Annotated in this window: 59 protein-coding genes and 3 tRNA genes (2 of these 62 running past the window's edge); 31 read left to right on the forward strand and 31 right to left on the reverse strand. The window is 31.9% G+C overall.

From position 1 onward, the window contains the following. The 3 genes from JM80_RS14555 to JM80_RS14565 all read right to left on the reverse strand — a co-directional run. Nucleotides 1-1,521, reverse strand: the 5' portion of a protein-coding gene (locus tag JM80_RS14555; protein WP_144710765.1) for a GH3 auxin-responsive promoter family protein. Its footprint begins 3 nt before the window's first position; 1,521 of the gene's 1,524 nt are visible here — the first part of the coding sequence; it begins with the start codon at nucleotides 1,519-1,521; the stop codon falls past the left edge of the window. A 211-nt stretch (nucleotides 1,522-1,732) separates the two neighbouring features. Further along, nucleotides 1,733-1,807 (reverse strand) — tRNA-Pro (locus JM80_RS14560). Between the two features lie 70 nt (nucleotides 1,808-1,877). Further along, nucleotides 1,878-1,966, reverse strand: a tRNA-Ser gene (locus JM80_RS14565). Nucleotides 1,967-2,351: 385 nt separating this feature from the next. Between JM80_RS14565 and JM80_RS14570 the strand changes: the two genes are divergently transcribed. Both JM80_RS14570 and JM80_RS14575 read left to right on the forward strand, forming a co-directional pair. Continuing rightward, nucleotides 2,352-2,425 (forward strand) — tRNA-Arg (locus tag JM80_RS14570). A gap of 280 nt (nucleotides 2,426-2,705) precedes the next feature. Next, nucleotides 2,706-5,480: a substrate-binding domain-containing protein gene (locus JM80_RS14575; RefSeq protein WP_144710767.1), complete on the forward strand. Its 2,775-nt coding sequence runs from the start codon at nucleotides 2,706-2,708 to the stop codon at nucleotides 5,478-5,480. Between the two features lie 386 nt (nucleotides 5,481-5,866). Here JM80_RS14575 and JM80_RS14580 read toward each other — a convergent pair whose 3' ends face one another. After that, nucleotides 5,867-6,664: a tryptophan-rich sensory protein gene (locus JM80_RS14580; protein WP_144710769.1), complete on the reverse strand. Its 798-nt coding sequence runs from the start codon at nucleotides 6,662-6,664 to the stop codon at nucleotides 5,867-5,869. Nucleotides 6,665-6,787: 123 nt separating this feature from the next. On the opposite strand from JM80_RS14580, the gene JM80_RS14585 reads away from it, so the two are divergent. The 7 genes from JM80_RS14585 (at nucleotide 6,788) to JM80_RS14615 (ending at nucleotide 16,869) form a co-directional block, all read left to right on the forward strand. Beyond that, the gene (locus JM80_RS14585; RefSeq protein WP_144710771.1) at nucleotides 6,788-8,689 is read left to right on the forward strand and encodes a metallophosphoesterase; all 1,902 of its coding nucleotides are present in this window, start codon (nucleotides 6,788-6,790) and stop codon (nucleotides 8,687-8,689) included. Between the two features lie 116 nt (nucleotides 8,690-8,805). After that, on the forward strand, nucleotides 8,806-9,318 hold the full coding sequence (locus JM80_RS14590) for an RNA polymerase sigma factor (protein WP_013622022.1): 513 nt from the start codon (nucleotides 8,806-8,808) through the stop codon (nucleotides 9,316-9,318). A gap of 96 nt (nucleotides 9,319-9,414) precedes the next feature. Next, entirely contained in the window at nucleotides 9,415-10,341 is a 927-nt protein-coding gene (locus tag JM80_RS14595) for a FecR family protein (RefSeq protein WP_038506391.1), read from the forward strand. 70 nt (nucleotides 10,342-10,411) lie between these two features. After that, a complete protein-coding gene (locus JM80_RS14600) occupies nucleotides 10,412-13,687 on the forward strand; it encodes a TonB-dependent receptor (RefSeq protein WP_144710773.1) in 3,276 nt (1,091 codons plus the stop codon). A gap of 9 nt (nucleotides 13,688-13,696) precedes the next feature. Next, nucleotides 13,697-15,463 carry a RagB/SusD family nutrient uptake outer membrane protein gene (locus JM80_RS14605; RefSeq protein WP_144710775.1) on the forward strand — a complete coding sequence of 589 codons (1,767 nt, stop codon included), beginning with the start codon at nucleotides 13,697-13,699 and terminating at the stop codon, nucleotides 15,461-15,463. A 216-nt stretch (nucleotides 15,464-15,679) separates the two neighbouring features. Then, nucleotides 15,680-16,078: a hypothetical protein gene (locus JM80_RS14610; RefSeq protein WP_141103728.1), complete on the forward strand. Its 399-nt coding sequence runs from the start codon at nucleotides 15,680-15,682 to the stop codon at nucleotides 16,076-16,078. A gap of 35 nt (nucleotides 16,079-16,113) precedes the next feature. Beyond that, nucleotides 16,114-16,869 carry an alpha/beta fold hydrolase gene (locus tag JM80_RS14615; protein WP_144710777.1) on the forward strand — a complete coding sequence of 252 codons (756 nt, stop codon included), beginning with the start codon at nucleotides 16,114-16,116 and terminating at the stop codon, nucleotides 16,867-16,869. A gap of 213 nt (nucleotides 16,870-17,082) precedes the next feature. On the opposite strand, the gene JM80_RS14620 is transcribed toward JM80_RS14615, so the two are convergent. The 10 genes from JM80_RS14620 to JM80_RS14665 form a co-directional block, all read right to left on the reverse strand. Continuing rightward, complete coding sequence (locus JM80_RS14620) at nucleotides 17,083-18,279, reverse strand: TlpA disulfide reductase family protein (protein ID WP_144710779.1); 1,197 nt, start codon at nucleotides 18,277-18,279, stop codon at nucleotides 17,083-17,085. Between the two features lie 5 nt (nucleotides 18,280-18,284). Then, on the reverse strand, nucleotides 18,285-19,778 hold the full coding sequence (locus JM80_RS14625) for a hypothetical protein (RefSeq protein ID WP_144710781.1): 1,494 nt from the start codon (nucleotides 19,776-19,778) through the stop codon (nucleotides 18,285-18,287). 4 nt (nucleotides 19,779-19,782) lie between these two features. Then, the gene (locus JM80_RS14630; protein ID WP_144710783.1) at nucleotides 19,783-20,280 is read right to left on the reverse strand and encodes a protein-disulfide reductase DsbD domain-containing protein; all 498 of its coding nucleotides are present in this window, start codon (nucleotides 20,278-20,280) and stop codon (nucleotides 19,783-19,785) included. A 4-nt stretch (nucleotides 20,281-20,284) separates the two neighbouring features. Next, the gene (locus tag JM80_RS14635) at nucleotides 20,285-20,854 is read right to left on the reverse strand and encodes a TlpA disulfide reductase family protein (RefSeq protein WP_144710785.1); all 570 of its coding nucleotides are present in this window, start codon (nucleotides 20,852-20,854) and stop codon (nucleotides 20,285-20,287) included. A gap of 66 nt (nucleotides 20,855-20,920) precedes the next feature. Next, nucleotides 20,921-21,484 carry a DUF4369 domain-containing protein gene (locus tag JM80_RS14640; RefSeq protein ID WP_144710787.1) on the reverse strand — a complete coding sequence of 188 codons (564 nt, stop codon included), beginning with the start codon at nucleotides 21,482-21,484 and terminating at the stop codon, nucleotides 20,921-20,923. 16 nt (nucleotides 21,485-21,500) lie between these two features. Then, nucleotides 21,501-22,703 carry a TlpA disulfide reductase family protein gene (locus JM80_RS14645; protein ID WP_144710789.1) on the reverse strand — a complete coding sequence of 401 codons (1,203 nt, stop codon included), beginning with the start codon at nucleotides 22,701-22,703 and terminating at the stop codon, nucleotides 21,501-21,503. A gap of 11 nt (nucleotides 22,704-22,714) precedes the next feature. Continuing rightward, a complete protein-coding gene (locus JM80_RS14650; RefSeq protein ID WP_144710791.1) occupies nucleotides 22,715-23,902 on the reverse strand; it encodes a TlpA disulfide reductase family protein in 1,188 nt (395 codons plus the stop codon). 138 nt (nucleotides 23,903-24,040) lie between these two features. Beyond that, entirely contained in the window at nucleotides 24,041-25,567 is a 1,527-nt protein-coding gene (locus JM80_RS14655) for a RagB/SusD family nutrient uptake outer membrane protein (RefSeq protein WP_089118692.1), read from the reverse strand. A 12-nt stretch (nucleotides 25,568-25,579) separates the two neighbouring features. Beyond that, nucleotides 25,580-29,194: a SusC/RagA family TonB-linked outer membrane protein gene (locus JM80_RS14660; RefSeq protein WP_255436824.1), complete on the reverse strand. Its 3,615-nt coding sequence runs from the start codon at nucleotides 29,192-29,194 to the stop codon at nucleotides 25,580-25,582. A 100-nt stretch (nucleotides 29,195-29,294) separates the two neighbouring features. Further along, nucleotides 29,295-30,470, reverse strand: a complete 1,176-nt coding sequence (locus JM80_RS14665) for a FecR family protein (RefSeq protein ID WP_013622007.1) — start codon at nucleotides 30,468-30,470, stop codon at nucleotides 29,295-29,297. A 110-nt stretch (nucleotides 30,471-30,580) separates the two neighbouring features. On the opposite strand from JM80_RS14665, the gene JM80_RS14670 reads away from it, so the two are divergent. Next, the gene (locus JM80_RS14670) at nucleotides 30,581-31,192 is read left to right on the forward strand and encodes an RNA polymerase sigma factor (protein WP_051983486.1); all 612 of its coding nucleotides are present in this window, start codon (nucleotides 30,581-30,583) and stop codon (nucleotides 31,190-31,192) included. Between the two features lie 59 nt (nucleotides 31,193-31,251). Here JM80_RS14670 and JM80_RS14675 read toward each other — a convergent pair whose 3' ends face one another. From JM80_RS14675 to JM80_RS14690, 4 genes are all read right to left on the reverse strand, one after another. After that, nucleotides 31,252-33,006: an alkaline phosphatase gene (locus JM80_RS14675; RefSeq protein WP_089118695.1), complete on the reverse strand. Its 1,755-nt coding sequence runs from the start codon at nucleotides 33,004-33,006 to the stop codon at nucleotides 31,252-31,254. Nucleotides 33,007-33,137: 131 nt separating this feature from the next. Then, a complete protein-coding gene (locus JM80_RS14680) occupies nucleotides 33,138-34,724 on the reverse strand; it encodes a RagB/SusD family nutrient uptake outer membrane protein (RefSeq protein ID WP_089118696.1) in 1,587 nt (528 codons plus the stop codon). 21 nt (nucleotides 34,725-34,745) lie between these two features. Then, nucleotides 34,746-37,817: a TonB-dependent receptor gene (locus JM80_RS14685; protein WP_144710793.1), complete on the reverse strand. Its 3,072-nt coding sequence runs from the start codon at nucleotides 37,815-37,817 to the stop codon at nucleotides 34,746-34,748. 179 nt (nucleotides 37,818-37,996) lie between these two features. Beyond that, on the reverse strand, nucleotides 37,997-41,713 hold the full coding sequence (locus JM80_RS14690) for a two-component regulator propeller domain-containing protein (RefSeq protein WP_144710795.1): 3,717 nt from the start codon (nucleotides 41,711-41,713) through the stop codon (nucleotides 37,997-37,999). A 330-nt stretch (nucleotides 41,714-42,043) separates the two neighbouring features. Here JM80_RS14690 and JM80_RS14695 point away from each other — a divergent pair, with 330 nt between their 5' ends. The 4 genes from JM80_RS14695 (at nucleotide 42,044) to JM80_RS14710 (ending at nucleotide 51,513) form a co-directional block, all read left to right on the forward strand. Further along, nucleotides 42,044-44,857, forward strand: coding sequence for a triple tyrosine motif-containing protein (locus tag JM80_RS14695; protein WP_144710797.1), 2,814 nt, complete (start codon nucleotides 42,044-42,046; stop codon nucleotides 44,855-44,857). 298 nt (nucleotides 44,858-45,155) lie between these two features. Beyond that, nucleotides 45,156-48,197 (forward strand): TonB-dependent receptor, encoded by a 3,042-nt coding sequence (locus JM80_RS14700; RefSeq protein ID WP_144710799.1) that lies wholly within the window; start codon nucleotides 45,156-45,158, stop codon nucleotides 48,195-48,197. A gap of 16 nt (nucleotides 48,198-48,213) precedes the next feature. Further along, on the forward strand, nucleotides 48,214-49,824 hold the full coding sequence (locus JM80_RS14705) for a RagB/SusD family nutrient uptake outer membrane protein (RefSeq protein ID WP_144710801.1): 1,611 nt from the start codon (nucleotides 48,214-48,216) through the stop codon (nucleotides 49,822-49,824). A gap of 96 nt (nucleotides 49,825-49,920) precedes the next feature. Then, nucleotides 49,921-51,513, forward strand: coding sequence for a family 16 glycosylhydrolase (locus JM80_RS14710; protein ID WP_144710803.1), 1,593 nt, complete (start codon nucleotides 49,921-49,923; stop codon nucleotides 51,511-51,513). A gap of 87 nt (nucleotides 51,514-51,600) precedes the next feature. On the opposite strand, the gene JM80_RS14715 is transcribed toward JM80_RS14710, so the two are convergent. Next, complete coding sequence (locus tag JM80_RS14715) at nucleotides 51,601-53,088, reverse strand: aminotransferase class V-fold PLP-dependent enzyme (RefSeq protein WP_144710805.1); 1,488 nt, start codon at nucleotides 53,086-53,088, stop codon at nucleotides 51,601-51,603. 581 nt (nucleotides 53,089-53,669) lie between these two features. Between JM80_RS14715 and JM80_RS14720 the strand changes: the two genes are divergently transcribed. The 3 genes from JM80_RS14720 to JM80_RS14730 are packed head-to-tail and all read left to right on the forward strand — an operon-like array spanning nucleotide 53,670 to nucleotide 64,932. Next, on the forward strand, nucleotides 53,670-62,024 hold the full coding sequence (locus JM80_RS14720) for an Ig-like domain-containing protein (protein ID WP_144710807.1): 8,355 nt from the start codon (nucleotides 53,670-53,672) through the stop codon (nucleotides 62,022-62,024). 9 nt (nucleotides 62,025-62,033) lie between these two features. Next, nucleotides 62,034-62,987, forward strand: coding sequence for a type IX secretion system membrane protein PorP/SprF (locus JM80_RS14725; RefSeq protein ID WP_034646840.1), 954 nt, complete (start codon nucleotides 62,034-62,036; stop codon nucleotides 62,985-62,987). Nucleotide 62,988: 1 nt separating this feature from the next. Continuing rightward, nucleotides 62,989-64,932, forward strand: a complete 1,944-nt coding sequence (locus tag JM80_RS14730) for an OmpA family protein (RefSeq protein ID WP_144710809.1) — start codon at nucleotides 62,989-62,991, stop codon at nucleotides 64,930-64,932. A 63-nt stretch (nucleotides 64,933-64,995) separates the two neighbouring features. On the opposite strand, the gene JM80_RS14735 is transcribed toward JM80_RS14730, so the two are convergent. From JM80_RS14735 to JM80_RS14755, 5 genes are read right to left on the reverse strand one after another with little or no spacing between them, the layout of a single operon-like run. Next, nucleotides 64,996-65,703, reverse strand: a complete 708-nt coding sequence (locus JM80_RS14735) for a hypothetical protein (RefSeq protein WP_144710811.1) — start codon at nucleotides 65,701-65,703, stop codon at nucleotides 64,996-64,998. After that, nucleotides 65,703-69,044 carry an alpha-amylase family glycosyl hydrolase gene (locus JM80_RS14740; RefSeq protein WP_144710813.1) on the reverse strand — a complete coding sequence of 1,114 codons (3,342 nt, stop codon included), beginning with the start codon at nucleotides 69,042-69,044 and terminating at the stop codon, nucleotides 65,703-65,705. The genes JM80_RS14735 and JM80_RS14740 overlap by 1 nt, the downstream gene beginning before the upstream one ends. Nucleotides 69,045-69,099: 55 nt before the next feature. Next, the gene (locus JM80_RS14745) at nucleotides 69,100-70,464 is read right to left on the reverse strand and encodes a SusF/SusE family outer membrane protein (protein WP_144710815.1); all 1,365 of its coding nucleotides are present in this window, start codon (nucleotides 70,462-70,464) and stop codon (nucleotides 69,100-69,102) included. Between the two features lie 19 nt (nucleotides 70,465-70,483). After that, nucleotides 70,484-72,019 (reverse strand): RagB/SusD family nutrient uptake outer membrane protein, encoded by a 1,536-nt coding sequence (locus JM80_RS14750; protein ID WP_144710817.1) that lies wholly within the window; start codon nucleotides 72,017-72,019, stop codon nucleotides 70,484-70,486. 4 nt (nucleotides 72,020-72,023) lie between these two features. Beyond that, a complete protein-coding gene (locus tag JM80_RS14755; protein WP_038506356.1) occupies nucleotides 72,024-75,107 on the reverse strand; it encodes a SusC/RagA family TonB-linked outer membrane protein in 3,084 nt (1,027 codons plus the stop codon). A gap of 250 nt (nucleotides 75,108-75,357) precedes the next feature. On the opposite strand from JM80_RS14755, the gene JM80_RS14760 reads away from it, so the two are divergent. The 7 genes from JM80_RS14760 (at nucleotide 75,358) to JM80_RS14790 (ending at nucleotide 85,278) form a co-directional block, all read left to right on the forward strand. Then, a complete protein-coding gene (locus JM80_RS14760) occupies nucleotides 75,358-76,410 on the forward strand; it encodes a LacI family DNA-binding transcriptional regulator (protein ID WP_342341427.1) in 1,053 nt (350 codons plus the stop codon). 135 nt (nucleotides 76,411-76,545) lie between these two features. Continuing rightward, nucleotides 76,546-77,922 (forward strand): MFS transporter, encoded by a 1,377-nt coding sequence (locus JM80_RS14765; protein WP_013621987.1) that lies wholly within the window; start codon nucleotides 76,546-76,548, stop codon nucleotides 77,920-77,922. A 1-nt stretch (nucleotide 77,923) separates the two neighbouring features. Beyond that, complete coding sequence (pgmB, locus tag JM80_RS14770) at nucleotides 77,924-78,580, forward strand: beta-phosphoglucomutase (RefSeq protein WP_144710819.1); 657 nt, start codon at nucleotides 77,924-77,926, stop codon at nucleotides 78,578-78,580. A 56-nt stretch (nucleotides 78,581-78,636) separates the two neighbouring features. Then, nucleotides 78,637-80,940, forward strand: coding sequence for a glycoside hydrolase family 65 protein (locus JM80_RS14775; RefSeq protein WP_144710822.1), 2,304 nt, complete (start codon nucleotides 78,637-78,639; stop codon nucleotides 80,938-80,940). Nucleotides 80,941-80,954: 14 nt separating this feature from the next. After that, complete coding sequence (locus JM80_RS14780; RefSeq protein ID WP_144710824.1) at nucleotides 80,955-82,880, forward strand: glycoside hydrolase family 13 protein; 1,926 nt, start codon at nucleotides 80,955-80,957, stop codon at nucleotides 82,878-82,880. Continuing rightward, complete coding sequence (locus tag JM80_RS14785; protein WP_144710826.1) at nucleotides 82,880-83,842, forward strand: alpha/beta hydrolase; 963 nt, start codon at nucleotides 82,880-82,882, stop codon at nucleotides 83,840-83,842. Before JM80_RS14780 ends, JM80_RS14785 begins: the two co-directional genes overlap by 1 nt. A 2-nt stretch (nucleotides 83,843-83,844) precedes the next feature. Continuing rightward, a complete protein-coding gene (locus JM80_RS14790) occupies nucleotides 83,845-85,278 on the forward strand; it encodes an alpha-amylase family glycosyl hydrolase (protein WP_038506346.1) in 1,434 nt (477 codons plus the stop codon). A gap of 69 nt (nucleotides 85,279-85,347) precedes the next feature. Here JM80_RS14790 and JM80_RS14795 read toward each other — a convergent pair whose 3' ends face one another. From JM80_RS14795 to JM80_RS14810, 4 genes are read right to left on the reverse strand one after another with little or no spacing between them, the layout of a single operon-like run. Continuing rightward, entirely contained in the window at nucleotides 85,348-86,895 is a 1,548-nt protein-coding gene (locus JM80_RS14795; RefSeq protein WP_013621981.1) for an acyl-CoA carboxylase subunit beta, read from the reverse strand. Nucleotide 86,896: 1 nt separating this feature from the next. Beyond that, nucleotides 86,897-88,375, reverse strand: coding sequence for an acetyl-CoA carboxylase biotin carboxylase subunit (gene accC / locus JM80_RS14800; protein WP_144710828.1), 1,479 nt, complete (start codon nucleotides 88,373-88,375; stop codon nucleotides 86,897-86,899). Nucleotides 88,376-88,377: 2 nt separating this feature from the next. After that, complete coding sequence (locus JM80_RS14805) at nucleotides 88,378-88,857, reverse strand: biotin/lipoyl-containing protein (protein ID WP_013621979.1); 480 nt, start codon at nucleotides 88,855-88,857, stop codon at nucleotides 88,378-88,380. Nucleotides 88,858-88,898: 41 nt separating this feature from the next. Continuing rightward, entirely contained in the window at nucleotides 88,899-90,935 is a 2,037-nt protein-coding gene (locus JM80_RS14810) for an HD family phosphohydrolase (protein ID WP_144710830.1), read from the reverse strand. Between the two features lie 131 nt (nucleotides 90,936-91,066). On the opposite strand from JM80_RS14810, the gene JM80_RS14815 reads away from it, so the two are divergent. Next, a complete protein-coding gene (locus JM80_RS14815) occupies nucleotides 91,067-92,242 on the forward strand; it encodes an acetyl-CoA C-acyltransferase (RefSeq protein WP_144710832.1) in 1,176 nt (391 codons plus the stop codon). 23 nt (nucleotides 92,243-92,265) lie between these two features. After that, on the forward strand, nucleotides 92,266-93,018 hold the full coding sequence (locus JM80_RS14820) for an NlpC/P60 family protein (RefSeq protein ID WP_075695351.1): 753 nt from the start codon (nucleotides 92,266-92,268) through the stop codon (nucleotides 93,016-93,018). Nucleotides 93,019-93,099: 81 nt separating this feature from the next. Here JM80_RS14820 and JM80_RS14825 read toward each other — a convergent pair whose 3' ends face one another. Together JM80_RS14825 and gyrA are read right to left on the reverse strand one after the other, a co-directional pair. Then, entirely contained in the window at nucleotides 93,100-94,365 is a 1,266-nt protein-coding gene (locus JM80_RS14825) for a tetratricopeptide repeat protein (RefSeq protein ID WP_075695350.1), read from the reverse strand. Nucleotides 94,366-94,398: 33 nt separating this feature from the next. Continuing rightward, nucleotides 94,399-96,954, reverse strand: coding sequence for a DNA gyrase subunit A (gene gyrA / locus JM80_RS14830; protein WP_075695349.1), 2,556 nt, complete (start codon nucleotides 96,952-96,954; stop codon nucleotides 94,399-94,401). Nucleotides 96,955-97,211: 257 nt separating this feature from the next. Here gyrA and JM80_RS14835 point away from each other — a divergent pair, with 257 nt between their 5' ends. Together JM80_RS14835 and JM80_RS14840 are read left to right on the forward strand one after the other, a co-directional pair. Continuing rightward, nucleotides 97,212-99,764, forward strand: a complete 2,553-nt coding sequence (locus JM80_RS14835) for an ATP-dependent Clp protease ATP-binding subunit (RefSeq protein ID WP_013621973.1) — start codon at nucleotides 97,212-97,214, stop codon at nucleotides 99,762-99,764. Nucleotides 99,765-99,970: 206 nt separating this feature from the next. Further along, entirely contained in the window at nucleotides 99,971-100,393 is a 423-nt protein-coding gene (locus tag JM80_RS14840) for a hypothetical protein (protein ID WP_034646815.1), read from the forward strand. A gap of 28 nt (nucleotides 100,394-100,421) precedes the next feature. Here JM80_RS14840 and JM80_RS14845 read toward each other — a convergent pair whose 3' ends face one another. Further along, nucleotides 100,422-101,966 (reverse strand): NAD(P)H-hydrate dehydratase, encoded by a 1,545-nt coding sequence (locus JM80_RS14845; RefSeq protein WP_144710834.1) that lies wholly within the window; start codon nucleotides 101,964-101,966, stop codon nucleotides 100,422-100,424. A 269-nt stretch (nucleotides 101,967-102,235) separates the two neighbouring features. On the opposite strand from JM80_RS14845, the gene thrA reads away from it, so the two are divergent. The 3 genes from thrA to JM80_RS14860 all read left to right on the forward strand — a co-directional run. Beyond that, nucleotides 102,236-104,680 carry a bifunctional aspartate kinase/homoserine dehydrogenase I gene (gene thrA, locus JM80_RS14850; RefSeq protein ID WP_144710836.1) on the forward strand — a complete coding sequence of 815 codons (2,445 nt, stop codon included), beginning with the start codon at nucleotides 102,236-102,238 and terminating at the stop codon, nucleotides 104,678-104,680. 2 nt (nucleotides 104,681-104,682) lie between these two features. After that, complete coding sequence (locus JM80_RS14855; protein WP_144710838.1) at nucleotides 104,683-105,609, forward strand: homoserine kinase; 927 nt, start codon at nucleotides 104,683-104,685, stop codon at nucleotides 105,607-105,609. Nucleotides 105,610-105,767: 158 nt separating this feature from the next. After that, on the forward strand, nucleotides 105,768-106,537 hold the 5' end (the start) of the coding sequence (locus JM80_RS14860) for a DUF349 domain-containing protein (protein WP_144710840.1). Its footprint extends 1,219 nt past the window's final position; the window shows 770 of its 1,989 coding nt (coding positions 1-770); the start codon lies at nucleotides 105,768-105,770; the stop codon falls past the right edge of the window.

The following is a 106,537-nucleotide window of genomic DNA, read 5'->3' on the forward strand; positions in this document are numbered from 1 at the left end:
AGAGTTTGCTAAAACAAAATCTTCCCATTCTTTAAATCTTTCTTGTCCCATAACCCTTTCCATTTTTACCTGTCCGCCTTTCTTTTTATTGCTTCCGCTCCATTCATGAAATACAGAAGGCAAAACAGTAGAAACTTTAATACCCTCTAAAGCTTTAGATCTTGCTACTTTATAATTTTTATTTGCATTCATTAAAAAATCATCTAACTCATTGGCCAACTTTGTAGTACTAAGCTTAGCATTTGTACCTAGGTACCAGCAGTGGTAAAAATCATCATTAATACGATTTGCGCATAATGTATATTCTTGTATTTCTATATCAAAATGTTTTTCTAAATGTTGCACAGCATCATTAAGTTTATTTACAGATAATTGTGAACCTACAGTGTTTAAAAAGAATTTTGTACGGCCTGTAATTTTTATTTCTGCCCGTTCAATATCAGTAAACTCTATAGTGTCTCCAATAATATAACGCCAAGCGCCTGCTACACTACTTAATATTAAAACATAATCTTGATTTAGCTCTACTTCAGAAATTGTAAGTGCTGGCGCATTTTGTACTAGTGAACCGTCTGGCTTAATATAATCTGGACTAAATGGTACAAACTCAAAATAAATACCATTATCTGTAACCAGTTTCATAGCATCGGTTTCTGGTCTTTGCTGAAAAGCAATAAAACCTTCAGAAGCCAAATAAGTATCTATAACAGTTATAGGCTTACCTAAAAGAGCGTTAAAACTTTTTTTATACGGTCCAAAAGCTACTCCACCAGAGGTATAAACTTGTAAATTGGGCCATATTTCATGTATGTTATTTAAGTTATTGTATTCAATCACTTTTTGTAACATAAGCTCCATCCATGAAGGTATGCCACTTAAGGCTCCTATATCCCATTCTGATGCTTTTTCTGCTATACGCTGTACACGTTTATCCCAATCTGCAATTTGTGCAATTTCTTTACCTGGTTTGTAATAATTTTGAAACCAAAACGGAATATTACTAGCACTTATTCCACTAATTTCACCTTCTAATGCGTTGTTATGTTCCTCTAAATCTGTAGAACTACCTAACATCATTATTTCTTTTTCAAAAAAGTCTGCAGGCAAATCAAAATTCTTAAGTGCCAAAACTTGTTGTATACCAGCGTTACGTATAGCTTTAACCATGTCATCTGTAACAGGTATGCGTTTACTTGTTTTACCCGTAGTACCAGAACTAAGTGCAAAATAATCTGGACTATTTGGCCAAGTTATATTTTCTTCTCCTTTTTGCACATATTGCCACCAATTACTGGTTATTTGGTTGTAATCTGAAAAAGGAACTTTAGCACTAAAAGTTTTTTCTGGGTTATTAGAATTTAATATTTCTGTAAAACCATAATGTTTACCAAACTTGGTATGTTCTGCGGTACGTAATAAATTGTTAAGCACTGCACGTTGTTCTGCAGCTGCATTATACTCTACAGAAATAATATCAGATGCATGTATTATTCCTTTTATGATGTTTCCTATTATAGCCATATGTTAGTGTTTTAGGTTGTTATATGCTTTTGCTTAGAAATTAAATTCTATAAACAACAACCCAAAAGTCTATTAATTTTACAAAAGAGTTTAGCCCTTTTAAAATTATTATTAACACTATAAAAGTATGTGCCCACTAAAAATTAGGCATAAAAAAAACCAGTAATAAAAATTACTGGTTTTAATTGTTTTGAGTCTTTCTACTCAATTGTCGGGGTGGCAGGATTCGAACCTGCGACCTCCGCGTCCCAAACGCGGCGCGATAACCGGGCTACGCTACACCCCGATAGGTTATCTAATACTTTCAGTACTTAGAGAAATTTTTCTGCCCTCGCAATGTGCTTTGGCAGCTATTGCGGAGAGACAGGGATTCGAACCCTGGGTAAATGTTTCCACCTACGACGATTTAGCAAACCGCTCCTTTCGGCCACTCAGGCACCTCTCCAAAATCTTTAATGAACTTGCGCAGTTTTCAATTGCGAGTGCAAATATATAACGATTAAGGGTAGCTACCAAGCTATTTTAAACTTTTTTTACGTTTTTTTTTAATCTTTTTTGTAACCTATTCATTTTAAGAACCTTTGCTTAAAACTTTTTTTTAACCTAAATACTTTATTGTATTAATTACTAAATATTAATACTAATTATGAGTCATAATAGGGTTACTAAATTATAAAACACCTCTCCTATTTTCATTATTTAGAATTCAACTTTTCTCCATTTTATTAAAAATAAAAAAAGTAAAAAATAAATCTAAAATTAACTTGCATATTAAAAATAGATTATTGTATATTTGCAGCCCGAAAGACAAAAACATTTGTCATTTCAATGGTCGCGTAGCTCAGCTGGATAGAGCATCTGCCTTCTAAGCAGACGGTCAAAGGTTCGAATCCTTTCGCGATCACAAAAAGCCTTCAGTTTTTACTGAAGGCTTTTTTGTTTTATACCACTTACAACAGCACTCTCATAAATACACTTCACTTACCAAAAAAACATAATAGCTTAATTATTATGTTTTTAGCAATAATTATTTATTAATTGTTTAACTTTAAGACGAAAAATTTTTAATGCATAAACACATAAAGATTTAATTGTACTCTTAATTTTCTTACTTAATAATACTACCAATAGTTAACCAAAGAATTTTATAGCCTTTGGGCAACTAACTAATAAAAATTACTATAATGCAGTATTTTAAATTAACTAGACTACTACTTTTACTTTCTATTTTTACTTTAATTGGCCAATACAGCTGTACTTCTGCAAAAGAAAATAAAAAAGTTGTAATTGGGTTTTCTCAAACGGGCATTAATGACCAATGGAGAAAATCTATGAATAAATCTATGCAACTACAAGCTGATTTTCATCCAGAAATAGAATTAAAAATTTTAGACGGGAATGATAATGTAAAGAAGCAAATAGAAGATATAACGCAATTAATAAATGATAAAGTAGATGTATTAATTATTTCTCCAGTACAGTCTAAACCTATAACCCCTTTAGTTAACAAAGCATTACTGCAAGATATTCCTGTTTTAATTGTAGACCGTAAAATAGATGGCCAAAACTATACATCATATATTGGAGGAGATAATTATCAAGTAGGTGTAAATGCTGCAAATTACATAGCTAGTTTAAGCTCCAATGAAGATAAAAAGATACTAGAAATAAAAGGCCTACAAGGTTCATCGCCTGCTGCAGAACGCCATTTAGGGTTTATTTCTACCCTTAAAACTATACCTAATTTACAAATAACACACACTATACAAGGCAATTGGGAAGCTAACTCTATAAAAGAAACTTTAAATAACCTTTTAAATAAAAATAATAATGTTGACTATATATTTTGCCATAACGACCGTATGGCGCTTGGAGCTTGGGAGGTTTTAAAGCAACACAATCTAGAACAAAAAGTAGATATAATAGGTGTAGATGGATTGAACGGACCAAATGGAGGTATACAATACGTAAAAGATGGCATACTAAAAGCTACTGTTTATTACCCTACTGGAGGAAATGAAGCTATTACATATGCTATTGATATTATTGATGGTAAAAAAATTAATAAAAACAACATACTAGAAACTACTGTTATAGATAGCAGAAATGCTGATATAATGAAAAATCAGTTTGATAAAATAAATCAGCATCAAGAAAACCTATTAGCTCAACAAAATAAAATTAAGGAACAAGAAGAGACGTATGCCTCGCAAAGCAGTATGCTAAAAGTGCTTTTGGCTTTGTTTATATTAAGTGTTTTATTAGGTATATTTAGTATTTACTCTGGTTTTAATATTAGTAAAAAAAAGCATGCTCTAGAGCTTTATAACACCAAAATTATAAAGCAATCTTTAGAGATAAAAGAAATTGCTAAAGAAGCAGAACTAAGTAATGAGGCTAAAGCAAACTTTTTTACAGGTTTATCTCATGAATTTAAAACTCCAATTACCCTTATTTTATCTGCTATAGAATCTATCACAGAAAAAACAAATACAAATAGTAATAACTTAAAAACTGAAATTACATTAATTTCAAATAACTCTAAACGTTTATTACGTCTTATAAATCAACTTTTAGATTACAGAAAAACAGAAGAAAAAAAACTTACTTTAAAAGCTTCAAAAACCAATATTTTTCAGTTTTCTACTAAAATATTTAATGATTTTAAAATTGAAGCAAAAAAAAGAGGTATTGCTTTTGACCTTAAAACAAATAATACAGATTTAGACTTATATATAGATAGAAATTTAATGGATAAAGTATACTTTAACCTACTATCTAATGCTCTTAAATTTACGCCAGATAACGGGGAAATTATAGTTTCTATTGAAGATTATAAAAATAAAAATTTTGTTACCGTATCTTTTAAAGATAGTGGAATTGGTATTCCTAGTGATGATATAGAAAATATTTTTAAGCCTTTTGAAATTGGCAGTAACAACACCAAAGCTAGCTCTGGAATAGGCTTGCACTTAACCAAGCAATTTATAGAACTACACAAAGGAGAAATAAGTGTAAGGAGTGACCAAAGTACTATTTTTACAATTAAACTCTACAAAAACAATAAGCATTTATTGCCTAATGAAATAATAAACGAACCAGACATATATATTGATGAGAAACTTACGCTAACTGATGAAATTGAAGAAAATATATACCAAGTAACAAACGTAAATAATAATGATAATAAGTATGATATATTAATTATTGAAGATAATGATGAACTTATAAAACTACTTAAAAACAAGCTTTTAGAGTCTTATAAAGTACATTTATCTAATGGCGTTGATGGAGTAGAAAAAGCATTAGACATAATACCAGATATCATAATTTGTGATGTAAACTTACCAGACAAAGATGGTTTTGTAATATGTGAAGTTCTAAAAAATGATTTAAGAACATCTCATATTCCAATTATAATGCTAACTGCTTTAGATAACAATGAGTCTTACATTAAAGGGTTAAAGTCTGGAGCAGACTCTTACCTTACTAAACCTTTTAGCTTTTCTGTATTATCACAATCTATAAAATCATTGCTGTACAACAGGGAAAAACTTAGGTATTACTACCTAAACAATGTACATAAGATAAATCCTCATGAAAAATTTGATGCTACAGACCAAGAATTTATTCTAAAAATAAATTCTATAATAGAGCAAAATATAGATAATTCTTCTTTTTCTGTAGAAGCTATGGCAGAAACTTTAAATATATCTAAAGTACAACTCTACAGAAAAATTAAAGCCATAATTGGAGTAAATATAAGCGACTATATACTAGATTTTAGGTTAAGTAAAGCTAAAAATCTACTTATAAATTCTCAACTCTCTGTTTCGGAAATAGCATACGCTACAGGGTTTTCGTCTCCAAATTACTTTTCTACAAACTTTAAAACTAAATTTAATATTACCCCTAAAGAATATAGAAAAGACCTAACTAACAACAACATTAACAATTAATACCAACACTATAGTTAGTGTAGTAACTGTTATTTTGTAACATTGTTTATTTAAAAATGTTGCTAAGTACTACTTAAACATCTTTCTAACCAAGTAATAATTAACACGCAATAAACTCAAAATCAAATATTTAATTGCGCAACAAGACAACGATACATTATTACACTTTAATTGTATAATTTATAAACTACATTTATAAAGCTATATTTATTTTTGCAAGCTATTAAACTTCTAAAAAAAGCTATAGCTGCATAGTTTATATGCCTTTACATAAAGGTGGTATAGTATTTGTTTAATAAAAAGATATTGATAGTGTTCTGTTCCCCAACAGATAAACCTTGTTACTTTTATAGTAGCAAGGTTTTTTTGCTCTTTTAGTATAATAATTATTTACTTAAATATTCTTTTAGTTTTATAAATGGTGCTGTTTTACGGTTTTTAAAAGCGTGGGCAAAACTACTTAATATTAAAATAGCTGCAGCAAAATAAGCAACGTAAACAAGTGTACCCTCTACTCCTTTATTAGCTATACCAATTGCTATTAAAGCCCAAGCTCCTACAAGAGAAAACTCTCGCATATTACGTGTCCAGGTTACAATTAAGTTAACTATTACCGCAATTGTTATCATTATAATAGTCCATACAAGAGGTGATATACCAAAACCATCCCAATTAATTTTCACTAAATATGCAGCTATATTTGCAATACTAGCAACGGTTACCCAACCACTGTAAATTACAAATGGCCACCATAAAAATACAATTACAGAAATTGGCGCATCCCACAGTTCCATTTTATTATTTAATATGATTTTTAAAATTGAAAAAAGTAATATAAAAATAAATACACAGGATAATGCAGTGTAACCATATATCCAACTAACAATCCAAAAACAATTGGCTAAACAAGAAATTACAAACCACCAACCTATTTTTAATATAAAGTCATTGTCCCTAACCTTTACAACTAAGCTTCTGCCTTGATAAATAACAAAACCAAATACCAAAAAATAAATTAATCCCCATATAGAAAACGCATAACCAGCAGGTGTAAATAAAGTTTTTAAACCTCCAGAAACTTCCCCTATAGTTGTACCATTCATTTTACCTGTATTAGATAAGTAGTTTATAAATACAGTTGATATAAAAGCTATTGCGTTTGTAATTTGTAATACTTTTTTCATTCTTTACTTTTTATATAATATACAAAAGAAAATTTTCTAAATATTCTTCTTAACCTTAATTTAATTTAAAAGGAATTTTAAATATGTAATCTAGCAGTAATTTTTTTAATATTGAGGAAACATATGTCATTAACCAAAATAATAATACCTTTTTTAATTGCTTTAATATGTTTTAAAATAACTGCGCAAACAAAAAAAGTAGAAATAGCTTTTTTAGCAGATATTCATTTTCAGGATTTGTATGGCTCTTTTAACGATATTAATTACAAAGGCATTAACAATCCGCATAACAATACGCATACGGTATTAAGAACAATGCAATCTCAATTAAACTCTACAAGAATATTTAACGAGAACTATTTTGCTTTTAAAACAGCTCTAGATGACATTGTTAGTAGAGGCATTACTTATGTTGCTTTACCTGGTGATTATACTGATGACGGACAACCTATACACTTAAGAGGATTGCAAAAAATACTAAACGAGTACAAAAATAAATACGGACTACAATTTTTTATAACCACTGGCAATCATGATCCTGCAGGACCATACAAACAAGAATCTGGAAAAAGTGATTTTTTAGGTGCAGAAGGTAAAAATCAACCTATATATAGTAAAAAAGGAATGTATGTATCTAAAAAAAATGAGCATCCTGTATTAATTAGTAATGATATTGCTAAAATGGGATATACAGGAGTACTTAATATTTTAGGTGAGTACGGTTTTTATGCTATGCCTAATTATAAATTTTGGACCACTCCGTTTGCTACCTATAACTACAACAATTACTCTTTTAAAAAAGCACAAATTGCATCTAACTTAAAACAAAGAACATACACTACTATAGACAGTTTACAAATGGTAGATACGAGTTATTTAGTAGAGCCTGTAGACGGTATTTGGTTGCTAGCTTTAGATGGTGATACCTTTTTACAAAAAAAGGATGGTAGCTTTTCTAGTGCTAGCGTAGGTTATAACAACACTATAATACATAAAAACTACTTAATTAAATGGGTAAAAGATATAGCTACACAAGCTAAAAAAAAGAATAAAACATTAATTGCTTTTAGTCATTTTCCTATGGTAGATTTTAATGATGATGCCACTAGCGACATTAAAAAATTAATGGGGGAAAACAAATGGCAATTAGAACGTGTACCAGCAACTAATGTTGCAGAAGCTTTTGCTAATACTGGCTTAAAGATACACGTAGCAGGACATATGCATATTAATGACACTGGAGTACACAGGTCTAAAAATGGAAACTTACTAGTAAACATACAAACACCTTCCTTAGCTGCTTACATACCAGGTTATAAAATTTTAAAAATTAATAACAGCAGTAACATAGAGGTAAAAACTGTTACTATAGCCAATACAGAAAATTTTAAATTGTTATTTGATTTGTATAAAGTAGAATACAACAAACTAAAACTAGAGCACAATAACAATGTTTGGGACAAAAAAATACTAGAGGTTAACACCTATAAAGATTTTACAGCTTGGCACTTAAAAGAACTTATACGTTTACGCTTTTTACCAAATGATTTTCCTATAGATTTAAATATATTTTTAAGTAATGTTACTGGTGAAGAGTTGCTACTACTTGCCACAAAAAATAATGAACTAGATTTTTCTAAAGCATTAAAAGAAATACGTAACAACACCAAAGCTAGAAAAAATCAATTAAAAATTATTGCCACTTCTTTAGCTAAAAACAATTTAAAAGCTAAAGATTTTAGAAAATGGAAAGGCTTAGATTTAGTTTTTGATTTTTATAGACTTAGAAATGCAGATGAATTGGCTTTAGAAGATATTACCACAGAAAAAATAAAGCAGTATCAATTTATTTACAACGCAATTACTTCACAAACCAAGTATATTAATAAAGAAGATACCACAGCCAAACAATTACTTTTATTCTTTAAAATTTTTAATTCTTTTTTAAACAGTGAACCGTCCAACCACTTTAGTATTAATTTAGAAAACAATACTATAACAGACTTAAGTAAAAACATTAATTAACCTTAAGGTTTACAGTCTGTTTTAAAAAGTTAATTTAAAGATAACGTTTGCATAATCAATTTTAAACTTTAGGGTCTTTAATTTACCATAACTAATTCCAGATTTTTTTAGTCCCTATGAAAACCTCCCAAGAATTTGAAGATATCTATTCTAAACATTGGGAAAAACTATATGCTTTTTCATTTAAAATTACAAAAGACAGCAACTTATCTAAAAACATTATACAAGACGTATTTACCAATTTATGGGAGCGTAAAAATAGCTTAAACATAAACTCTGTTGAGCATTTTTTATTTAGAGCAGTAAAAAATCAAATTTTAAAACACTACAATCAAAATAGTTTTAACACTACTTCTATAGATGATGAGTTTGATAATTTTATTATGGAATCTCCTTTTGTTTCTGAATCAGATTTATCTGAAACCGTTTTTCATATTGTAGATAAATTACCTGCTAAGAGAAAAGAAATTTTTTTAATGAACAAGCTACAAGAAATGAATGTAGAGCAAATAGCAGAAGAACTAAAACTATCAAAACAAACGGTTAAAAATCAATTATCATCTGCAATTAAACAGCTTAGACTAGAGCTTAAACAACTTAGTTGGTTACTATTTCCGTTCTTTTTTTAAAAAAACATTTCACTTAATGTTTGCTTAAACTTTTGGTAACATTTGCCAATAGTACTAATTACTTGTTTTGGGTACTTACCTATATAAAACAAGTTTATGCAACAGAAAAAAAGCACTGTATTAAAAAAGCTTATTGCAAAAAGCACCAAACAAAAAACTAGTGCTAAAGAAGAAAAGCTATTACATACATTTTTTAAAAAAATGTATAATCAGTCTGTATGGGATACAAATAAAATGGGTAATGCAACTTTTATAAAAGATGATATCCGTTCTAAAATTGTACTTAAAGAAACTAAAAGCACAAAAACTAATATATATAAATATGCTGCCATAGCAGTTACAATACTTACGCTTGGTGGCATATTATTATCTACTTACAAAACTAACCAGCCAAGTTTTGTTACGGTAAATACTGGTGCTGCAATAGATTCTGTTTTTTTAGCAGATGGTTCTACTATTTACCTAGCTCCAGGATCTAGTTTTAGTTACCCTAATACATTTACCAACACTACAAGAGAGGTTAACCTAATAAAGGGTAATGCATTTTTTAACATTGCTAAAAACCCAAACAAACCATTTATTATAAACTCTGGGGAATTGGTAACAAAGGTATTAGGTACTTCTTTTCATATAGGGTTACAAAAAAAGGAAAGCAAAGTATCTGTAGTTACTGGAAAAGTACAGGTAAATTACAAAAACAACCAACAACAATTAGTATCTGGGCAAGAAGCAGTTGCTACAAACAACTCTTTACGCAAACAAAAATCATCAGTTTTAATGACTTCTAACTGGTATACTAAAGATTTAAACTTAACAGAGGTATCATTAAAAGAAACTTTAGACTTATTAGAGATTAAATACAATGTAAAAAGCGCTATAAAAAATGAAGATGTATTGGCTCTTAAAATAACACTATTTATAAAGCAAAACGCTACACTAAATGAGATTGTTGAACAATTAAATTATATAACCAATTTAAAATTACTGTATGAGAATGAAATAATTACACTTAAAACCAATTAAAGAAAAAACCGCAGTTGCTACCAACAACTACGGCTAAATTTTCAAGTATTATTAACTAACACTTAAATTAATGTATTTTAAAAATATTCCTTTTAAATTAAAAACCATACTTTTTTTTGTATTATCTGCAATTTTTTGTCAGACAGTGCAACCTAATAATGGTGTTTACAAAAAACAAAATATAACTGTAAACTATAAAAACACAAATTTAGTAACTCTTTTAAAAGAGGTAAGTAACCAAACATCATATAACTTTAGCTATGGTGAAGATATTATAAAAGACAAAAATAAATACACAGTATCTTACCAAAACATCAGCTTAGAGTCTGCCTTAAAAGACCTAAGCAAAAAGGCAAACTTTAGTTATAAAATAACAAATAAAATTGTTTTAATTAAAAAGAAAGCTACAACTATAACTACCAGTAATGTCCAAAAAGAGATAACGGGTACTGTTGTAGATGAAAACGGAGATCCTTTACCAGGTGCTACCATTCATGAAGTAGGAACATCTAATGGTGTTACTACAAATTTTGATGGAGAATACACTATAACTGCTACAACCGGAAGCGTTTTAAAATTCTCTTATATGGGGTATAAGAGTAAAGAATTAAAAGTTACACAAAGTGTTGTAAATGTTCAGCTAGAATTAGATGCTGCTGAGTTAAATGAAGTTGTTGTTGTAGGTTACGGTAGCCAGACAAAAGCAGATGTTACTGGTGCTGTAACACAACTTAAAGAAAGTAGTTTTAGACAAGGTATTAACACATCTCCAGATGCTCTTTTACAGGGTAAAGTTGCTGGTGTTAGAGTTGTTAATGCTAGCGGAGAACCAGGTGCTGGTATTAACGTTACAATACGTGGTGTAGGTTCTATTAGAAGTGGTAGTAGTCCATTATTTGTTGTAGATGGTGTACCATTAACTAACGATAATGTTAGTCCGTCTGGTAGCAATGTAGGTTTTGGTGCTTCTAGCGCAAAAAATCCTCTAAACTTTTTAAATACTAGTGATATAGAGTCTATTAATGTACTTAAAGATGCTTCTGCTTCTGCAATATATGGTGCAAGAGGCTCTAATGGTGTTGTAATAATTACCACAAAAAAAGGTAAAGCAGGTAAAGGCTCTTTATCTTTAGACTCTTACATTGGTATATCTACGGTTGCAAACAAAATAGACTTGTTAGATGCTAATGAATACAGAAATGCACTAACAGACCCTACCTTTGACCACGGTAGCTCTACAGATTGGCAAGATGTTATTTACAGAACAGCAATTACAAAAAATAATGTATTGTCTTATTCTAAAGCATCAGAAAGTGGTAACTACTATGTTTCTTTAGGTAATATAGACCAAGAAGGTATTGTTAATAATAGTGAATTTTCTCGTACTTCTGGTAGAATAAACGTAGAGGAAAGCTTTTTAGACAACAAAAGATTAAAGCTAAAAGTGAATCTTACCGCTAGTGAAACTAAAGATAATGGTGTACCAACTAGTGATGACGGAGGCTCTAACGGACAGTTAATTATACACACGTTAATGGCAAACCCAACAAGGCCTGTTTTTGGTGAAGACGGAGCATATACTAACTTTAATATGAATGCACATTACAACCCTGCATACCTATTAAGTATTTATGAAGATGAAACAAGAACCCTTCGTGTTTTAGGTAATATAGAAGCTTCATTACGTATTTTTAATGGCTTAGAGTACAAATTAAATTATGGTGTAGATAAGTCTGTAGCAGAGCGTAACACTACAGTTTACCCTAACTTAACAGATTTAAACCCAATAGGTATGTATGTTCAAAATAACTTAGAGTCTCAGAGCTCTCTGTTAGAGCATTACTTAACATTTAATACTACAATTGCAGACAAACACAAGCTAGAAGTTTTAGGTGGTTTCTCTTATCAAAAGTTTGAACGTTCTGGTACGAGTTTTAATTATGATAATTTACCAGAAAAAGGAACTGGCGTTAAACCAGTATATAACCCAACTTCTAATAATTCACAAATAGACATTAATGGTTTTGCTCAAGAGAACGAATTACAGTCTTACTTTGGTAGATTAAACTATTCTTATGACAGTAAATACCTTTTAACGGCATCTATGCGTGCAGATGGTTCTACTCGTTTTGGTAAAAACAATAAGTACGGTTATTTCCCTTCTTTTGCATTGGGTTGGAATATCTCTAAAGAAGATTTTTTAATTAATAGCAATGTAGATAATTTAAAACTTAGAGCAAGCTGGGGACAAACAGGTAACCAAGAGGTGCAAAATAAAATAACACAGGCTAGTTACGCTATATCTGGTGCAGATGGTTATTATTTGTATGATGACCAAACGCTAACTAACGGTGTTTCTGTTTTAAGAACTCCAAATCCAGATTTAAAGTGGGAAGTAGTAACACAGTACAATATTGGTGCAGATTTTAGTTTATGGAACAGAAAGCTGTATGGTTCTTTAGATTATTTTAAAAAAACAACTACAGATGCTATTTTAAATATCCCATCACAAGTACTTAGCCCTACTAACAATATTTGGGTAAATATAGATGGTGAAATTGTTAATACCGGATTAGAGTTTATGTTAGGTTCTAACATCGTATCTACAGAAGATTTTAACTGGGATGTAGATATTAATGGTGCTACCTTAAAAAATGAAATTAAAAATTTACCTGTATCAGAAATCTTATCAGGAACCATATCTGGTCCAGGACAATCTGGTGTACTTGCCAACATATACAAAAGCGGCTATGCTGCTGGTTCTTTTTACCTGTTAGACCATATAGGTTTTAATGAAAATGGCGAAGATATTTACAGAGACGTAAATAATGATGGTAATATAACTGGTGATGATAGAATAATCATTGAAGGTGCTTTACCTAAGTTCTCTTACGGTTTTAACAGTCAAATGAACTATAAAAATTTCGATTTTTCTTTTTCAATTATTGGTCAAGCTGGTGGCTATTTAGTAAACAATACAGGTTTAAATGCTTTAAATATAAACAATTTAGCATCAGACCGTAACGTATCTAAAAAGTACTACGAGTCTGGAGCTAATCAAGAAAACTCGCCTCAATTATCAACTTTATACCTAGAAAAATCAGACTTTATAAGACTTAACACTGCACGTTTAGGATACAATTTAAAATTAAACAATGTAAGCTGGTTAAACGGTGTTAATTTTTATGTTACTGGGCAGAACCTATTAACCATTACCAACTACTCTGGTTATGATCCATTAATAAACAGTCCTAAAGCAGATGGTGGTAATCAATCATTAGGTATAGATTACTCTAGTTACCCAGGTTCTAAGACATTTATATTAGGAGCAATTTTAAAATTTTAAAATATAATAATGATGCATAAAAAAATAAAAATAGCAGGTATAGCTTTTCTATTACTAAACTTTTTAATTACAAGCTGTACAGATCTTGAAGAAGTTGTTTTAGATGAAGAATTAGGAGAAGAAGTAGCAGATCCTGAAGGTGTATTAGCAGCTGCTTATGATCGTTTAGGTGATAAAACGTTTGTAGATCATGGCGGTGTATTTGCCTTACAAGAGTACTCTACAGACATTGCAATGCTTGCAACAAGAGGTAGTGACTGGGGAGATGGTGGTAAATGGCGCTCTATGCATGAGTTTACTTGGACACCAGATAACAGCATAGTAACTGGTAACTGGAACAACTTAACAAACGGTATAACTAGAGCGTTAACAGCTGTAGAAAGTATTAACCAAGCAGAATTTAGTGATAAAGAATTGTTTTTAGCAGAAGCAAGAGGTTTGGTTGCATTTTACACTTATACAACCTTAGATTTATTTGGACAAGCACCGTACAGAGACCCTTATGGAGGAGACCAAACTATACAAATTTTAAAAGCAGAAGATGCAATAGATGACCTAATTATAGAAGTAGAAACCATACTTCCAAACTTAGCATCTATAGGAGAACAAAATACATTTAACGGAAGATTTACTAAGGAGGCTGCTTATGGCTTACTAGCTACAATGTATTTAAACAGAGCTGTTTTTAAAGATAGATACAATAGTGCATCTACATTTAATTTTACTGAAGCATCTTTAGAAGCTGGTAAAACAGATATGGACCAAGTAATAAAGTATACTTCTTTAATAATTAATTCTGGTAAGTTTAGCCTAGCCTCTAATTATTTCTCCAATTTTTCTATTAACAACAATCAAAGTTCAGAAATGATATTTGCAGTAGTACAACAAATAGAAGCCGTAAGATCTGGTGATAATGATTTTGGATATGTTTGTGTTGCTCGTAACCAAAGACCTTCTCCTGCAAACAGAGGAACTAATGCCGCTTGTACTACTCCAGAGTTTTTTGCTACATGGAACAATAACCAAGACGACCCAAGGTTTTCTAGAAAATATCAATACTCAGATGGTACTTGGTTTATGAATGATGGTTCTGATGTTAGCGTACCTGCAGAAGATATTGTACCAAATTCAGATAATTTACCTTGGTTTCATTTCAACAGTGGCTTTTTATACGGACAACAATATGGACCAATTTTAGATGGTAATGGTGGGTATATTATGACAAGTGATGGCCGTATAGAAGTATCTTCTTTAGTAATGGAAAAAAGTGCTACTACACCAATGGATTTTACTCCAGAATTAGATTTTGATAATCCTGTACAAGCAATTTTTGCTCAAGACCAAATAAACCGTGGAGTACGTATTTTTAAATTTGAATACGATCCGGAATCTGGTAACGGAAGAAGTAAAGTAGATATTCCTTTATACCGTTTAGGCGGAATTTACGCTATGAGAGCAGAAGCGTACTTTAGAAATGGGCAAACTGCATTGGCTTTAGAGGATATAAATATGTTAAGAACCAGCAGAACTAGAGAATCTTTATATGGTAATGCTCCTGGCCAAGCGCTTACTAGCTTAAATGAAGAGCAACTGTATAATGAAATTGGATTTGAGCTGTATTGGGAAATGAAAAGAAGACCACAAATGATACGTTTTGGTAAGTTTGATGAGGCTTATACTGCAAAACCACAAACAGAACCTTTTAGACGTATTTTTCCTATACCACAAGAAACTACAGACGTAACCCAAGATTTCATACAAAACACTGGTTACTAAGTAACTATAACTTGCTAATTTTAGTTTTTTAGTTTTTTCATTACCTCGTTAAGTAATTAGCAATAAAGCCAGGCAAATTTTGCCTGGCTTTTTAATATTTTTTAGCTGTATAATAAACAATTTAGCAACCTTTAAATCGTTAGCATATTAAATAAGCTTATAATGTCTTCAAAAAAAGTAACGAACAAGAAAAAACCTATATCAAAAATAATTTTTATGCTTACTTCCCTACTCTCTATTTGGGGTCCTGTATTGGTTTTTCAAAAATTATTTTTGAGTAAAATGGAGTATTACAATCCGTATAATAATGAGCTTGTATTGCCGCTTTTATTATGCATAACTTACATCTTATTATGTATGTGGCTTGTTCCTAAATTTAAAAAAGTAATTTTAAGAATTATAGTGTTTATTGCCTTACCGCTAGTATTAATTTCTTATATTTTTTTTGATATTGCCTACGCTAATAGAATAGAGTTTGGAAACTCTTGGACAAATACAGAAGTATTTTTAGAACTGGTTTGTACACAAAGCTTTTTTATACCTTTATTACTAATTGGTATGTCTTTAAACTTTATAGTAAATTTATGGTATTTTAAAAGTAGAGAAAGCATATAACAATTTAATATACTTTTACGCTACAACTACTTGCTATGACTACTCCTTACAATTTAGAACAAATTGCAACTTACAAAATTGGTAATTATAAAAGCAAACCTACAATTATATTTTTACATGATTCCTTAGGTTGTATAGAGCTTTGGAGAGATTTTCCTGATAAACTAAGTAACCTTACTAAATGCAACGCTATAGTGTATGACCGTCAAGGTTATGGTAAATCATTACCCTTTACAAAAGACCGAGATGTAAACTATTTAGAGTTAGAAGCTGATATACTTATGCAACTTATAAGCCTATGGGGTATAGAAAAACCTTTTCTTTTTGGCCATAGTGATGGTGGGTCTATTGCTTTAATAGCTGCTGCTAAATATCCCAATAAAATTAAAGCTATTATTACAGAAGGGGCTCATATTTTTGTAGAAGATATTACTTTAAACGGCATAAATAATGCTATAGAATTGTATAAAACTACCAATTTAAAGAGTAAGTTAAAAAAGTATCATGGAACCAAAACAGACACTATGTTTTGGGCCTGGGCTAAAACTTGGACTACTAAAAAATTTAAAAATTGGAATATTGAACATTTTTTACCGCATATAGAATGTAAGTCTTTAGTTATACAAGGTGAAGATGATGAATACGGCACATTAAATCAAGTTTATAATACTATAAAAGCTACAAAAACACCTGGAAAAAAATTAATACTTCCAAACATTAAACATACTCCACACAAAGAAAATCCGAACTTAATTTTAAAAGAAACTGCAGCTTTTATAGCTACAATTTAAAGCTATTATGCATATAATACTGTAAATATACCATCTAAGAGTACTATAATATCTGTTACAAGAGGCTTTCCTAGTTCTTGTTTATAATTTTTAGAAAAATAATGAGCAAGGATCTTGTAATAGCTCTACCTCATTAGAAACTGAAGAAAATTATGGTTAAGTAAACCTACTTTACTAAAAAAGCCACCATAATGGTGGCTTTTTTCTTATAAATTAGCTGTCTTTTAAAATTTCATCTAATTTTTCAAAGGCCTCTTCAGATCCTCCTATGTATTTTTCAATAATTATTCCGTTGGGGTCTATAATAAACTTTGTAGGAAATCCTGATATATTAAATTTTGAAACAAAATTATCATCGTTTACTCCTTTTTTAGATAATAACTGTACCCAATTGTAACCTTTAGGCGTAACAAAATCTATAATACGTTGTTTTGTATCCCCACTGTTTACACCAACAATTACCAAGTTATCTTTATACGTTTCGCTATATTCTTTAACTTTTGGCATTTCGGCAACACAAGGGCCACACCAAGTTCCCCAAAAATCAATTAAAACGTACTTACCTCTTAACGATTTTAAATTAAACTCTTTACCATCAAGTGTTCTATCACTTACCAACTCCGGAACCACATTTCCAGATTTTGTAGTTTCTGATCCTTTTAAACGTGTAGCCACATCTATATAAAATGGACTTGTTTTAACAGTATTATCAAAGGCATTTAATAAAGTTAAAGCATCATTATCTGGTATCTCTTTTAAAGTAACCATTTTTGATAAATAATAAGCGGCAACTTCTGACTTTGGGCGCTCTTTAACAAAATTCTTTTTTATAACTGCTATTTCTTCTCCAATTGTCTTTAAAGAGTCATACTTTACTTGTACTTTAGGGTGCATTCCTTGTGATGGATGATAAGATTCTTCTTTAATTAATTTAAGCGTTAAAGCTCTTATATTTCCCATTATTTTAGAAGCCTTTTTATTAAGCTGCTCTGTGCTCTTGTTAAAAGTATTTATATCATCACACAAACTTGTACCTGTTGGTATGGCATCAAATGTTTCTGTAACCTCTCCTTTATATTCAATAGCGTCTCCTGGCCTTACTAAAAATTCAACTTTTCCGTTTTTACCCATTCCCTCTTTACTATTTAGCATAGGCCAAATAGCAACTCTTTTGGTATTTTTTATTTTTGCATTGTATGAGAAATGTTCATTTTTCACTTTAATAGTATCCCACACTCTATCTCCAGTAACATCATGCGTGTAATCTATAAAAATATAAGGTACATCTAAACCTTTTAGAGTTCCAAATACCTTAAAAGTATCTGAAGGAATAGTTTCTTTTTTAACTGTATTATCTTTGCATGACAATACCAGTATAGTAGTTACAATAAGTAGTGTTATTTTTTTCATTTTTTCTAATTAGGTAAAACAATAAACTTATAACCATCACCTTCAGAAAAGTAAAGGCTTTTACGGTTTTTCTTAAACCATTTAATCCACTCTTTGTCTGTTTTAAAATCTTGCTTAGTGTACCTTAACAACAAACGGTAAGCCATTTCTTTTTTACTCTTATCCTTAAGCATTGTTATTGCTTTATCTAGTAATTTAATATCATTATTTGCTATACCAAGAGATTTTGCATCTTCATCTAAAATCATTTTGTACCAACCGTACTTCTCTGGATAAAAATAATCTAGGTTTTCTTTATAATAGTTTTCATAGGCCGCCCAGTCTTCTCCAAATTTATCTTTTAATTCTTGTGATTCATGGCGTATGGTCCAAGCCCTAGTTTCTTTTCTAATAGGCATTTTTAACATCATTTTTTCCATATCAGAAAGTTCTTCACCAGAATCTTTTCTCTCCTGTAACTTTAATTTATTTTCTTTTGCTTGTACAGTATCTTTATTAATGTAATGTAACCAAGCTGCAGAACCTTTGTCTGACAACGTCCATTGTTGCTCTCTTAAGTACTTTTTTAATTGCACTCCTTTAATTTTTTTAGTAAGCTGTTTTGCCCCTTTAAATGGCGCTATGTAATGTATTGCATTTATAAATGCTAGCTTAGCACTCTCTGTCATAAATTCTGGTGCAGCAGCAAATCCCCAATGAAAAAAGTTTGCATGACGACCAATAGCAGTTGCCTCTATACCTTTATCACAAGTACCACTAGAAATCCACTCAGCATCTATACCATTATCAAAATTATACCCAGTAGAAACAAGACCTACAGGAAAACCTTTACCATCTCTATACCCTTCTGTTTGCATACGTAACATTGGCATTTCATCCCCTAAATTACGTCCACCGTAACGCACTTTATAATTGCCTGTTAACGTTACATCTTCATAAGCAACATTAACCTTATTTGGCGTATTAAAAATAGGGTGATCTAATTTCATAGAATGCGCGTGTGCATCTAAACATAAACACAAATGATCTATTTTAAGTTGCCTTCCTTGACCAATAAATGCAGATGGCTCACCTATCATAATTGTTGCAGCTGAGTAAGCATTAGATAAGTAAGTAGGCTGTGTATATACTTCCTTACCGGCTTCTTCAATAAAAACCATACCGCCTTCTGTTAGTTTAGGCAAATAGGTATCAATAATAGTTACATCATAATTGCTAGACATTTCTTCTTTGTAATCTTCACCATAAACTACGGTTACAGATGTAAAGTATTGATCTAGTAAATTTTTAAAATCTGCAGTTCTTCTTTTCTGTAAACTCTCTTGTCTGTCTGGAAAAGCAGAAAATGATTTTTGCCTTTCTGACAATCCTTTTTGGGGATTATAGCCCACATATAATATTTTTAATTTAGATTTTTGGGGAACAATTGTAGTACTAAATCCAGAATTTGAAATTAATAAGAGTGCTATAATTGAAAAGTAAAATTTTATATTTTTCATAATACTACTTGTTAAGTTTTAAAACTATTTCTTTTTTTATTGGAGGTAAACATAAATTGGCATTACAACATTGGTAATACAGCCAACATGTTATTGTAGCGTTGTCTTCTATACTGTTATTTACCGCTATATTTTGTTTAAACTCTATTTCATTTTTATAAATTAATAAATTGCTTTTACCTGGATATACATTTGATATAGGCGTTTCCATATCATCTACAAGCTTTGCTCCATTGGGTACATCTATACCTACTTTAGATTTTATATAAGGATCACTAGGTGGCACATAAGCATATATATGATACCCCTCTAGAATACGAGCTTTAATTATTACTTTTTTTATATTTTTAGATGAGCTTACCAAAGCAGCACCTACAGAAACAGGATCCAACTCTGTAGGTTCTTCTAAGGGTATTACAACCTTATTTTCTTGTGCGTTTAAGTGTATGTTAATTGTAACAAAACAAATAAACACCGCTATTTTAGCTATCTTACTGTTCATGATACTAGTGCCCTAAAAGTTCTTTTAATTTACTATCTAACTCTTCCTTAGTTGGGTTTCTAAGAATAATTTTTAAGTCACTATCTAATAAATAGGTAGTTGGTAAAAAAGGAACTCCATAAGCGTTAGCTACATCTCCATTTCTTCCAACAGATTTTTCATTAACATCAAAAACATGTAACCAAGGAGTTTGGTCTTTTTGTATTGCATCTCTCCAATTTTTGTCTTTATCTCCTGTTGCTACAGCAACAACTTCAAAACCGCTATTTTTATAGGTTTTGTATACTTTTTTTAACTTAGGAAAAGAAGCTCTACATGGTATACACCAACTAGCCCAAAAATCTACAAGAATATAATTGGCTTTAACTTTAGATAAAGTTAAGTTATCTCCTGACATTGTTTTTAATGTAAAATCTGGTACTGAAGCACCTGCCACAAATTTTTCTACATAATCCTCATAACTTTTTTTTAATAACCTAAATCTACTTGCCTTTTTTGCATCACCCATAAACATATTGTATACGGTTTTCATTTCCTCTCTAGACATCACTATTTCACTAAAAGAAATTCCCATAAGACTAGGCCCTACAGGTGAACTAGGATTATTTTTTACAAAATTTACCTTAAAATTTTTAACCTCTTAACCTTGCATTTTTTCTAAAGGTTCTAAGGCAGTCATTCGTTGTTTTATCTGCTCTTGCAGAACACTATCTTTAGAACGCTTTGCTGCTATTACTTGTTCTCTATACCCTTTAAAAGCACTATATTTTTCTTGACTTTTAATACTGTCTATTTTTTGCTTTTGCAACTCATATAAATCTTGAGTTTTAGAGCCCGTAATTTTAGGGGCAATGTATCCATTACTTTCTTCTGCATTAGACGCATTTATTTCTACATTAATTTTGCTATTTTCTAGAAAAAAATAAGAATTAAATTTTGAGGATAATTTTAATAAAACCATATCTACATTATCAACCCTACCTTTAAATTTAAACTTTCCGTTTTTTATTTGAGTACTATCAATAACTACTATAGAATCTGTAAAGAAAACAGGTGCATTCATAAGTTTTACCCATCCATCATCTATACCTTTTACATTACCTGTTATTGTGTACCCATTAAATTCTTTTTGAGCTTTACAACTAATACAAAAAATACTAGTGATGAATGCTATGCTTAATATTTTAAAAAAATATTTTTTCATAATTTGGAGTTTTAAATTAATCTGCAAAAAGCTCTTTTAATTTATTATCCAATTCCTGCTTAGACGGGTTACGTAAAATTATTTTTCTGTTGCTATCTACCAATAAGGTTGTTGGTAAATGTGGTACACCGTAAGATTCTGCTACTGGGCCATAAGCGTGGTTTTCACTAGAGTCATAAACGTGGTTCCAAAGAGTATTGTCTTCTTTTATAGCCTTCTTCCACTTCTCTTTTTCATCTGCAGTACCAACACCTACTATTGTAAAACCTTTATTTTTATATTGTTTTCTTAACTCTTTTAAATGAGGAAAAGAATTTCTACATGGCACACACCAACTAGCCCAAAAGTCTACTAATATGTACTTACCCTCTACCTTAGATAAGGTTAATTCATCTCCTTGTACTGTTTGTAATGTAAAATCTGGAGCAGTATTACCAACACCTACATTCTCAAAATTATCTTTATATATTTTTGTTATGAATGTTTTAAAAAAAGTAGCCTTACGTGCATCTCCTGTAAAAAGCTCATAATATTCTTTTAATTGTTCTCTAGACATTCTACCCTCTGTGTACTGAACTCCAAGAACATAAGGAGCAACTGCAGAACTTGGATTTGCCTTTACAAAGTCAAACTTACTTTTTTTATATCTCTCATTTCTGTCTTGAGATAAGCTTTGCAAACTTTTTTGTTTTTTTAACGCCTCTTGCAGTAATTCATCACTACCCTCTTTTTTGGCTTTAGCAAACATTTGTCTAACCTCTTTAAAAACATCATATTTTTTATCATTAAAAACCTCAAGAGATTTTTTTTCTACTGCTGCGTATTGGCTATGACCTTTAGACCCTATTACCTCTGGTGTAATCTTTTCTGAGACATTTTTTACGTTAGATACATCTACACTAATTTTGATATTACTATTTTCAAGAAAAAACTGTGTTTTGTATTCTCCTAATTCTAATGTTACCATATCAGGAAAAGCTATCTCGCCAGTAAACTTAAATTTACCGTTTACAATTGGTACACTGTCTATAACATTAATCTTGTCTTTATTAAAAAGTTGATAATCTGTAATTTTAGCATAAGAATTATCTAACCCTTTTACGGTTCCTGTTACAACATAACCATCTTCTTTTGGCTGCTCTTTTTTCTTGTCTTTACAAGAATAAAAAGCAGTACTTACACATATTATTGCAACCAATATTTTTATTGCTGTTCTCATATTTTAAATTTTTATTTTAATAATTCTTCTAACATTTCAAAGGCTTCTTCTCCGCCTCCAACAAATCTTTTAACAATTTTTCCTCTTCTATCAATAATAAATTTGGTTGGAAAACCTTGTACATTAAATCTGTTTACAAAATTGTCTGGTGTATTTGCTTTATCACTTAAAAGCTGTAACCACTCATATTCGTTTTTAGCTGTAAATGCTTTAATTTTCTCTTTAGTATCTCCAGAGTTTATTCCTATTACAACCAAATTATCTTTATGTTTTTCTTGAAATTCTTTTACCTGAGGCATTTCTGCAACACAAGGCCCGCACCATATTCCCCAAAAATCTATTAGTACATACTTACCTTGTAAAGAATTTATATTAAACTCTTTACCAGATAATGTTGCTGTAGTTTTTATTGATGGTACAGGAGAACCATCTGCCGTAGCTTTAATACCTTTTATACGCTCGGCAACATTTTTATAATCTGGGTACTCTGCCAAATTTGTAGATAAAGAATTAAATAACTCCTCTGCCTCATCATTAGTAACTTGTGTACGTAAAATTAAATCGTTTAAATACCAAGCTGCGGCTACAGAATTAGGATTGCTTTTTATATGTTTTTTTAAGGCTTTTATAGATTTTTTAAAAATTGCTTCTGCCTGTTTATCGTTTGCCTTTATTTTTACAGAATCTGTCTCATACGTATTTTTTACTGCTATGTTTCCCATTTGGTTATACATTGGGTACATTAATTTATTAGCAGCTGCAAGACTATTGTTTAATTTGTCTCCGTTTGGATAGGCATTCATAAAATCTGTTGCTTCACCTGTTACAGTAACATTGGCGCCAGGAAAAGCATAAAATGTTAAGTATGCACATTTTACAGGAAACATTCCACGGCCACCTTTGGGTTTTTTAAAAAGTTTACCATCTGGACCATTAAATCCTGGATAAGCCCTAATTTGAGACAATTCTGAAATAGTGCTAGAAAAATTAAATTTACCATCTACAACTATTATTGAGTCTGGTGGTGTAGTTCTAGTATATTCTTTATCTGGATGTCTGTAGTATAAATTACCTACTAACCCTTTAATTTCTCCTTTTAAAGTAAATGTATTTTTAACGTCTTGGGCATTAATATCATTAGAAAATGATACTAATATAATAGCAAGTAAGAATGTGATATTTTTGAATAGTTTAGACATAATGTTGGTATAAAAGTGTTTTAAATGACGAAAAGTTATTGAATAAGAAGCCTAGACCTATTATGTTTTGCACATATAAGTAGCCTTTACCATTAAATAAAAGGAAGCAACCAAAAAGGCTACTCCCTTTGCTTGTTTTTAATATTGATTTTGTTTTAAAACACCGCCAGAGGCTATAATATCTGTCTCTGGAATTGGGCGAGCAAATTTTCTAGAATTTTTATCTAATGTAAAATTAATAGGTGTTTCTGATGATAAAATTGTACCACCGGTATATGGGTAAAAAGTTCTACTTAAAGTAACATCATCAGTAGCTACTTCGTTATTATTTAACCTCCTAATATCATACCACCTATGCACAAAAGGCATTTCTCTTCTACGCTCTTCTAATACTTTAGTTAAAGCATCTTCTTGTGATGTTGCAGATAAATCTCTAACATTGGCAGGCGCACTTGCATCTATTCTATATCCTCTTAAAATATTTGCAGTTTGTATACCGTCTGCCCAAGATCCTTGTCTTACTTGGCATTCTGCTTTTATTAATAACATTTCTGGTACAGATGGGCCACTTAAAATATCTGACTTAAAAAAGAAAATATAACCAGGGTAACTAAATGCAGGGTTTACTGCTCCTCTATCATACGTATAATCTTCTACAATATGATATTTGTAACGCAAGTCATAATCTTGGTCATAAATACCTAAAAGCTCTGTTGACGGGTAATAGTTCCAGGAACCATTATTTAAATATCTGTAGTAGTAAGATTCTCCCCACTCTAACTTATCTGTAGGAATAGTTTGCAAGTCATGCGTATAAGGATAATCTATATTTACCACCTCAGGATCTGGGTTAAAAATAGTTACAGGACTTGGTCTTGTAGAAAAACTCATATCTGTATTATAATCTCTTAAAAAGTTATGCAAGTCTAATGCGTCTTCTGCATAAGATTGTGCTTTAGTGTAATCATTTAATGCTAAATAATACCTAGCTGCAAAACCTAAAACGGCTACTGTACTTGCTCTCCAAGTTCTGTTTTGACCATTAATAACCTCTAAATCTTTATTTAACTCTAAAGCTATTTGTAAGTCTGTTTCTATTTGGGCATAAGTTTCTTCTAAAGTAGCCCTTTCTATATTTTCTTCAAAACTAGTTGTTTGTTTTAAAGGTAAGCCTAACTCTGCTTTATTGCCATTAGTGTATGGCAAACAGTAAATATTTGCCATTTGAAAATAACTATACGCTCTTATAAAATGAGCTTCGGCTTTTAATTGTTGTTTTTGAGTTTCAGAACCAGAAACATCTGATACATTTTGCAAAATTAAATTTGCTGTAAATATTTTTTTCCACTCTTCTGGCCAATATGGTCTAGTTGTAGTGGGTAAATATTCTGTATCCCAAGTGGCATAATGTACATTTGTTGCTGATATAGAAGCCGGTATACCATCAAACAAATCTGTGGTTAGTGCAAAATCGTCTGTTCCAAAAATTAATTCAGATGCACCTTCTGTTGCAAAAGTGTTATAGTCATTTAACAAACTCTCTAAATGGTCTATAGTTTCTGGCACTACAGATGTTGATTTTGAAGGATTTTCCTCTAAAAAATCATTACAACTAACAGAAGCACCTACTAATACAATGCCTAATATATATTTATAAATTTTCATAGTTTCCTTAATTTAAAAGTTAAAATTTAATCCAAAAGTTAATGAGCTCTGCAAGCGTAAACCTCCTTTAGGATATTCAGGATCTTCTCCAAAATCATTAAATAAAATAGTACCTACGTTGTTTGCTTGTGCATAAAAACGCATACTATTAATACCCATTTTTTGAGTAACTTTTGAAGGTAAAGAGTATGATAAACTTATTTCTTGAAATCTTATATGTGATGCATCTTCCGTTAAATAATCCATATAAGGATAATAACGATCATAAAAATAGTATCTACCTTCTTCCTCAGGAATAGGAATAATGCTGTTTGGGTCTCCATTAACAACCTCACTATATTTTTCATTTATTTGAGAATTACCTCTTATAAGACTTGGGTAATTAAAGCTTTGTCTTTTAAACACATGACCAAATTTACCTGTTACAATAAATGAAAAATCAAAATCATAAATTTTAAAAGAGTTTCTCATACCTACAGTTGTAGGAGCCACAAGTGTACCTTGTGCTTTCATAAACTCTCTAGAGTCTCCTTGAGCAAAATTAATTACTGTAACAGCTTCTCCGTTTTCTCCAATAACAGATGGTTTTAGCACTGGGTTAGCTTCTGACCCCACATTGGTTAAACCTGCGTACTGAAAAGACCATAAAGTATTTGCATCATAACCTTCTACATAAGATGTTGTAGGACCACCATATAATTCATAAGATTGGTAATTGGTTTTAAAAAAACTATTTATTTCGTTTTTATTGTGTGCAAAATTTACAGAACCAGACCAAACAATATCATTATTTTTTATTGGTAATGTTGTACCTAAAGTAACCTCTATACCCTTATTAAGCATTTCTCCATTATTAAACTTTTGGTTAGTTGTACCATTAACAGATGCTATAGATTGATCCACAATTAAATCAAAACTTTGCTTATTGTAAACATCAACAGATCCAAAAAGTTTACTTCTAAATAATGAAAAATCTACTCCAAAGTTTAATGTTTTTGTTTTTTCCCATCTAAGTGTTGGGTTTCCAAAACTAGAAATAGTTGCCGTATTTTCTTGTGTAAACACATTTAAAGATGGGTTTACATTAATTAATGGTTTAAAAGAAGTAGACCTATCTACATTACCATTAAAACCGTATGTTGCTCTAAGGTTTAACCTGTTTAACCAAGTAGCACCAGTTAAAAAGTCTTCTTTATGCGCTTTCCAACTACCACCTACAGACCAAAAAGGGTTGTACCTAAATGAAGGGTCATCTGTTATTAGGTTTGATGCATCTGTTCTGTAACTACCTGTTACAGTGTACTTGTTATTAAAAGTATACCCTAAGTTACCAAACAAAGAAAAGAACCTGTTTGTATACTCTTGGTATGTAGTTGTTGGTGTTATATTAAACGGATAAAAGAAACTAGCATAACGTAATGGATAACCATTCCACATACTTGCAGTTTCTACAGGATTTAATAGTTCTGATGATGCTAAAGTTTCATCATTATAACCAAAAGAATCTGGGTGTATTGTACTAGTTGTTACTCTGTTAGACAGCTCTGTACCTGCTATAAAACTTATAGTATGCTTGTCTGCAAATGTTTTATTAAAGTTTAACTGATTTCTAAAGTTATATGAATTTACTGTTGTTTCAGATTTTTTTAAAACACCTCCTGTAGGCACATTCTGTGTTGGAACGGTATTATAATCGTAATTCCAACCAGATGTTTCATTTACAAACTGACGAACATCAAACGTTTTTTCATTATAGTAATTATCTACGTTAGTCTTAAAAATTTCATATTGTATTTTAGAAGATACAGAAAGGCCATCTATAATTTTAAAATTTAAACCTGCCTGTATACGTGTATTTAAACTTTTTGTAGAAAAATCTCTGTTTTCTACTTCTGTAATTGGGTTGTAAGACCAATCTGAATATGGAAAAGCTTCTGTAGGCACAAACATATCAAAATTTGGTTGGTAATATTTTAGGTATGATAAATCATTATAACCACCATCTTCATTAACCAACATATCCCAAGGAGCTAAAGATCTTATTGTACTAAGCATATCTCCTTCTCCATATATATTTTGCGTACCAGAGTTATTTCTTACATCTCTGTACTGAAACATACCCGCAAAATCAAAATCTAACCTATCATTTACTTTTATTTTACTGGTATAGTTTATAAGGTATTTATTTTGCTCATCTCCTTGAAAAAAAGTGCTGCTATCCTCAAACAATAATGACAAGTTGTTTTTCATAGTCTCACTACCTCCTGCTACACTTATGTTATACTGCTTTGTTATTGGTGCATTAAGCAAATAATTTTCTATTTGGTCTCTATTATTTAAACCAGATAAAGCAGCTAATTGAGCATCTCTTTCTTCATTAGTAATTCTCCCTAAACGAGCTTCGTTCATTGCTGTTAAAGGCAATGAATATGCCTGTAAATTAAAAACTGTTCCTCCTTGAGGTCCGCCAATAATACTACCAAAGAAATCCGAATCAAAAGAACGTTTTTCATAAGCAATAATATCACTTGCCGGAGCAGATGCAATAATATAGTCTAAGTCTAACTTGCTAGATGTTTTAATAAATGTATTAGCAGATATTGTTGTTTTACCCTGTTTCGCTTTTTTTGTTGTTACAACAATTACACCATTTGCAGATTTTGCTCCCCAAATAGATGCTGCTGCTGCATCTTTTAAAACAGTAATGCTTTCTACGTCGTTAGGGTTAATAGTTTCAAAACCATCTTCTATAGGAAAGCCATCTAAAACAATTAAAGGTTGTTGGTCTGCAAATAAACTAGACTGACCTCTTATTTGAAAATCTATACTACCATCTGAATTAATTGTACTTTGTAAACCCGCAACCATACCAACTAATCTTTCTGATATGCTAGATGCCGGCTTCTCTAATTGACTTTTTTTAATTGTCTCAAAAGCACCAGTAGATCTCTCTTCTGAGATTTGCTGATAACCTGTAGAAATTACTGTAACCTCATCTAAAACATTTACGTTTTCTTTTAAAACTACATTAATTACACTTTCATTTTCCTTAACCTTTATTTTTTGAGTAAGATAACCCACGTAAGAAAAACTTAATACATCACCTGCTTTGGCTTTAATTAAGTAATTACCATCAAAATCTGTAGTAACACCATTTGTTGTACCCTCTACTAATATTGTTACACCTAATAATGGTAACGTATTTTCATCTAACACCTTACCAGTTATTTGTAATTGCTGATTAATAGATGAATTGCCAGGTTTTTTTACTATTACAATTGTTTTGTTTGGTAAAAACTCATAAGACACATCACTATTTTCTAGTGTTTTATCTAATAATGCATTAGCCTTTATGATACCTTTATGTAGCACCACTTTTGGATAAGCATCAAAAAAACCTTCACTATAAATAAACTTATAGTCGGTTTGTTCCATTATAATATCAAAAACCATATCTACACTAACAACAGCATCTTCTTTAATACTGATTTTAGCGTTTTGTGAGAACGAATTTGTAGTGGTAAAACTAAAAATTGCGGTACACCATAAAAAGATAATAGCTTTCATAATCTTCATCATTAGTTTTCTTCTATAGCAGAAGAGAACATTCATTAATTTAATTTTCATAAATTTGAGTGTTTTTTTGGTTAGTTACTTAATTAATCGAGATTCAATACAAAATGGGGGATAAAGTGTTATTCTTTGGACGGTATAAACTTTGTTCCCTTTATTTTATGTAAATAATTCTATTTTTTATTTCATAGGCATTTATGTTACTTGTGTTTTTAATAATTTGTAAAATTGTTTCTATATCCTGTGTTTTGCCCAGTACTCCTTTAAAGTTAATATTTTCTAGGTCTTTATTTTCTATTACAAAATCTACATCATACCACCTAGACAATACCTTTGTTATTTCTATTAATGATTTATTTTTAAAGTTAAAATTACCTTTTCGCCAAGCAATTTCATTTTCTACATTAACATTGTAAACTTCTACTTTTTCAGCAATACCATTTGCTATTACTGCTTGTTGCCCTGGCTGCATATCTGCTTTATAAGATCCGTTTTCTAGCATAATTCTACCTTCTACCAAGGTAGAGTAGATAAAGTTTTCATTTTTATAAGCCTTAATATTAAACTCGGTTCCTAAAACTGCAATGTTTTGTTGGTTGGTAACAACATTAAATCCGTCTCCGTTATGGTTTTCACTAGGTGAAACATCAAAATAAGCCTCGCCATAAACCAACTCTACAGATCTAGACATTCCTTTTTTAAAATATACCGGATACTTTATTTTTGTTTCTGAATTTAACCAAACCTTGGTTCCGTCAGACAATTGCAATGCATATTCACCACCACGCGGTATAGTTAAAGAGTTGTAAATAGTTTTACCTTTTTTTCTGCCGGCTGTATATTTAAGTTCTTTTCCGTTGCTTTTTGCTTTACCAACGTTAACCTCTTTACCATTTTCTAAAACTACTAAAGAGCCATCTTCTAAAGAAAGAGTTGCTTTATTAGAACCCACTTTTATATTATGTGATACTTGTACTGGCTCTGCTCCTGTTTTATTAAATAAAGATGTTTTAAAAAATATACCAGACATTACAAGTACCGCTACAGCTGCAGCTGTGGAATATTTTATTAAAGTAAAAATTTTAGCTTGCTTTGCTTTCTTTTTATCTTCTTTAATAGTATCTAACAATTGTTGCCTTGCTTTTTCTGTATTAAACTTTTGTAATACATAATCTGATACAACATTTATTTTTATATATTCCTTTAGAAACTTTTCATTATTTAAGTCGTTATTAAGTAACTCCTCTAAACCATCGAGCTCTTTTTTAGTAGACTCTCTAGTAAGGTACTTAGCTATTAACTTATCTAATTTTGTTATTTTCTTTTTCATTATATTTTTAACATATATACTTTAATACGTATACATTTTACTTAACCCTAACATTTTATTAAAGTTTTTTATATATTGGCAACATATTTAACCAATTATTGTCTTTTTATATGAGTCCCCCATTAAATAGCGACATTAATTTTATAAATGCACTTAAGTCTGGAGATACTTCTGCATACAACAAGCTTGTTAATGATTACCACCAGAAACTTTGCGTTTATGCGCTTAACCTTACACATGACCGTAGTGAGGCAGAAGATATTGTGCAAAATGTTTTTATGAGAGTTTGGCGCAAGCGAGACAAGCTAAAGGCCAATTTTTCTATACAGAGTTTTTTGTATAAATCTGTATATAATGAGTTTATAGATCATTATAGAAAACAAAAAAATGTTTTTCCTTTAGAAAAAAAGTATTTAGATGCTTTACACCATTTGGTAGAAGAAACAGATGTTGTCTCCTTTGATAATCTTATAAAAAAGGTAAAACAAGAAATACAAAATTTACCACCTAAATGTAAAAATGTTTTTTTATTAAGCAAGCAAGAAGGGTTAACTAATATAGAAATTGCAGAGTATTTAAATATTTCTATAAAAACAGTAGAAGCCCAAATAACTAAGGCTTTTTATATTTTACGTACTAAGATTAATAAGAAAAAGGATAGTAATTTATTTTTATATTTTTCTATCTTAAAACTAAAAAGAGTACTGCTTTTTAAAAGTTAAAAGGCGCAACAAAAAACTTTTGCCACGCCTAATAAACTAAAAAACGAAATATTAAAAAACTATTTTTTTACTTCTAATGCCTCTAATATTTTATAAAACACCTCTGTGTTTTCAAAAACTCCTGTAAAATTATTTGACTTTGGTCCGTACGCAAAAACAGGAACCATTGTAGCAGTATGATCATGAGTTATAAAATTTCCTTCTACTTTTTGGTGGTTACCGTTACCACTTGCAATACCAAAACCAGATGTTTCATGATCTGCAGTTATAATTACTAAGGTTTCTTCATTACTATCTGCAAACTTTATTGCTTCTGCTATAGCCTTATCAAAATCTATAGTCTCTGTTATAATGCCTTTAGTGTTATTAAAATGCCCAAAAGAATCTATTTGTGCAGCTTCTACCATTAAAAAAAATGGGGTGCTTTTACGGTTTAAAAAAGATAATGCTTCTTTAGTTGTTTGCGCTAATAAGTTACCTCTACCATCCATAACCGATGGCACTCCTTTGTCTGCTAAAAAAACTCCTAATTTTTTTGACGTGTTCTCCCCTACTTTTAAAACATCATTTACTATAGTAAATTCTTTCTCTAGCGGTAAATTTTTATACAAACTAGCCCCGCCACCAGCAAAAAAATTAAGATTACTTTTTAATAAATCTTTTGCTATTTGTGCTGTATTATCTCTATCTATTGCCTTTGCATAAAATGCAGAAGGTGTTGCACCTGTAATTTTATCTGTAGTTATAATACCTGTTAAAAAATTAGCGTTACCTAATACTTCTACTAAAGTTGGTAATGGTTTACCATTAACATCTGTGCCAATAGCTCTGTTGTTTGTTTTTTGCCCTGTAGCAATAGCTGTACCAGCAGCAGCAGAATCTGTAACTAAATCATCTGCAGATTGGGTTTTTAGTAACCCAACAGATTTTAACTGCGTAAGTGTTAATTGCCCTTTATTTGCAATTGTTGCTGCCGTTATTTGAGACAAGCCCATACCGTCACCAATCATTAAAATAACGTTTTTTATGGGCTTGTTTTTCTTATCAGAAACATAAGTAGGTATATAAGTTTTTGATAAGGATTGTGTTGTTAATGTACGTTTATTTAATGTTTTTACATAAGTTACACATTTGTACGGCATATCTGTATTTATAACATTTACACCCATCTCTACAAATGTTCTCCATGCTGTTTTAGAATCTGGTGTAGCCCAAAACCTAAAAGGTTTATTTAGCTTTTTTACTGAAGCAATTACGTTGCTTACCACATCATAATCTGTATGTGTTAATCTTCCTTTACCGTTCCAAACAGAATATTTTTTAAAACTTGTACTAACCATACCAACTTTATCCCAGTTTTTAGGAGATAGGGTATTGTTTAACTCTTGATGATCAAAATAAATATAACTTGGGTAAGTGTAATACGTGCTTGGTTTAGGTCTGTTACCAGATATTAAAAACTTAATATTTTTATGTGATGTTAATACTGTATATTTTTTTAATACAGTTATAATTTTTTGAATTGTTTTTTCTGCATCAGATTTAACATCTATCATTAAAATTACATTAGATGTTGTTAACTGCTTGTTATTTACAGCTTGTTGCAAAGGGTCTAAATACAAGCTTTGTAGCGTATTGTTTGGTATTATTTCTTTTTTTGTGTGGGCTACAAACAATTTGTTTTTTGTTAACCAAACGTCTGCCTCTATAATATTGGCTCCGCTAGATAGCGCATTCCAGAATGGAACATTTTGTAGATAATCATTATGAGAATGAATAAGAATTTGATTTTCTTTTTGAGCAAAAGAAATCATAGAAAAAAAACTAACGACAAGAATGATACATTTTTTCTTAAATGTGAACATATGAGTATATTATAAAAAAGGTGCTGCGCAATTACAGCACCCTTTTCTTGTTAAAAAAACTAATTGAAACTTACTTTTATTTACCAACCTTTGTTTTGTGGTATTCCAGATGACTCTATAACAGTATTTGGTATAGGCCACACATTCATATAAGATGCATCAAAATTTCTGGCAGGCCACACTATTTCTGATGTGTATGGAGAATCTGGGTTAGACCTGTCTGTGTAAATTCTTCCATAAATAGGTTCTGCATAAGTAGCAGCCGCATCTCCCCAACGTACCAAATCAAAATGTCTGTTTGCAAATTCACCTGCTAATTCTACTCTACGTTCATGTTTAAGGTCTTCCATAGTAGCATTTGTTATTGGTGCTAAACCGGCTCTATCTCTAACCATATTTAGTGGCTCGTCTCCGTTTTTACCATCTGCAATTAAAGCTTCTGCTTTCATTAACAACACTTCTGCATAACGCATTAATGGTACATTGTAAACGGTAGTTGGGTTATCTCCGTTAGAATTTACGTATTGCCCAATAGGGTTTTCAAACTGAAACTCATACATGTATTTGTTAAACTGGAAACCTGAGATTGAATTTTCTGATTGGTATCTTTTATCTTCACCAAAGTACTTAAATTCATCACCAAAATTTAAAATAGTAACACCTCTACGTACATCTCCTGTTTCATACTCATTATACAACCCTTCAGACGGAGTGTAATAACCCCAACCGTTGTATTTACCCCAGCCTTTGTTTTCTAACATTACACCAGATAAAATACTACCACGGTCTACACCAGAGTTTACAGACCAAATGTACTCGCTTGTCCAGTTATTTAAATGACTGTGTAACTCTCTGTAATCTACCTCTGGATTGTCTGTATCTATTAAAGCTCTTCCTGAACCAGATGTTGCAACTGCATCTGCATATTTTACAACTTCTGCATACCTAGATGCATCATAAGCTGCCCAGTATAAGTTTGTTTTAGCTAAATAACCTAAGGCTGCATCTTTATGAGGACGACCATAATCTTCTGCACTATAATCTGTAAACAACGGTAACAATTCTGCTGCCTTTTTTAAATCCTCTTCAATTTGCTTGTAGTTTTCTACAACAGAAGCAGGTCTTGCGTAACTACCTCCTTCATCAAACATATTATCTACAGTAATAATTGGCACACCACCATTTACATCATCACCATAAGTATGTGCTACCCAAAAGTAACTAAAGGCACGCATAAAATACGCTTCACCTAGAACACGGTTTTTAGTACTTTCTGATATTTCCATTTCTGGAACGTTTAATAAAATATCATTTGCACGTCTTATTACTTGGTAAGATTTTGTGTAACAAGTAGAGGTATAACTTCCTTCACTACCATCAATATTAAAATCTTTTATAACATCTGCTGTGGCTTTAATACGACCTGTAATCATATCATCAGATGCGTTAATGTACCAGAAAAAACCTCTACCAAACATTTCTTGGTCAGACATTAATAAGTATAAACCATTTGCAGCCTGTACAGCATCTGTTTCTGTTTTCCAGAAACTCTCGTTAGACACCTTACCCAAAGGCTCTAAGTTTGTAAAATCGTCTGAGCAAGAGGTTAGGTTTAACCCTAAAACACCCAAAGCAATTAATCCTAATTTTTTATATGTATTTTTCATTGTATTCTTTTTTTAGTGTGATTATAATGACAGTAATAATCCTAATGTGAATGTTTTTGCTACAGGATATTTAGCAATATCTAATCCTTTACCACCTACTTCTGGATCTAAACCTGTATACTTTGTAAACGTTACTAAGTTTTCTCCTGACACATACATTCTTAATGATGAACCTTTAGATAGTTTATCCATTACCTTATTGTTAAAAGTGTATCCTAAGGTTACGTTTTTAATACGTAAGTATGATGCATCTTCTAAATACCAGCTAGATGCAGTACCAAAGTTTTTATTATCATCCTTTGTAGAAATAATAGGAATATCTGTATCTGTATTTGTTGGTGACCAAGCATCTAAAACTCTGTTATCTAAATTATACCCAGATAATGCGCCATTATAGGTTGTAAATTTATAACCGTTAAAAGCCTTAACACCTGCTACGCCTTGTAAAATAACATTAAAATCGAACCCTTTGTAGTCTAAGTTTGCACCCAAATTATAGGTTACTTTAGGTTGGTAAGCATCATAATACTTACGGTCTTCAGAGCCTATTTTACCATCGTTATTAGTATCTTGAAATTTAAAATCTCCTGGCCTTGCGTTTGGTTGTATTAAGTTACCATCTTTAGTATAAGCATCTATTTCTGCTTGTGTATTAAATATGCCTAATTGCGGAATTAAATATGGCGTATATAATGCACCACCAACTTGTGTTTGGTAAGGAACTAATACGCTTCTTACATTGTCTGTATGATAAAAAACATCCTGACCAATAGATGCGTAACCATCTAAGTTCTCTAACTCATTTTTAATAGTTGTTGCATTGGCATTAATACTATAATTTAAGGCTCCGTTTGTATTTGTATAAGTAGCAGAAACCTCTAAACCTGTGTTTTTTACTTGTCCTCCATTTACATCTGCAGGAGATATACCTTGGTTAATATCTGCTAAACCAGGAATAATCATTCCTTTGGTTGTTTTTTCAAAATAATCTACAGTTAAGCTTAAACTGTTGTTAAATAAAGATGCATCTAAACCAAAATCTAAAGACTCTGCTGTTTCCCACTTTAAATTTCTGTTTGCATTTCTTTGTACGTAGCTACCAACATTATCAAAATAAGCACCATTTTCTCCCATAACTACGTTACTACTAGCTACAGGAACATCAAAAGGATAATAACCACTAATAGACTGTATGTTTCCTATTTCTCCCCAAGATGCTCTAAATTTTAAATCGTTTATTGCATCTATATTAAAGAAAGACTCGTTAGAAATTCTCCAACCTGCAGATACAGATGTAAAAGTATCTGACTGGTTCTCTACTGCTAATCTAGAAGACTCATCTGTACGTATACTACCAGATATATAATACTTATTATTATAGTTATACATAACCCTACCAATTGCAGAAGTTAAAGCTTCCTCAAAAGGGTTATTACTTGGTTTATTTAACAACTCTGCATTTTGCATGTATTGGTTAAATGGCTCTTCTGATGAAAACCCTGTACCTCGTAAAGAAATATAGTCACCTTTTGTTTTTTGAGCAGAATAAATTGCTGTTGCATTTAAATTGTGGTTACCAAAAGACTTGTTGTAAGAAAGTTGGTTGTCCCAAATCCATTTATTTTGAGTAGTATTTGTTTGTAATAATGAATTTTGACTATTACTACGGCCTAACTCTGGTACACGAGGATAAAACTCTTTTGTTTTATTATCTCTGTAAGAATATGAGTAGCTTGATTTAAATGCTAAACCATCTAACAAATCATACTTAAAATATACGTTTGCATTTATAAATGTTTTAGGAGACTCTTTTGTTGGTCTTAACAATAAAGCTAATGGGTTGTAAACATCTCCGTAAGCACCTGCAAACTGAGATAAGTTTTCTGGTACAACACCTGCAAAACTTCCATCTTCATAACGTGTTGGTGATGCAGATGGCATATAAATTGCGTTTATTATAGTACCAGAATATGGATTATCTGTATTAGTACCGTAAGCTTCATCTCTTGAGAAATAAATATTTTCACCTACTGTAATTTTATCTGTAATGTTAAAGTCAGATTTTAGCCTTAAACTATAGTTTTGAGAACTAGTATCCTCTAACACACCTTCTCTATCTCTAAAAGCAAAAGAAGTATAGTAATTGTATTTTTCTCCTGCTCCACTTAAATCTACATTTAAGTTATTTACAGTTGCATCTCTAAAAATAGCATCAATCCAATTTGTACGATTTACTTGTCCGTATGGGTTTTGCGCTGCGTCATGAGCAGATTGTCTTGGCACACCTGCATTATCTGCTGCTAAGTTATAAACCTCTGACTGTTGCTGTGCAGTTAAAGGTGTTGGCAAATTAGATGCTGTTTTTATACCGGTATAGTAGTTAACATTTAACCTAGGTTTTCCTGTTTTTCCTTTTTTAGTTTCTATCACAATTACACCAGATGCAGCTTGTGCACCATAAATTGCAGCAGAAGCAGCATCTTTTAATACAGATATAGACGCAATGTCATTAGGGTTAATTTCTGGACCACTATATGGTAAACCATCTACAACCACTAAAGGAGACTCCGAATTTAATGTACCAATACCTCTAATTTTTATACTAGCTGTACTTGTTGGATCACCACCAGAGCTTAATACGGTTACACCAGCAATGTTACCTTGTAAAAACTCTTTATAGTTACTAACAGGCCTACTGGTTATTGTACCCACATTTGCCGCAGTACCAATTGCCGAGGTTAAATCTCCTTTTTTAGTAGATCCGTAACCTATAAGTACAACCTCATCTAAAGAGTTTGTTGCTTCATCTAAACTTACAGCAATTGTTTGGTTACCATTATAAGCAACTTCTTTACTAGCAAAACCTAATGAAGATATTACCAATACTCCATTTTCTTCTTTTAACTGTAAAGTAAAGTTACCATCAAAATCTGTTGCAGTACCTGTTGTAGTTTTACCTTTAATAGTTACTGCGGCACCAGATATTGGTAATCCGTCTGCGTTAGACACCACTGTGCCTTTTACTGTTACCTGCGCTAGCATGGTAGATAAACACCCTAAACTGAGTGTTAGAAAAAAGTATAATTTTTTCATTTTAATTTATAGTTTTTGTTTTTCTCAAATGTATTGTGTGGTGTTTTTTAAAGGGGGTAAAATTGTTTCATGCAAGCGGACAATTAGTACAAAAAGTGCTATTTGAGCATCAAAAAATAGGACTTTTGTTACAGTAACATTAACCTAACATAGAGCTAATCCTAAACAAACAATACATTTTATATTTTTTGCTCCTTATAGGTTTTAGGACTTACCCCAAAATGCTTTTTAAATGTGCGACCAAAATATTTACTGTCACTATAACCACACTCAAAACCAATTTCTGAGATATTAAACTTTTTATTTTTAAGTAGATATTCTGCTTTTTGCAAACGCAAAGAAGTTATAACGTCTGATGGTGATTGCCCCAACTGTTCTTTAAACAATCTGTAACATTTAATTCTAGATATTTCTAAAATAGATATTAGTTTTTCTACATTAAAGGATGGATTAGACAATTCTTCCTTTATAATTTCTAAACTGCGTTTTAAAAGTTTTTCATTGCTAGACTGTAGGTCATTTTCTTCTGTAAGAATTTTAAAAATTTCTTGCTGAAACTTGTTTTGGCCACGACCTGTACTCCTATTTATTAAAGACGTAATTTTATTACTGATAAAAGTTTTACTTGCTGGCAATTGAATAACTACGTCTATACCAAATTCTAAAGAGGTTTCTTGTAATGCATAGTTAATTTCTTCTGATACGTATACTAACGGAACTCTATCCTTTTTAGGAATTTCTTTGTACTTCTGTAAAAAATAGGCTATTTCTTTAGTAAATCCTATTTGATAAAACACCAAAACATCTATCTGTAATTGTTTTAAGGCTGATGATAAATTGGTTACTACATCTTCAAACAATAAGTAATTATCTGTATTTTGTAGTAGCTGATTTGAAATATTAAAATTTGAAGCTGCAGTAAAAACTAAAATTTTATTTTTATTAACCGGAAGCTTTTCTTTTATATCTAAGTGTTTCCAGGAAATGGTTTCTACTGCCTTTGTATTGTTCTGCATTACAATAACTGGTAAAGAAAAATTAAAGCTAAAGTAGTCTGCATTGTTTAAATTACAAGTACCGTTAAGATCTTTAATTAGCACTAAAAAAGCCTTGTAATACGGACTATAATTTAAAATATTTTTTACATTACCTTGTAAAACTGTACTGTTAGACGTTACTGTAAATTGCAATGTATTTTCTTGTAAAACAATAGCTACATCTAACAAGCTACTAGCCTCTGAGTATTTTACTATATCATTAAAAATATATTTTAATAAAAGTTTTAATCTTAATAAGTCTACCTCAACCCAATTTATACTCTTGTCTATTTGTGCATTAAAATTTGCACTGTTCTGTTTTAATTTTTCTTTTACATTGTTAGCTATTTCTTTTAAAATAGGTAGTAATTTAACAGAAGTTAACCGCACTTCTCCTAACTCTTTAATATGATCTAAATAGTTCCATTCTGATATTAAATCTATTATTTTACCAGATTGCTGTAGAATTTCTGTTTTAGGTTCCTGATTATTTTTAATCTCATGTGCCATTTTTAGTATTATAGATAATGGCTGCTGAAATTGTGTGAGTACAAAGGTTTTAAACTTATCTACCTCAAAATCTTGATTTTTTAAATTGTTATGTAAGCTTAAAAGTTTTTCTTTTTGCTGAATAATTTCTTGGTTTTTATCATCTAACTCAGTATTAATTTTTAACAAGTCTTGCTTTTGTTTTTCTATAAGCTTTGTTCTTGCTACAATTTGCTCTTCAAGTTTTTTATGTTTTGCCTTTGTACTTTTATTTTTTAAATAAATAAACAACAAACCAATACCCACTATTAAAAGTAACAGTAACATAAAAAAACTAATAGTCTCGTAAAATGCTTTTTCAATTTTTAAACTAAAAACCTCTTTTGGTGTATCGTTTAGGTTATTTTTTAACAAAAAAGTATAATCCCCAGAGGACAAATTTTGGTATACAATATTTTGTTTTCCTTTTGCTAAAATCCAGTCAGTATTTTTACCACGTAGTTTATAATAGTAACTGCTTGTTTTTTTTACCGGAAATACTATAGGCGTAACTGTTACATTTATAGTATTGTTGCTATGTTTTTTACTAATTGCCTTATTTGTAGTAATAGGTATACTATTTACCTGCACTTTTAACTTAGCTGTATTAGGTGTAATAGTTAGCGCGTTAGGATTAAAGTAATTAAGCCCTATTACACCACCAAAAAATAATAATCCTTTGTTGTCTTTATAGTAGGCTCCTTCAGAAAATTCTGGTGCTTGCCAACCTTCTTTTGGGTTAAATGGTGTTACTTGGTAAGTATTTTTGTCTATAACAGCTATTCCTTTTGTTGTACTAACCCACATTTGGTTTTGGTTGTCTAAAACGCCATAAACCATATGACTTGGTAAGCCATTTGCATCTGTTATATTTTTTATAACTCCTTTTTTTGTGTTGTACACCGTAACGCCTCCCAATGATGCTATCCAATAGTTGTTTGTATCATGGTCTATAAAAAGTGAATAAACACTATTACCTAAAATTCCGTTTTTTTTGGTTAACTGCTTGTAATTACCTGTGGTAAGGTCTAAAATAAAAACACCATCTTGCTCGGTTGCAATAATTAAATTGTTTTTATCTTTTTTAATGTTTCTTATATTGTAATTTTTAAATTTATCTTGCCCCTTAAATTTTGTAAAACGCTGCGTTTTTAAGTTATACTTAGCCAAACCACCCCAACAGGCAATCCATATTGTATGGTTATCATCTTCATAAAAAGAATAATTTCTGTTATTTGGTAGTTCTGGTATGTTAGCAGCTTCAAAAGTTGTGTAACTATTATTTTTAATACGTAAAATACCCGCATATGTACCTACCCAAATACTACCATCTTTAGCTGTATAAAGAGACCTTACACGCTCCCACTCTTCGTTTTGTTTAGATTCTTTTACAGGGAACTTTACATAACATTTTGTTTTTTCACTATAATGATACAATCCGCTGTTGTAATACCCTATCCAAATATTACCCGCTACATCTTTAGTAATAGCCCTTGTAGTTTCTACTGGTAAATGAGGAAACCTATTAGGATGCGGTATAACAGAAGATATTTCTTGAGAGCCCGAATATGCCATAGCTAAGCCACCATCTTTTTGGCCTAACCATATATTGCCATACACATCTTGGTTTAATGATGTTACCTCATTACTATAAAAAGTATAAGGTGTGTAAGCATCATATGTATAGTTATGTATTAAACTTGTAGTTAAATTATTAATGTGGTTGGGTATAATATAAATTCCGTTTTTAAACGTTGCAAACCATAAATTACCTTCCTTATCCTTTAAAACATCATTAATAACTAAATGAGGATATTTGGCTAAAAGTATTTTTTTAAATTCTTTTTTTTGATTGTTTTTAGAGGTGCCATCTGCGCCTTCAACAAAATTACCATTACTGTATTTATATATTTTTTCTCCAACCAAAACATTTATAACACCGCTGGTTGAAGCGTACATTGCCCTTGGACGCTGGTTAAATTTATAATGATGAAACTCATTATTACCAACATATTTACTAATTAATCCTTCATTACTAAAGGTCCATATAAAACCATCCTTATCTTTTTCTATACTGGTAAGGTAATTACTTGGTAAAGATTTTGGGTTATTAATATCATGTTTAAAAGTGGTAAATGTGTAACCGTCAAAATAATTAAGTCCGTCCCAAGTGGCCATCCACAATCCGCCATCGTCATCATTTAAAATATCTAAAACAGAATTATTAGACAATCCTTGGTCTGTAGTATAATTTATAAACTTTAATTGTTGAGAGTAGCCATACAAAGAAGCTAATAACAGGAGGTATACTATATAAAATTTCGTTTTCATCGCCATTTTTACAAACAGCTAAAATACCCTACCAAGGTCAAGTTAATATTAGGTTTAGATTAACAAAACCTTTATTTAATATTAGTATCTAATGTTACAAAGTAATGTTTATGGTAAATTACTATAGTGTGAAATGTTTATTTATAGTCAAATACCAAACAAGAAGTATAAAGTTGTGAAATTTATAATATTTTTACAAAAAACAATGTATAAAGTTCTTATTAGGAACAATAACTATCTTTTTGGCTTATATTACTATACCAGAGTCTAAACTATCTATACTAGAAATTTAAATAACGTTACAAATATTGTTTTGTTAAGTGTTCTATTATGAAAAATAAATATTATCAAACCATATTCTTACTTTTTTGCTTCTTTACTACTTTTACTACAGTAGCACAAGAAACACCTCCTATCTTAAATTTTTTATCTACAGATTATGGTGCGGAAAATCAAAATTGGTACATAAGCCAGGATAATAACAAAAATATATACGTAGCAAATAATGATGGTCTTTTGGCCTACAATGGTTCTAGATGGACGTTATACCCTTCTGTTAATGGTTCTGTTATAAGAACAGTTAAGGTTGTTGATGACAAAGTTTACACTGGTTCTTTTATGGAATTTGGGTATTGGAAACAAAATGAATATGGTAGCTTAACATACTTTTCTATTTCTGAAACCATTAAAGATGAATTGTTAGAAGATGAAATTATATGGAATATAAAGAGTCAAGACAACTATGTTATTTTTCAATCCTATGATAGAATTTATTTTTATGATACCACAAAAAAACAATTACATTATACAACAGACAAGGGTAATTATTATAGAGTATTTAAAGTAAATACTAAAGTATATGTGCAAAAATTAGATGGTACAATTTCTAGACTAGAAAATGGAATTGAAATTTTAATTGCTAAAATTCCTGAAGAATTAAACATAAAATACATATTAAATATATTTTCTATTAATAATACCTTAATTGTTTTAACTCGTACACAAGGTCTATTTAAAATACAAAATAAAACCTTAAATAAATGGCACATTCCAGGGGATACTTTTTTAGATAAAGCCCGAATTTTTAGAGGTATTCAATTAAGAGATAAAAGTTTTGTACTAGGCACTATTTCTAAAGGAGTTATTTACTTATCTGCTAAAGGAGAAATTATTAATACTATAAACCAATCTACTGGCTTAAGTAATAATACAGTACTTAACTTGTTTGAAGATGTAGATGGTAATGTATGGCTAGCTTTAGATAACGGCATAAATTGTTTAAACTTAAAATCATTTATAAAAGAATATAACGACAATTATGGTGATGTTGGTACCACTTATGCATCAATAGTGCATAATAACTTTTTGTACATTGGTACTAATCAAGGACTTTTTTATAAAAGCTTAGACTCTAACAAAGAGCTTAAGTTTATTAACGGAACAAAGGGGCAAGTATGGTCTTTACATACTTATGACAATGAATTGTTTTGCGGACACAATTCTGGTGTTTTTAATATTAAAAACAATAAAGCAAGTCTTATAAGTAATATCTCTGGTGTATGGAATTTTAGACCCCTACCAAAGCAAAAAAATAAAATACTATTTGGGCACTATTCTGGCTTAGCAATTTTACATAAGCAAAATAATAAGTGGACATTGCAAAACAAACTAAATGGTTTTGAAATCTCTTCTCGTTTTTTTGAAATAAATAACACCAAAGATATTTGGGTTAACCATGAACATAAGGGTATATATCATTTAACTTTAAATGATAGTTTAACTGGTTTTAATAAAATAACTCTTTTTGATGAATTTAAAGGAAAAGCAGCTGGTTTAACAAAAACTAACAATCATATTATTTATGCAAATGAAAATGGGGTTTTTAAATTAGAAAATAAAACACAATCTTTTATAAAAGACAGCGTACTAAGTGCTTTAATTCCTAAAAAAGAATATAGGTCTGGAAAATTAATTTTTGACAAAAGAGAATTATTATGGTCTTTTAATAAAAATGATATTAAGTATGCACAAAAAGGTCCATTACCAAATATGGTTTCTATTAAATCTATTCCTATAGAAAATAATTGGAGAAAAATTAATTCTAGTTTTGAAAATATAGCAAGTTTAAATAATGATAATTATACACTAGGTAAAACAAATGGTTACATTAATGTAAACTTGTCTAAAATAGAATCAAAGTCTCACCAAGTTTTTATTGATAAAATAAAAGTTAAGGAAAAGGAGACAAATTATAATGATGTAAACATTTACAATAAAGGAGATTTTAAATTTAAACAATCTTCTGTATTTTTTAGTTATACTACTCCTAATTATAATAAGTATGAAAACACATACTACCAATATCAACTAGAGAATTTTGATTCTGATTGGTCTAGTTGGTCACAAAACTCTTATACGTCTTACGATAAGTTATCATACGGAGACTACGTATTTAAAGTTAGGTCTAAAATAGGCAATAAAATATCTACTAATATTGCCACGTACACTTTTACCATACAAAGACCTTTTTACTTGTCAGCAATAGCAATAGTTAGTTATGTTTTGTTAGGGTTATTTCTTATTTTTTTAACTCATAAATTTTACAAAAGGTACTATTATAAAAAGCACCAAAAAACTTTATTAGAAAATAAGCAAAAAATGCAACTTTTAGAGTTTAAAAACGAACAAGAAGTTATTCGTTTAAAAAATGAGAAGCTAAATCAAGAAATAGAAAGTAAAAACAGAGAACTAGCCATCTCTACTATGAGTATAGTAAAACGTAATGAGGTGTTAAGAAGAATAAAAAAAGAACTTAAAAAAGATACTGGTATTACTAACACTAAACACCCTGTTTTTAAACTTATAGATAAAAACTTAAATAATGTTAAGGACAGAAAGTTTTTTATGGAAGCATTTAATAACGCAGACAAAGAATTTTTAACTAGAGCTAAAGAGCTTCATCCAGATTTATCTGCAAATGATTTAAAGTTTTGTGCCTACCTAAGACTTAACCTTTCTTCTAAAGAAATTGCACCATTATTAAACATTTCTGTAAAAAGTGTAGAGGTAAGAAGATCTAGACTTAGAAAAAAAATGAACCTTTCTAGAGAAACTAACTTAATAGAACACATACTATCCATATAATTGATAATATTAGCTTAATATTACCACTACAATACCACTACTACAAGCCAATTTTCTCTCTTTTTTGGCAGTTTTTTGGCTTTATGGGCAAAATAAAACAATTGCCAAACCACTGTAATTGCTTAATTACCAAAAAAAGACACAATAAAATGCAAAATGTATGTTTTTATATAGTTAAAATTTAATTATTCTCATTTTTAATAGTATAATTTAGCAATACTTAAACAGCTAGTTTCATAACATTTCGTTAATACAAACAAATAGAACTATCTGTTTATTTGAGAAAAATTAACTATCTATGATTTCAAAACTATTAAAACAACCAAAATTATTGGTTTTTATAGCACTACTATTTTTATCTAATACTATAGTAAATGCTCAAGACCAAAAAACAGTATCTGGTAAAGTATTAGACCAGAATGGAATTCCTTTATTAGGAGCAACTGTACTCTTAAAAAGTACAAGTATAGGTACAACTACAAACTTTGATGGAGAGTTTAGTATAGAGACCTCTACAGCGTCACAAACCTTAGTAATATCTTATGTAGGTTATGTTACAAAAGAAGTATCCATTACAAACGCTCCTTTAACAATAACATTAACTGAAGATGCTAGTGCCTTAGACGAAGTTATTGTTGTAGGATACGGTACACAGAAAAAAAGTGATTTAGTAAACGCTGTAGCTACCACAGACCTAAGTAAAGCAACACTAACACCAACATCTGACGTTACAGAAATGCTAAGAGGTAGAGTTGCTGGTTTGCAAGTAGAAGTCGGAGGCGGAACTTTAAGACCTGGTGGTTTTTCTGAAATTATTTTTAGAGGCCGTAGTTCTATAGAAGGTAATACAAGTGCTATTTATGTAGTAGACGGTATTATTAGAGAAGGTGGTATAGAAGACATAAATTCTGATGATATTAAATCTATAGAGGTATTAAAAGATGCTTCTGCACAAGCTATTTACGGATCTAGAGGTGCTAACGGTGTTATTTTAGTAACAACAAAAAGAGGAGAAAGTGGTAAAGTAAACGTCTCTTATCATGGTTATGTAACTACAAAATCTATTGAACGAAATTTTGATGTGTATAGCGGTGAAGAATTTGCACAACTAAGAAGAGAAGCTATACGTTCTAACAATGCAACAAATGAATACCCAAATGAAGAAGATGCATTTTCTGAAATTGAAATGGAATCTATAGCAAATAATGAATTTGTAGATTGGGAAGATGAATTATTAAGATCTGGCTTAGTTAATAGTCAATCTTTAAATGTTTCTGGAGGAACAGATTTTACAAAAATATATGCTAGTGTAAACTATTTTAAAGAAGACGGTATAATTCCATCATCAAGCTATACACGTAAAAATTTAAGACTAAACGTAGACCAAAAAATAAATGATAAATTCTCTGTAAATTTTGATTTTAACTTATTGTCTGATGATATAGAGAGAGCTGCCAATATTAATGTAATTACTTTTTCCCCATTAGGCAAAGCCTATAATGAAGATGGTAGTTTAACTCAATACCCTAGCGGAGAAGAATTATCTGCTACAAACCCATTATGGAATTTAAGAGAGCAAGATAATGATGAAAAAGGAAACGATTTTATTATCAATTTATCTCCATCATACCAAATAACTAAAAATTTACATTATCAATTAAAAACCAATTTAACTAGAAAAAATTCTGAAAGAGGCCAATACCAATCTTCTTTAAGTTCTGCTGGTGATACAGATAATGGTATAGCTAGGATAGACAACCAGTTAAAAGAGTCTTATTTAGTTGAAAATATTTTAACTTATACTAATGACTTTAATAACAACAACAAGTTTAACCTAACGCTAGTACAGTCTGTACAAGAAGACAAATTTACAAGAACATTTACAGAAGGCAGGGGTTTTATAAACGAAAGCTTAGGGTATAATGGTATTACAAATGCCATTGGTAATGTTACTGTAGAAAGAGACCAAAACACTTTTAAGAGTGCCTCTTTTATGGCTAGAGCTCGTTATACTTTATTAGATAAGTACTTATTTTCTGCAACTTATAGAGCAGATGGTGCATCTGTAAATGCCGAGGGTAATAAATGGAGTCATAACCCTGCTGCTTCAGTTGCTTGGAAAATTCACAACGAAAACTTCTTGAAAGAATCTACTGCTGTACAAGAATTAAAGTTTAGAGCAAGTTATGGCTCTTTAGTAAATGGTATTAGTAGACCATATACATCTTTGTTTACTGCAGAAGGACAAAATTATGTTTTTGATGGCGAATCTGCATCTGGTTACTCACCATCTGTAGTATTACCAAATGTAAATCTAAAATTTGAGACCATTACAACCTTAAATTTCGGATTAGATTTTTCATTGTTTAAAAACTTTTTAACTGGTACTGCAGAATATTATGATGCTAGAACTAAAGATTTATTGTTAAGAAGAGGCGTACCTTCTACCACAGGTTATAGATACACCTATTTTAATGCTGGTGAATTAAAAAATTCTGGTATAGAGTTAAGCTTAACTGCCAACCTAATTAATACTGAAGATTTTAGATGGTCTGTTTCTACAAACTGGTCTAACAATAAAAATGAATTAGTTAACTTATATAACGATGGTAATGGAGAACCTATTTTAGAGGATGATGCCTATAACTACTATGTAGGGCAACCAACAGGAGTTATTAGACAGTATCAGTTTGATGGAATTTTTCAAGAAGGAGACGACTTTGCAAATGCACCACAAGCAAACCCAGAATCTACAATTACACAAGAAGATTTAAGGCCTGGAGATATTAGAATTAAAGACACAAATGGTGATGGTGCTATAACACAAGAAGACAGAGTATTTACAGATCCTAACCCAGATTGGTTTGGCTCTTTATCTACAACACTATCTTACAAAGGTTTTGATTTGTTTGTAGATTTTTATGCTGTAGAAGGGGCTACTAAAGTAAACCCATTTTTATCAGACTTTAATAATGGTGGTACTTTATCTGGTAAATTAAATGGTGTAAAAGTACCTTATTATACACCAGAAAATCCGTCTACAAGCTTCCCTAGACCTAGTTATGACTCTACTCCACAGTATTTAAACTCCCTTGCTGTTAAAGACGCATCCTATGTTAGGCTAAGAACTTTAAGTTTAGGGTATAGTTTACCACAAAACTTTTTATCTAAAATTAATGTAGATCAAATTAAATTTTATGTAACTGCTACCAACTTATTTACCAATACAGATTATATAGGTTATAGCCCAGAAGTAAATATTAGAAATACATTTTCTAGTTCAGATACAGGTTATCCAGATTCTAGAAGTTTCACATTTGGTGTAAAAGCAAGTTTATAATTTAAAAACAAACATTATGAATACAACATATATATACAAAAAAGCTAATAGTATTTTAGGGTTTGCTTTTATCATAATTAGTATGGTTAGTTGCCAAGACTATTTAGAAGAGCAGCCAAGCACATTAATAGACTCTAACTATGTATACACTACAGAAGAAGGTTTAAAATCTGGCGTAGTAAGTTTATATAAATTTAATAGAGATAGGTATGACCAAAGAACAGAAGATTACATGGGAGCTGTTCTTTTATCTTCTAGAAGCGATTTAACCTTTAGTAGATCTGGTTATACAGGCTTAATGGGAAGGTATGAAAGAGGCGTATCACCAATAGATTATGGTACAGAACTGGTTTCTTCTTTATTTTGGAAACATTACTACAACATTACCAATAAAGCTACAGATATTATTAATGCAGCAGAGGTTGTAGATAATATAGATGAGGACACTAGAAACCAAATTATTGCAGAAGCAAAATTCTTTAGAGCGCAGTCTTATTTTTTTCTGTACAGAATGTATAACAACATATATGTTACAACAGAATCTGTAACTGTAGATAATGCTTTTAATGTTATAGAGAATAAATCATCAAAAGAAGAAATTTTTGCTTTATTAAACAGCGATTTAAATTTTGCAATAGAACATTTAGATTGGAATGTAAACTTTGGTAGAGTTTCTAAAGGAACAGCTAAACACATAAAAGCTAAAGTAGCTATGTGGCAAGGAGATTGGTTAGAAGCTAAAGAACAAGCTTTATCTGTAATTGAAGATCCAGAAAGCCCACACAGTTTAGTTTCTTCTACTGCAGATGTTTTTAAAGGTGACCTAAATAATAGCGAGCAATTATTTGTTATACAGTCACAAGATGATGTATTAGGAGGTGGAGACGCAACTATGATGAATGCCAACTATGTAACTCAATATTTTCAAATATCTGGCATAAACTCAGATATAGAACAAGGCGGTAGAGGTTTTTCTAGAGTTTTACCAAACCTATATTTATTAAATCTTTTAGCAGAAGACCCAAATGATACAAGAGATGACAATACCTATTTTAGGTTAAAATATTATTACAATACAGGAGATAATATTGGTGATGAAATAGATATTTATAAACCTATAACTGATTTAGATAACCCTAGTGACACTTACACAAGGTACTACCAAAGGTTACACCCTTCTTGTATAAAATTTGCACAAGAAGATGACGACCCTAACTCTTACACACAAAGAAGTAATATTTTAGTTTACAGACTAGCAGAAACCTATTTAATAGCTGCAGAAGCTATTTTAAGATCTAGCGGAGATGCTTTGCCATACATAAATGCAATTAGAACAAGAGCAAATGCAGCACCTTTAACTAGTGTTACTATGCAAGATATACTAGATGAAAATGCTCGTGAACTAGCATTTGAAGGAGAGCGTTGGTTTACATTAAAAAGAATGGGAGCTGATGTTTTAAATAATCAAATGACAAATTTCTCTGGAGATGGCGAATATTATCCAAACTATTTTGGAGGAAGTAAAGACCCAAGAATAAATTGGAAAGATCATTATATTAATTTTCCAATTTTTCAGGAAGATTTAGATTTATTAGGAGCTAGTTACCCACAAAACACAGGATATTAATTAAGTTTAGTTTTTTAGTTACCTAGTTTTTTAAAGCTAAGGGCAATTTAATTGTCCTTAGCATTTTATTACATAATAATTTATATAAATACAAATATGCGTATCTTATTCTTAGCGTTTATTCTTGCTCTTAGTGCCTGTAAAACAAATAATACTAATAAAATATTATTTGCAGATAACCCAGTAGTTGCACACCGTGGTGCTTGGAAAAATAAAAATTTACCAGAAAATTCAATTGCTGCATTAAAAGAAGCTATTTCCCTAAATTGTACTGGTTCAGAATTTGATGTTAGAATGACTTCTGACAATATACTAATTGTAACCCATGACCCTACTTACAACAACTTACCTATTGAAGATACCACATTTGCAGAGTTATCTAAAAAAAAATTATCTAACGGAGAAACATTACCAACTTTAAAAGACTATTTGCTTGCTGGTATGAAAAATAATACCTCTACAGGACTAGTTTTAGAAATAAAACCCTCTAAATACAAAGAGCGTAACTCTATAATTACCGAAAAAGTAATTAAAGAAGTTAAAAGGCTAAAAGCAGACCCTTATATAAAAACGTACATAAGCTTTAGTTACAACATACTGCTAAAAATAAAAGAACTAGACCCTAATGCTAATACACAGTATTTAGACGGATCTAAAGCTCCTAGTCAACTAAAAAAGGATTCAATTTCTGGATTAGATTATGAAAAAAATGTATTTAAAAAACATCCAGAATGGATAAAAGAAGCTAAAAAACTAAATTTAGCTCTTAACGTATGGACTGTAAATAATGAAGAAAACTTAGATTTATTTATTGCCCATAATTTTAATTATATTACAACTAACGAACCAGAACTACTATTTAAAAGGTTAAAAAAAAATCCAGTTTCTAATGGCTATCAACTAGTATGGAGTGATGAGTTTAATTACAAAGGAGCTCCCAACAACAAAAAATGGGTATATGATATTGGCTTTATAAGTAATGAAGAAAAACAATACTTTACAAGTAATGCTAAAAATGTAAGAGTAGAAAAAGGAAATTTAATTATAGAAGCCCACAAAGAAAGTGTTGCTAACAAGGATTATAAAAGTAATGCATTTAAAAACAAAAGCTGGTTACATTATATTCCTAAAATTGATAGCGCAAAATACACTTCTGCCAGAATAAAGACTAAAGGCTTAGCATCTTGGAAATATGGCCGTATAGATGTTAGGGCTAAACTTCCTAAAGGAATAGGCTTATGGCCTGCCATATGGATGTTAGGAGAAAATAGAAAAGAGGTTGGCTGGCCAGAAAGTGGTGAAATTGATATTATGGAATACGTAGGCTTTAGTCCAGATTCTATTTTTGGAACTATACACACAAAAGCATACAACCACTTAAAAAAAACACAAAAAGGGAAAAAAACTTTTATAAGTAACCCTAATGATACTTACCATACATACTCATTAGAATGGACACCAGAAAAAATGGATTTTATTCTGGATGACGTGGTTTATAATAGTTTTGCTAATGAGCACAAGACAACGGCAGAATGGCCTTTTGATCAAAAATTTTATTTAATTTTAAATGCATCTGTTGGTGGTATGCTAGGCGGACAAAAAGGGATTGATGATACCATTTTTCCTCAACATATGGCTGTAGATTATGTTAGAGTTTTTCAGAAAAAAGAAGAGCTACAAAACAATTAAGAAATACTAAAAACGAAAACGCCGATAACAAATAAAGTTACCAGCGTTTTCTAGAAATAAAAACTAAATTAAGTTCTTGTTAAGTAGTTACAAACTAAACCATTTGCATACCTCTTGTTTAATTTCTTGATCTCCTCTTTGTAGACAATCCCATTCATTTGTTGTTGGGTTGTATTTATAATCACATTTCCAAAGTGCAATCTTTTTTTGTATTTCTTTTAAAGCCTCACTAATAAAAATTACGTCTTCATTAGTCATTAAAGGATGTAAAGATAAGCGTACCCAACCAGGCTTATTACTAAGGTCTTTATTTATAATATTACGTGTTATTTTTTTAGATTTTCTTCTATCTATGTCAAATAAATAATGACCGTAAGTACTAGCACATGACCAACCACCTCTTGCTTGTATACCAAACCTATCATTTAATAACCTAACAATTAAATTATAATGTATGTTAGACATTGTAAATGAAATACAACCAATTCTTGGTACGTCTGTACTTCCTAAAATTTCTAGGCCGTTTATTTCTCCTAATTTCTGGTAGCTTAATTGTAATAATTCTTCTTCTCTTTTGTGAATTTTACTTACCTCCATTTGGTCTTTTAACCTAATAGTTAAGGCAGCCTTCATAGTTTGTAAAAAACCTGGAGTACCACCATCTTCTTTAACCTCTATATCATCAAAATAGCTATAACTACCCCAAGGATTTGTCCATTTTACATTACCACCTCCTGGAGTATCTGGGCATTTAGCATTGTATAATTTTTTATTAAACACTAACACTCCACAACTTCCTGGTCCTCCCAAAAATTTATGCGGAGAAAATGCAATAGCATCTAAATAAGCTTCTGGATCTGCTGGGTGCATATCCATTTTTACATAAGGTGCAGAGGCAGCAAAGTCTACCACACAATATCCGTTATGTTTGTGCATTATTTTAGCCAACTCTTGGTAAGGTGTAATAATACCGGTAACATTAGAACAAGCTGTAAAAGCACCAATTTTCATTGGCCTATCTGCATATTCTAATAATTTTTGTTCTAAGCTATTAACGTCTACAAGTTTATTTTCATCACAGTCTAAAATAACAACATCTGCTAAAGTTTCCATCCAAGAAACGTGGTTAGAGTGGTGTTCCATATGTGTAATAAAAACAACTGGCCTATCTACTCTATTTGGTTTGTGTTTAAAACTTTTACGTAACCCTATTAAACGCTGAAGCTTAACAATTGCACCAGTCATACCAGTACCAGTTGTAACTAAAACATCGTCATCATTAGCATTTACATGTTCTTTAATTATTCTTCTTGCTAATTTATAAGCATAGGTAGATGCTTTGCCTGTTTCACTAGAAAAAGAATGTGTATTAGCAACCATTGGCCCTATTTTATACTGCATTTTTTCTTCAATAGGAGCATACAATCTTCCGCTTGCTATCCAATCTGCGTAAACCAACTTTTGTTTACCGTATAAGGTTTTAAAATAATGGTTACTACCTATAACTCCTTTAGAAAATTGCTGAAAATAATTTTCTAAATTTTCTTTTACTAAAACTTCTTCTTTAACGCTCACAACATTTACTTTTTAATCGTTCTTTAGTTCGATTTTCTTCTTTTATTTTAAAAAAGGGCTACCCACTAAAAATAGCCCTTTAAACAACATTCTTTCATTTTTTATTGATTGACTAATTCAAAATTTATACTGAAAACAAAGCATAAAGAAAGGTGTTGTTATAAATAGACTTTACTACCAAATAGTAAAGTTTTATTTTTCATTTTAAATATTACATTATATACTACTAAGACGATTAATTTTTATTAAACCCTTACTTATGTAATGTTATTTTTATTTTATTTTTTTATAAAAATTACACACTTAAAAAAACACCTTCATCTACACTATTTAATTTTAAAAACAACAAACCATTAAAAAAATACTTATAGTTAATTGTTAAGAAAACAACTATTCATGTTGTTTGTTAAAAACAGCATAAACTCTAGCTCTTAAACGTATTACAATTAAGCCTACGCATACAAAAGCCTAGTATTCACAACATTAATACACTGTTCGGTATTTTTCAATATAAATTAGCTTTTAAAATTGAATAACTTTTTAACCAAACCATTAGCTTATTCATAAAATGAACTTTTTTTATGATAAAATTGAATACAAAATTCTTTCATATAAACAGAGTAAAATTAATTACTCTTATAGCTTTTATATTTTTTACTCAACTATTTTTTGCTCAAACCTCTGGCGTATGGTCAGATGCTGGTGGGGGAAAATGGACATCTGTAAGTTCTGACGGTTTAGTACGAATTGAAGTTACCGTTACTGGTTATGTAGATATTTTAGGCGGAGATACAATGTTGTGCTCTCCTGATGCTTTTAGTGACCCAACTATTACAGGGACACCTTCTCTAGCTTTAGAAGTTAATGGTAGTAATGGGACAATTTCTTTTGAGTTCTATGATACCAGAACAAATGCATTAGCAGACATACAAAACCCTATCTTACACGTTGATAAAGTTGGAGTAACAGGGGTATTAGGATCTAATACTACTGGTACATTTTATTTACAGGACGGATACACTTGGGATGAACTAAGCGCTACTGATAGATTAGATAGTGATTCTGTTTTTTTTAAGGGAGAAAATTTATTTGAAATATTAGGAGGCACTGGTGAATGTGCTAATACCGCAGGAGGTAGTCTACAAATAACAAACTTAATAAACACTATAAATTTAAATACACTTCTAGAAAGGAACTCAACACCATTAACCAATAATGCTCCAAACAGAGACGAAGTAGAATTTGCCTTTTCTAACTTAGTGATAAATCCTTGTACTTCTGGAGCTATAGTTGGTACTCCTACAGAGAACGACACAGATGGTGACGGTATAAATAATAGTTGCGATTTAGATGATGATAATGATGGTATTTTAGATACTGATGAAGGTAGTTGTACTCCTGTACAATCTGGTGCTTGGACTATTGCTGGCAAAACTGCTTCTTTTGATTATGGCAACGGAGTTATTGCAAACATAACCACAACAAACTCTACCGATTTTGTAAGTGGTAATTTTACAAATCCTGGTGTAGATTTTTGGACTGAGGATTTACAAGGAGATATTTCTCTTGCTGCTACTTATGATAGCGGAGTAACAGTTACTGTTGAGTTTGTAGATGCCACTAACAACCCCGTTTTTGTAGATAAACCTACGCTTCATCTGGATAGAATTGGTGGCAATGATACTAGTAATAATCAGACCTCTGCAGAAATAAGCCTTTTAAACGGTTTAACGTGGTCAGAACTTGCCGGTACATTCGACTTTGTTTCTACTGCAACCACAGTAAAAGATGGTGGTACTAGCTTACCATCAGATGGTTATGACCCTGAAAGCTCATTAAAAGATAGCGATGGTTCTGCCGCAGGAACATTACAAATTAACCAAAGAGTATCTACTTTTACATTGCAATTGGTACAAACTTCTTCCACAGGTGTAGAAGATGAGATAGAACTTATATTATTTGCTTGTAAAGACAGAGATTCTGATATTGATGGTGTGCCAGATTTATTGGATTTAGATTCTGATAACGATGGTATTTTTGATGTTATTGAAGCCGGACATAACCAACCTCATACCAATGGTATTTTAGGTACTGCTGTTAGTGAAGATGGTATTTTTGATGCCTTACAAACTAGTAGCGGTGTTAATAATGGCACTGTAGACTATACTTTAGCAGATTCTGAGGCAACACCAAACGGAACACCAGATTATTTAGAGATAGATGCAGATGGCGATGGTTGTAATGATGTTTTAGAAGCTGGGTTTACAGACCAAAACAATGACGGTATTTTAGGAGGCTTACCCACAACTGTAAATGCTACAAACGGTACTGTAACTGCTAGTATGGTTATAGATGGTTATACTACTCCTAAGAATGCAGATAGTGGTTCTGGAAATACTGACTTTGACTTTCAACAGATAGGACAAGCACCAGCAATAACTAATACTGCAAACCAACCTCAAGATATTTTAACCAATGGCACAAACCCAGAAACTTTTGTAGTTACAGCAACTGGCGAAGCTTTAACTTATCAATGGCAAGTAGACCGTTTAGACGGTAATGGTTTTGTAGATATAAATGATGCCAACACTGTAGATATTTATACAGGCAGCACAACTAACACACTTACACTAACTGGAATTACAGCTAGTTATGATGGATTTTTATATCAGGTTATTATTAATGATGAAACCTTTTCTTGTGCCACTCTTACTTCTAGTAGTACTACAATTATTTTTGATGATACACCACCAGATGCTCCAATTGTTGTTATTACTGAAGATATTAATAATGATGGTTTTTTAAATACAAGCGAGTTAGTTGGAGATGTTAATGTAACCATTACATTACCAGCAAATGCTGCAGAGAATGATATTTTAACTGTAAACGGTACAAACCAAACATTAACCGCTACAGATATTGCAAACGGAGAAGTTCTTCTAACATTTACTCCTCCAGCAGAAGATGGTTCTTTAACTGTAACAGCTACTATTACAGATCCCGTAGGTAATACAAGTAATCCTGGTTCAGATTCGGTTTTGGTTAACACTGTAGCTACCTCTGCTCCTGTAGTTGTAATTACTGAAGATATTAATAACGACGCTATTATAAACAGTACAGAATTGGTAGGTGATATTGATGTTACCATTACTTTACCTGCTGAAGCTGTAGAGAACGATATTTTAACCGTAAATGGGACTAATCAGACTTTAACTGCAGCCGACATTACTGCTGGTACAGTTACTACTAGTTTTGCTAGTCCGGGTGAAGGTAATACCATTACTGTTACTGCATCAATAACTGATACAGCAGGAAATACAAGTACAAACGGAAGCGATTCTGCTACCATAGAAACTGTTGCTACTTCTGCTCCTACGGTTGTAATCACTGAAGATATTAACAACGACGCTATTATAAACAGTACGGAATTGGTGGGTGATATTGATGTTACCATTACTTTACCTGCTGAAGCTGTAGAGAACGATATTTTAACCATAAACGGAACTAATCAGACTTTAACTGCTACAGATATTAGTAATGGTACTGTAACTACTAGTTTTGTTAGTCCGGGTGAAGATAACACCATTACTGTTACAGCATCAATAACTGATGCCTCAGGAAACACGAGTCCAGAAGCTAGTGATTCTGCTACAGTAAATACTACCTCAACTTCTGCTCCTGTAGTTGTAATTACTGAAGACACCAATAACGACGCTATTATAAACAGTACAGAATTGGTGGGTGATATTGATGTTGCCATTACTTTACCTGCTGAAGCTGTAGAAAACGATATTTTAACCGTAAATGGGACTAATCAGACTTTAACTGCAGCCGACATTACTGCTGGTACAGTTACAACTAGTTTTGCTAGTCCGGGTGAAGGGAATACCATTACTGTTACTGCATCAATAACTGATGCTGCAGGAAATACAAGTACAAACGGAAGCGATTCTGCTACCATAGAAACTGTTGCTACTTCTGCTCCTACGGTTGTAATTACTGAGGATATTAACAACGACGCTATTATAAACAGTACAGAATTGGTGGGTGATATAGATGTTACCATTACTTTACCTGCTGAAGCTGTAGAAAACGATATTTTAACCATAAACGGAACTAATCAGACTTTAACTGCCACAGATATTAGTACTGGTACTGTAACTACTAGTTTTGTTAGTCCGGGTGAAGGTAATACCATTACTGTTACAGCATCAATAACTGATGCCTCAGGAAACACGAGTCCAGAAGCTAGTGATTCTGCTGTAATTGACACTGCTGCTACTTCTGCTCCTGCAGTTGTAATTAGTGAAGATATTAATAACGACGCTATTATAAACAGTACAGAATTGGTGGGTGATATTGATGTTACCATTACTTTACCTGCTGAAGCTGTAGAGAACGATATTTTAACCGTAAATGGGACTAATCAGACTTTAACTACGGCCGACATTACTGCTGGTACAGTTACTACTAGTTTTGCTAGTCCGGGTGAAGGTAATACCATTACTGTTACTGCATCAATAACTGATACAGCAGGAAATACAAGTACAAACGGAAGCGATTCTGCAACCATAGAAACTATTGCTACTTCTGCTCCTACGGTTGTAATTACTGAGGATATTAACAACGACGCTATTATAAACAGTACAGAATTGGTGGGTGATATTGATGTTACCATTACTTTACCTGCTGAAGCTGTAGAGAACGATATTTTAACCATAAACAGTACCAATCAAACTTTAACTGCCACAGATATTAGTACTGGTACTGTAACTACTAGTTTTGTTAGTCCGGGTGAAGGTAATACCATTACTGTTACAGCATCAATAACTGATGCCTCAGGAAACACAAGCACAAACGGAAGCGATTCTGCTGTAATTGACACTGCTGCTACTTCTGCTCCTATAGTTATAATTAGTGAAGATACCAATAACGACGCTATTATAAACAGTACAGAATTGGTGGGTGATATTGATGTTACCATTACTTTACCTGCTGAAGCTGTAGAGAACGATATTTTAACTATAAACGGTACCAATCAGACTTTAACTGCAGCCGACATTACTACTGGTACTGTAACTACTAGTTTTGCTAGTCCGGGTGAAGGTAATACCATTACTGTTACTGCATCAATCACTGATGCTGCAGGAAACACAAGCACAAACGGAAGCGATTCTGCAACGATAGATACTACACTACCAATACCTACACTAGCAATAAATGACGTTACTGCAGATAATGTAGTTAATACCACTGAGGCAGCATCAACCGTAACTATTACAGGTTCTGTTGGTGGTGATTTTAATACAGGTGATACGGTTACTCTGGTAATTAATGGTGTTACAAGCACTGGAACTACAAATGCTACTGGTAACTTTAGTATTTCTGTTAACGGTAGTGATCTTGCTACTGATACAGATACTACCATAAATGGTAGTGTTAGTACAACAGATACTGCAGGTAATATAGGAACAGCTACAGCAATTAAAACTTATAATGTAGATGTTACTGCGCCTACGCCTACGCTAACAATTAATGATGTTACTGCAGATAATACCGTAAACTCAGCAGAGGCTGCGGGTAGCATAACTATTACAGGTACCGTTACAGGAGAATTTAATACTGGAGACAGTGTAACTCTTCTTATCAATGGTATTTCTAATACAGGAATTGTAGATGCCTCTGGTAACTTTAGTATACCAGTTAGTGGTAGCAACTTAGTAGATGATGCAGATACAACAATAGATGCATCAATTACAACTACAGACAATTCTGGAAACACAAACACAGTAAATACAACTAAAACTTATAGTGTAGATGTTACTGCTCCTACACCTACACTAACAATAAATGATGTTACTGCAGATAATATTATAAACACAACAGAATCAACATCAACCATAACTCTTACGGGTACTGTTACAGGAGAATTTAATACTGGAGACAATGTAACCCTTGTTATTAATGGTGTTTCAAGCACTGGAAGTGTAGATGCTTCTGGCAACTATAGTATTCCTGTTAATGGTAGTGATCTTGCTGTAGATTCAGATACAACTATAAATGCTTCAATTATAACTACAGATAATTCTGGTAATACAAATACCATAAATGCAACTAAAACATATAATGTAGATGTTACTGCTCCTACACCTACACTAACAATAAATGATGTTACTGCAGATAATACTATAAATGCCACAGAAGCAGCATCAAACATAACCATTACAGGTACTGTTAGTGGCGAATTTAACACTGGTGATACCGTTACTCTTGTTAGTAATGGTGTTTCAAGTACTGGAACTGTAGATGCCTCTGGTAATTTTAGTATTTCTGTTAACGGTAGTAATCTTTCTGCAGATACAGACACAACAATAGATGCTTCAATTACAACTACAGATAGCTCTGGAAATGGTAATACCGTAAATGCAACTAAAACATATAATGTAGATGTTACAGCTCCTACACCTACACTAACAATAAATGATGTTACTGCAGACAATGTAGTAAATGCCAATGAGGCAGCATCAACTATAACTATTACAGGTACTGTTGGTGGCGATTTTAATACTGGAGATCTTGTGACTATTACTATAAGTGGAAATTCATATTTTAATGGTGTAGATGCTTCTGGTAATTTTAGCATTCCTGTTAGTGGTAGTGATCTTGCTGCAGATGCAGATTTCACTATAAATGGCGTGGTAAATACCTTAGACGTGGCTGGTAATGTTGGTACTGCTACAAACAGTAAAATTTATAATGTAAATACTACTTTGCCTATGCCTGTTATTACAATTAACAATATTACGGCAGACAATACTATTAATACTACTGAAGCTACAACCACAATAACAGTAATTGGTAATGTTAGTGGCGACTTTTTAACTGGTGATGTGGTTACTTTAGTAGTAAACGGCATATCATACACCAATGCAATAGATGCTTTAGGCAACTTTAGTATGCCTATTCCGGGGACAGAGCTTACTGCAGATGCAGACCTAACTGTAAATGGTAGTGTTAGTACAACAAACACAGCAGGAAACACAGGTACTGGAACAACAAATAAAACATATAATGTAGATGTTACTGCTCCTACACCTACGCTAACAATTAATGATGTTACTGCAGATAATATTATAAATACCGCAGAATCAACATCAAACATAACTATTACAGGTACTGCTACAGGAGAATTTAATAACGGAGATACAGTTACACTATTAATAAACGGTGTCTCTACAACAGGTACTGTTAATGCTTCTGGTATTTTTAGCATTACCGTTAGTGGTGGAGATCTTCTTGCAGATGCAGATGTAACAATAAACGCTAGCTTGGTTACCACAGATAGTGTTGGTAATAGTAATACAATTAATGCAATAAAAATATATGCTTTAGATATTACAGCTCCTACACCAACAATTATTATTGATGATGTAACTACTGATAATACCATTAATGCTATTGAAGCTTCTCAAAATATAACAATTACAGGTACTGCTACAGGAGAATTTAATACCGGAGATACGGTTACATTATTAATAAACGGTGTTTCTACAACAGGTACTGTTAGTAATACCGGAACGTTTAGTATAATAGTGTCTGGAAATAATTTAGCTTTAGATGCAGATACTACTATAGATGCTAATTTAACTACTACAGACTCTGCAGGCAATAACAATACAGTTGCTGCTACTAAACTATACAATGTACAAACTGCAACTATTGCTACACCTGTTATTAGTAGCATTAGTATTGATACAAATATTCCTGATGATGCAATTACATCTGACAATACACTATCCATTTTTGGAACATCTGAACCAAATAGAATTATAGATATTTATATTGATGGTGTAATAATAGGTACTACAACTGCTAATGCTACAGGTAATTGGACTTTAGACCACAGTGCAACTATTTTACCAGATGGAAACTATGATATTACTGCAGTAGCAAGTGATGCTTTTGGCAACATTAGTTTTTCTTCTGCAGCATACCCTATTGTTATAGATACCGTAGCTCCTATTGTAAACGATGAAATAACAGATAACCTTACTCCTGTTATTACTGGTACTGGTAGTGCAAATGAAACTTTAACTATTGCTATTGATGTTGATGCTGACGGTACACCAGAAGTTACTTATACAGTTACAACAGATGCTGCAGGTAACTTTAGTTTAGATACAAACACGGCTACTCCAATTAGTGGTACTTTACCTAGTTTAGGTTTTCCTAGTACATTAGATATTACTGTTTCTGATGCAGCAGGTAATACAAATACAGCTATTATTTTTATTACAGATGATTTTGATAATGATGGGTTAACTAATGAAGATGAAGCTGCACTTGGCACAGACCCTAATGACGCAGATACAGATGATGATGGTGTTACAGACGGACAAGAGGTTGCAGATAACACCAATCCTTTGGATGACTGTGATTCTCTTAACGGAACACCTTTAGATACGTCTGACTGTGATGCTGACGGCTTAACTAATACAGAAGAAAATGCAATTGGCACAGATCCTGAAGATCCTGATACAGATAAAGACGGAATTTTAGATGGACAAGAAGTTACAGATAACACAGACCCATTAGATGCTTGTGACTCGGTTGGTGGTACACCTCCTTTAGGTGTTGCTTGTGATATAGAAATACAAAATGAAAATATTACACCTGGTACTACAGACGGCACGTTTGTTATAGTAAACATAGAAGCTTTTCCTGATAATACTGTAGAAATATTTAACAGATGGGGTGTAAAAGTATATAGCACAAAATCTTATGACAATGCCTCAAGAGCATTTACGGGTATTTCTAATGGTAGAGCCGTAGTTAAATCTAGTAGTACATTACCTGCTGGTGTGTATTATTACATCATTAACTATGTAAAAAAAGGAGACCCTAAAACTAAAAATGGCTACTTATACCTTAATTAATTGTAAAAAATGATATCAATTTATAAACATAAAAAACACGTATGCAGCCTAATTGGTGTACTGTTACTTACTATAGGCGCAATTGCACAGCAAGATGCGCAATATACGCAGTATATGTACAATACAATTTCTATAAACCCAGCTTATGCTGGTTCTAGAGGTGCATTAAGTATTGCTGCATTACACCGTTCACAATGGGTTGGTTTAGATGGTGCTCCTGTTACACAAACATTTAACATTCACGCTCCTGTTTCTGCAAAATCTGGTTTAGGAATTTCTGTTATTAATGATGAAATTGGTAATGGTACTAACCAAGACACCTATATAGATGCCTTATATTCCTATACAATAAAAGCATCAGAAAAAGGGAAAGTTTCATTTGGATTAAAAGCTGGTGGTCATTTTTTAAATATAGATCACAATAAATTAAGAGCTAATAACCCTACAGTTGCCACACCAGATAATGGCGTAGACAAACAATTTTCTCCAAATTTTGGCGCTGGTATTTATTACCACGAAGATAAATTTTATGCGGGTTTATCTATTCCTAATTTTTTAGAAACAAAACATTTTGATGAGTCGTCTACAAGCACATCATACATTGCAGAAGAACAAGTAAACTGGTATTTAATTACAGGTTATGTTTTTAATTTAAATAGCGATTTAAAAATGAAACCCGCTACCCTATTAAAAACAACTTATGGCGCTCCGCTACAAGTAGATGTTTCTACTACGTTTTTATACAAAGACAAATTTTCTATGGGTGTTGCCTACAGATGGGATGCCGCTTTAAGTGCTCTTATTGGCATACAAGCCACACAAAGATTAATGGTAGGTTTAGCTTATGACAAAGAAACTACTGCCCTTGGAGGCACTACTTTTAACGATGGCTCTTTTGAGGTTTTTCTTAGATACGATTTTAAATCTAAATTTAGAAACGCACTAACTCCAAGATTCTTTTAATATGAAAATACATAAAATTATAATTGGTAGTTTTTTATTAGCTATAACCCATTTTACTGCAATTGCACAAACAAAACAGTTAACAGAGGCAGACCGCCTTTTTAATACCAAAGCATATGCACTTGCAATAGATGCTTATACTAAAGCAATAGAAAAAGGGGAAACATCTATAGATATTTATAAAAAATTAGGTGATGCTTATTACCTAAATGCAAACTATAAAGAAGCTGCTAATTGCTATGCTAAACTGATAACACCAGACCTTAAAAATTCTGATTCTGAATATTTGTTTAAATACGCACAAACACTTAGGTCTACTGGTAATTACACAGAAGCAGATAAAATAATGCTTCAATTTAACGCTATTAAAAATAAAGATTTAAGAGCCTCTAAATTTATTGAAAAGCAAAACTATTTAGAACGCATCAAAAACATAGCACAAAAATATATTCTAACCAATTTAGAATCTAACTCTGTAGAGTCAGATTTTGCTCCATCTTTCTATAAAGATACCTTAGTTTTTTCTAGTGCTAGAGACACTGGTTTTTTAATAAATAATGTACACGAGTGGAACAATAGGCCATTTTTAAATTTACATACTGCAAAAAAAGACAGTTCTAATTTTATGTACCTTGGTAGTTTTGCTAAAGAATTAAATACTAAAACACACGAGTCTTCTACTGCATTTACTAAAGATGGCAAAACTGTATATTTTACAAGAAATAACTCAGAAAATGGTAAATTTTCTCCAGATAAAAACGGATTAAGTAGACTTAAAATTTATAAGGCTACATTAGAAAACGGAAAATGGGCAAATGTTACTGAACTGCCTTTTAATAGTGATGAATATTCTGTGGCAAACCCAACGTTAAATTATGAAGAAGATAAGCTTTATTTTGCTTCAGATATGCCTGGTACGCTTGGCGCTTCAGATATTTTTGTTGTAGCTATTAATAGTGACGGAAGCTTTGGAACTCCGCAAAATTTAGGCGCTAACATTAATACCGAAGGCAGAGAAACGTTCCCTTACATATCTGAATCTGAAACCTTATATTTTGCTTCAGACGGACACCCTGGCTTGGGTGGTTTAGACATTTTTTACATCAACCTACAACAAGAAAATGCTGAGGTTGCTAATATGGGAAAAGGTATAAATAGCAAACAAGATGATTTTTCTTTAATTGTAAACGAATCTAAAAACGAAGGATATTTTGCTTCTAACAGACCAAAAGGTAAAGGTAGTGATGACATTTATACCTTTATTGGTGATCCTCCGCTACAATCTTTAAATGCAAAAATTAATGGTATAGTAATAGATAAAACAACCAAACAACTTGTTGCAAATGCTACTGTAACTATTTATGATTATGAAAATAATAATTTAATAGAAACCGTAAGTGATGAAAATGGTGCCTTTACAACAGCTCTTAACTTACCTGAAAAAAAATACCGATTTATAGCTAAAAGTAATAGTTATACAGATGCTGTAAAATATATGTACTCTCCTAAAAATGAAAACGAAATTGAAGAAGTAGTTTTGGAGTTAAGCAACTCTAAAGAAGCAACTTCTGTAGGCTCTGACTTGTCAAACTATTTAAAATTAAAATCTATTTATTTTGATACAAATAGTTCGTATTTAAGAGTAGAGTCTTACCCAGATTTAGACAAAGTTGCTAATTATATGTTAGAAAACCCAACAGTAGTTATAGAGGTTGGTGCACATACAGATAGTACAGAAAGTGATACCTACAATTTATGGCTATCTAACAGAAGAGCAAAATCTACCGTAAAATATCTTGTATCTAAAGGTGTAGATGCTAGTAGAATAACAGGTATTGGTTTTGGTGAGTCTCAACTACTTAATAAATGTAAAAACGGTGTAAAATGTTCCAATGAAGAACACGCAGTTAACAGGAGATCAGAATTTATAATTATAAACAAATAAATATAAAAAAAGGCCAGAAATACTACTATTTCTGGCCAAACAAAACTTACTAACACACTTGGTTTAATTAACTTTAAACTCAAATATTTGTGAATTGGAACTGTTATTCTCTTGGTCTGTTGTTACAACTTGCCAATAGTAAACCGTTCCTGAACTTACAGTATGCTCTAAAAAAGCATCTGTCGTTGTACCTATACTTGTAGCTGGTGGTGATGTTGTTGCTACAAAAACTTCATAGTCTTTAATATCATTATCTACATCTGTACCACGCCAACTTAAAGTTACTTTATTATTAGACGCAGAAACTGTTCCTCCTATCTCTGGTGATATTGCTTCTGCCATAAAAGGTGCATAATTTACAATTCCGTCTCCTGCCAAATAAAATTTCCATTCGTCACTTTCTGCAGTTTCTGTAGTTGTACTAGATTTAGAAACAACATACCAAGAGTAAGGTTCTCCCTTGGTTAAAGTAATATCTGTTGTTTCTGTTGTTGCTAAAAATGTATTTACTTGTTGGGTTGCTAAATTTTTAAGCACAACACTATAACTATCTGCATTAGGTGCTGTTTGCCAGGTAAATGTTACTGTAGCCTGCGTACTGTTTATAGATACGCCCGTTAAACAAACCTCATCATTTGCAGGTAAACTTAATACTGCTTCTGCTGGTGGAAAAACTTCTGGCTCAGACGGACTATCATCTCCTCCTCCGCCACAACTTGTTAAAAGTATGGCTATTATAAATCCGTATATTTTAAAATACTTTGTATACATTACTTAATAATTTTAAATGTTTTACGTATAGTTTTCCCTTTTACAGTTACTACATATTTACCCTTTTTTAAGGCTGAAGTAGCAATTGAAATTTCTCTATTAGCATCTACCTCTTTTGTGTTAGACTCTAATTGCCTTCCTGTAAAATCATACAAAGTGTATGTTACATTTAAGTCCTTACCAGCACAATACACTTTTAACTCTGCTTGTACTGGGTTAGGAAAAAACCTAACCTCCTCAGATACAAAAACCTCTTCAGTAAACTTACCCTGACAATCTATTCCTGTTTCTGCAGAAATTCTATTCATTCCTGGTTGTAAGTTTAAGTTAATATTGTTTTCTGTGGTTTCATACGTAACGCCATTTATGGTTACAAAATAAACATCCGCTCCTTTAAGGGTTAAACTAGCACTTTTATCAGAAGTATTTATTTTAGAAGAAACTGATAAATCTTCTGGTTCTGAAATAAGTACCGTAAAACACTGCTCATAACCAGTTTCACCATCAATAGTAAAACAAACAGTATACGTGCCTGCATTTAAATTTTCTAAGCTAAATTCTGTTGTAAAATCTTCAGTAGAAGAAAAACCACTAGGACCGGTTATAGATACCGTATAATTTAAATTTTCTGTAGTAGTAATAGCAATTTTTCCGTTGTTAGCATCTTTACAAGTTTCACTAACTGTAGCTATTTGATAGTTGGTAACTGGCAATGTAAACAAGCTGCATCCGGTAACATCTACAGTAGTACCAATTGGAGTATTTGGGCAGGCGTCATCTGCATTTGCAACACCATCACTATCCAAATCATTAGGGTCTACAAAAGGTTTATCTGCATAAATTACAAACTCACCTGCTTCTAAATTTAAGTCTGTAGCGGTTGTTGTTACCTCTAAAGGAGTATTTTTTTCTAATAAATTATACCACGTACCAATTTCTTGAAAATCTGCAGTTATGCTTTGAGCAGACATTCCAAAATTACCTAAAACAACAATATGCTTTATTTGGTCTGTTGTAGCACTCTCTAATGTTAAATGAATCCTTTTTAATCCGCTAGCATTAGATGCATCAACAGTAAAATTAGTAGTGCTAAATACTTCTGCTTTTTTCTTAAGGTTGATAATCTTGCTCCAGCTATTGTAAACTGCTTTTCTATTAGGGTTATTTGCATACTCCCATAAAATTGGTTTGTTGCCTACTCTACCATTTTCTTCAATAGAAATATCATACCCTAATTCTCCAAACTGCCATATCATTTTTGGTCCCGGAACTGTAAAGAAGAATGCTCCTGCCGTCTGCAAACGCGCTAAAGCAGTATTTAAATTTTTAGTAGAATAATTACCTTCTTCATTACCAAAGTTTAAACTCTTGTAAAGCAATCGTTCCTCATCATGGCTTTCCATAAAAGATACTGCAGACGCTTGCTTAAATCCTTTTTGAGCATAAGACACACCAGAAAAATTAGACTTTCCGCCTGTATTATACCCCATTAAAGCCTCGTTATATGCCTCTGTTTGTTTGTTCCAAAGTAAAATGCCTTTGCCTTCTGCAACTCTATAATCCGCCCACTGCTCTTCTTCTGTTATACCTCCTAAATGTTCAAAAATGATATAAAAATCATCATTTACTTCCCATTGGTCATCTGCATATTGTTTTAAGACATCTACCCTATCTTGCTGATATGCATTGGTACAACTCTCGTCATTTGCAGTACAATTTTGAGTAAATCCTTTTGTTAAATCCCATCTAAAACCATCTAAATTATATTCCTCTATCCAATATTGAGCAGTACGTTTAACATACTCTTGTGTAGCTGTAGATTGGTGATTATAATCGTTAAAAACACTATAAGAATGCTTTGCCTCATCATTAAAAAATGGATTATCTGCAGTAACCTTACCGCCTAAACCACCATTGCTATCATTCCATAACCTAAAATATGGGTTTTGACCACTAGCGTGATTGTAAACTACGTCTAAGATTACAGCAATACCTCTACTATGGCATTCATCAATCAAACTTTTAAAAGCATCTTTTGTGCCATAATATTTATCTAATGCCATATGAAAAGACGGATTGTATCCCCAACTTTCATTACCATCAAACTCACTAACAGGCATAAGTTCTATTGCGTTTATTCCTAATTTTTGTATATAGTCTAACCTGTTTTCTAAAGCTTCAAAAGAATGCAACGCATCAAAATCTCTAAGTAATACCTCATAAACTACTAAATCTGTTTTATCTGGAGCAACAAAATTTGTTGTTTGCCAATTATAATCTGCATCACCAGTACGCAAAATGGTAACAGCTTCTGTTGTTAAATTTGTTGGGTAAGCAGGTAAATTAGGATATGTAACCTCATCTATATATTGATCTGAGTATGGATCTAAAACTAAAGTAGAATAAGGATCTGCTACATTAATTTCAAAATTTACCAAATATTGATACATATGATTGGTTTGTGGCGTTAAACCAGTTAACTCTATCCAAAACCTATCTGTAGCACTATCTTTTTTCATTAGATAGTTATTGTTTATTTGCCAATTATTAAAGTCACCAATAACGTGCACAAAATCTTTTAAAGGAGCATATAAAACCAGGGTTACTTTTGTAGCATCTAGCGGATCTAAATTTATACCGTCTAACATACCAGCAGGTACTGGAGCTTCCTCTACTGTTGGTGAAACTACAGCATTAAATGTTGCCAATTTAGTTTCTGTGTCATTAGTAACCTCTAAACTAAAATTAGTATTTTCTGCTATGGTATACGTATAACTATATGCAGTAATTGCTGTTTGCGTGTCTACTATTACATTATTTGCTTTTAAAACAAATGTTGCGTTTATAGAAGAAGTAGCCTCAATAGATAAATTATCTCCAGAATTTAATACGGTTGTAGTTTCTGTTGGTGAATTTAAGTTAAATTGAAACGTACCAACATTAAAAATATAATCTTGTGTTTTTTTATCTCCGTCGCCATTTTTAGCTTTTATTAGCATTCCTATTTGTCCAATATTAGTTCTATTAAAAAAACTAGATGGAGTTAAGACAAAACTATAAGTACCGTCCCCATTAGCGGTAAGTTTTTGGTCTTCGTTAGAGTTTGTCCAGCTACCATTTGTAGGAGAATCTTGAGAGTTTTCACCGTCTGCATCTAAGGACCAAGCCCATAGATATGCATCAGAAACACCCCAAGTAGATACGTCTAAATTAGAAACAGTAATGGTAATTTCTTCATTTTCGCCAAAAGTTTCTGGAGAAACCGAATAAGTTACATTTTGCTGTTGAGCAAAACCTAGCGTAGTAAAAACCAAAAAAAGAAGTAGTAACGTTTTTTTCATAGTCAGTTATTAAAAAAGGGTTGCACTATGTGCAACCCTTTTAAGTTTATTTACTTTATTCTATTACTATTGTAGGAGAAGCTTCATCAGAAAAATCTATGGTAACCTTATATGTACCAGCAACAACACTAATATTATTGTCATTTTCCGTGTCCAATATTCCGTCTGATTCTAAATCACCATAACTTGTATCCCAAGCATCATTAGCTCTAACCTTTATTTCCCCGTCTACTAAGTCAATACTATCTATAGTCCACAAGCCAGGATTAGCAAAATCTGGAGTGAATTTAGTATCTGGTCCGTCCCATCCGTTAGGAGTAGCAGAACCAACTAAGCCCCAAATTGTAGTTTCTTCTAATGTATACTCTAAAGTATTAAAGTTAACCGTTAATAAGTAATAGCCAGCAGTAACAGCAATATTATTGTCTGCGTCTGTATCTAATACACCATCTAAGTTTCCGTCACCATAGCTAGTATCCCACTTATCGTTCATTCTAACTTTCATTTCACCATCAATTAACTGAACTACAGCCTTAAAAGTATCTGTATTATAGTCATACGCTAATTTTACGTTAGGACCATCCCATCCGTTAGGAGCTGCACTACCTACAATACCCCAAAAGTATTCTTCAATAGTATAAGAATTATCACTTAAATTAATAGTAACTTTATAACTACCTGCTTCTGCAATAACAATATTGTTATCTGGGTCTGCATCTAAAATACCATCTAAGGTAGCATCACCTAAATCTCCTCCCCATGTATTGTTTTCTCTAAATTTAATTTCACCGGCAATAAGGTTTGCATAAGAAACAATAACATCTGGTGTTTCTGTTGTATAAAAAGGAATATCTGGTGTTGCACCCCAATCATTAGCTGCAGAACCTACAATACCCCAAGAAGACATTTCTATGCCACTACCTGCTCCTGTATCTTCTGGTAGTACAACATTTAATGCTGTTACTTCAGAAAAGCTTTCTGGAGCATTTTCTGCTCCATCACCAACATAAGCTCTAACTCTAAAATACAATACACCTGTATTTGGCATATCTGCAGTACTAGGGTCATTATCTAAACCAGCAATTGTAGCCAACTCTAACATCTCTTCTACTGTAACTGCCTTATTGTTATTTGGTGTAGAACCTAGTTCTAATACTTCTGCAAAATCTTCGGTAGCAGAACCTTGTAAATCATATGCATTGGGCGTAGCAATACCAAAGTCTGGCGAGTTCCAAACAAAGCGTTCTGCTACGTTTGCCTTAGTTTCATCTGTTAAAACATATTCATTTAAAAACGTGCTAGTAAAAGCTACATTTTCAGATGGTGTTTGTGCGGTGTATATTAAATTATCATCGTCTTCACAAGAAGATAAGCCTGCAACAGCTAGGATAAATAATCCTATAATTTTTAAATTTTTCATAGTTATGGTTTTTAGTTATTTAGTATCCGTTGTTTTGTTTTAGGTTTGGATTTGCTTCTAAAGCCTGTAAAGGAATAGGAAACAATTTATATGTATCTGGTATTGATGTACCTTCTAACACCCCACCTTTCCAAGGCCATAGGTATGTGCTACCTGTAAATTTGCCAAAACGGATTAAGTCTGTTCTTCTGTGTCCTTCTAAGTTTAGCTCTCTACCTCGTTCATCCAAAATAAAATCTAGTGTTAAATCTCCTGCGCTAATTGGCTCTGCATTGGCTCTTTCTCTAATTTGGTTTACGTATCCTAATGCTTCGCCTAAATTTTGATTTGTTCTAACAGCACATTCTGCAAACATTAAGTAAGCATCTGCTAGCCTAAACAAAGGAAAATCTGTACTAGAAAAAGGTGTTGGAGCTGTTGAAGGTGTTAAAGCATTAGTATTTCTAAACTTTATTGGAGGGTAACCATCTGTCCAAGTTTTATAATCATTCATTTCATATGAATGGCCCTCTGTAAAAAACAAGCTAGCTCTTTCATCTGTAGAAGTTTCTAAATCTCCATACAAACCGTACCAACCTTTAGAAGCTCTATGTCCTCCCCAACCATCTGTTAATCCATAGTCTGCTAAAGTCATAGTTTCTGAACTACTAGAGCCATTAACAATATAAGTAGTATTACCGTAGCTTTGACTAGTTACTGCGTCTGCAATTAATGGTAATATTATTTCTGGTGATGTATTATTATCTGCAGAAAATATACTTACATAGCTATCTGCTAAACTGTATCCACCATCTGTAATTACTTTATTTATTGAAGTTAGTGCTTCTGCAAACTTATCTGTACCTGTGTATACTTCTGCATTAATGTACAGTTTAGCTAGCAACATATTACCAACAGCCTTGTTTGCTCTACCATAGTCATTAGAATCTGGTAAAGTTTCAACAACATCTAGTAGCTCTGACTCTACATAAGCAAATAACTCTGCTCTTGTAGCTTCTGGTAATGGGGCCGAAGACCCAAAGTTTTCTTCTGTTGCCAGTACACCTTTCCCAAAAGTATCTATTAAGTAGTAGTATGCTAAAGACCTTAAAAAACGTACCTCAGCAATTACCTGTTCTTTACTTTCTGTATCTACATTATTTAATACAGATAATAAGTTATTACATTGCGGAATTGTATAATAAATTCTGTTGTAAAGGTATCTAAAGAACTTATTATTTTCATCCCAGTTAGTTGTAGTTGTAAGTTGGTCTAAACCATCATCTCCCCATCTGTTTTTAATACCGTCTGCAGTAAAGTCTTGTAAATTTACAATCCCTCTTAAAAAAGGAGATTCACCTGCATCATCACTAATATCTGAACTACCTGGACCATCTGGACCAGATAAGGCAAAAGAACCATATAATCTAGAAACAATACCTTGTACAGCATTAGGATCTCTGTTAATTAATTCTTCCAAAGTTAATTCTACTAGTGGATCTGTATCTAAATCTTTTGTACAACTTATGTTAACTAACATAGTTATACCTAGAAAAGCTATTATAATTTTTTTCATAATCCTAAAAGTCTAAATTTAATCCCAAGGTAAATACTCTAGGTCTTGGGTAGAAATTGTTATCTATTGAGTTAAAATTCTCAGGGTCTTGTCCGCTATAATCACTTATAACAAAAAGGTTATTAGCAGCACCATATATTCTTAAAGAAGTATCTTTTAAGAAATTAGGTACTCTAAAACCAATAACAATGTTTTCCATTCTTAAAAAAGAAGCATCTTCTAAGAAATAATCTGAGAAAGGAATATTACCCTGCACATTTGCAAAAGAAGTGGTAGCTGCATCAGAATTAAAATCCAATACATTACTTAAACTATTACTATTGTTTGGTATAGCTCTATCAATCCAACCAGAAGTTAACCTTCTTGCGTTGTATACTTGACCTCCTAATTGTCCTCTAAAGCTAGAACTTAGGTCCCAGTTTTTATAGTTAAAATTAAGACCAAAACCAAAAGTCCAATTAGGCCTTAATGTTTCATAATATCTATCATCATTATTTATAACATTATCACCGTTAATATCTACAAATGCATTAGAAATAGGATCTCCATTTGTGTCATAAACCTGCTTAAATACCCAAGCAGAATATGGTTGGTAACCTACAGCATGGTATGCTAAACTTACTCCTGTACCTGTTGGTAAACCAGACTCTGCCGCAGTAATTCTAGTTACATCTTTTAAACTAGTAACCTCAGATCTATTGTACCCAACATTTGAATTAAACTCTAAGGTAAAATCTTCTGTGCTAATAGGTCTTAAGTTTAAATTTACTTCAAAACCTTTACTTTCTGTTTCACCTACATTTTGTACAAATGCATCTGATAATGCTTGCCCAGGAGGCACAGCTGTTCTTGCTAGTAAATCTTTTGTTTGTTTTTGATAAAAATCTACAGAACCAGAAACAATTCCGTTTGCAAATAAATCAAAATCTAAACCAACATTATATGTTGTTGTTTTTTCCCAAGTTAAGTCTGGATTAAATGCTTTAGCAGAGTATAAGTTTACTCCACTTAAGTACTGACTAGTAGTAGAACCAATAGTAAATAATGGTGAAGACGGGTAATAACCAACAGCGCCAGTAATATCTTGCTGTCCTGTTTTACCTGCTCCTAACCTTAATTTTAGGTCATTAATAACATTAGAGTTTTCTACAAAACCAGCATTACCAATTTTCCAAGCAACCGCTGCCGCAGGAAAATATCCCCATCTATTTTCCTCTGTAAATAATGAAGAACCATCTGCTCTAAAAGATAATGTTACTAAAAACTGTTCTGCTAAATCTATATTTGCTCTTCCAAAGTAAGATTGTAGGTTTAGTACATTATAATACCTATTATTTAAATTGTTGGGATTTATTAACTCTTCTCTTAAACCTGATTCATCATTGTATCTGTATTGAACAGATGTTCCATCATTTTTAAAATTTTGGTAAGAGTAACCTCCTTGTACTTCAAATCTTTTTACAAAGCCATCAAACTCTTTAGTATAAACTAAGTAAGCATCTAGTGTTGTATTTGTAATATCTTGATTTTCTGTATAATTAACACCTGGATTAAACAAATAATTGGTATTAATATCTGTATCTGCGTTATTAAACCTGTAAGTAGCAATAGAATTATCTAAAAACCTTTCTTCAATGTTTGCCTTAGATGCTTCTAAACCTAAATTTAAAACTGCTCTTAATTCTGGTAAAGCATGTAATTTGTAATCTAGTTCTATATTTCCTAAAAAACGTTTTACTTCTTCTGGCCTTTCTCTTTGTTTTAATAATGCCAAAGGATTACTCTGGCCATCTAGCAATAATCTATTACCATCTACAATTGTATTTTGGTAAAATCCTCCAAAACGGTTGTTTGGGTTTACATCAAAAACAGGCTTTGTAGGATCCATATTTACAGCCCCTCCTAAAGCACCGCCTTCATCAATAGCATTTTTTTCAGAATATAATCCTTTAGCATTTAAACTTACTTTTAAGTGATCATCAAAAAAAGTTGGTGTTAATTTGGCAGATAAACTAACTCTTTCATAATCGTTAGTTTTAACTACACCACCAGTATTTGTGTAACCTATAGAACCTCTAAAAGGAATTTTACCTCCTAAATTTGCTCTAGCACTAAAGTTTGTGTTTGTAGATATTGCTGTTCTATAAATTTCGTCTTGCCAATCAGTATCTGAAAGTATTCTTCCTTCTATACCTGGAGTAGCCAAATTATCTGTAACATCTGTACTAGGATCATCTATACCTAATAAATTAGTGTAAGTTGGGTGGTATTGCTGAATATAACTAACGTATTGTTGACTATTCATTAAATCTATAGAGTTAGCAACATTACTAACAGACACGTCTGATGAAAAGTTAAACTTAACTTCGCCAGATGTACCCTTTTTAGTAGAAATTATAATAACACCGTTAGAAGCTCTAGAACCGTATATAGCAGTAGCAGAAGCATCTTTTAAAACACTAAAACTTTCTATATCATTAGGGTTTATTAGAGACAAAGGGTTGCCTACACCAGCAGGGTTAGTATTATCTACTGGAATACCATCTATAACTATTAATGGACTATTGTTTGCAGATAATGAAGAACCACCTCTAATTCTAATATTTGGTGCTGCATCTGGTTGCCCACCGTTAGATGTAATACGTACACCAGCCATTTTACCAGTTAACAATTGGTCTGCAGAAACAACAGAGCCCTGGTTAAAGTCTTTAGATGATAACACATCTACAGAACCCGTTAAATCTTCTTTTTTGGCACTACCGTAACCAATTAGTACAACCTCATCTAGTAATTCTGTAGATTCTGTCATTTCTACATTTAAAGTACTAGAAGTAACTTTCACTTCTTTAGGATTATAACCAATAGAAGTAAATAAAAGTACATCACCCATATTTACATTTCTAATTTCGTACAATCCGTCAAAATCTGAAATAGATCCGTTTGTTGTTCCTTTTACAACAACATTAACTCCTAATAATGGAGCTTTTGTTACATTGTCTGTAATTTTACCAGATACTGTTTGTTGTGCAAAAAACAGCAGTGGAAAAAAAAGAAACACACCTAAAAAGATGTTTTTTAGTTTATTCATAAAGTTAGTTTGAGTTAATAATTTGATTAAAACTTAACACATTTTTATATTTCGCTCAGTGAAAGTATAAGCTTAACTTTAATTTAACAAATCTACAGAGTTACGCAACGCGTTGCATGTTAACAACTTTATCAAAAAGTGTGTTTTTATCATAAAAAATGACTCCAATTTTAATAGATTGTTATTTATTTGCTATTAAAAATTAGGTATTATCAATTTAGAGTTAATACTTAATTGATGTTTACAAACGTTGTATCTTTATATTATGAAAGCCAAAATTACCATAAAAGACATTGCAAAAGAGCTAGGTGTGTCTTCTTCTACAGTATCTAGAGCATTAAAAAATAGTCCAGAAATTAGTGAAGAAACACGTAAAAAAGTTAAAGCCTTTGCAGACTTGTATCATTACAAGCCTAATATGCTTGCTCAAAAATTACGTAATAATAAAACTATGGTAATTGGCGTAATTATTCCAGAAATTGTGCACCATTTTTTTTCTAGAGTTATTAGTGGTATTGAAAAAATTGCTAACGGCAGAGATTACAATGTTATGATATGCTTATCTAATGAATCTTATGAAAAAGAAAAGTTAAACATACAAATGATGGCTAATGGAAGCGTAGATGGCTTGCTTGTTTCTATAGCTAAAGAAACCTTAGAAAAAGGCGACTTTGAGCATTTTAATGAATTAAAAGATTACAATATTCCCTTAGTTTTATTTGATAGAATTTCTGATAAAATAGATTGTGACAAAGTTATTGTAGACGACATTGGAGGTGGCTACAAAGCAACCAAACATTTGCTTAATGTTGGTTGTAAAAAAATAGCTATATTATCTACTCCAGACCACGTAAATGTTGGTGCATTACGCACAATTGGCTACAAAAGAGCTTTAGAAGAAAAAGGAATTGCTATAGACGAAAATCTTATTTTTAAAGTAAACGACAACTCTAGCATTACCAAACAAATAAGCACATTTATGCACAACTCTAATTTAAGTTATGATGGCATTGTTGCTGTAAATGAAATTTATGCAGCAAATGTTATAAAAATAGCTAAAGAAAAAGATTTACAAATTCCTAATGAGCTTTGTGTTGTTGGGTTTACAGACGGATTAATATCTTCATTCTCAACACCTTCTTTATCTACAATAGACCAACACGGTATTACAATTGGCGAGCACGCTGCAGAATTATTGTTAGATCGTATTCAAAACAAAACAGCAAATAAAGAATACCAACGTAAAGTTATTTCTACCGATTTAATTGTTAGAAAATCATCAGAAAAAAATACAGTTTTGTAATCTGTATTAAAAATTTTATATCTTTACCCCATCAAAATATTAAACTTAACACTTAATATTTTTATACTTCGCACCCTATACACGCCACACTGACACAAAAACTGGCGCTGTATTTTTATACTAAATATTTACATTATGGAAAAACAGAAACTTGGTTTCTGGCAGATCTGGAACATGAGTTTCGGGTTCCTGGGAATTCAATTTGGATTTGCCCTACAAGGCGGTTTTATGTCCAGAATTTTTCAGACGCTAGGTGCAGAAAAAGATGCTATACCACTTTTATGGATTGCCGCTCCTTTAACAGGACTGGTTGTACAACCAATTATTGGTTATTTAAGTGACCGTACTTGGAGCGCACGTTGGGGAAGAAGAAAACCTTATTTTTTAATTGGTGCTATTTTAAGTTCCCTAGCTTTATTTTTAGTACCACACTCTCCTGTTTTGTGGATTGCCGCTGGTTTTTTATGGATTTTAGATGCGTCTATTAATGTTTCTATGGAACCTTTTAGGGCTTTAGTAGCAGATAAATTGCCAGACTCACAACGCTCTTACGGTTTTGTTATACAAACATTAATTATTGGTATTGGTACTTGGGTTGCCAGTAATTTACCCTGGATGGTATCTAAACTTGGTGTAAGTGATGCTGCTCCTTCTGGAGTGGTACCAATGTCTGTAAAAGTAGCATTTGCCATAGGTGCGGTTGTATTTTTAATTAGCATACTGTACACCATATTTACTACATCGGAGTATCCGCCAGAAGATATGGAAGAATTTAAAAGAGAAAAGGCTAAAAAAAATCAGTTTATTTCAGATATCATAAACAATATTGGCAATATGCCTTCTACTATGAAAAAGTTAGGTGTAATTCAGTTTTTTAGCTGGTTTGCCTTTTTTACAATGTGGAGTATGGCTAACCCAGCACTAACAGAACACGTTTTTAATACACCTGCTCCAGTAGAGGCTAATTATAATATGGAGATAGCTGAAGATTTACTTGCTTTTAATACTACTAATGAGGCGTTCCAGAAATCATCAAACTTAGTAGGTTCTTATATGGGAACTTATGGTTTATCATCTATGGCATTTGCCCTAATATTAGTATTGTATACTTCTAGAAAAAGAATCAATAGAAAAATAGTACATATGTGCTCTTTAATTATTGGTGGTGTTGGCTTTTTGTTAATGTATTTTATTCCGTCTCCAGAATATTTAACCTTATGTTTTATACTAATTGGCTTTGCTTGGGGTAGTATTTTATCTATGCCATATGCTATGCTTTCTAGTGCTGTAGACCCTAAAAGAATGGGGGTTTTTATGGGCATTTTTAACATGTTTATAGTTATACCTCAAATTATTGCTGCTATAGGTGGCATAAATATTATCTCTAATTTATTAGGAGAAGGCGCTATAAATGCAATGATTATTGCTGGTATAAGCTTAATTATTGCTGGTTTATGCAACTTCTTAATTACCGAAAAAAGTGCAATTTCTTATCAAACAATAGAAGAATAAAATGAAAAGAAAAGGATTCATATTTGACCTAGATGGCGTTATTGTAGATACAGCCAAATACCATTTTTTAGCTTGGCAAAAACTAGCTAATTCTATTGGTGTTGAATTTACTCATGAACAAAATGAGCAACTAAAAGGTGTTAGCAGAGTAAAATCTTTAGAAAAAATACTTAACTGGGGTAATATTACTCTAGATAACGAAGAGTTTACTGGCTTAATGGCTAAAAAAAATGAAGATTATTTACTGCTTATAGAAAAAATGGACGCTTCAGAAATTTTACCAGATGTACCTAGAGTTTTAGAGCTTTTAGAAAAAGAAAAACAAGGTATTGCTTTAGGTTCGGCAAGTAAAAACGCAGAGGTTATTTTACAAAAAGTACATCTAATACAAAAGTTTAGTGCCATTATAGATGGTAATGGGGTTACTAAAGGTAAACCAGATCCTGAGGTGTTTTTAAATGCTGCAAAGGCACTTTCTATAGCTCCAGAAAATTGTATTGTTTTTGAAGATGCTACTGCTGGTATTAAAGCCGCCAATGCTGCAAATATGATTAGCATTGGTATTGGAAATGCTTCTGTTTTACATGAAGCAGATTACGTTTTTAAAGATTTTACAGAAATCTCATCAGACTTTATACAAGAATTAATAAAAAAATAAGGTAGATACTAACTTACTAAAAGTACTATTTACAAGAATCAATAGCATAAGAAATTATGAATCAAGATTATATCATACCAAACAACTGGTCTATCATAGAAGAAGGTTTTAATACAGACAGAGTTAAATCTTCAGAAAGCTTGTTTAGCATTGGAAACGGTGCAATGGGACAAAGAGCAAATTTTGAAGAATACTACTCAGGACCAACGTTTCAGGGGAGCTACATTGCGGGTGTTTATTACCCAGATAAAACTAAAGTTGGTTGGTGGAAAAAAGGGTATCCAGAGTATTTTGCAAAAGTATTAAATGCTCCAAATTGGATTGGTATTAACGTGCAAGTTAACGGAGAAAATCTGGATTTATTTACGTGTAAAGTAGATAATTTTAAGAGAGAGTTAAATATGCAAGAAGGTTGGCTGTCTAGAACTTTTACCGCTACCCTAAAAAATAATGTAGTTGTTACTGTAAAAACAAAACGCTTTTTAAGTTTAACTTTAGATGAAGTTGGTGCTATTAATTACACTATTACTCCTGTAAACGTAGATGCAACAATAACGTATAGTCCTTATTTAGATGCAGGCATTACCAATGAAGACACCAACTGGGATGATAAATTTTGGGAAATAACTAGCATAAATTCTAAAGACAATAAAGCATTTATAGAGGCACATACTTTAAAAACAGAGTTTAACACCTGTACTTTTATGGAGTCTGAGTGTTTTTTAAATGATAAAAAAACAGATATTACTCCTAAAATAGAAAAGCTAGAAAATAAAATCACATACAATTACACTGCAGATGTAGATGCAAAATCTTCTTTTACTATACACAAATTTGCTGGGTATACTGTAGATAGAAACCACCCTAAAGACAAGCTTATTTCTGCTGCTACAAAAGCTTTAGAAAAAGCTACTTCTACTGGTTTTAATGCTTTATTAGAAGCTCAAAAAAATGCATGGGCAACAATCTGGGAAACATCAGATATTACCATTAACGGTGATGTTAAAGCGCAGCAAGGTATCCGTTTTAACATTTTTCAGTTAAACCAAACATATTTAGGTACAGATGCACAGCTAAATATTGGACCTAAAGGTTTTACTGGCGAAAAATATGGCGGTAGTACGTACTGGGACACAGAGGCTTATTGTTTGCCTTTTTATATGGCTACTAAAGACCAAAATGTTGGTCGTAATTTATTAGCATACAGATACAATCACCTAGAAAAAGCAATAGAGAATGCAGAAAAGTTAGATTTTTCTAACGGAGCTGCCTTGTACCCAATGGTAACTATGAATGGCGAAGAATGCCATAACGAGTGGGAAATAACTTTTGAGGAAATACACAGAAACGGTGCCATTGCTTTTGCTATTTACAATTATTACAGATACACGGGAGACTACAGTTACATTCCAGAAAAAGGATTAGAAGTTCTTATTGGTATAGCGCGTTTTTGGCACCAAAGAGCTACTTTTTCTACCAAGCAAAATAAATATGTTATTCTTGGTGTTACTGGCCCTAATGAGTATGAGAACAATATAAATAATAACTGGTATACAAACTATATGGCGCAATGGTGTATTAATTATACCGTAGAAACTATTACTAATATTAAAGAAAATTATGCTTCAGATTATGACCGTATAATGTCTAAAGTTAATTTAAATTCCGATGAAATTAAAAAATGGAAAGACGTTGCAGATAATATGTATTTTCCGTTTTCTGAGGAGCATAATGTATTTTTACAACAAGACGGTTTTTTAGATAAAGAACTAACTCCGGCTTCTAGCTTAAAAAATTCTCAACGCCCTATTAATCAGAAATGGTCTTGGGACAGAATTTTACGTTCACCATATATAAAACAAGCAGATACTTTACAGGGTTTTTATTTATTTGAAGACAATTTTACTATTGAAGAGATAGAGCGTCATTTTGATTTTTATGAACCTTTTACAGTACATGAAAGTTCACTTTCTCCTTGTGTACATAGTATTTTAGCCGCAAAGTTAGACCGTATGGACCAAGCATATAGTTTTTATTTAAGAACATCTAGACTAGATTTAGATGATTACAACAAAGAGGTAGAAGAAGGCTTACATATTACATCTATGGCTGGTACTTGGATGAGCATTATAGAAGGTTTTGGTGGTATGCGCGTACGCAATAACACTTTATCTTTTAGCCCTAAAATACCTAAAGAATGGGATGGTTATTCATTTAAAGTGAATTTTAGAAACCACACTATTAAAGTAAGTGTAACACAAAATAAAAATACTTTTGAACTATTAAAAGGAGAAGAGCTTACGTTAATGGTTAATGGTAAGTCTATAACTATTAATCAAAATAACTTAATTACCGCATAAAAACTATTTAAGCTATGAAAAAAGGATTTTTAAGTGTTTTTGTATTAGTTTTTGCTCTTTTTGTTTCTTGTTCTCCTAAAAAGGAACAGAAACAAGAAGAAGCTCCTATTACAGTTTCTAATGATATAGAGCGTGTAGAGCCTCCACATTGGTGGGTAGGTTTTAAAAACAACAAACTGCAATTATTGGTTAAAAATCCTAATATAGCCAATAGTACTCCAAAGATTTCTAAAACAGGTATTTCTATAAAAAAAGTAACTAAAGCAGATAGTCCTAATTATTTGTTTATTGATGTAGAGATTAGTGAAACAGCAAAAGCAGGCTTATTTAATATTGATTTTACATCTGAAGATGGCACTACAAAAACGCAAACTTATGAACTTAAAAACAGAGTTAAAAAAGCTGAAGATTATATAGGTTTTTCTAGTGCAGATGCAGTTTATTTAATTACTCCAGATAGGTTTGCTAACGCAGATACTTCTAATGACATAAATAGTTCTTTACTTGAGAAAAATATAGATCGTACAGATGACTATGCAAGGCATGGTGGAGATATTAAAGGAATTACTACACATTTAGAGTATATAGACTCCTTAGGTTTTACAGCCATTTGGCCTAGTCCTTTATTAACTAATAATATGCCAAAACAATCGTACCACGGATATGCAATTACAGATTTTTATGGCGTAGATCCTAGGTTTGGAACTTTAGATGAGTACAAGCAATTAGCTATAAAATCTAAAGAAAAAGGAATTAAATTAATAATGGATCAAGTGGCTAACCATTGTGGGTTAGAGCACTGGTGGATGAAAGATTTACCATTTAAAGATTGGGTAAATTATCAAGACAAATTTATAAATAATAAACCTGTAACTATAGCAAACCACAAAAGAACAAGTAACCAAGACATATATGCCTCTAAAGCAGATAAAAAAGAAATGACAGACGGTTGGTTTGGTAATCATATGCCAGATCTTAACCAACGTAATCCTTTTTTAGCAACTTATATTATTCAAAATAGTATTTGGTGGATAGAGACTTTAGAGTTAGGAGGTATTCGTCAAGATACATATCCTTACCCAGATAAAGACTTTATGGCTAATTGGGCTGGAACTATTATGGATGAATATCCAAATTTTTCAATAGTAGGAGAAGAATGGAGTTACAATCCTTTATTAATTGCATATTGGCAAAAAAATAATCCTAATAAAGATGGTTATGAGTCTAACTTAACCTCTACAATGGATTTTGCTATGCAAAAAAATATTATAGACGCTTTAAACGAAGATGAAACTTGGGGAACAGGATTTATAAAAACATATGAAGGATTAGCTAATGATTTTGCATATCAGTCTCCTATAGATATTATGGCTTTTTTAGACAACCATGATATGGACCGCGTTTATACTCAACTTAATGAAAATGTAGAAAACACAAAAATGGCTGTTGCTTATTTAGCATTGCTACCACGTATTCCTCAGTTTTATTACGGTACAGAAATATTAATACAGAACACTGCTAAACCAGGAGATCATGGATTAATACGAACAGATTTTCCTGGCGGATGGGATACAGATACAACAAATGCATTTACCGGTAAAGGCTTAACTAATAATCAAAAAGAAATGCAGCGTTTTATGAGTAACCTGCTAAATTTCAGAAAACAAAGCAAAGCCATACACAAAGGAAAAACCATACATTTTGCACCTCAAAATGGTATTTATGTGTTATTTAGAATTTTAAATAATGAAATAGTTACCATCATTTTAAATAAAAATGAAGATCCATACCAATTAGATCTTTCTAGGTTTAAAGAGGTTGGTTTAGATGGTAAAAAAGTAACCAATATTTTTACTGGCGAAACTTTAGTTTGGGACAATAATATAACACTTCCTAAAAAAGGATGTTACATACTAACTACCTATAAGCTAAAAAAATAATGAAACTAATATTATATATTTTTATACTAGGCTGCTTACTTTCTTGTACAAACAAACAAAAAACTGAAGAAGTAAAAACTAATTTACCATTTGCTGAAGTAGAACAAATAAATTTAGCTAGTGGAAAACTGGTAAGGCTAAATAATATAGCGTCTAAATACATAACACCTAGACCAGTAGATGTTTGGCTACCTAATAATTATACTACCAAAGAGGAATATGCTGTTATTTATATGCATGATGGCCAAATGTTGTTTGACAGTACCACAACATGGAATAAACAAGAATGGAAAGTAGACGAAGTAGCTGCTAAATTAAATAATGATAAAAACATTAAAAAATTTATAGTTGTTGCTGTACATAATATAGCGGAATTAAGATGGCAAGATTTGTTTCCAAAAAAAGCAATAACAAACAACGTAAGCGCCATAAACAAATCATTAGTACAAGATTTTAAAAACGATAATTTTGATATTGACAAGCTTACTGGAGACCAGTATTTAAAATTTATAGTTACCGAGCTAAAACCAATAATAGACACATCATTCTCTGTAAAAAAAGATACCAAAAATACATTTGTTATGGGATCTAGTATGGGAGGTTTAATGTCTATGTATGCCATATCAGAATATCCAAATATATTTGGCGGAGCTGCTTGTTTATCTACGCATTGGCTAGGCTTTAAGCCTATGGACAATAATGTGCTACCTAATTTAATTTTTAAGTATGCAGCATCTAATATACCAGACTCTAAAACACATAAATTGTATTTTGACTATGGCACAGAAACTCTAGATGCTTACTACCTAAAATATGCAAACACTGTAGATAGCATTTATTTAAAAAATGGCTACACACAAAAAAATTATAAAAATCTAAAATTTGAAGGCGAAAACCATAGTGAAAACTCTTGGCAAAAACGCATAAAAATACCACTAACTTTTTTACTTAAAAACAATTAAAAATGAAAAAAATAATTACAATTTTATCCTTATTTGCAGTAGTAATATCCTGCAAGGAAAAAGTTAAAAAAGAAGAAAACAATGTAATTGTAGAAAAAGAACCAATTGCTGTAACAGAAGTTATGGAAGATGGTGTTATTTACGAAGCCAACATTCGCCAATACTCACCAGAAGGTACGTTTAATGCTTTTACAAAAGACATTCCTGTACTTAAAAAACTTGGAGTTAAAGTTATTTGGGTAATGCCAATTAATCCTATATCTAAAATTAAACGTAAAGCTACAGACGGACAGTTTACTAGCGATATTAAAGACGAAGAAGAGCGTAAAAAATACTTAGGTAGCTACTACTCAGTATCTGACTATAAAGCTATAAACCCTGAGTTTGGAACGTTTGATGACTTTAAAAATATGGTAACCACTGCACATGACAATGGTATTTTAGTTATTGTAGATTGGGTACCAAACCATACAGGTTGGGATCATCCTTGGATTACAGACCATCCAGAATATTACACTCAAAATGAACAAGGAGAAATTATAGATCCAATAAACCCAGAAACAGGAGAATCATGGGGATGGACAGACGTTGCTGATTTAAATTACGACAATGAAGAAATGCGTAAGGAAATGATTAGTGATATGAAATTTTGGGTAGAAAAAGCAGATATAGACGGCTTTAGAATGGATGTTGCACACAAAGTACCTGTAGACTTTTTTAATACCGCTATAAAAGAAATGAAAACTGTAAAACCTGTTTTTATGCTAGCGGAAGCAGAACAACCAGATTTGCTACAAAATGGTTTTGACATGCAATACGGCTGGGAGGTTCATCATATTTTTAATGAAATAGCTAAAGGTGAAGCCAACGTTACTAAGTTTGATGACTATATGGTAAAACTAGATACTATTTTAGAAGCAGATGACATTAATATGAACTTTGTTACAAACCATGACGAAAACTCTTGGAATGGTACTTTATTAGAAAGAATGCCAAACAACAAAGAAGTATTTACTGCATTAACATACCTTATGCCAGGAATGCCATTAATATATTCTGGACAGGAATATGATATGGCACACAGATTACGTTTTTTTGAAAAAGATACCATACCTAAAACTAAAGGTGAATATTTTGCCTTATTAGAAAAATTAGGTGACCTAAAAAATAGCAATTCAGCTTTAAATGGTGGTAAAAAAGCTGCAAATTACACTAGAATACAAACCTCTAAAAATGAAGCTGTTTTAGCTTTTAAAAGAGAAAAAAATAGTGAAACAGTATATTTTATAGCTAACTTAACTGATAAAGAACAAAACGTTACTGTTAGTATTACAGGAGACTTTACAGATTATATTTCTAGTACTGATTTTAACATTAATGAAGAAAAAAGCTTAACATTAGCACCTTGGGAATACCATATTTTGACTGCTAAATAATAAAAATAACACGCATTAAAAAATCGCCAATTTTAATTAAAATTGGCGATTTTACTTTTTTAAATATACTTATAACGGAATATTACCGTGCTTACGTTTAGGTACGTTTACAACCTTATCCTCTAACATAGCCATAGCTTTTATAAGTTTTTTACGAGTATCTTTTGGCAAAATAACCTCGTCTATAAATCCTCTTTGGGCTGCACTATATGGGTTTGCAAAAGTATCTGCATACTCTTGCTCTTTTTCTGCAAGTTTAGCTACTGGGTCGTCTGCAGCTTGTATTTCTTTCCTAAAAATAATTTCACTAGCTCCTTTAGCTCCCATTACTGCTATTTCTGCTCCAGGCCAAGCATAGTTCATATCCGCACCTATATGTTTAGAGTTCATAACATCATATGCCCCACCATAAGCTTTACGTGTAATAACAGTTACTTTTGGCACTGTTGCTTCACTTAATGCATATAATAATTTAGCTCCGTTAGTAATAATACCATTCCATTCTTGGTCCGTACCTGGTAAAAATCCTGGTACGTCTACTAGTACAACTAGCGGAATATTAAAACAATCACAAAAACGTGTAAAACGAGCTCCTTTTTTAGAGCTTTCTACATCTAATACTCCAGCCAAACTCATTGGCTGGTTAGCTACAATACCTATACTCCTACCTGCTAAGCGTGCAAAACCAACAACTAAATTATCTGCGTAATCTTTATGAATTTCAAAAAAAGATTCTTTATCTATAATTCCGTTTATAACGGTACGCATATCATAAGGCTGATTTGCATTTGCTGGAACCATAGTTTCTAATTCTTCTCTAATTTCATCACCCAAAGTATAAGGAAGCTTAGCTGGTTTATCCTCACAGTTTTGAGGCATATAGCTAATCATTTGCTTAATTTGGCTAATACATTCTATATCATTGGCAGCAGTAACGTGTGTTACACCAGATTTTGTAGCGTGAGTTTTTGCGCCTCCTAATTCCTCTGAGGTTACCTCTTCATTAGTCACTGTTTTTACAACATTTGGCCCAGTTACAAACATATAGCTAGAGTTTTCTACCATAAGTGTAAAATCTGTCATAGCTGGCGAGTAAACAGCACCACCTGCACAAGGCCCCATTATTGCCGAAATTTGAGGAATAACACCTGAAGACATTACATTTCTATGAAAAATATCTGCATAACCACCTAAAGAGCGTACACCTTCTTGTATTCTTGCTCCTCCACTATCATTTAATCCAATTACAGGCACACCTATTTTCATAGCCATATCCATAATTTTACATATTTTTTCTGCGTGAGTCTCAGATAATGCACCGCCAAAAACAGTAAAATCTTGTGCAAAAACACAAACCTGTCTACCATTTATTGTTCCGTAACCAGTTACAACACCATCTCCATAAAATTGTTGTTTGTCCATACCAAAATCAGACGTTCTGTGGGTTACTAAAATACCCATTTCTTCAAAAGAACCTTCGTCTAACAAAAAATGAATACGCTCACGGGCAGTTAATTTACCTTTAGCGTGTTGTTTTTCTATACGTGTTTTGCCACCGCCTAATTTAGCTAAATCTATTTTAGACTGTAATATATTTTCTTTGCTTTGCTCTCCCATTTTACTTTGTATTTCTGTTAGTTCTCCAATTGGAAGTTTGTTGTTCTGGCGTTTTTACAACTTTAGTGTACTCATTAAACAAGTGCATACCAAATAAGGCCGCCACTTTATGTTCTGGTAAACGAGCAGCTATTAACTTATCTGCAGAATAGTATTTTTTAACAAAATGTGTATCAAAATCTCCAGATAAAAATGCAGGATGCTCACAAACAAACTTACCAAAAGACAAGGTTGTAGATGCTCCTTCAATTTTATAATTTTCAATAGCAGAAAGCATTAATTGTATTGCTTCTTCTCTGGTATCTCCGTAGGTTATCAATTTAGATAACATAGGATCGTAATAAATTGGTATTTCCATACCTTCTTCAAAACCATCATCTAAGCGTATACCTTTACCTCTTGGTCTTTTATAGGTTGATAACGTACCAATACTAGGCATAAAGTTATCCAAGGGATCTTCTGCATACACCCTAACTTCTACAGCGTGACCTTTAATTTTTAAATCGTTTTGAGTAATTTGTAGCGTTTCATTTCTAGCAACTTTAATTTGTTGCTCTACCAAGTCTACACCTGTAATTAGTTCTGTAACTGGGTGTTCTACTTGCAAACGTGTATTCATTTCTAAAAAATAGAAATTTTTATCAGCATCTAATAAAAATTCTACTGTACCAACACCAACATAGTCACAGGCTTTTGCTACTTTAATTGCTGCATCTCCCATAGCCTCTCTAATGGCAGGTGTTAATACAACAGATGGTGCTTCTTCTACAACTTTTTGATGTCTACGTTGTATGCTACATTCGCGTTCAAATAAGTGCACTACATTACCGTGATTATCTGCTAAAACCTGAATTTCTATATGCCTTGGTGATGCTACGTACTTTTCTATAAAAACAGAACCATCTCCAAACGCAGATTCTGCCTCACTAATTGCACGTTTCATTTGGTCTGCTAGTTCTTCTATATTTTCTACAACACGCATTCCTTTTCCGCCACCACCAGCTGCTGCTTTAATTAAAATAGGGAAACCTATTTCTTTAGCTATTTTAGTTGCTAAATCTACATCTGTAATAGCTTCTTCAATACCAGGTACCATAGGTATATTATAATCTTTAACAGCTTCTTTTGCTGCTAGTTTATTACCCATTACTTCTATTGCGTGGGGTTTGGGACCTATAAATGTTATTCCTGCATTGGTAACTTTTTTTGCAAATTCTGCATTTTCACTTAAAAAGCCGTAACCTGGGTGTATACCATCTGCGGCAGTATCTTTTGCCGCCTGTATAACTTTATCCATTACCAAGTAAGACTCTGATGATGGTGCAGCACCTAAACAAATAGCTTCATCTGCATATTTTACGTGTGGTGCTTCTCTATCTACCTCAGAAAAAACTGCTACAGTTTTAATTCCCATTTTTTTTGCAGAACGCATAACACGTAATGCAATTTCTCCTCTGTTAGCAACTAATATTTTTTTCATATTTATGCTATTTCTATTAATAATTGTCCTTTTTCCACAGCATCATCCTTAGCAACATTTACTACACTAACCACACCATCACTAGGTGCCGTAATAATATTTTCCATTTTCATAGCAGATAAAACCAAAACTTGCTCTCCTTCTTTAACTTCTTGGCCTTCTGTTACCAAAATATCTAAAATAAGCCCTGGCATAGGAGCATTTATATTTTTCTCTTTTTTTGTATTTACAGCAAGTAAGCCCATTTTTTTAACCATCTGGTCGTACTCATCTGCAATGGCAATTGTATAACTATTACCATTAACCTCAACTTTTAAGGTTTTTTCTAAAAAATTTGCGCTAATTAATTTAGCATTGTACTTTTTATTGTCTTCTAAAATATGGTATTCTTCATCTGAATCTTTAACAATATTTAGCTTAGAAACCTCTTTGCTATTTACTGTTATTTCTTCATCATTTACTGAAACAACATATGTTTTCATACTATAATGGTTTATAAATATTTGTGTTTAGTTAGAATTTTTTATTCTGGATATTCAATTCTAAGATGATAAATATTGGTTAACTTTAATTTTAACACCTTTTTTATTTCTACAATTTCTTTAAATGTAATATTTGCATTAGAAAATTGATTGGCTCTCATCTGTCCATCTATAATTTTATCTACAAACTCATCAATCATTAAAAAAGTAGGATTTTTTAAACTTTTTGAAGCTGCTTCTACCGCATCTGCCATCATTAAAATTGCAGTTTCCTTAGAAAAAGGTAATGGCCCAGGATATTTAAAGTCGTCTTCGTTTACATCTTCATCAATCTCTGACTGTTTTTTAAAAAAGTAATACACTTTAGAGGTTCCGTGGTGCACTCTAATAAAATCTATAACACGGTCTGGCAAATTGTTTTTACGTGCAATTTCTATTCCGTCTAAAACATGGTTAATTATAATTTTAGCACTCTCTATAGGCGTATGCTCATTATGCGGATTTACATTAGTTACCTGGTTTTCTGTAAAATAAGTTGGATTATTCATTTTACCAATATCATGATACAATGCTCCTACCCTTACCAGCATAGCATTTGCACCAATTTCCTGCGCTGCTGCTTCTGCCAAATTTGCTACTTGTAAAGAATGATGAAATGTACCTGGAGCCTTGTTAGACAGTTCTTTTAAAAGTTTAGAGTTAGTATCTGACAATTCTAACAATGATACGTCTGACACTAATCCAAAAATCTTTTCGTAAATATAAATAAGCGGTTGTACAAAAAGAGTAATCATTCCGTTTAATAAAAATACACCAAACGTAATTGCATACATATTATTTAAATTACCCTCATGTATAATATGAAAAGCAAAATAACCTATTATATATATTAAAGTAATTTGACCTACAGATATAAATAAATTAGCTCTTTTATACAATTGAGATACCGTTAAAATAGTAACTATACCCGCCATTATCTGAAGAAAAATATACTCAAAACTATTAGGCACAACAAACCCTAAAATTAACAATGTAAGTACATGCACAAAAAGTCCTAAACGGGCATCAAAAAATGTTTTTAATATTAAAGGTAAAATACATAATGGTACTACATAAACGTATGCCTCATTATACTTTATAACCATTGTGGTTACAAAAACCATTAGTAAAATATTAAAAAAGATAAAAGTAACCTTAGTATTATTTTTAAATACTGAAGCCCTATATTTTTTTAAAAACAAAAGCAACATTAGCAATACAAGAGCCACCAAAATTGTGTAACCAGATACAATTATGTAATAATTATTATCGGTCCAAAGCTCAGACTCATACTCTTGTTTTAAAGAGTTTAATATTTTATAATTATCTGCCTCTACTACTTCTCCTTTAACTATAATTAGCTTGCCTTCATCAATAGTACCACGAGTAACAGAAATTTTGGCTAACTCCTCATTCAATGTTTTTTTAGAAATATTATCGTTATAAAAAACATTGGGTTTTACTATGTTAAAAAATAGCTTTTTAAATTGTGAATTATATGTTGTTAGTTGCTTTTTACGTAAAACCGAGTTTATTACTTTATCTATACTTTGTATGCTTGTAACATCTTTAAAGCTTAGTTCTTTTGCTTCATTATTACGTAATAAAAAAAACTTTTGAGTTTTAGCAGCAACCTTATTTTTCTTTATAACACCATTTAAATAAAGTGTATTTATTATCTCTTCTCCTACAGACTTTAAATATCTTTTTTCTTCTGAATTAAGATCTAAACTATTAAATACTTTGCTAAAATTAGCATTGTAATTTTTGGTAACCGATGCTACTATGTCTTGGTTATAAGTATAGTAATCTAAATGGTTATTTTTAACTACTTGTTTTTCTTTTTCTATTTCTACTACATCTTTTTGTATTGAAAAATCAAAAGGTGCATACAAATTTTCATACTGCCATGGCTTTCCTTTTTGAAACTCATACTTAAACTTTCCCCCTTTAGGAAAGAAAAATACAATTAAAAATATGGTACCTACGTATAGAAAGCACTTGTATAGTAACGATTGATTTTTATAAATTTTCTCCAAGATAGATTTTGTAGTTAAAAGTAACTTTTTCCAAAAATAGAAAATTATGCGCTTAAAAAATGGTTTTGACAAAAGAACCCTACTCTATGTGCATTAATTTATTAATTTTGCAACACTAAAATTTAGAATTTATGAAAGATGTTGTTATAGTTTCTATGGCAAGAACTCCAATAGGGAGTTTTTTAGGATCATTATCTAGTGTTGCAGCCCCTAAATTAGGTGCAATTGCTATAAAAGGCGCATTAGATAAAATAAAACTAGAGCCATCTCAGGTTCAAGAAGTTTTAATGGGTAATGTAGTACAAGCTGGTGTAGGGCAAGCTCCTGCAAGGCAAGCGGCTATATACGCTGGCATACCAAACACAGTTCCTTGCACAACAGTAAACAAAGTTTGTGCTTCTGGAATGAAAACTATAATGCAAGCTGCGCAATCTATTGCTTTAGGTGATAATGATATTGTTGTTGCGGGTGGTATGGAAAATATGAGTATGGTGCCACACTACGTACATTTAAGAAACGGACAAAAATTTGGACCAACATCATTAGTAGATGGTTTACAAAAAGATGGTTTAGTAGATGCTTATGACCAAAACGCTATGGGCGTTTGTGCAGATGCATGTGCTACAGAATATGAATTTAGTAGAGAAGACCAAGACAATTTTGCAATACAGTCTTACAAAAGATCTGCAGCTGCTTGGGAACAAGGGAAATTTAATAATGAAGTTGTACCTGTAGAAGTACTACAAAGAAGAGGTGAGCCAGTTGTTGTTTCTGAAGATGAAGAATTTAAAAACGTTAAACTAGAAAAAATACCAGCATTAAGACCTGCTTTTACAAAAGAAGGTACTGTAACTGCTGCTAACGCATCTACCATAAATGATGGTGCTGCTGCTCTTGTACTTATGAGTGCAGATAAAGCAAAAGAATTAAATCTAACACCTTTAGCTAAAATAAAAAGTTATGCAGATGCTGCACACGAACCAGAATGGTTTACAACAGCACCATCTAAAGCGTTACCAAAAGCTTTAGGAAAAGCAGGTATAGAAATAGGAGACGTAGATTATTTTGAATTTAACGAAGCATTTTCTGTTGTTGGCCTAGCCAATATGAAAATATTAGGTTTAAATGACTCCAACGTAAATGTTAATGGTGGAGCTGTATCTTTAGGACATCCGTTAGGATGCTCTGGAGCTAGAATTGTAATTACTTTACTTAGTGTTTTAGAACAAAATAACGGAAAAATTGGAGCAGCTGCTATTTGTAATGGTGGTGGTGGTGCCTCTGCAATTGTTTTAGAAAAAGCGTAATATAGCGGAATAGAACAATTTGTATGCAATACGGTATTTGTAATCTTAGTATAGTTCCTGTAAGGTTTACTCCAGAAGAAAATTCAGAAATGGTTGCTCAGCTTTTATATGGCGACCATTTTAAGGTTCTGGAGCATCGTAAATTTTGGAGTAGAATAAGAATTGCTTTTGATGGTGTAGAGGCTTGGGTTAGTAACAATCAATTTAGCTTTATTGATGAAGATGATTATGATGCCCTAGACGCTACTACAGATATAGCACTAAGCTCTGACTTAGTAGCATTTATATCTGCATCAGAAAACGATTTAATGCCAGTTATTGTAGGTTCTGTTTTAAATGGCATACCTATATTAAATCATTCTTTTGAGGGTAATTATATACAAGGCATACAAAGTAAAAGTAAACTTGTAAATACCGCATTATTGTATTTAAATAGTCCTTATTTAGCCGGAGGAAAAACTCCTTTTGGCACAGATAGTTCTGGCTTAACACAAATGGTTTATAAAATAAATGGATACAAGTTATTGCGTACAGCGCAAGAACAATCTACACAAGGAGAACCTTTAAGTTTTATTGAAGAAAGTGAACCTGGTGACTTAGCCTTTTTTGACAATAAAGAAGGTATTATAGATCATGTAGGTATTATTATGCAAGACAACTACATTATTCACTGCCACGGTAAAGTACGTATAGATCGTATAGACCACACAGGAATTTTTAATGCCGAACTAAAAAAATATACGCACCAATTACGTGTTATTAAAAAAATAATTTAAACTAAAGTTAGTTTACTTTAATGCATAAAAAAAGCCTTCATTTCTGAAGGCTTTTTTATTTATGTTGTGTTATTAAAAAGATTATTCTCCTAATAACTTTTTAAGACGCATAAAGTTTTCTGTATCACCTAATGCACCGTAAATGTTTTTTAACTGTGATAACAACGCTTGGTTACCTGGAGTTTGTTTTAAAGCATCTTCTAAAATTTGTGCTCCTTCTCTAAACAAACCATCTTTTTTAGCTTTTAACTCATCATACTTAGCTATATCTGCTCTAGAACTACCTAATGCATTCATAGCATCAATTAATCCGTTACCTTCGTTAACATAGGTAGTAGATAAGTTTAATTGTGCGTTAACATAACCTGGGTTAAGCTCAATTGCTTTTTCATAAGCAGCTCTTGCCTCTTCTATGTTTTCTTGCTCCATATTTATTACACCAATGTTGTAAAATAAATCTGGATTGTTAGGGTCTACTCTTGTAGCTTCTGCCATTAACTCTTTAAACTTGTCTTTGTTACCTAATTTATATTGTAGGTTAGCTTCGTTTAAAATTAAGTTTACATCACCAGGATTATTAGCTCTTGCATCTTTATAAGCTTCTAATGCTTTTTCATCTTCTCCTAATTGAGTGTAAATAAGTGCAATATTTTTAACTATCTCTGCTTTTCTAGATGGAGACTTTTCCTCTTTAGGGTCTTTGTATTGCTTAGACTTAACCATTAAATCTCTTTGAGATTTAGCCATTTCTTCTCTTTCTCCTGTTGCAATATTTACTGCAGAGTACTTAACTTCACTACCGTCATAGTTTATGTCTTTTAGCTCATTGTAATATTTAAGAGCTTTTTCCATATTCTGCGCATTTACAGCACTGTTTGCGGCGTAAAATAAGTAAACAGTATCTTTTTTACTTAAGTTATAAGCTAGGTATAATTTGTCTGCACCAGCATCAAACTTTTTTTCGTTGTTATCTTTAATTGCTGCATTAACAATATCTCCTGTCATACCAGTCATTGCTTGTTTAGCTTCTACTGTGTATTTCTTTTTACCTACTTCTTCTTCGTAAGCAATTAAATCTTTAAAAGCTGCTATAGATTTTTTAAAAGCACCTTCTTCTCCAGATTTAGCTAATTTAGAGTATGTTTTACCTTTAACTAGGTAGTATAACGCTTTTGTTTTTGCGTCTGCAGATCCTAATAACGGTTCTGCTTTTTCTAAAGCAGCTTTAGCTTCTGCTGCATTATCAGATTTTAATGCTTTATCAGCAGCTTTAACTTCGTTCTTTTGAGCAAAAGACATTGCAGAAAAAGACATTGCTGCTGTTAATATTAAAAATTTAGTTTTCATTTCAATTTCTATTAAATAATTAGTGTAAAAAATTTATTCTTCAGTTGATTCCGTTGTATCATTATCAAGAGCCGTGCCATCTTCTGTAGAAGCATCACCTTCTGCAGTATCAGGAGCTTCTCCCTCTAAACCTTCTTCATCTACAGCGTCTTCGTCTTTCATAACTTTTGCAACTGCTGCAATAGAATCTTTTCCTTTAATGTTTATTAACCTAACACCCTGTGTTGCTCTACCCATTACACGTAAATCTTCTACGCCCATACGTATTGCAATACCAGATTTATTAATAATCATTAAATCATCAGAATCGGTAACATTTTTAATAGCTACTAAACCACCTGTTTTATCTGTAACGCTAATGGTTTTAACACCTTTACCGCCTCTATTAGTAATTCTATAATCTTCTAAACTAGAACGTTTACCGTATCCTTTTTCAGAAACTACTAAAATATCATCATCAAAGTTGTGTACAGATATCATACCCACAACTTCATCATTATCATCTGCTAATGTAATACCTCTAACACCAGAGGCATTTCTACCCATTGGTCTTGTTTTACTTTCTTCAAACCTAATGGCTTTACCAGATTTTAATCCTAAAAATATTTGACTAGTACCTGTTGTTAGTTTAGCTTCTAGCAACTCATCTCCTTCTTTTATACCTATGGCATTAATACCATTTAAACGAGGTCTTGAGTATTGCTCTAAAGAGGTCTTTTTAACAGTACCTTTTTTGGTTGCCATAATAACGTAGTGACTGTTAACGTACTCTTCATCTTTAAGATCTTGAGTACATATAAATGCCATTACTTTATCATCTTGCTCTATATTAATTAGATTTTGTATTGCTCTACCTTTAGATGTTTTACTACCTTCTGGTATTTCATAAACACGCATCCAGAAACATTTACCTTTTTGTGTAAAGAACAACATATATTGGTGGTTAGTCCCTACAAATAAGTGTTCTAAAAAGTCTTCATTTCTTGTTGATGATGCTTTTTGCCCAACTCCACCTCTATTTTGTGTTTTGTATTCAGATAAAGGAGTACGTTTAATATATCCTGCATGAGATATGGTTATCACCACTTGCTCATCAGGTATCATATCTTCAATACTTAAATCACCTCCTGCAAAATTAATTTCAGATCTTCTTTCGTCTCCGTATTTCTCTTTAACTTCTAAAAGTTCATCCTTAATAATTTGCATTCTGCGTTCTTCATTAGCAAGAATATCTTTTAAGTCTGCAATGGTTTTTATAATCTCATCATACTCTGCTCTTAACTTGTCTTGTTCCAGACCTGTTAATTGGCGCAAACGCATTTCTACAATTGCTTTAGCTTGTATTTCAGACAGCTCAAACCTTTTAATTAAGTTCTCTCTTGCTTCATCTGCGTTAGAAGAACCTCTAATTATGGCAATTACTTCATCTATATTATCAGATGCAATAATTAAACCCTCTAATATGTGAGCTCTATCTTCTGCCTTTTTAAGTTCAAACTTAGTTCTACGTACAACTACTTCATGTCTGTGTTCCACAAAATAGTGAATCATTTCTTTAACATTAAGTAACTGTGGTCTTCCGTTTACTAAGGCAATATTGTTTACACTAAAGGAAGTTTGTAGTGCTGTATATTTAAATAATGTATTTAATACAATATTAGGTATAGCATCTCTTTTTAAAATGTATACAATACGCATACCATTTCTATCAGACTCATCTCTAATAGTAGAAATCCCTTCAATTTTTTTATCGTTAATAAGATCGGCTGTTTTCTTAATCATATCAGCCTTATTAACCTGGTAAGGTATCTCTGTAACCACAATAGATTCTCTACCCTGAACTTCTTCAAAAGTAGCTTTTGCACGCATTACAACTCTACCTCTACCTGTTTTAAAAGCTTCTCTAACGCCGTCATAACCATATATAATACCTCCTGTTGGAAAATCTGGAGCCTTTATATGTGTTATTAACTCATCTATTTCTATATCTTTATTATCTATGTATGCAACAGTACCATCTACAACTTCAGATAAATTGTGTGGTGGCATATTTGTTGCCATACCAACTGCAATACCAGAAGCTCCGTTTACTAATAAGTTAGGAATTCTTGCAGGTAAAACTGTTGGTTCTTTTAAAGAATCGTCAAAGTTTAATTGGTGATCTACAGTGTCTTTTTCTATATCTGCCAACATGTCATCGGCAATTTTACGCATACGTGCTTCTGTATAACGCATTGCTGCAGGGCTATCACCATCTATAGAACCAAAGTTACCCTGGCCATCTACAAGCATATAACGTAAACTCCACTCTTGAGCCATACGTACCATAGAATCATAAACAGAAGTATCTCCGTGAGGGTGATACTTACCTAAAACCTCACCCACAATACGGGCAGATTTTTTATGTGCGCTATTGGAACGAACACCCAACTCATGCATACCGTATAAAACCCTTCTGTGTACCGGCTTTAAACCATCTCTTACATCTGGTAAGGCACGTGATACAATAACCGACATTGAATAATCAATGTAGGCAGATTTCATTTCGTCTTCTATGTTTATTGGAATAATTTTTTCCCCTTCTGCCATATTAAAATCTTATATACTAATTTGATTAAAAATTGATGCCAATATACATAAAATCATCACGAGAAAAGCAATATTTAGTTACTTTAATACAATATTTATTAACACTTTTTAATAGGCAAATGGTTAATAATTATTTAAATTATGACAGCCAAAGCTGTTTTTTTCGACAAATAATCAAACTTTAACGAATATAGGAACAGTATTTGCCTTATATAAAAATAGATTTATTACTTTTATAATTGATTAAGGATTAATTTATGGATGACAATTTTTCACCTAGAGTAAAAGATGTAATTGCGTACAGCAAGGAGGAGGCATTAAGACTTGGACACGATTTTATTGGTACCGAGCACTTAATGCTTGGCTTATTACGAGACGGAAACGGAAAAGCAATTAATATATTAGATGCATTAGAGGTAGATTTAGATCATTTGCGACGCAAGGTGGAAATACTTAGCCCAGCAAATCCTAGCTCTGACAATTTGCAAAAAGATAAAAAAAACTTGCACTTAACAAGGCAAGCAGAACGCGCATTAAAAACAACATTTTTAGAAGCTAAACTTTTTCAAAGCTCTTCTATTAATACAGCGCATTTATTACTATGTATTTTGAGAAACGAAAACGACCCTACTACTAAGCTTTTACACAAACTAAAAGTAGATTACGATAATGTAAAAAGTGAATTTAAAACCATTATTACTAAAGATGAAGACTATATAGATTCTCCAAGAGCAGAGTCTTTCCCTGGTGATGCAGATAGTGATAATGATGAAAAAGAAAACTTTGGTGGAGGTGCTACAGCTGGACCAAAATCTAACAAAAAATCTAAAACACCAGTTTTAGACAATTTTGGTAGAGACTTAACCAAAATGGCAGAGGAAAACAAATTAGACCCTGTTGTTGGTAGAGAAAAAGAAATAGAGCGTGTATCTCAAATATTATCTCGTCGTAAAAAAAATAACCCACTTTTAATTGGTGAACCTGGTGTGGGTAAAAGCGCCATTGCAGAAGGTTTAGCATTACGTATCATTAACAAAAAGGTTTCTAGAATTTTATACAACAAACGCGTTGTTACACTAGATTTAGCCTCTTTAGTTGCTGGCACAAAATATCGTGGACAGTTTGAAGAACGTATGAAAGCTGTTATGAATGAGCTAGAAAAGAATGATGATATTATTCTTTTTATTGACGAAATACATACTATTGTTGGTGCTGGTGGTGCTACAGGAAGCTTAGATGCTTCTAATATGTTTAAACCTGCATTAGCCCGTGGAGAAATACAATGTATTGGTGCCACAACATTAGATGAATACAGACAGTATATAGAAAAAGATGGTGCTTTAGAACGTCGTTTTCAAAAAGTAATTGTAGAGCCTACTTCTGTAGACGAAACAATAGAAATTTTACAAAACATTAAGGGCAAGTATGAGGAACACCACAATGTAAATTATACAGATGAAGCTTTAGTTGCTTGTGTAAAATTAACGAACCGTTATATGACAGATCGTTTTTTACCAGACAAGGCTATTGACGCGCTAGATGAAGCTGGCTCTAGAGTACACATAGTTAATATGGATGTACCTAAACAAATTTTAGAGTTAGAAAAACAACTAGAAGATGTTAGAGAACTAAAAAATACCGTTGTTAAAAAACAACGGTATGAAGAGGCTGCTAAGCTTAGAGATGATGAAAAAAGAATTGAAAAAGATTTAGCTCTTGCTCAAGAAAAATGGGAAGAAGAAAGTAAATTACATAGAGAAACAGTTACAGAAGAAAATGTAGCAGATGTAGTTTCTATGATGAGTGGTATTCCTGTAAACAGAATTGCGCAAACTGAAATTAATAAATTAGCAGAATTACCAAGCTTAATTAAAGGCAACGTAATTGGTCAAGATGATGCTGTTGCAAAGGTATCTAAAGCCATACAACGTAACAGAGCCGGACTTAAAGATCCTAACAAGCCAATTGGGTCGTTTATATTTTTAGGTCAAACCGGTGTTGGTAAAACACAATTAGCAAAAGTACTTGCTAAAGAATTATTTGACTCTGAAGATGCACTTATACGTATTGATATGAGTGAGTATATGGAGAAATTTGCAATCTCTAGATTAGTTGGTGCGCCTCCAGGATACGTTGGTTATGAAGAAGGCGGACAATTAACTGAAAAAGTACGCAGAAAACCTTATTCTGTTGTTTTATTAGACGAGGTAGAAAAAGCACATCCAGATGTGTTTAATATGATGCTTCAGGTGTTAGATGATGGCTTTTTAACAGATAGTTTAGGTCGTAAAATAGACTTTAGAAACACTATTATTATAATGACATCTAATATTGGTGCACGTCAATTAAAAGATTTTGGACAAGGTGTTGGTTTTGGAACTTCTGCAAAAAAAGCACAAGCAGACGAACACCAGAAAAGTGTTATTGAAAATGCACTTAAAAAAGCATTTGCTCCTGAGTTTTTAAACAGAATTGATGACGTAATAGTATTTAACCCATTAGAAAGAGCAGATATCCATAAAATTATTGACATTGAGTTAAGCAAACTTTATGCAAGAATTAAAGATATAGGTTACAACTTAACATTATCAGAAAAAGCTAAAGACTATATTGCAGACAAAGGATTTGATAAACAATATGGAGCAAGACCTTTAAAAAGAGCAATTCAAAAGTATATTGAAGATGCTTTAGCTGAAGAAATAGTAAACTCTAAGCTAGAAGAAGGTGACAGTATTTTTATGGATTTAAATGATGAAAAAAACGAACTTACCATAAAAATTAAGAAAGAAGGAAAAGCATCTGAAGCTTAAAAAAAACGTAAGTTAATAAGTACAAAGGAGTCAATTTTCATTGACTCCTTTTTTTATACAAATTGTATTAAACGTAAGAAAATATAAGCCAACAGAGCATATTAGCAACTGTTAAAGGATATATTAACCTTTTATCTAGTTTTTTTTAAATTATCTTAACATAAAATTAATTTAGCTTCTGAACACTATTTTATTACATACAGAATATGAAGATGGGGCAAACCAAAAAGGCTGTAATTGTTAAAGAATATCAATTAGAGTCTGGCAAAATATACATATATGACAACTATATGGTAGCATCTTTTGATGAAGGAACTACCATAACGTTAGAAAAAGCTTTTCAAATTATAGGAATTTCAGAAATACACTTTAGAGATAAAGATTTTGGATACATTAGTTTGCGTAAAAATTCTTATGCAATAGACCCAACTGTATATAATTTTGTTAGAGGTTTAGAAAACCTAAAAGCATTTGCAATTGTTTCTGTTAAAGAAATTGATATGCATAACTTTAAAATTGAAAAAATGTTCTACAAAAAACCAATGAAGTTTTTTATAGAATATTCTAACGCATTAACTTGGGTGAAGAGAAAATTATCTACAGCAGCGGCAGCAAAAACTAAAGAATAGTTTAAGCGCCACTTTAATAGATTATATTTTATGCCTGCTGTTGTTCTTGTTGCTGAGGAACTTCAGGCCTTTTAAACAACTCTATAAATGCCCCTCCAATAGTGTTTGCAATAGAAGAAGCCGTTAAAGATTGATAGCCTAATTTTTCTACAGCTAAATCCCCTGCACTACCGTGTAAATAAACGCCAAAAATTGCCGCCAATACTTTTGGATATCCTTGTGCTATTAAACCAGTAATTACCCCTGTAAGAACATCTCCACTGCCAGCAGTTGCCATACCCGGATTGCCAGATGTATTAATAAAACCTTTACCCTTATACAAAACTATTGTATGCGCCCCTTTTATAACCAAAACACATTTTAATTCTAATGAAAATAGTTTAGCTTTTTCTAGTTTATCAAAATCATTATCCCATACACCAATTAAACGTTCTAACTCCTTAGGGTGTGGGGTTAACACACTATCTTCTGGTATCAACTTAAGCAAATCTTTATTTTCAGATATAATATTTAGCGCATCTGCATCTATTACAAGTGGTATTTTATTATTTTGCAAAAACTTTGTAAAAGCTTCTACTGTTTCTGATGCTTTTCCTAAACCAGGTCCAACACCAATAACGGTAGGTTCTAAATTAAAATGAAAATCTGTTATAGTATTTTCATTAACATCTGTTTGCACCATAATCTCTGGCATAGCACTCTGCATAGGTATATATCCACATTGTGGTAAAAAAGCAGAAACTAAACCACTACCAGAATTTAATGCTCCTTTAGCTGCTAAAATAGTTGCCCCTATTTTACCGTAACTTCCTCCTATTATTAAAGAATGACCATAAGTTCCTTTATGAGCAAACTTTTCTCTGGGCATATAACTCTGCAAAACTTCATTTTTACTAATTAAAGTATATGTGGTTTCTGTAACAGTTAAAAATTCTACATCTATTCCAATATCAATTATTTCCCATTGGTTACAATAAATACCTGTTTGTGGTAAAAAGAACGCCAACTTAGGAGACTGAAATGTAAGTATATGGTTAGCGTGTATTATAGCATTAGGATTTTCTACAACTTTATCTAAAAACAACCCAGACGGGACATCTACAGCTAACACAAAAGCTTCAGAGTTGTTTATGTGCGTCATTAAACTAGCCACCCAATCATCTGGAGTTCTATTTAGTCCTATACCAAAAATTGCATCTACAACAATATCTTCTCTACTAATAGTCGGTAACTCAGTTTCTTTAGACAAAAAATTAGGCCAAACATTTCTATCCTTTAGCCTTTTCAAATTTGTTAAGAACTCATCAGTACGTTTTTCATTATAATTTACAATATACACTTCTATATTATAGCCATGCTCTTGTAAATGTCTCGCTACAGCTAAACCATCTCCTCCATTATTTCCTATACCACAAAACAAATGTATTTTTGGTTGTGCGCCTTGCAAACGTAAATGCAACCAATTAAACAATTGTACTGCTACACGCTCCATTAGCTCATCACTTGTAATTTGCTGTTTTTCAATTGTAAATTTATCAGCTTGGTATATCTGTTCTCCTGTAAAAATCTTCATTCTATAAAAATATTAAGCTTTTACTATTAAATTGGTAAAAGTTTTAGAAATCATTTGTTTAAAAATACAAAAGTACTACATTTGACTTGTTAATAAGCAAAGCTTAAACAAACATTTTGGACAACGTAACTACATTTTCTACTACAATTTTTACTTGTGTTATCACAAACACAACAATTACCCCTTTGGGGTAATCTGCTATATAATACACGTCCGTTATACGTATTGTTTTATCAATACAACTTATAAAAATCTATAATTATTTTACCATGAAAGTATTAAAGTTCGGCGGAACTTCGGTTGCCAACGCCAACAACATAGAGTTAGTTAAAAATATAGTTAAAAACTCAAAAAATAAAACTGCAGTAGTTGTGTCTGCCTTTGGTGGCGTAACAGACCTGCTTTTAAATGCAGCAGAATTAGCTTCTACTCATAATGAAGAATACAAAAATGTATTTTTAAAAATTGAAGAAAGACATATTTCTACCATAAAAGAATTAATCCCAGTTTCTAACCAAAGTAAAGTACTTAGTAAGGTTAAAAGTGAATTAAACATTTTAGAAACACTTTTAGAAGGTGCTTTTTTTATTGGCGAAATAACACCTAAATTATCAGATAAAATTGTAAGCTATGGTGAGCTATTATCATCATACATTATTAGTGAATACTTTATTGCGGAAGGCCTAAACGCCAGCTACAAAGACAGTAGAGAACTACTTAAAACTAATACAAACTACGGTAAAGCTGCTATTTATAATTTTGAAGAAACAAACAGTTTAATTCAAAACTACTTTAACAATAACAACAACCAAATTACTGTTCTTGGTGGCTTTATAGCTTCTTCAATTAAAGGAGATTCTACTACACTAGGGCGTGGCGGATCTGACTATACAGCAGCAATTATTGCTGCTGCAGTAGATGCAAAAAGTTTAGAAATCTGGACAGACGTAAGTGGTATGTATACTGCTAACCCTAAACTAGTTAAACAAGCTAAAGCTATAGAAAACATCTCTTACCAGGAAGCTATGGAACTATCTCATTTTGGTGCAAAGGTTCTTTATCCCCCTACAATACAACCTGTATTAAGTAAAGGGATTCCTATTGCCATTAAAAATACTTTTAGCCCAGATGCTATTGGCACTACAATCACTAAAAATTTAGATAAAAACGGCAAAACGGTACGCGGTATTAGCCATATAGAAAACATAAGTCTTATTTCTCTAGAAGGATCAGGAATGGTAGGTATTCCTGGTATCTCTAAACGTTTTTTTGAAGTACTTTCTTTAGCTCAAATAAGCATTGTACTTATAACTCAGGCATCATCAGAACATTCTATTTGTGTTGCTATAGATGCAAATGATGTGGCTCTTGCAGAAGAAGCCATTAATAATGAATTTGAGTATGAAATTTCATTAAAAAAAATTAAACCTGTTTTAGTAGAAAATGATTTAGCCATTATTGCCTTGGTAGGAGACTCTATGAAAAATCACCAAGGTTTAAGTGGCAAAATGTTTAGTACACTTGGTAAAAACAATGTAAATATTAGAGTTATAGCACAAGGTTCATCAGAGCGTAATATATCTGCAGTTATAGACAAGGCTGATGTAAAAAAAGCATTAAACTCTCTTCATGAAAAATTCTTTGAAGAAAACATTAAGCAACTTAACCTATTTATTATGGGTGTTGGTAATGTTGGATCCAAATTACTTCACCAAATTAAACAACAAAAAAAGTATTTAAAAGAAAACCTCAAACTTAATGTTAGAGTAATTGGAATATCAAACTCTAGAACAATGTTTTTTGATGAAGACGGAATATCTCTTAAAAACTGGGAATCATTACTTTCTAAAGGAGAAAAAGCAAATAAAGAACAATTCTTTAGCAAAGTAAATAGCTTAAATTACAGAAATAGTATTTTTGTAGACAATACAGCTAGCGAGGTAGTTTCTAATACATATGCAAATTATTTAAGCAACAGTATTTCTGTTGTTACTTGCAACAAAATTGCGTGTTCATCTGTATACACAAATTACAGTAGACTAAAATATTTAGCTCAAAAATACAATGCTCCATTTTTATTTGAAACCAATGTAGGCGCAGGTTTACCTATAATAGACACCTTAAAGCACCTAATAGCTTCCGGAGATAAAATTTTAAAAATACAAGCCGTACTTTCTGGTAGCTTAAACTTTGTATTTAATAACTTTAGCAATAAAACCACATTTCATGACATTGTTAAACAAGCGCAAGAAGAAGGCTATACAGAACCAGACCCTAAAATAGATTTAAGCGGAATAGATGTAGCTCGTAAAATTTTAATTTTAGCTAGAGAAAGTGGTTACAAACTAGATATAGATGAAATCACAAACAAATCATTTTTACCTGAAGAAAGTTTACAAACAACAAATAATAATGACTTTTTTGCTTCACTAATAAAATTCGAACCTTCTTTTCAAGAAATGTATACAGAAGCAGCAAATAAAGATGCTAAACTAAAATATGTAGCGCAATTTGAAGACGGAAAAGCAAGCGTTGGTCTACAACATATCCCTAAAGGACATGATTTTTACAACCTTGAAGGAAGTGACAATATTGTATTATTTTTTACAGAAAGATACCCTAACCAACCATTAATTATAAAAGGTGCAGGTGCTGGCGCAGACGTAACTGCCTCTGGTATTTTTGCAGACATAATAAGAATAGGAAACTTTTAAGTATGAAAAACGAAATTAAAGTATTTTGTCCGGCTACCATCGCAAACATTTCATGTGGTTTTGATGTACTAGGTGTTGCATTAGACAATGTTGGAGATGAAATGGTTGTTAAAAAAACCAGCAAAAAAGGAATTACTATTACAAAAATTGAAGGTCAAAATTTACCTTTACAAACACATAAAAATGTAGCTGGCATAGCCGGATTGGCGTTACTATCTGCATCTGATTATGAAGGAGGTTTTGAAATAGAAATATATAAGAAAATAAAAGCCGGAAGCGGTATAGGCAGTAGTGCTGCTAGTTCTACTGGTGCTGTTTGCGCTATGAATAAATTACTAGGAGAACCATTTAGTAATTTAGAACTTGTACAATTTGCAATGAAAGGAGAAGAACTTGCTAGTGGCGTGCAACATGCAGATAATGTTGCACCGGCTATATATGGTGGCTTTACCCTAGTTCGCAGTTATAGTCCCTTAGATATTATAAAAATAAATACTCCTAAAAAATTATACGCTACTGTAATACATCCACAAATAGAGATAAAAACATCTGACTCTAGAAAAATATTAAAAACAACAATTTCTTTAGCGGACGGAATAAAACAATGGGGTAATGTTGGTGGATTAATAGCTGGTTTATACACAGAAGATTATGACTTAATTAGCAGGTCACTAGAAGATCATATTATAGAACCAATACGCTCTATACTAATTCCTGCTTTTGATAATGTTAAATCTGCGTCGTTAAATGCTGGCGCATTGGGCTGTGGCATTTCGGGTTCAGGGCCTTCTATTTACGCCCTTAGCAAAGGCAAAGAAACAGCAGAAAAAGTAGCCGAGGCAATGCAAAATGTTTATAATAAAGTAGGTATTCCTTATGACATACACGTATCTACAGTAAATACTGAAGGAATAAAAACCATATCATAAAAACAACACCTGTAACAAACCATAAATTATTTCGTCTACTAAATAAAATTAAGGTACTATATATTGATTATTAGACTCCTAAAAAAACATATTAAGTTTTGCCGTTTGTTTGGTTGTTAGTATATTACCGTTATAAAGAAATCCAAATACACATAATTATGTTGGAAGACAGCAAAGAAGAACTACAAAACAATGTAGGGGGTGATGAAAATTCAGAAACTACTGATGCTAAAACTGTTTCAGAGAAAAGCACTGAAATAGAAAGTAATAATTCAGAAGAAATATCATCTAATGACAAGCAAGGTGATAAAGAAATCTTAGATGAAATTGAAGAAACCAATGCCGAAGATGCAGAGGATAATGACAATCATCAAAGACATGAGATACCTTTATTAGATTACCATGCTATGAGTATGGAAAATTTAGTAGGCGAATTACAGCGTCTAGTAAAAAATGAAAAAGTACAAGCTATTAAAAAGCATGTTGACGGTATCAAGTATGAATTTGATTTAAAGTTTCAAGAATTTCTAGAACATAAAAAGGAAGAATTTATCACCAATGGAGGTAATGAAATTGATTTTAGATACAACTCCGTAACTAAAAGACAATTTAATGAAGTGTATTCAGATTACAGAGAAAAAAGAGATGCTTACTACAAAAATTTAGAACAAAATTTACAGAGTAACTTAGAAAAACGCATACAAATAATTGAAGAACTAAAAGGTTTGGTTAATGTTGAAGAGGACATTAATACTACATACAAAAACTTTAAAGATCTTCAAGAAAATTGGCGTAATGCTGGTCCTATACCTAGAACAGAATACAATAATGTATGGAGAACTTACCATCATCACATCGAAATTTTTTACGATTTCTTACACTTAAATAGAGAGCTAAGGGATTTAGATTTTAAACATAATTTAGAAGA

The organism is Cellulophaga sp. RHA_52 (assembly GCF_007827205.1).
Classification (GTDB): Bacteria; Bacteroidota; Bacteroidia; order Flavobacteriales; family Flavobacteriaceae; genus Cellulophaga; species Cellulophaga lytica.

Excerpts from the sequence above, each read along its gene's own strand:
- JM80_RS14825 (WP_075695350.1), bottom strand. The coding sequence starts at position 94,365 with ATGAAAACTAAATTTTTAATATTAACAGCAGCAATGTCTTTTTCTGCA.
- JM80_RS14840 (WP_034646815.1), top strand. The coding sequence starts at position 99,971 with ATGAAGATGGGGCAAACCAAAAAGGCTGTAATTGTTAAAGAATATCAA.
- JM80_RS14645 (WP_144710789.1), bottom strand. The coding sequence starts at position 22,703 with ATGAGAACAGCAATAAAAATATTGGTTGCAATAATATGTGTAAGTACT.
- JM80_RS14835 (WP_013621973.1), top strand. The coding sequence starts at position 97,212 with ATGGATGACAATTTTTCACCTAGAGTAAAAGATGTAATTGCGTACAGC.
- JM80_RS14735 (WP_144710811.1), bottom strand. The coding sequence starts at position 65,703 with ATGTATACAAAGTATTTTAAAATATACGGATTTATAATAGCCATACTT.
- JM80_RS14785 (WP_144710826.1), top strand. The coding sequence starts at position 82,880 with ATGAAACTAATATTATATATTTTTATACTAGGCTGCTTACTTTCTTGT.
- JM80_RS14795 (WP_013621981.1), bottom strand. The coding sequence starts at position 86,895 with ATGGGAGAGCAAAGCAAAGAAAATATATTACAGTCTAAAATAGATTTA.
- JM80_RS14615 (WP_144710777.1), top strand. The coding sequence starts at position 16,114 with ATGACTACTCCTTACAATTTAGAACAAATTGCAACTTACAAAATTGGT.
- JM80_RS14620 (WP_144710779.1), bottom strand. The coding sequence starts at position 18,279 with ATGAAAAAAATAACACTACTTATTGTAACTACTATACTGGTATTGTCA.
- JM80_RS14685 (WP_144710793.1), bottom strand. The coding sequence starts at position 37,817 with ATGAAAAAATTATACTTTTTTCTAACACTCAGTTTAGGGTGTTTATCT.
- JM80_RS14580 (WP_144710769.1), bottom strand. The coding sequence starts at position 6,664 with ATGAAAAAAGTATTACAAATTACAAACGCAATAGCTTTTATATCAACT.
- accC (WP_144710828.1), bottom strand. The coding sequence starts at position 88,375 with ATGAAAAAAATATTAGTTGCTAACAGAGGAGAAATTGCATTACGTGTT.
- JM80_RS14675 (WP_089118695.1), bottom strand. The coding sequence starts at position 33,006 with ATGATTTCTTTTGCTCAAAAAGAAAATCAAATTCTTATTCATTCTCAT.
- JM80_RS14765 (WP_013621987.1), top strand. The coding sequence starts at position 76,546 with ATGGAAAAACAGAAACTTGGTTTCTGGCAGATCTGGAACATGAGTTTC.
- JM80_RS14775 (WP_144710822.1), top strand. The coding sequence starts at position 78,637 with ATGAATCAAGATTATATCATACCAAACAACTGGTCTATCATAGAAGAA.
- JM80_RS14820 (WP_075695351.1), top strand. The coding sequence starts at position 92,266 with ATGCAATACGGTATTTGTAATCTTAGTATAGTTCCTGTAAGGTTTACT.
- JM80_RS14655 (WP_089118692.1), bottom strand. The coding sequence starts at position 25,567 with ATGAAAATTTATAAATATATATTAGGCATTGTATTAGTAGGTGCTTCT.
- JM80_RS14690 (WP_144710795.1), bottom strand. The coding sequence starts at position 41,713 with ATGAAAACGAAATTTTATATAGTATACCTCCTGTTATTAGCTTCTTTG.
- JM80_RS14750 (WP_144710817.1), bottom strand. The coding sequence starts at position 72,019 with ATGAAAAAAATTATAATAGCTTTTCTAGGTATAACTATGTTAGTTAAC.
- JM80_RS14755 (WP_038506356.1), bottom strand. The coding sequence starts at position 75,107 with ATGAATAAACTAAAAAACATCTTTTTAGGTGTGTTTCTTTTTTTTCCA.
- thrA (WP_144710836.1), top strand. The coding sequence starts at position 102,236 with ATGAAAGTATTAAAGTTCGGCGGAACTTCGGTTGCCAACGCCAACAAC.
- JM80_RS14710 (WP_144710803.1), top strand. The coding sequence starts at position 49,921 with ATGCGTATCTTATTCTTAGCGTTTATTCTTGCTCTTAGTGCCTGTAAA.
- JM80_RS14790 (WP_038506346.1), top strand. The coding sequence starts at position 83,845 with ATGAAAAAAATAATTACAATTTTATCCTTATTTGCAGTAGTAATATCC.
- JM80_RS14745 (WP_144710815.1), bottom strand. The coding sequence starts at position 70,464 with ATGAAAAATTTAAAAATTATAGGATTATTTATCCTAGCTGTTGCAGGC.
- JM80_RS14595 (WP_038506391.1), top strand. The coding sequence starts at position 9,415 with ATGCAACAGAAAAAAAGCACTGTATTAAAAAAGCTTATTGCAAAAAGC.
- JM80_RS14725 (WP_034646840.1), top strand. The coding sequence starts at position 62,034 with ATGATATCAATTTATAAACATAAAAAACACGTATGCAGCCTAATTGGT.
- JM80_RS14805 (WP_013621979.1), bottom strand. The coding sequence starts at position 88,857 with ATGAAAACATATGTTGTTTCAGTAAATGATGAAGAAATAACAGTAAAT.
- JM80_RS14705 (WP_144710801.1), top strand. The coding sequence starts at position 48,214 with ATGAATACAACATATATATACAAAAAAGCTAATAGTATTTTAGGGTTT.
- JM80_RS14640 (WP_144710787.1), bottom strand. The coding sequence starts at position 21,484 with ATGAAAAAATATTTTTTTAAAATATTAAGCATAGCATTCATCACTAGT.
- JM80_RS14815 (WP_144710832.1), top strand. The coding sequence starts at position 91,067 with ATGAAAGATGTTGTTATAGTTTCTATGGCAAGAACTCCAATAGGGAGT.
- JM80_RS14605 (WP_144710775.1), top strand. The coding sequence starts at position 13,697 with ATGATGCATAAAAAAATAAAAATAGCAGGTATAGCTTTTCTATTACTA.
- JM80_RS14590 (WP_013622022.1), top strand. The coding sequence starts at position 8,806 with ATGAAAACCTCCCAAGAATTTGAAGATATCTATTCTAAACATTGGGAA.
- JM80_RS14845 (WP_144710834.1), bottom strand. The coding sequence starts at position 101,966 with ATGAAGATTTTTACAGGAGAACAGATATACCAAGCTGATAAATTTACA.
- JM80_RS14740 (WP_144710813.1), bottom strand. The coding sequence starts at position 69,044 with ATGAAAAAAACGTTACTACTTCTTTTTTTGGTTTTTACTACGCTAGGT.
- gyrA (WP_075695349.1), bottom strand. The coding sequence starts at position 96,954 with ATGGCAGAAGGGGAAAAAATTATTCCAATAAACATAGAAGACGAAATG.
- JM80_RS14585 (WP_144710771.1), top strand. The coding sequence starts at position 6,788 with ATGTCATTAACCAAAATAATAATACCTTTTTTAATTGCTTTAATATGT.
- JM80_RS14600 (WP_144710773.1), top strand. The coding sequence starts at position 10,412 with ATGTATTTTAAAAATATTCCTTTTAAATTAAAAACCATACTTTTTTTT.
- JM80_RS14610 (WP_141103728.1), top strand. The coding sequence starts at position 15,680 with ATGCTTACTTCCCTACTCTCTATTTGGGGTCCTGTATTGGTTTTTCAA.
- JM80_RS14700 (WP_144710799.1), top strand. The coding sequence starts at position 45,156 with ATGATTTCAAAACTATTAAAACAACCAAAATTATTGGTTTTTATAGCA.
- JM80_RS14630 (WP_144710783.1), bottom strand. The coding sequence starts at position 20,280 with ATGAACAGTAAGATAGCTAAAATAGCGGTGTTTATTTGTTTTGTTACA.
- JM80_RS14670 (WP_051983486.1), top strand. The coding sequence starts at position 30,581 with ATGAGTCCCCCATTAAATAGCGACATTAATTTTATAAATGCACTTAAG.
- JM80_RS14780 (WP_144710824.1), top strand. The coding sequence starts at position 80,955 with ATGAAAAAAGGATTTTTAAGTGTTTTTGTATTAGTTTTTGCTCTTTTT.
- pgmB (WP_144710819.1), top strand. The coding sequence starts at position 77,924 with ATGAAAAGAAAAGGATTCATATTTGACCTAGATGGCGTTATTGTAGAT.
- JM80_RS14625 (WP_144710781.1), bottom strand. The coding sequence starts at position 19,778 with ATGAAAAATATAAAATTTTACTTTTCAATTATAGCACTCTTATTAATT.
- JM80_RS14855 (WP_144710838.1), top strand. The coding sequence starts at position 104,683 with ATGAAAAACGAAATTAAAGTATTTTGTCCGGCTACCATCGCAAACATT.
- JM80_RS14650 (WP_144710791.1), bottom strand. The coding sequence starts at position 23,902 with ATGTCTAAACTATTCAAAAATATCACATTCTTACTTGCTATTATATTA.
- JM80_RS14720 (WP_144710807.1), top strand. The coding sequence starts at position 53,670 with ATGATAAAATTGAATACAAAATTCTTTCATATAAACAGAGTAAAATTA.
- JM80_RS14635 (WP_144710785.1), bottom strand. The coding sequence starts at position 20,854 with ATGGGAATTTCTTTTAGTGAAATAGTGATGTCTAGAGAGGAAATGAAA.
- JM80_RS14695 (WP_144710797.1), top strand. The coding sequence starts at position 42,044 with ATGAAAAATAAATATTATCAAACCATATTCTTACTTTTTTGCTTCTTT.
- JM80_RS14680 (WP_089118696.1), bottom strand. The coding sequence starts at position 34,724 with ATGAAAAATACATATAAAAAATTAGGATTAATTGCTTTGGGTGTTTTA.
- JM80_RS14575 (WP_144710767.1), top strand. The coding sequence starts at position 2,706 with ATGCAGTATTTTAAATTAACTAGACTACTACTTTTACTTTCTATTTTT.
- JM80_RS14660 (WP_255436824.1), bottom strand. The coding sequence starts at position 29,194 with ATGAAAATTAAATTAATGAATGTTCTCTTCTGCTATAGAAGAAAACTA.
- JM80_RS14730 (WP_144710809.1), top strand. The coding sequence starts at position 62,989 with ATGAAAATACATAAAATTATAATTGGTAGTTTTTTATTAGCTATAACC.
- JM80_RS14665 (WP_013622007.1), bottom strand. The coding sequence starts at position 30,470 with ATGAAAAAGAAAATAACAAAATTAGATAAGTTAATAGCTAAGTACCTT.